107 protein-coding genes, 1 tRNA gene and 1 riboswitch (2 of these 109 running past the window's edge) are annotated in these 114359 nt (G+C 70.9%); of the genes, 43 read left to right on the top strand and 65 right to left on the bottom strand.

Annotation, left to right across the window (positions count from 1 at the left end):
* From trmD to OG589_RS01410, 9 genes are all read right to left on the bottom strand, one after another.
* A protein-coding gene (trmD, locus tag OG589_RS01450) for a tRNA (guanosine(37)-N1)-methyltransferase TrmD (RefSeq protein WP_405151937.1) crosses the window boundary here: on the bottom strand, nt 1-501 show its 5' portion. The gene continues 285 nt to the left of window position 1, outside the view; 501 of the gene's 786 nt are visible here — the first part of the coding sequence; it begins with the start codon at nt 499-501; its stop codon lies beyond the left edge, outside the window.
* Between the two features lie 12 nt (nt 502-513).
* Complete coding sequence (gene rimM / locus OG589_RS01445) at nt 514-1029, bottom strand: ribosome maturation factor RimM (protein WP_405145416.1); 516 nt, start codon at nt 1027-1029, stop codon at nt 514-516.
* 106 nt (nt 1030-1135) lie between these two features.
* Complete coding sequence (locus OG589_RS01440; protein ID WP_358547504.1) at nt 1136-1378, bottom strand: RNA-binding protein; 243 nt, start codon at nt 1376-1378, stop codon at nt 1136-1138.
* Between the two features lies 1 nt (nt 1379).
* Nucleotides 1380-1844: a 30S ribosomal protein S16 gene (rpsP, locus tag OG589_RS01435; protein ID WP_405145415.1), complete on the bottom strand. Its 465-nt coding sequence runs from the start codon at nt 1842-1844 to the stop codon at nt 1380-1382.
* Nucleotides 1845-2053: 209 nt separating this feature from the next.
* The gene (gene ffh / locus OG589_RS01430; protein ID WP_405145413.1) at nt 2054-3610 is read right to left on the bottom strand and encodes a signal recognition particle protein; all 1557 of its coding nucleotides are present in this window, start codon (nt 3608-3610) and stop codon (nt 2054-2056) included.
* Nucleotides 3611-3733: 123 nt separating this feature from the next.
* The gene (locus tag OG589_RS01425; protein ID WP_405145411.1) at nt 3734-4294 is read right to left on the bottom strand and encodes a GTP-binding protein; all 561 of its coding nucleotides are present in this window, start codon (nt 4292-4294) and stop codon (nt 3734-3736) included.
* A gap of 10 nt (nt 4295-4304) precedes the next feature.
* On the bottom strand, nt 4305-4688 hold the full coding sequence (locus OG589_RS01420; protein WP_344949353.1) for a DUF742 domain-containing protein: 384 nt from the start codon (nt 4686-4688) through the stop codon (nt 4305-4307).
* A 5-nt stretch (nt 4689-4693) separates the two neighbouring features.
* A complete protein-coding gene (locus tag OG589_RS01415; RefSeq protein ID WP_358547557.1) occupies nt 4694-5107 on the bottom strand; it encodes a roadblock/LC7 domain-containing protein in 414 nt (137 codons plus the stop codon).
* Nucleotides 5108-5112: 5 nt separating this feature from the next.
* Nucleotides 5113-8118, bottom strand: coding sequence for a nitrate- and nitrite sensing domain-containing protein (locus OG589_RS01410; protein ID WP_405145409.1), 3006 nt, complete (start codon nt 8116-8118; stop codon nt 5113-5115).
* Nucleotides 8119-8759: 641 nt separating this feature from the next.
* On the opposite strand from OG589_RS01410, the gene OG589_RS01405 reads away from it, so the two are divergent.
* The 5 genes from OG589_RS01405 (at nt 8760) to OG589_RS01385 (ending at nt 13153) form a co-directional block, all read left to right on the top strand.
* Nucleotides 8760-9701, top strand: coding sequence for an ABC transporter substrate-binding protein (locus OG589_RS01405; protein WP_405145407.1), 942 nt, complete (start codon nt 8760-8762; stop codon nt 9699-9701).
* Nucleotides 9698-10471, top strand: a complete 774-nt coding sequence (locus OG589_RS01400; protein WP_405145405.1) for an ABC transporter permease — start codon at nt 9698-9700, stop codon at nt 10469-10471. The genes OG589_RS01405 and OG589_RS01400 overlap by 4 nt, the downstream gene beginning before the upstream one ends.
* Nucleotides 10468-11295 carry an ABC transporter permease gene (locus OG589_RS01395; RefSeq protein WP_405145404.1) on the top strand — a complete coding sequence of 276 codons (828 nt, stop codon included), beginning with the start codon at nt 10468-10470 and terminating at the stop codon, nt 11293-11295. Before OG589_RS01400 ends, OG589_RS01395 begins: the two co-directional genes overlap by 4 nt.
* Before the next feature lie 9 nt (nt 11296-11304).
* The gene (locus OG589_RS01390; protein ID WP_405145403.1) at nt 11305-12087 is read left to right on the top strand and encodes an ABC transporter ATP-binding protein; all 783 of its coding nucleotides are present in this window, start codon (nt 11305-11307) and stop codon (nt 12085-12087) included.
* 61 nt (nt 12088-12148) lie between these two features.
* The gene (locus OG589_RS01385; protein ID WP_405145401.1) at nt 12149-13153 is read left to right on the top strand and encodes a methyltransferase; all 1005 of its coding nucleotides are present in this window, start codon (nt 12149-12151) and stop codon (nt 13151-13153) included.
* A gap of 40 nt (nt 13154-13193) precedes the next feature.
* Here the strand turns inward: OG589_RS01385 and OG589_RS01380 are convergent, their stop codons facing one another.
* The 6 genes from OG589_RS01380 to OG589_RS01355 all read right to left on the bottom strand — a co-directional run bounded on the left by OG589_RS01380 (nt 13194) and on the right by OG589_RS01355 (nt 20952).
* On the bottom strand, nt 13194-13790 hold the full coding sequence (locus OG589_RS01380) for a GTP-binding protein (RefSeq protein WP_405145400.1): 597 nt from the start codon (nt 13788-13790) through the stop codon (nt 13194-13196).
* Complete coding sequence (locus OG589_RS01375; RefSeq protein ID WP_405145399.1) at nt 13771-14112, bottom strand: DUF742 domain-containing protein; 342 nt, start codon at nt 14110-14112, stop codon at nt 13771-13773. Before OG589_RS01375 ends, OG589_RS01380 begins: the two co-directional genes overlap by 20 nt.
* Before the next feature lie 143 nt (nt 14113-14255).
* Nucleotides 14256-14669, bottom strand: coding sequence for a roadblock/LC7 domain-containing protein (locus OG589_RS01370; RefSeq protein ID WP_214413570.1), 414 nt, complete (start codon nt 14667-14669; stop codon nt 14256-14258).
* Nucleotides 14670-14674: 5 nt separating this feature from the next.
* On the bottom strand, nt 14675-17827 hold the full coding sequence (locus tag OG589_RS01365; protein WP_405145397.1) for a nitrate- and nitrite sensing domain-containing protein: 3153 nt from the start codon (nt 17825-17827) through the stop codon (nt 14675-14677).
* Between the two features lie 326 nt (nt 17828-18153).
* Entirely contained in the window at nt 18154-19584 is a 1431-nt protein-coding gene (locus OG589_RS01360; protein WP_405145395.1) for an aminobutyraldehyde dehydrogenase, read from the bottom strand.
* 90 nt (nt 19585-19674) lie between these two features.
* Complete coding sequence (locus OG589_RS01355; RefSeq protein ID WP_405145393.1) at nt 19675-20952, bottom strand: glycosyltransferase; 1278 nt, start codon at nt 20950-20952, stop codon at nt 19675-19677.
* A gap of 134 nt (nt 20953-21086) precedes the next feature.
* Between OG589_RS01355 and OG589_RS01350 the strand changes: the two genes are divergently transcribed.
* Entirely contained in the window at nt 21087-21701 is a 615-nt protein-coding gene (locus OG589_RS01350) for a TetR/AcrR family transcriptional regulator (RefSeq protein WP_405145391.1), read from the top strand.
* Between the two features lie 11 nt (nt 21702-21712).
* Here the strand turns inward: OG589_RS01350 and OG589_RS01345 are convergent, their stop codons facing one another.
* From OG589_RS01345 to OG589_RS01330, 4 genes are read right to left on the bottom strand one after another with little or no spacing between them, the layout of a single operon-like run.
* Nucleotides 21713-22777 carry an ABC transporter ATP-binding protein gene (locus OG589_RS01345; RefSeq protein WP_405145389.1) on the bottom strand — a complete coding sequence of 355 codons (1065 nt, stop codon included), beginning with the start codon at nt 22775-22777 and terminating at the stop codon, nt 21713-21715.
* The gene (locus OG589_RS01340; protein WP_405145388.1) at nt 22774-23547 is read right to left on the bottom strand and encodes an ABC transporter permease; all 774 of its coding nucleotides are present in this window, start codon (nt 23545-23547) and stop codon (nt 22774-22776) included. Before OG589_RS01340 ends, OG589_RS01345 begins: the two co-directional genes overlap by 4 nt.
* Nucleotides 23540-24478 carry an ABC transporter permease gene (locus tag OG589_RS01335; protein WP_405145386.1) on the bottom strand — a complete coding sequence of 313 codons (939 nt, stop codon included), beginning with the start codon at nt 24476-24478 and terminating at the stop codon, nt 23540-23542. Before OG589_RS01335 ends, OG589_RS01340 begins: the two co-directional genes overlap by 8 nt.
* A gap of 13 nt (nt 24479-24491) precedes the next feature.
* Nucleotides 24492-25628, bottom strand: coding sequence for a spermidine/putrescine ABC transporter substrate-binding protein (locus tag OG589_RS01330; protein WP_405145384.1), 1137 nt, complete (start codon nt 25626-25628; stop codon nt 24492-24494).
* Between the two features lie 153 nt (nt 25629-25781).
* Between OG589_RS01330 and OG589_RS01325 the strand changes: the two genes are divergently transcribed.
* A complete protein-coding gene (locus tag OG589_RS01325; protein ID WP_405145382.1) occupies nt 25782-26933 on the top strand; it encodes a hypothetical protein in 1152 nt (383 codons plus the stop codon).
* Nucleotides 26930-27886, top strand: coding sequence for an SIS domain-containing protein (locus OG589_RS01320; protein WP_405145380.1), 957 nt, complete (start codon nt 26930-26932; stop codon nt 27884-27886). Before OG589_RS01325 ends, OG589_RS01320 begins: the two co-directional genes overlap by 4 nt.
* A 45-nt stretch (nt 27887-27931) precedes the next feature.
* On the opposite strand, the gene OG589_RS01315 is transcribed toward OG589_RS01320, so the two are convergent.
* From OG589_RS01315 to OG589_RS01265, 11 genes are all read right to left on the bottom strand, one after another.
* Nucleotides 27932-28522 carry a GTP-binding protein gene (locus OG589_RS01315; RefSeq protein ID WP_405145379.1) on the bottom strand — a complete coding sequence of 197 codons (591 nt, stop codon included), beginning with the start codon at nt 28520-28522 and terminating at the stop codon, nt 27932-27934.
* The gene (locus tag OG589_RS01310) at nt 28503-28862 is read right to left on the bottom strand and encodes a DUF742 domain-containing protein (protein ID WP_405145378.1); all 360 of its coding nucleotides are present in this window, start codon (nt 28860-28862) and stop codon (nt 28503-28505) included. The genes OG589_RS01315 and OG589_RS01310 overlap by 20 nt, the downstream gene beginning before the upstream one ends.
* Complete coding sequence (locus OG589_RS01305; protein WP_405145377.1) at nt 28862-29284, bottom strand: roadblock/LC7 domain-containing protein; 423 nt, start codon at nt 29282-29284, stop codon at nt 28862-28864. Before OG589_RS01305 ends, OG589_RS01310 begins: the two co-directional genes overlap by 1 nt.
* Before the next feature lie 23 nt (nt 29285-29307).
* Nucleotides 29308-32391 (bottom strand): nitrate- and nitrite sensing domain-containing protein, encoded by a 3084-nt coding sequence (locus tag OG589_RS01300; protein ID WP_405145376.1) that lies wholly within the window; start codon nt 32389-32391, stop codon nt 29308-29310.
* Between the two features lie 164 nt (nt 32392-32555).
* A complete protein-coding gene (locus OG589_RS01295; protein ID WP_405151936.1) occupies nt 32556-34916 on the bottom strand; it encodes a [protein-PII] uridylyltransferase in 2361 nt (786 codons plus the stop codon).
* Between the two features lie 7 nt (nt 34917-34923).
* The gene (locus tag OG589_RS01290) at nt 34924-35262 is read right to left on the bottom strand and encodes a P-II family nitrogen regulator (RefSeq protein WP_405145374.1); all 339 of its coding nucleotides are present in this window, start codon (nt 35260-35262) and stop codon (nt 34924-34926) included.
* Nucleotides 35259-36569, bottom strand: a complete 1311-nt coding sequence (locus OG589_RS01285; protein ID WP_405145372.1) for an ammonium transporter — start codon at nt 36567-36569, stop codon at nt 35259-35261. Before OG589_RS01285 ends, OG589_RS01290 begins: the two co-directional genes overlap by 4 nt.
* 368 nt (nt 36570-36937) lie before the next feature.
* The gene (locus OG589_RS01280) at nt 36938-37840 is read right to left on the bottom strand and encodes an RNA polymerase sigma factor RpoD/SigA (RefSeq protein ID WP_405145370.1); all 903 of its coding nucleotides are present in this window, start codon (nt 37838-37840) and stop codon (nt 36938-36940) included.
* A gap of 282 nt (nt 37841-38122) precedes the next feature.
* The gene (locus tag OG589_RS01275) at nt 38123-39475 is read right to left on the bottom strand and encodes a formimidoylglutamate deiminase (protein WP_405145369.1); all 1353 of its coding nucleotides are present in this window, start codon (nt 39473-39475) and stop codon (nt 38123-38125) included.
* An 81-nt stretch (nt 39476-39556) separates the two neighbouring features.
* Entirely contained in the window at nt 39557-40252 is a 696-nt protein-coding gene (locus OG589_RS01270) for an SDR family oxidoreductase (protein WP_405145367.1), read from the bottom strand.
* Nucleotides 40253-40271: 19 nt separating this feature from the next.
* A complete protein-coding gene (locus OG589_RS01265; RefSeq protein ID WP_405145366.1) occupies nt 40272-41204 on the bottom strand; it encodes a MurR/RpiR family transcriptional regulator in 933 nt (310 codons plus the stop codon).
* Between the two features lie 245 nt (nt 41205-41449).
* Here OG589_RS01265 and OG589_RS01260 point away from each other — a divergent pair, with 245 nt between their 5' ends.
* A complete protein-coding gene (locus OG589_RS01260; RefSeq protein WP_405145364.1) occupies nt 41450-43213 on the top strand; it encodes an ABC transporter ATP-binding protein in 1764 nt (587 codons plus the stop codon).
* A 12-nt stretch (nt 43214-43225) separates the two neighbouring features.
* Here the strand turns inward: OG589_RS01260 and OG589_RS01255 are convergent, their stop codons facing one another.
* Nucleotides 43226-44140, bottom strand: a complete 915-nt coding sequence (locus tag OG589_RS01255; RefSeq protein WP_405145363.1) for an LLM class F420-dependent oxidoreductase — start codon at nt 44138-44140, stop codon at nt 43226-43228.
* 145 nt (nt 44141-44285) lie between these two features.
* Between OG589_RS01255 and OG589_RS01250 the strand changes: the two genes are divergently transcribed.
* Nucleotides 44286-44921, top strand: coding sequence for an alpha/beta hydrolase fold domain-containing protein (locus OG589_RS01250; protein WP_405145361.1), 636 nt, complete (start codon nt 44286-44288; stop codon nt 44919-44921).
* Here the strand turns inward: OG589_RS01250 and OG589_RS01245 are convergent.
* The 3 genes from OG589_RS01245 to OG589_RS01235 form a co-directional block, all read right to left on the bottom strand.
* Entirely contained in the window at nt 44915-45109 is a 195-nt protein-coding gene (locus tag OG589_RS01245; RefSeq protein ID WP_405145360.1) for a hypothetical protein, read from the bottom strand. The genes OG589_RS01250 and OG589_RS01245 overlap by 7 nt on opposite strands.
* A 99-nt stretch (nt 45110-45208) precedes the next feature.
* Entirely contained in the window at nt 45209-45994 is a 786-nt protein-coding gene (locus OG589_RS01240) for a hypothetical protein (protein ID WP_405145358.1), read from the bottom strand.
* 128 nt (nt 45995-46122) lie between these two features.
* Nucleotides 46123-46845 (bottom strand): FadR/GntR family transcriptional regulator, encoded by a 723-nt coding sequence (locus OG589_RS01235; RefSeq protein WP_405145356.1) that lies wholly within the window; start codon nt 46843-46845, stop codon nt 46123-46125.
* Nucleotides 46846-46988: 143 nt separating this feature from the next.
* On the opposite strand from OG589_RS01235, the gene OG589_RS01230 reads away from it, so the two are divergent.
* From OG589_RS01230 to OG589_RS01195, 8 genes are all read left to right on the top strand, one after another.
* Nucleotides 46989-48335 (top strand): glutamine synthetase family protein, encoded by a 1347-nt coding sequence (locus tag OG589_RS01230; RefSeq protein ID WP_405145354.1) that lies wholly within the window; start codon nt 46989-46991, stop codon nt 48333-48335.
* 1 nt (nt 48336) lies between these two features.
* The gene (locus OG589_RS01225; protein WP_405145353.1) at nt 48337-49680 is read left to right on the top strand and encodes an aldehyde dehydrogenase family protein; all 1344 of its coding nucleotides are present in this window, start codon (nt 48337-48339) and stop codon (nt 49678-49680) included.
* Between the two features lie 56 nt (nt 49681-49736).
* A complete protein-coding gene (locus OG589_RS01220) occupies nt 49737-50501 on the top strand; it encodes a 3-oxoacyl-ACP reductase (RefSeq protein WP_405145352.1) in 765 nt (254 codons plus the stop codon).
* Between the two features lie 3 nt (nt 50502-50504).
* Nucleotides 50505-51212 (top strand): gamma-glutamyl-gamma-aminobutyrate hydrolase family protein, encoded by a 708-nt coding sequence (locus tag OG589_RS01215; protein ID WP_405145350.1) that lies wholly within the window; start codon nt 50505-50507, stop codon nt 51210-51212.
* Nucleotides 51213-51230: 18 nt separating this feature from the next.
* Nucleotides 51231-51328, top strand: a riboswitch (glycine riboswitch).
* Nucleotides 51329-51463: 135 nt separating this feature from the next.
* Nucleotides 51464-52555, top strand: a complete 1092-nt coding sequence (gene gcvT / locus OG589_RS01210; protein WP_405145348.1) for a glycine cleavage system aminomethyltransferase GcvT — start codon at nt 51464-51466, stop codon at nt 52553-52555.
* The gene (gene gcvH / locus OG589_RS01205; RefSeq protein ID WP_405145346.1) at nt 52552-52941 is read left to right on the top strand and encodes a glycine cleavage system protein GcvH; all 390 of its coding nucleotides are present in this window, start codon (nt 52552-52554) and stop codon (nt 52939-52941) included. The genes gcvT and gcvH overlap by 4 nt, the downstream gene beginning before the upstream one ends.
* A 103-nt stretch (nt 52942-53044) precedes the next feature.
* Entirely contained in the window at nt 53045-54421 is a 1377-nt protein-coding gene (locus tag OG589_RS01200) for an L-serine ammonia-lyase (RefSeq protein WP_405145344.1), read from the top strand.
* Nucleotides 54422-54976: 555 nt separating this feature from the next.
* Complete coding sequence (locus tag OG589_RS01195) at nt 54977-55567, top strand: hypothetical protein (RefSeq protein WP_405145342.1); 591 nt, start codon at nt 54977-54979, stop codon at nt 55565-55567.
* Between the two features lie 119 nt (nt 55568-55686).
* Here OG589_RS01195 and OG589_RS01190 read toward each other — a convergent pair whose 3' ends face one another.
* Nucleotides 55687-56277 (bottom strand): cysteine hydrolase family protein, encoded by a 591-nt coding sequence (locus tag OG589_RS01190; RefSeq protein WP_405145340.1) that lies wholly within the window; start codon nt 56275-56277, stop codon nt 55687-55689.
* A gap of 71 nt (nt 56278-56348) precedes the next feature.
* Here OG589_RS01190 and OG589_RS01185 point away from each other — a divergent pair, with 71 nt between their 5' ends.
* Complete coding sequence (locus OG589_RS01185) at nt 56349-57302, top strand: GlxA family transcriptional regulator (protein ID WP_405145338.1); 954 nt, start codon at nt 56349-56351, stop codon at nt 57300-57302.
* Nucleotides 57303-57393: 91 nt separating this feature from the next.
* On the opposite strand, the gene OG589_RS01180 is transcribed toward OG589_RS01185, so the two are convergent.
* A complete protein-coding gene (locus OG589_RS01180) occupies nt 57394-58026 on the bottom strand; it encodes a hypothetical protein (protein ID WP_405145336.1) in 633 nt (210 codons plus the stop codon).
* Nucleotides 58027-58393: 367 nt separating this feature from the next.
* Between OG589_RS01180 and OG589_RS01175 the strand changes: the two genes are divergently transcribed.
* Together OG589_RS01175 and OG589_RS01170 are read left to right on the top strand one after the other, a co-directional pair.
* Nucleotides 58394-59938 carry a hypothetical protein gene (locus tag OG589_RS01175; RefSeq protein WP_405145335.1) on the top strand — a complete coding sequence of 515 codons (1545 nt, stop codon included), beginning with the start codon at nt 58394-58396 and terminating at the stop codon, nt 59936-59938.
* Between the two features lie 101 nt (nt 59939-60039).
* Nucleotides 60040-61227, top strand: a complete 1188-nt coding sequence (locus tag OG589_RS01170) for an amino acid deaminase/aldolase (protein ID WP_405145333.1) — start codon at nt 60040-60042, stop codon at nt 61225-61227.
* A 16-nt stretch (nt 61228-61243) separates the two neighbouring features.
* On the opposite strand, the gene OG589_RS01165 is transcribed toward OG589_RS01170, so the two are convergent.
* Nucleotides 61244-61588 carry a DUF3618 domain-containing protein gene (locus OG589_RS01165; RefSeq protein ID WP_405145331.1) on the bottom strand — a complete coding sequence of 115 codons (345 nt, stop codon included), beginning with the start codon at nt 61586-61588 and terminating at the stop codon, nt 61244-61246.
* Nucleotides 61589-61708: 120 nt separating this feature from the next.
* Between OG589_RS01165 and bcp the strand changes: the two genes are divergently transcribed.
* From bcp to OG589_RS01135, 6 genes are all read left to right on the top strand, one after another.
* Nucleotides 61709-62182 (top strand): thioredoxin-dependent thiol peroxidase, encoded by a 474-nt coding sequence (bcp, locus tag OG589_RS01160; RefSeq protein ID WP_405145329.1) that lies wholly within the window; start codon nt 61709-61711, stop codon nt 62180-62182.
* A gap of 54 nt (nt 62183-62236) precedes the next feature.
* Nucleotides 62237-62310, top strand: a tRNA-Leu gene (locus OG589_RS01155).
* A 347-nt stretch (nt 62311-62657) separates the two neighbouring features.
* Nucleotides 62658-63839: a sensor histidine kinase gene (locus OG589_RS01150; RefSeq protein WP_405145327.1), complete on the top strand. Its 1182-nt coding sequence runs from the start codon at nt 62658-62660 to the stop codon at nt 63837-63839.
* Nucleotides 63836-64513, top strand: a complete 678-nt coding sequence (locus OG589_RS01145) for a response regulator (RefSeq protein ID WP_405145325.1) — start codon at nt 63836-63838, stop codon at nt 64511-64513. The genes OG589_RS01150 and OG589_RS01145 overlap by 4 nt, the downstream gene beginning before the upstream one ends.
* A 191-nt stretch (nt 64514-64704) precedes the next feature.
* Nucleotides 64705-65466 (top strand): ABC transporter ATP-binding protein, encoded by a 762-nt coding sequence (locus OG589_RS01140; protein WP_405145323.1) that lies wholly within the window; start codon nt 64705-64707, stop codon nt 65464-65466.
* Nucleotide 65467: 1 nt separating this feature from the next.
* Nucleotides 65468-67990, top strand: a complete 2523-nt coding sequence (locus OG589_RS01135; RefSeq protein ID WP_405145321.1) for an ABC transporter permease — start codon at nt 65468-65470, stop codon at nt 67988-67990.
* A gap of 19 nt (nt 67991-68009) precedes the next feature.
* Here the strand turns inward: OG589_RS01135 and OG589_RS01130 are convergent, their stop codons facing one another.
* On the bottom strand, nt 68010-68747 hold the full coding sequence (locus OG589_RS01130; protein ID WP_405145319.1) for a helix-turn-helix domain-containing protein: 738 nt from the start codon (nt 68745-68747) through the stop codon (nt 68010-68012).
* A 265-nt stretch (nt 68748-69012) separates the two neighbouring features.
* Here OG589_RS01130 and OG589_RS01125 point away from each other — a divergent pair, with 265 nt between their 5' ends.
* On the top strand, nt 69013-70239 hold the full coding sequence (locus OG589_RS01125; RefSeq protein ID WP_405145317.1) for a cytochrome P450: 1227 nt from the start codon (nt 69013-69015) through the stop codon (nt 70237-70239).
* Here OG589_RS01125 and OG589_RS01120 read toward each other — a convergent pair.
* The 8 genes from OG589_RS01120 to OG589_RS01085 all read right to left on the bottom strand — a co-directional run bounded on the left by OG589_RS01120 (nt 70236) and on the right by OG589_RS01085 (nt 77285).
* A complete protein-coding gene (locus OG589_RS01120) occupies nt 70236-70520 on the bottom strand; it encodes a hypothetical protein (RefSeq protein WP_405145316.1) in 285 nt (94 codons plus the stop codon). The genes OG589_RS01125 and OG589_RS01120 overlap by 4 nt on opposite strands.
* A complete protein-coding gene (locus OG589_RS01115; protein ID WP_405145314.1) occupies nt 70517-71506 on the bottom strand; it encodes a toxin glutamine deamidase domain-containing protein in 990 nt (329 codons plus the stop codon). The genes OG589_RS01120 and OG589_RS01115 overlap by 4 nt, the downstream gene beginning before the upstream one ends.
* A 131-nt stretch (nt 71507-71637) precedes the next feature.
* Nucleotides 71638-73308, bottom strand: coding sequence for a molybdopterin-dependent oxidoreductase (locus tag OG589_RS01110; protein WP_405145312.1), 1671 nt, complete (start codon nt 73306-73308; stop codon nt 71638-71640).
* Nucleotides 73309-73401: 93 nt separating this feature from the next.
* The gene (gene rdgB / locus OG589_RS01105; RefSeq protein ID WP_405145310.1) at nt 73402-74016 is read right to left on the bottom strand and encodes an RdgB/HAM1 family non-canonical purine NTP pyrophosphatase; all 615 of its coding nucleotides are present in this window, start codon (nt 74014-74016) and stop codon (nt 73402-73404) included.
* Nucleotides 74013-74729 carry a ribonuclease PH gene (gene rph, locus OG589_RS01100; protein ID WP_405145309.1) on the bottom strand — a complete coding sequence of 239 codons (717 nt, stop codon included), beginning with the start codon at nt 74727-74729 and terminating at the stop codon, nt 74013-74015. Before rph ends, rdgB begins: the two co-directional genes overlap by 4 nt.
* A gap of 5 nt (nt 74730-74734) precedes the next feature.
* Complete coding sequence (locus OG589_RS01095) at nt 74735-75487, bottom strand: MBL fold metallo-hydrolase (RefSeq protein ID WP_405145307.1); 753 nt, start codon at nt 75485-75487, stop codon at nt 74735-74737.
* A gap of 9 nt (nt 75488-75496) precedes the next feature.
* The gene (gene murI / locus OG589_RS01090) at nt 75497-76399 is read right to left on the bottom strand and encodes a glutamate racemase (RefSeq protein ID WP_405145306.1); all 903 of its coding nucleotides are present in this window, start codon (nt 76397-76399) and stop codon (nt 75497-75499) included.
* Nucleotides 76400-76493: 94 nt separating this feature from the next.
* Nucleotides 76494-77285: a thioesterase family protein gene (locus tag OG589_RS01085; protein ID WP_405145305.1), complete on the bottom strand. Its 792-nt coding sequence runs from the start codon at nt 77283-77285 to the stop codon at nt 76494-76496.
* Nucleotides 77286-77459: 174 nt separating this feature from the next.
* Between OG589_RS01085 and OG589_RS01080 the strand changes: the two genes are divergently transcribed.
* The gene (locus tag OG589_RS01080; RefSeq protein ID WP_405145303.1) at nt 77460-79085 is read left to right on the top strand and encodes a DUF3352 domain-containing protein; all 1626 of its coding nucleotides are present in this window, start codon (nt 77460-77462) and stop codon (nt 79083-79085) included.
* A 67-nt stretch (nt 79086-79152) separates the two neighbouring features.
* On the opposite strand, the gene OG589_RS01075 is transcribed toward OG589_RS01080, so the two are convergent.
* The 5 genes from OG589_RS01075 to clpS all read right to left on the bottom strand — a co-directional run bounded on the left by OG589_RS01075 (nt 79153) and on the right by clpS (nt 81871).
* Nucleotides 79153-80100, bottom strand: a complete 948-nt coding sequence (locus OG589_RS01075) for a PLP-dependent cysteine synthase family protein (protein ID WP_405145301.1) — start codon at nt 80098-80100, stop codon at nt 79153-79155.
* 2 nt (nt 80101-80102) lie between these two features.
* Complete coding sequence (locus OG589_RS01070) at nt 80103-80381, bottom strand: MoaD/ThiS family protein (RefSeq protein WP_405145300.1); 279 nt, start codon at nt 80379-80381, stop codon at nt 80103-80105.
* A gap of 255 nt (nt 80382-80636) precedes the next feature.
* Entirely contained in the window at nt 80637-81047 is a 411-nt protein-coding gene (locus OG589_RS01065) for a Mov34/MPN/PAD-1 family protein (protein WP_405145298.1), read from the bottom strand.
* A gap of 9 nt (nt 81048-81056) precedes the next feature.
* A complete protein-coding gene (locus tag OG589_RS01060) occupies nt 81057-81584 on the bottom strand; it encodes a DUF2017 domain-containing protein (protein ID WP_405145296.1) in 528 nt (175 codons plus the stop codon).
* Nucleotides 81581-81871, bottom strand: coding sequence for an ATP-dependent Clp protease adapter ClpS (gene clpS, locus OG589_RS01055; RefSeq protein WP_405145295.1), 291 nt, complete (start codon nt 81869-81871; stop codon nt 81581-81583). Before clpS ends, OG589_RS01060 begins: the two co-directional genes overlap by 4 nt.
* A gap of 45 nt (nt 81872-81916) precedes the next feature.
* Here clpS and OG589_RS01050 point away from each other — a divergent pair, with 45 nt between their 5' ends.
* The gene (locus OG589_RS01050) at nt 81917-83203 is read left to right on the top strand and encodes a nicotinate phosphoribosyltransferase (protein WP_405145294.1); all 1287 of its coding nucleotides are present in this window, start codon (nt 81917-81919) and stop codon (nt 83201-83203) included.
* A gap of 43 nt (nt 83204-83246) precedes the next feature.
* The gene (locus OG589_RS01045) at nt 83247-83822 is read left to right on the top strand and encodes an isochorismatase family protein (protein WP_405145292.1); all 576 of its coding nucleotides are present in this window, start codon (nt 83247-83249) and stop codon (nt 83820-83822) included.
* A gap of 23 nt (nt 83823-83845) precedes the next feature.
* On the opposite strand, the gene OG589_RS01040 is transcribed toward OG589_RS01045, so the two are convergent.
* The 5 genes from OG589_RS01040 to OG589_RS01020 all read right to left on the bottom strand — a co-directional run bounded on the left by OG589_RS01040 (nt 83846) and on the right by OG589_RS01020 (nt 89546).
* Nucleotides 83846-85600 carry a DEAD/DEAH box helicase gene (locus OG589_RS01040; protein WP_405145290.1) on the bottom strand — a complete coding sequence of 585 codons (1755 nt, stop codon included), beginning with the start codon at nt 85598-85600 and terminating at the stop codon, nt 83846-83848.
* Nucleotides 85601-85803: 203 nt separating this feature from the next.
* A complete protein-coding gene (locus OG589_RS01035; RefSeq protein WP_405145288.1) occupies nt 85804-86484 on the bottom strand; it encodes a hypothetical protein in 681 nt (226 codons plus the stop codon).
* A 99-nt stretch (nt 86485-86583) separates the two neighbouring features.
* Nucleotides 86584-87531: a zinc metalloprotease gene (locus OG589_RS01030; RefSeq protein ID WP_405145287.1), complete on the bottom strand. Its 948-nt coding sequence runs from the start codon at nt 87529-87531 to the stop codon at nt 86584-86586.
* Between the two features lie 71 nt (nt 87532-87602).
* Complete coding sequence (locus OG589_RS01025) at nt 87603-87860, bottom strand: DUF3039 domain-containing protein (protein ID WP_358551528.1); 258 nt, start codon at nt 87858-87860, stop codon at nt 87603-87605.
* Nucleotides 87861-87974: 114 nt separating this feature from the next.
* Complete coding sequence (locus OG589_RS01020) at nt 87975-89546, bottom strand: DHA2 family efflux MFS transporter permease subunit (protein WP_405145285.1); 1572 nt, start codon at nt 89544-89546, stop codon at nt 87975-87977.
* A 137-nt stretch (nt 89547-89683) separates the two neighbouring features.
* Between OG589_RS01020 and OG589_RS01015 the strand changes: the two genes are divergently transcribed.
* A complete protein-coding gene (locus OG589_RS01015; RefSeq protein WP_405145283.1) occupies nt 89684-90346 on the top strand; it encodes a TetR family transcriptional regulator in 663 nt (220 codons plus the stop codon).
* On the opposite strand, the gene OG589_RS01010 is transcribed toward OG589_RS01015, so the two are convergent.
* Nucleotides 90289-90867 carry a YqgE/AlgH family protein gene (locus tag OG589_RS01010; RefSeq protein WP_358551534.1) on the bottom strand — a complete coding sequence of 193 codons (579 nt, stop codon included), beginning with the start codon at nt 90865-90867 and terminating at the stop codon, nt 90289-90291. The genes OG589_RS01015 and OG589_RS01010 overlap by 58 nt on opposite strands.
* 184 nt (nt 90868-91051) lie before the next feature.
* Between OG589_RS01010 and OG589_RS01005 the strand changes: the two genes are divergently transcribed.
* Entirely contained in the window at nt 91052-91762 is a 711-nt protein-coding gene (locus OG589_RS01005) for a hypothetical protein (protein WP_405145281.1), read from the top strand.
* 47 nt (nt 91763-91809) lie between these two features.
* Here OG589_RS01005 and OG589_RS01000 read toward each other — a convergent pair whose 3' ends face one another.
* Nucleotides 91810-93219 carry an NAD-dependent malic enzyme gene (locus OG589_RS01000; RefSeq protein WP_405145279.1) on the bottom strand — a complete coding sequence of 470 codons (1410 nt, stop codon included), beginning with the start codon at nt 93217-93219 and terminating at the stop codon, nt 91810-91812.
* A 239-nt stretch (nt 93220-93458) separates the two neighbouring features.
* Nucleotides 93459-94430 (bottom strand): tetratricopeptide repeat protein, encoded by a 972-nt coding sequence (locus OG589_RS00995; protein ID WP_405145277.1) that lies wholly within the window; start codon nt 94428-94430, stop codon nt 93459-93461.
* A 166-nt stretch (nt 94431-94596) separates the two neighbouring features.
* Here OG589_RS00995 and OG589_RS00990 point away from each other — a divergent pair, with 166 nt between their 5' ends.
* Nucleotides 94597-96315, top strand: a complete 1719-nt coding sequence (locus OG589_RS00990) for a S8 family serine peptidase (RefSeq protein ID WP_405145275.1) — start codon at nt 94597-94599, stop codon at nt 96313-96315.
* Between the two features lie 66 nt (nt 96316-96381).
* Here OG589_RS00990 and OG589_RS00985 read toward each other — a convergent pair whose 3' ends face one another.
* Complete coding sequence (locus OG589_RS00985) at nt 96382-96927, bottom strand: MarR family winged helix-turn-helix transcriptional regulator (protein WP_405152252.1); 546 nt, start codon at nt 96925-96927, stop codon at nt 96382-96384.
* 352 nt (nt 96928-97279) lie between these two features.
* On the opposite strand from OG589_RS00985, the gene OG589_RS00980 reads away from it, so the two are divergent.
* Nucleotides 97280-98974, top strand: a complete 1695-nt coding sequence (locus OG589_RS00980) for a hypothetical protein (RefSeq protein ID WP_405145273.1) — start codon at nt 97280-97282, stop codon at nt 98972-98974.
* 36 nt (nt 98975-99010) lie between these two features.
* Nucleotides 99011-99700 (top strand): DUF4230 domain-containing protein, encoded by a 690-nt coding sequence (locus OG589_RS00975; protein ID WP_405145272.1) that lies wholly within the window; start codon nt 99011-99013, stop codon nt 99698-99700.
* Between the two features lie 108 nt (nt 99701-99808).
* On the opposite strand, the gene OG589_RS00970 is transcribed toward OG589_RS00975, so the two are convergent.
* Genes OG589_RS00970 through OG589_RS00960 form a run of 3 tightly spaced genes read right to left on the bottom strand, consistent with a single transcriptional unit; the run spans nt 99809 to nt 102498 of the window.
* Nucleotides 99809-100450 carry a protein-L-isoaspartate(D-aspartate) O-methyltransferase gene (locus OG589_RS00970; RefSeq protein ID WP_405145271.1) on the bottom strand — a complete coding sequence of 214 codons (642 nt, stop codon included), beginning with the start codon at nt 100448-100450 and terminating at the stop codon, nt 99809-99811.
* A gap of 5 nt (nt 100451-100455) precedes the next feature.
* Entirely contained in the window at nt 100456-101568 is a 1113-nt protein-coding gene (locus OG589_RS00965; RefSeq protein WP_405145270.1) for a CapA family protein, read from the bottom strand.
* A gap of 27 nt (nt 101569-101595) precedes the next feature.
* Nucleotides 101596-102498, bottom strand: coding sequence for a MurR/RpiR family transcriptional regulator (locus OG589_RS00960; RefSeq protein ID WP_405145269.1), 903 nt, complete (start codon nt 102496-102498; stop codon nt 101596-101598).
* A 185-nt stretch (nt 102499-102683) separates the two neighbouring features.
* On the opposite strand from OG589_RS00960, the gene OG589_RS00955 reads away from it, so the two are divergent.
* The 7 genes from OG589_RS00955 to OG589_RS00925 all read left to right on the top strand — a co-directional run bounded on the left by OG589_RS00955 (nt 102684) and on the right by OG589_RS00925 (nt 111767).
* Nucleotides 102684-104222 carry an ABC transporter substrate-binding protein gene (locus OG589_RS00955; protein WP_405145268.1) on the top strand — a complete coding sequence of 513 codons (1539 nt, stop codon included), beginning with the start codon at nt 102684-102686 and terminating at the stop codon, nt 104220-104222.
* Between the two features lie 57 nt (nt 104223-104279).
* Nucleotides 104280-105248: an ABC transporter permease gene (locus OG589_RS00950; RefSeq protein ID WP_405145267.1), complete on the top strand. Its 969-nt coding sequence runs from the start codon at nt 104280-104282 to the stop codon at nt 105246-105248.
* Entirely contained in the window at nt 105248-106135 is an 888-nt protein-coding gene (locus OG589_RS00945) for an ABC transporter permease (RefSeq protein ID WP_405145266.1), read from the top strand. The genes OG589_RS00950 and OG589_RS00945 overlap by 1 nt, the downstream gene beginning before the upstream one ends.
* Complete coding sequence (gene murQ, locus OG589_RS00940; RefSeq protein WP_405145265.1) at nt 106132-107055, top strand: N-acetylmuramic acid 6-phosphate etherase; 924 nt, start codon at nt 106132-106134, stop codon at nt 107053-107055. Before OG589_RS00945 ends, murQ begins: the two co-directional genes overlap by 4 nt.
* On the top strand, nt 107052-108743 hold the full coding sequence (locus OG589_RS00935) for an anhydro-N-acetylmuramic acid kinase (RefSeq protein ID WP_405145264.1): 1692 nt from the start codon (nt 107052-107054) through the stop codon (nt 108741-108743). Before murQ ends, OG589_RS00935 begins: the two co-directional genes overlap by 4 nt.
* A gap of 202 nt (nt 108744-108945) precedes the next feature.
* Nucleotides 108946-110031, top strand: coding sequence for a serine hydrolase domain-containing protein (locus tag OG589_RS00930; RefSeq protein ID WP_405145263.1), 1086 nt, complete (start codon nt 108946-108948; stop codon nt 110029-110031).
* Nucleotides 110032-110036: 5 nt separating this feature from the next.
* Nucleotides 110037-111767 carry an ABC transporter ATP-binding protein gene (locus OG589_RS00925; protein ID WP_405152251.1) on the top strand — a complete coding sequence of 577 codons (1731 nt, stop codon included), beginning with the start codon at nt 110037-110039 and terminating at the stop codon, nt 111765-111767.
* A gap of 63 nt (nt 111768-111830) precedes the next feature.
* On the opposite strand, the gene OG589_RS00920 is transcribed toward OG589_RS00925, so the two are convergent.
* Nucleotides 111831-113306 carry a multicopper oxidase family protein gene (locus tag OG589_RS00920; protein WP_405145262.1) on the bottom strand — a complete coding sequence of 492 codons (1476 nt, stop codon included), beginning with the start codon at nt 113304-113306 and terminating at the stop codon, nt 111831-111833.
* A 228-nt stretch (nt 113307-113534) separates the two neighbouring features.
* Nucleotides 113535-114359 carry the final stretch of a family 78 glycoside hydrolase catalytic domain gene (locus OG589_RS00915; protein ID WP_405145261.1) on the bottom strand. Its footprint extends 2913 nt past the window's final position, so the window shows 825 of its 3738 coding nt (coding positions 2914-3738); its start codon lies off the right edge, out of view; its stop codon occupies nt 113535-113537.

The raw sequence follows: 114359 nt of genomic DNA, 5'->3' as shown, positions 1-114359 counted from the left end.
GCCGGCGTTGCCGAGCACGCCGGGCAGCAGGCGCCCGACGGCCTCGACGATGACCAGCACGGCGGCCTCTCCTCCGGCCAGCACGTAGTCGCCGATGCTGACCTCGTCGAGGCGCAGGCGCGAGCCGTACTCGGCCATGACCCGGGCGTCGATGCCCTCGTAGCGGGCGGGGGCGAAGAGCAGCCAGGGCTCCTTGGCGTACTCCAGGGCGACTTCCTGGGTGAACGGCCGCCCGCTGGGCGTCGGCACGACGAGCCTCGGCGGGCCTTCGGCGGAGCCCGCGACGGCGTCGATGGCCTCGCCCCACGGCTCGGGCTTCATCACCATGCCGGGGCCGCCGCCGTACGGCGTGTCGTCCACCGTGCGGTGGACGTCGTGGGTCCAGTCGCGGAGCTGGTGCACCCGGATGTCGAGCAGACCCCGCTGCCGCGCCTTGCCGATCAGCGACACGTCGAGCGGGGCGAAGTACTCCGGGAAGATCGAGATGATGTCGACGCGCATGCCCGTCACCGGTCAGACCGTCTCTTCCGGGTCGAGCAGGCCGGGCGGGGCGTCCACGACGACCCGCTTCGCGTCCAGGTCGACCTCGGGGACCAGGGCCTTGACGAACGGGATCAGAACCTCACCCTGATCGCGCTGGATCACGAGGAGGTCCTGGCCGTGGTGCAGGACGTCGACGATCTCGCCGACGGCCTCGCCTCCGGTCGTCACCACCGACAGGCCGATGAGCTGGTGGTCGTAGAACTCGTCGGGGTCGCCGGGGGGCGGGATCTCCGAGGAGTCGATCACCAGAATGGTGTCGCGCAGCTCTTCCGCCTCATTGCGGTCGGCGATGCCCTCGAAGCCCAGCACCAGGATGTTCTTGTTCCAGCGCATGCGCTCGACGACGAGCGGCCCGGTGCCCGCGGGGTCGGTCGCCAGGGAGGTGCCCGGGGCGAAGCGCGCCTCGGGGTCGTCGGTGCGCACCTCGACCGTCACCTCGCCACGGATGCCGTGCGGGCGGCCGATGCGGCCGACGACGAGCTGCACGTCGCTACTCCTTCGAAAGTTCGTACCAATGCCCCGGAACCGCGACAGGGGACCGCCCGGCTGCCGGGGGTCCCCTGTCCAGAGGGTCGTGGCCTCTGAGGTCTCGCTACCGGGCTTCGTTCAGGTCGAGCAGGTCGACCCTTACGTACTTGCCGTCGGCGAGGGCGTTCACAACGGTGCGAAGCGCCTTCGCCGTACGGCCACCGCGGCCGATGACCTTGCCGAGATCCTCGGGATGGACCCGGACCTCGAGGACGCGCCCACTGCGGATGCGGCGGGCACGAACCAGAACGTCGTCGGGATGCTCGACGATGCCCTTGACCAGATGCTCGAGGGCTTCCTCAAGCACCTCAGGCCTCGCCTTCCGGCTTCTCCTCCGCGGCCGGCTCGGCCGGGGTCGCGGGGGTCTCGTCGGCCTTCACGGTCTTCTTGGGCTTGCGCGCCGTGGTGGCGTTGCCGGTGCCGGCGTCGCTCGCGAGCGACTCCTTCGCGGCGGCCTCGTAGATCGCGTGACGGTCGGCCTTGGGCTCGGCGACGAGCAGAGCCGGCGGGGCGGCCTCGCCCTTGAACTTCTGCCAGTCACCGGTGAGCTTGAACAGCTTCAGGACGGGCTCGGTCGGCTGCGCGCCGACACCCAGCCAGTACTGCGCCCGCTCGGAGTTCACCTGGATGAACGACGGGTTCTCCTTGGGGTGGTAGAGGCCGATCTCTTCGATCGCACGGCCGTCACGCTTGGTGCGGCTGTCCGCCACCACGATGCGGTACTGCGGGTTGCGGATCATGCCGAGCCGCTTGAGCTTGATCTTGACTGCCACGGGTGTGGTCTCTCCTGGACTTTCGAGCGTGGGTGAGCGGGCGTCTCGCCGAGTGGGGCACGACGGGATGACCGCCCGAGGGACAAGCCGTGACGCGCGGGGGTGAGAGGGCACCCACGGTCACGGTGTTCCAACATGCCATTCTGCCAGATGATTCGACCGCTGTCCGAATCGGCGCGCAATCGGCGGAGAACAGCGGAGAACAGGGTCTACTTCTGGCCGGGCAGCCGCAGCTTCGAGGGGTCGAAGCCCGGCGGGAGCTCGATGCCGGGCGGAAGCTGCCCGCCGAGGCCACCGAGACCGCCGAGCCCCGGAGGTAGCTGCGGCGCGGCCGAGCCGCCGTCGGCGGCCCCCGCCTTGCCGAGCGCGGCCTTGCGCGGGTCGCCGCTGACCCGGCGGCCCTTCTTGGCCTTCTTCTGGACGGCCTTGCCCTTGCGGCCCCCCGGCATGCCCGGGATGCCCATGCCGCCCGCCACCTGCTTCATCATCTTCTGCGCGTCGAAGAAGCGGGTGACCAGGTTGTTGACCTCGGTGACGCTGACGCCGGAGCCGCGCGCGATGCGGGCGCGCCGCGAGCCGTTGATGATCTTCGGCTCCTGGCGCTCGGCCGGGGTCATCGAGCGGATGATCGCCGCGACCCGGTCGAGGTCGCGCTCGTCGACCTGGTTGAGCTGCTCGCGCATCTGCCCCATGCCGGGCATCATGCCGAGGAGGTTCTTGAGCGGCCCCATCTTGCGGACCATCATCATCTGCTCGAGGAAGTCGTCGAGCGTGAAGCCGTCGCCGGAGGCGAGCTTGCCCGCCATCTTGGCCGCGTCGGCCTCGTCGAAGGTGCGCTGGGCCTGCTCGATCAGGGTGAGGATGTCACCCATGTCGAGGATGCGCGAGGCCATGCGGTCGGGGTGGAAGGCGTCGAAGTCCTCGAGCTTCTCACCCGTCGAGGCGAACATGATCGGACGGCCGGTGATGTGCCGCACCGAGAGCGCCGCACCGCCGCGGGCGTCGCCGTCGAGCTTGGTGAGCACGACTCCGTCGAAGCCGACGCCCTCCATGAACGCCTGCGCGGTGGTGACGGCGTCCTGACCGATCATCGCGTCGACGACGAAGAGGACCTCGTCGGGGCTGACGGCGTCGCGGATGTCCGCGGCCTGCTTCATCAGCTCCTGGTCGATGCCGAGGCGGCCCGCGGTGTCGATGATGACGATGTCGTGCTGCTGGCGCCTGGCGTGCTCGATGGACTCGCGCGCGACCGCGACCGGGTCGCCGACGCCGTTGCCGGGCTCGGGGGCGTAGACAGGGACCTGCGCCCGCTGCCCGACCACCTGGAGCTGCTGGACGGCGTTGGGCCGCTGCAGGTCGGCGGCGACCATGAGCGGGGCATGGTTCTGCTCGCGCAGCCAGCGGGCGAGCTTGCCGGCCAGCGTGGTCTTGCCCGCGCCCTGGAGGCCGGCGAGCATGATGACGGTCGGCGGGTTCTTGGCGAACCTCAGCCGCCGCGTCTCGCCGCCGAGGATCTGCACCAGCTCGTCGTTGACGATCTTGACGACCTGCTGGGCGGGGTTGAGCGCCTGGGAGACCTCCGCGCCCCGGGCGCGCTCCTTGACGTGGGACACGAAGTCCTTGACGACCGGCAGCGCGACGTCCGCCTCGAGAAGGGCGATGCGGATCTCGCGACAGGTCGCGTCGATGTCGGCGTCGGACAGCCTCCCCTTGGACTTCAGGGAGGAGAAGACCGATGTCAGCCGGTCGGAAAGCGTCTCGAACACGTGATTGGCCAGCCTCTGCGCTACGGGTCGTCCGGGGTTTGCGTCTGCGACTCGACCTCCCAGCCTATCCGCTCCGCGGGCCGGTCACGCGTATCCGGCGGTGGGCAAGGAGGTCCCGCGCCGCTAGCTTCTCCAGCCCGGTACGGACACCCGCATCGTCAGAGCGTGCTCGACCAGGGCGATGAGGGTGCTCTTCACCGAGTCCCGCTGCCGGGCGTCGGTCCGTACGATCGGGATGTTCGGGGCCAGGGTGAGGGCGTCGCGCACCTCCTCGTCCTGGTGCGGATGGTTGCCGTCCCAGCCGTTGAGCCCGATGACGAACGGCAGCTTCGCCTCCTCGAAGTAGTCGACGGCCGGGAAGCTGTCGGCCAGCCGCCTGGTGTCGACCAGCACGACCGCGCCGATCGCGCCCCGGACCAGGTCGTCCCACATGAACCAGAAACGGTGCTGCCCGGGCGTGCCGAACAGATAGAGGATCAGCTCGCTGTCCAGGGACACACGGCCGAAGTCCATCGCCACCGTCGTGGTGGTCTTGCGTGGAATGAGGCCCAGGTCGTCGATGCCGGCGCTTGCGTCGGTCATGACCGCCTCGGTGGTGAGGGGCACGATCTCGGACACGGCGCCCACGAAGGTCGTCTTACCGACGCCGAAGCCGCCCGCGACGACGATCTTCGTCGACGTCAACCCGCCACGGCTAGAGCCTGCGAAGTCCACTGAGAACCCTTTCGAGCAAGTTGAGATCCGGCTTCCCGGCGTCCAGCTGCGGCTGATGCAGCTGGACCAGGCCTTCGGCGGCCATGTCCGAGATGAGCACCCGGGCCACGCCGAGCGGCACCCGCAGGAGCGCGGAGATCTCGGCGACGGAGCGTACCTGGCGGCAGAGCGAGTTGATCGCCTGGTACTCCGGGATCAAGCCGGAAATATCTTGGTAAGCCGGAATCGTGGAGTGAACCAGCGTTTCCATGGCCAGATGCGTCCGCGGCGCCGAGCGCCCTCCGGTGACTGTGAAGGGCCGGACAGGCGACGACGGCTCCTGCTGGTACCGCCGTAAACCGTCCTCCCAGCCGGGACCACCCATGGAGGTCACCGCGGTGACGACGCCTGAAGCTCGGCGCGCACGGCCGGGGTCAACACCTGACCGGCGCGCTCGACCATCAGCGTCATCTGGTACGCCACCAGGCCCATGTCACAGTCCGGGGCGGCCAGCACGGCCAGGCACGAACCGTCGCTGATCGACATGATCAGCAGCAGCCCCCGCTGCATCTCCACCACGGTCTGGGTGACCGCTCCACCCTCGAAGACCCGGGAGGCCCCCTGGGTCAGGCTGATCAGGCCCGCGGCCACCGCCGCGAGCTGGTCGGCCCGGTCCTTGGGGAAGCCCTCTGAGTACGCCAGCGGCAGCCCGTCGGAGGACACCACCACCGTGTGCGCCACCCCCGGCACACCCCGGACGAAGTCGGTGATCAGCCAGTTGACCCCGCGGGCGCCTTGGCTCAGCTCTCTCACTTGTCCTCCTTGTCGCCCTGAATGCGCCGCAGCTCGGCGTTGAACGCCACCTCGTCCTCGCTCAGCTCGCCACGGGCGACCGCCCGGCCCTGCCGGATGCCCTGCTGGAAGCTCGACAGCCGGCTGCGCGCCCGGTCGGGCGACAGCGCCGGCATGGCGGGCAGAGGCGTCGCGGCGGCCTCGGGTGTACCGGCCGATCCGGGTACGAGGTTCGCCTTGGGCACCCGCTTGGGCAGGCCCGCGGCGGTGGTCCCGTCGCGCACCGGCTCCTGGACGACCGCCGCCGCCTGCCATCCGGCGTCGGCGGGGATCTCCTGCCATCCGGTGGAGGCCTTCTCCTGGTCCTGTTCGCGGTCCACGCGCCGGAACCAGGCCGACTCGACGGACGCGAAGATCGGCAGGAAGTCGTCCTCCTGCTCCATGGGAGAGGAGCGCACGGCGGGAAGCGGGCCGGTCACGGCGTCCAGGTCGGAGGTGTCGTACCGGCGCGGGCGCAGGCGGGAGGGCAGCTCCCCGCCTGTGCCGCCGGGTCCTGTGGGAGGACCGGCGAGCCCGCTCTGTCCCGTGGTGGGTCCCTTGAACAAGCTCGGCCCCGGCGGCGCGCCGCCGAAGCCCGGGCCCGTGGGCGGGCCGCCGAATGCGTCGGAACCCGGGCCCGCGTACCCGCTCGAGCCGGTGGCCGGGCCGCCGAAACCGCCGCTCGGGCCGGTCGGCGGGCCGCCGAAACCACCCGACGCACCGCCGGGTCCACCGAAACCACCCGAGGCACCGCCGGGTCCGCCCAAACCATCGGCTCCGGGGGGAGGTCCGCCGAAACCGCTGGAACCCGGGCCGTACAGCCCGCCCGTGGCAGGGCCGCCGAAACCGCCGCCGGAGCCGGTCGGCGGGCCGCCGTACCCTCCACCGCCGGTCATCGGGCCGAGAGCGCCGCCGCCCGTGGTGGGACCGAGGGGTCCCGCGCCGTTGGAGGCACCGAACGCGGGCGGCTCGGTGAACGGGCCGGATCCGCCCGAGAAGTCGAACGTGCCGTTGGCCGGGGTGGACGCGGTGAACATGCCCTGTCCGGCGGGCTGCCCGGTGGCGGACCACGCGGGTGCCCCGGCACCCGTGAACGACTGCGCGCCCGGGGAGACGCCGGCGCCGACGGGGTGCGCGGCCATGCCCATGAGCGCCTCCGGCAGCAGGACCATCGCGGTCAGGCCGCCGGTGTCGTGCCGCCGCAGCTGCACGCGGATGCCGTTGCGCAGCGCGAGCCGGCCGACCACGAACAGGCCCATCCGCCGCGACACCGAGACGTCGACGACGGGCGGGTTGGCGAGCCGCCAGTTGGTCTGGGCGAGCTCCTCGTCGGTCATGCCGATGCCGGCGTCGGTGATGGAGATCATCACGCCGCCGCCGTCGATGCGGTTGGCCGACATGGTGACCCTGGTCTCGCGGGGCGAGAAGGAGATGGCGTTCTCGACCAGCTCGGCCAGCAGGTGGATGACGTCGTTGACCGCCTGCCCGGCGATGGAGATGCCGGTGGGGACGTGCATCGCCACCCGCTCGTAGTTCTCCACCTCAGACAGCGAGGCCCTTGTGACGTCCAGCAGTGGCACGGGCTGGCTCCACCGGCGCGCGGGCTCCTGGCCGGCGAGGACCAGGAGGTTCTCACTGTTGCGCCGCATGCGGGTGGCCAGGTGGTCGAGCCGGAACAGGTCTCCGAGGCGGCTGTCGTCCTGCTCGCCCTGCTCCAGGCCGTCGATCAGCGTGATCTGCCGCTCGACCAGGGTCTGCGTGCGGCGGGAGAGGTTCACGAACATGGCGCTGACGTTGCTGCGGAGCTGGGCCTCGTCGCTCGCCAGGCGGATGGCCTCGCGGTGGACCTCGTCGAAGGCCCGGGCCACTTCGCCGACCTCGTCGGCGGAGGCGACGCCGATGGGCAGTACCTCCGGCGGCCCGGTGTTGCCCTCGGACTCGCGCAGCTTCTGCACCATCTCGGGCAGGCGCCGCCCAGCGATCTCCAGCGCCTCGCCCCGCAGCCGCCGCAGCGGGCTGACCAGCGACCTGGCCATGACGACGGTGATCGCGAGGACCAGGATGAGGAGGACGGCCACGACGCCGATGTTGATGGCGGCCTGGCTCTGGTCGCCGCGTGCCAGCTCGGCCGCGCGGTCGACGATGGAACGGCCCAGGGCCCGCTGCACGTCGTGCATGCGGTTCAGGCCCTCGCTCGCGGCGTCGAACCAGAAGTCGACGTCGTTCGTGCCTCCGCCGCCGAGCCCGCTGAGCTGCTGGTTCTGGCGGGTGAGCTCCAGGATGCGCTCGACCAGGCCGGCGGCGCGGTCGATCTTCTGGCCGCTGACGGTGTCGGCGTACAGCTGCCGCTCGGCGAGCGTCGCCCTGGAGAAGAACACCTTGAGCTCGCTGGCCTGCTCCGCGCGGGCGGCGTTGAAGGCCTCCAGCTCGGCCTGGCCGAACCGGCGGGTGATCAGCGCCATGGCGACGAGGCCTCGCTGCCTGGACGCCTGCTCGGCGGCGCGGGAGAGCGACGCGAGGGAGGACGCACTGGCGTCCAGCGTCTCGTCCGTGCTTCCGCGGGCGGTCTCGTCGAAGACGGTGAGCAGGTCGTCGAGGACGAGCGAGTACTTCTGGAGCGCGGGGAGCGCCGGGAGCTGCGAGTCGGTGATCGTCGCGCGGAGCGAGCGGATCTCGGAGAGCCGGTCGAGCAGGCGGGAGACCACCTGGCGGCCGATGTCTCCGAGGGCCGGCTCGACGACCTTCCTGCGGTCCTGGACGATCTGGACGGCCGAGTCGACCGCGTTCTGCTGGTCGGCGAGCTTGGTCTGGCTGCCGCGGCGGCCCGCGGCGACGAACCTCGCCGAGAGGTCGCGTTCGATGTCGAGCTGGTGGCCGAGGTCGCCCAGGCTCGTGACGAACTCGGCCACGGTCCTGACGCGTTCATATTCGGTGGCGCTCTGCACCGAGGTCGCCACTCGCAGGCCGCCGAGCAGGACCGCCACCAGGGTGGGTACCAGAACCAGCGCGATAAGACGGGTCCGGACCCGCCAGTTACGCAGAGCGAGCAGGCTTCCCGTCCCGTGACGCGGGTTGGATGGAGCATCCGTCTCGGAACGCGGTCGGGCTGCTTCCGGATTGGTACCGCGACCGCTCTCGATTGTTGCTGTCCTCACTGGTCGCAACCTCTCGCCAGCTGGTCTGCTTTGGGGGGTATGGGGACTTGCTCATGTGACGCATGACAAGTCAAGGGGCAATTGGAGCATAAGCCTACGAGTTCGACCAACAGCCATGGGTCGTTAGAACGGTCCAATCCGTTATTCGATCAATAAGAATCACGCTCGGTAGTGCAGGGCGAGTTCACGATGGCGCCCACCAGGCAACCTACCTGCAATATCGCCAAATTTGGCGTTATAGCGCTCCAAAGGCTTATACCTCGCATAGCGCCAACCGCTGGTCAAACTGGACTTTTTTACGAGTTTCATGACATAGGCGGCTTATGCGTGTTAGTTCCGATCTTCCTCCGCTAGGCTTCACGCTCGCCGTGCCACAACGGTCTCCTCAGGAGCAGCAGGCACTCTTCCCCCACACCTAAAAGGACTCCTCAATGAGAAGACTCAGGGGTCGTACCTTCATCATCGGCGCAGTGGCCACTCTGGCTCTCGCCGCGTGCGGAAGCCCGAATACAGGTTCGAGCGCGTCCGGCGGAGGGTTGGAAAAGACCACGATCACGGTCGGCGTCCTCGCCATCGCCGACGTGGCAGGACTCTACATCGCGAACCAGAAGGGCTACTTCAAGGAGGAGGGCCTGACTGTTAAGCCCGATATCCTGCAGAGCACGCAGTTCGCCATCCCGAAACTTCTCAGCGGCGGCCTTGACCTGGCCCTCGGCAACTACTTCTCGATTCTTTCTGCCACCGAGAAGACCAACGACAAGTTCCGCTTCGTCTCCGACACCTTCCAGGCCAAGAACGACGTCTTCGACATCGTGGTCCCGAAGGACTCCCCGATCCAGTCGGTGAAGGACCTCAAGGGCAAGAAGATCTCCATCGCGGCGCTGAACAGCATCGGCGAGCTCGCGGTGGGCTCCACAATGCGCGTCGCGGGCCTCGACCCGAAGGCCGACGTGACCTTCATGCCGATGGCCTTCCCGCAGGCCCCCGCCGCGCTCAAGGCCGGCCAGATCGACGCGGCGTGGCTCACCGAGCCGTTCCTCACCGGCGTCCAGAAGGACATGGGCGCCCGCAAGATCGCCGACACGATGACCGGCGCCATGGCCGACTTCCCGATCGCGGGCTGGACGGCCACCGAGGACTGGACCAAGAAGTACCCGAAGACGATGGCGGCCTTCCAGCGGGCCATCCTCAAGGGCCAGCAGGACGCGTCGGCCGACCGCAAGGCGGTCGAGCAGGTGCTGCCGAACTACAGCCCGATCAAGCCCGAAGTCGCGTCCGTCATCAACCTGGGCGCCTACCCGACCTCGCTCAGCGCGACCCGCATCCAGCGCGTCGCCGACCTGATGTTCGAGTACGGCTACCTGTCCAAGAAGATGGACGTCACCCCGCTGCTGGTCCCGCTGCCTCAATGATCGACCGCCGAGTGGTCCGCGGCGCCGCAGGCGTCGCGGTCCTCCTCATCGCCGCGGAGCTGGCGGGCCGCTCAGGCCTGATCGATCCGGTGCTGCTTCCCCCGGTCTCCACGGTGCTGGCCGCCGCCGGGGGGCTCGTCGCCGACGCGGATTTCCTGACGGACCTCTGGGGCACCCTGACCGTCTGGGCGATCGGGCTGCTCACCGCGATCCTCATCGCCGTCCCGCTCGGCGTGCTGCTCGGCACCCTCCCCCGCGCGGAACTGGCCGCCCGCCCCATCGTGGAGTTCCTGCGGCCCATCCCCTCGGTCGCGCTTCTCCCCCTGGTCACGCTGCTGATCGCGGACGGCCACAGCGTGAAGATCACCGTGATCGTCTTCGCCGCCTCGTGGCCCGTCCTCATCAACACCATGTACGGGCTGCGGGACGTCGACCCGGTGGCGAAGGAGACGTTGCGCAGCTTCGGCTTCGGGCGGTTCGCCGTGCTGGCGCGGGTGTCGGTGCCGAGCGCGGCGCCGTTCGTCCTCACCGGCGTGCGGCTGGCCGCCGCCATCGGCCTCGTCGTCGCGATCAGCGCGGAGCTCGTCGCCGGCGGCACCGACGGGATCGGCGCCTTCATGATCCGGGCGGGCTCGGGCCTGCGTACGGACCTCATCCTCGCCGCGACCCTGTGGGCGGGGCTCCTCGGGCTCGTCGCCAACGCGCTGCTCGTGCGCGTCCAGCGGCAGGCCTTCCGCTGGCACACCGCGAAGGCCGGGGGTGACGCGTGACCACGACCACCACGAGACCGGCCACCGCCTGGCGGGGCGGTGTCATGGCCGTTCTGACCAGGGTGTGGCTGGTGCCCATCGTGATCGCCGCCTGGGAGCTCGGCACCCGGCAGGCGGACTCCACCTACTTCCCGCCCCCCTCCGAGATCATCGCCCGCATGCACGAGCTGTGGTTCTCGGGCCCGGCGTCCCACCTGTTCCTCACCGACCAGGCGCTCGCCAACTTCCCGCCCAGCCTCGCGCGCCTGTTCGGCGGGTGGGCGCTGGCGTCGGTCATCGGCATCGGGCTCGGGGTCGCGCTCGGACGCTCGCGCACTCTGTCGGGCTACATCGACCCGCTCGTCGAGTTCGGCAGGGCCATCCCCCCGCCCACCCTGATCCCGCTGTTCATCATCATCTTCAAGATGGGCGCCCAGATGCAGGTGGCGACGATCGTCTACGGGGTGATCTGGCCCATCCTCATCAACACCATCGACGGAGCCCGCTACGTGGACCGCGTCCACGCCGACACGGCACAGGTGTTCGGCGTCGGACGGGCGCAGCGGCTGTTCCGCATCACCCTGCCGGCCGCGGGGCCCAAGATCTTCGCGGGACTGCGGCTCAGCCTCTCCCTCGCCGTGATCCTGATGGTGGTCTCCGAGCTCGTCGGCAGCACCAACGGGATCGGCTACCAGCTGATGTTCACGCAGCAGAACTTCGACCTGTCCGGGATGTGGGGCGCGATCGTGATCCTCGGCGTCCTGGGCTTCCTGTTGAACGCGTCCTTCCTGGCGGTCGAACGACGCGTCCTTTCCTGGCACCGGCGAGCCCGGCAGACAACCTGAGGAAGCACCGTGCTCGATGTCGTCAACCTGAGTCACACCTACGGCGAGGGACCGAACGCCCACCAGGCCCTCGGAGGAATCGACCTCAAGGTCGCCGAGGGCGAGCTGGTGTGCGTCGTGGGCCCTTCCGGCTGCGGGAAGTCCACGCTGCTGCGCTCCATCGCAGGGCTCATCCGGCCCACCGATGGGCAGATCCGCATCCGGGACACCACGGTCGCGGAGACGCCCGGCGACCTGGCCGTCGTCTTCCAGGACTACAGCCGCTCGCTGTTCCCCTGGATGTCGGTCGGCGACAACGTGGCGCTGCCGCTGCGCAGGCGCGGCAAGGACCGCGCGGCGCGCCGGGCGGCCGCCGCCGAGGCGCTCGAAGAGGTCGGCCTGGGCGCCGCCTCCTCGAAGTTCCCATGGGAGCTGTCCGGCGGGATGCAGCAGCGCGTGGCGATCGCCCGCGCCCTCGCCTACCGGCCTTCCCTGCTGCTCATGGACGAGCCCTTCGGCTCGGTGGACGCCCAGACGCGTGAGGACCTTGAGGACCTGGTACTCAAGGTGCGCGAGCACCACCGCATGACGGTCCTGCTCATCACCCACGACATCGACGAGAGCGTGTACGTCGGAGACCGTGTCGTGGTCCTCACGCGCTCACCGGCGCGGGTCGCGGGCGAGCTGCCCGTGGACCTGCCGTTCCCCCGCGACCAGATCGCCACCAGGGAGCTCCCGGCCTTCGTGCACCTGCGCGCCGAGGTGGGCCGGCTGGTTCGCGACAAGAAGCAGCCGTCCCCGTTCCAGGCCTAGGACCAGGCCTGACCATCCCCGGGGAGCTCTCCGGGGCTACTTCTCACTGACTGGAGTGAAAATGACCGACCCCGGAAACCTGATCTGGGACGTCCTTCGCGGCGGCTGGCGCGTCGCGGCGCTGAAGACCATGGTCGACCTCGACTGCGCCGCGCACCTGAGCGAGGGGCCGCTCTCGGTGTCCGAGCTGGCCTCCCGTTGCGGGGCGCACGGCCCCTCCCTTGGCCGCGTGCTGAGGACCCTGGCGGCCATCGGCGTGGTGGAGACGGTGGGCCAGGACACCTATGCGCTCACCGAGTCGGGCGCCATGCTCGCCGCCGACTCGCCCCGGTCGCTGCGCAGCGCGGTGATCGCCAACACCGATCCGACCATGTCGTACGCGATGACCGAGCTGACCGAGACCGTCCGCACCGGACGGTCGGCGTTCGTGGAGCGCTACGGCGTCCTGTACGACTACCTGGCGACGGACCCGGAGCTGGCACGGGTCTTCAACGACTTCATGACCGGCCGGGCGGTCCCCATGGCCGAGGGCGTCGCCTCGCTCTACGACTTCTCTGGCATCGGCACGCTGATGGACGTCGGCGGCGGGCGCGGGCACATCCTGGCGGCGGCGCTGCGGGCGAACCCCGGCCTTCGCGGCGTGCTGTTCGAGCTTCCCCACGTCCTGCCGGACGCGCGCGAGGCGTTCGCCTCCTGGAACCTCTCCGACCGGTGCGACTTCGTGACCGGCGACTTCTTCACGTCCGTCCCGGCGGGCGCCGACGCCTACCTGATGGGCAGCGTCATCCACAACTGGGACGACGCGGACGCGCTGCGCATCCTCAAGGTCGTGAGGTCGGCCATGGCCGAAGACGGCAGGCTGCTGCTCGTGGAGATCGTCGTACCGGACGACGACAGCGCGCACTTCGGCAAGGACCTCGACATGCGCATGCTGGGCCTGTTCGGTCAGGGGCGCGAGCGCAGCCGGTCGGAGCACACGACGCTGATCGAGAAGGCCGGCATGAGGGTTACCAACGTGATCCCGCTGCCGTGGAACGCCAGCCTCATCGAGGCGACCCCCATCTGACCTGGCCGGTCACCGCTCGTGGCGGTTCCGGGCCGGAGGCTCAGCGGCCTCCCCAGCCGGGAACCGCCACGCGCATCGTCAGGGCGTGCTCCACCAGCGCTATGAGTGTGCTCTTCACCGAGTCGCGCGAGCGGGCGTCGGTCCGTACGAGCGGGATGTGCGGGGCGAGCGTCAGCGCCTCCCGCACCTCCTCGTCGGCGTGGGCATAGCGCCCGTCCCAGCCGTTGATGCCGACGACGAACGGGAGGCCGGCCTCCTCGAAGTAGTCGATCGCCGGGAAGCAGTCGGCCAGCCGGCGGGTGTCGACCAGCACCACGGCGCCGATGGCACCGCGGACCAGGTCGTCCCACATGAACCAGAACCGGTGCTGGCCGGGCGTGCCGAACAGGTAGAGGATCAGGTCCTGGTCGAGCGACACGCGGCCGAAGTCCATGGCCACGGTGGTGGTGGTCTTGTGCGGTGTCAGACCCAGGTCGTCGATGCCGGCGCTGGCGTCGGTCATGACCGCCTCGGTGGTGAGGGGCACGATCTCGGACACGGCGCCCACGAAGGTGGTCTTGCCGACGCCGAAGCCGCCCGCGACGACGATCTTCGTCGAGGTCAGCGCCGCGCCGCGGCTAGAGCCTGCGAAGTCCACTGAGAACCCTTTCGAGCAAGTTGAGGTCCGGCTTACCCGTGTCCAGCTGCGGGTGGTGCACCTGGACGAGGCCCTCGCCCGCCATGTCGGCGATCACGACACGCGCCACGCCGAGGGGCATGCGCAGCATCGCGGCGATCTCGGCGACCGACCGCACCTGGCGGCACAGCGTGCTGATCGCCTGCTTTTCCGGAGTCAGAGTTGAAAGATCCTGGTGTACCGATGTGGAGGAGGAGACGAGGGCCTCCATGGCGAGCGAGGTCCGGGGAGCGGTACGTCCCCCGGTCATGGCGTATGGCCGGACCAGGGAACTCTGTTCCATCGGTTCCGGCGCTGGAAGAGGTGCCGCCGCGCCGGAAAACCGGCGGGCGTCCTCGATCGGCGGGTACGACGATCCGCCGCTCAGCGGATCACCGTCATCTGTCCAGCCGCGGCGTGCCACAGCGTCCTCCTGTCATCGGCCTCTCACCTGGGTTGAGACGCCTGGAGTTCGGCACGCACAGCCGGGGTCAGAACCTGACCGGCACGCTCAACCAACAACGTCATCTGGTACGCCACCAGGCCCATGTCACAGTCGGCGGCGGCCAGCACGGCCAGGCACGAACCGTCGCTGACCGACATGATCAGCAACAGGCCCCGCTGCATCTCCACCACGGTCTGCGTGACCGCTCCACCCTCGAAAACCCGGGAAGCGCCCTGCGTCAGGCTGATCAGCCCTGCGGCCACCGCCGCGAGCTGGTCGGCCCGGTCCTTGGGGAAGCCCTCTGAGAAGGCCAGTGGCAGTCCGTCGGCCGAGACAACGACAGTGTGCGCCACGCCTGGGACGTTGTTCACAAAGTCGGTGATCAGCCAGTTGACTCCACGGGCGGCCTGGCTCAGCTCCCTCACGAGTCCTCCTTGTTGCGTTCAACGTTTCTGTTGGGGGAAAGGTCGTCGTTCAGCTCGCCGCGGGCAGCGGCCCGGCCTTTCCTTACGCCCTGCTGGTAGCTCGACAGCCGGCTTCGCACCCGGTCAGGGGAGAGCGACGGCTGCGGAGTGAAGACCGACGGACCCGGGTCGGCAGACCCGGGCACGAGGTTGGCCTTGGGGACCCGCTTCGGCAGCCCGGACGAGGTGATGCCTCCGAGGGAGGGATCGCTCGCCGCCTGGGCCGCCTGCCAGCCCGCGTCGCCCGGAGACGACCAGGTCCTGGACTCGGCGGGGTCCACGACGACGGCTTCCTCGCCCCGCTCGGGCGACTGCGCCGGGTGGACCGTCTCCTCCTGCTGGCGGGCCTCGGCCTGGCGGGGCGCCGGTTCCAGGTCGGAACGCCGGAACCAGTCGGACTCCACCGCCGCGAAGATCGGCAGGAACTCCTCCCCGCCGTCCAGGGGCGAGCTGTGGACCGCGGGCAGCGGGCCGGTGTGGTCCATGTCGGGGACCGCCCCGAACGAGCGGCTCGACCTGTCGAGGGGGCCGGTCGCGGAGCCGCCGGTCAGCGGACCCGAGTAGCCGCCACCCGACGGTGGGCCCGCGTATCCGCCACCCGTCATGGGCCCGGAGGGACCGCCGCCGGTCATCGGCCCGGAGGAACCTCCGCCGGTCAGGGGGCCGGTGTGCCCGCCGCCCGCCGAGGGGACGGCCGGCCACGAGGCGGTGTCCTGGTTGGCCAGGTCGGAGGACCACGAGGGAGCGCTTTCACCGCTGCCGGGCGCGGGGGTGTCGGCGGGCCACGGGGTGTCGATGGGCGGGTTCGGGTTGAAGTACCGGTCGAACGGGTCCTGCTCGGCGGGCGTCTCCTGCTCGAACGGGTCGCGCCGCTCGCCGGAGGGCGCGCCCTCGAACGGGTCACGCCGGCCGGGCTCCGGGCGCTCGAACGGGTCGCGCGTGCCCTGCTGCGGGCGCTCGAACGGGTCGCGTTCGAAGGGGCCGCGTTCGAAGGGACCGCGGTTCAGCGGTCCGGCGGTGGCGCCGACACCTGGGGCGTCCGCCCCGAAGACCGGAGCGCGCATCCCGCGCGAGGCGGGGGCCTCGAAGCCGCTCGGAGCCGTGAAGGCACCGGTGTCGAACGACGACGGCGTCGGGGCTCCGAAGTGGCCGGCGCCCGTCATCGGCCCCGCGGCGTCCATCGGCATCCCCGGCATCCCGGCGAACTGCGGCGCGCCCGGCGCGGAGAGCAGCGTCTCCGGCAGCAGCACCATCGCGGTGAGGCCGCCGGCGTCCTGCTGGCGGAGCTGCACGCGGATGCTGTGGCGCAGCGCCAGGCGGCCGACCACGAACAGGCCCATGCGGCGGGACACCGAGACGTCCACGACCGGGGGGTTGGCGAGCCGCCAGTTGGACTCGGCCAGCTCGTCGGCGGTCATGCCGATGCCGCTGTCGCTCACCGAGATCATCACGCCGCCGCCGTCGATGCGGTTGCTCGACACCACGACCTTGGTCTCGCGCGGTGAGAAGGAGATGGCGTTCTCCACCAGCTCGGCGACCAGGTGGACGACGTCGTTCACGGCCTGGCCGACCACGGCCATTCCCGACTGCACCCGCACGTCGACGCGCTCGTAGTTCTCGACCTCCGAGAGCGAGGCGCGGACGATGTCGACGATCGGCACCGGCTGGCTCCAGCGGCGCGCGGTCTCCTGGCCGGCGAGGACCAGGAGGTTCTCACTGTTGCGACGCATGCGGGTGGCCAGGTGGTCGAGCTTGAACAGGTTGCCGAGCCGGTTCTCGTCCTGCTCGCCCTGCTCCAGGCCGTCGATGAGGCTGAGCTGGCGTTCGACGAGCGTCTGGCTGCGGCGGGAGAGGTTGACGAACATCGAGTTGACGTTGCTGCGCAGACGGGCCTCGTCGCCCGCGAGGCGGATCGCCTCGCGGTGGACCTCGTCGAAGGCCCGGGCGACTTCTCCCATCTCGTCGCGAGAGGTGACGCCGATGGGGACCACCTCGGCGGTCGGGGAGCTGTCGGTGCTCTCGCGCAGCCGCTGGACCGTCTCCGGCAGCCGTACGCCGGCGATCTCCAGGGCCTCGGCGCGCAGCCTGCGCAGCGGGCGGGTCAGGGAGCTCGCCACGACGGCGGTGATGATCAGGACCAGCAGCAGCAGGACCAGGATCAGGCCGCCGGAGATCAGTGCCTGGCGCTGCGCCTGCTCCTGCAGCGCCTGGCTCTGCTGGACGACCGAGCCGACCAGCCGCTCCTCGACCTTGCGCATCCGGTCGGCGACGGCCGTGGTCGAGACGTACCAGGTGGTGGTGTCGTCGCGGCGGATCGGGTCGAGGTCCTGGATCTCCTTGTACTGGCGCAGCTGCGCCAGCGCGAGCGCGCGCATCCAGTCGGCCTTGTCGACCTGCTGTCCCTTGACGGTGTCGTTGTAGAACTTCACGTCGGCGGCCGTCGCCTCGGCGAGGAACGTCGCCGTCTCGCTCTGCTGGCGGCTCCACGAGCCGGGGAAGTTCACGAAGTCGTCGTAGTCGAACCCGCCGCCGCCGGTGTTGAGGGTGGCGAGGCCGACGGTCATGAGGCCTCGCTGCTGGGAGACCTCTTCCTTGGCACGGCTGAGGGCGCCGAGGGCGATGCTGTCACCGAAGAGGCGCTGGTCGTTGCCCGAGGTGCCGAGCTCGCTCTGCATGGATCCGAGAACGGTGATGAGGGAGGAGTACATGCCGAGCGCGGCTCGGGAGGGCACGCCGGCCTCCGCGATACGGGTACGGAGGCCGGGGAGGCCTTCGAGCCAGCGTTTGATCTGCTGGGCCTCGGAGCGCACACGCGCGGTGTGGGAGGGATCGAGGTTGGTGACCGCGGTCAGGACCGGTTCCCTGGCCCTGTCCACGACGTCCTGCTGGGTGCGCACCCTCTTGAACCGCGCCTGGCGCCGCCCGTCGGCGATGTACCACGCCGTGAGGTCACGTTCCCTGTCCACCTCGTGGATGAGGACGTCGATCTTCTCCACCAGCGCGGCCACCTCGCTGAGGCGGCGGTAGTCGGAGGAGGTGGCGATGGCGTTCGTGAGCTGGACGGCGCCGAGGATGACGCCCACGATCGTCGGGATGATGATGAGGGCCACGAGACGTGATCGGACGCGCCAGTTCTGGAGCCGGAGCCAGCTTCCGCTCCTCGGCGTACGCGCCATGGATGGCCCGGACCGCTCCACACGGTCACCTTGACCTGGGTTACCCCGAGGGTCTTCTGTCCTCACTGGTTTTCGCAACCTCTCACCGAGCCTGGCGTGCAGGGGGGTACGTCACGCGCGAGGCGCATGAGACGTCCGAGACATCCATCAGGCGAGGGTAATTGGAGCACACCCTTACCAGATCGGCCAACAGAACATTCACGGACAAACGACATCAGATAATTAGATAAGGGGATAAATCCCCCTTCTCGCTTCCGTAACTATGCGGGACGAAAACCTTCACGGGCCTCGGAGGCGGCATGTTTGATCATCAGGTGCCTCGTGACGGAATACTCCTGAACCGCTTCCTGGCTCATGTCCTTGCCGAAGCCGCTACCCTTGACCCCTCCGTGCGGGGCCTCGGACGCGATCGGCAGGTGGTCGTTCACCCAGGTGACGCCCACGTCCAGCCGGTGGGCCACCCTGAGCGCCCTCGCGACGTCGCGCGACCACACCGAGGACGCCAGCCCGTAGGGCGTGTCGTTGGCGAGCCGCACCGCCTCGTCCTCGCCCGAGAACGGCAGCACGACGAGCACGGGCCCGAAAATCTCCCCCTGGACGATCTGGCTGCCCTGCGCCGCGCCGGCGATCAGCGTGGGCGGGTAGAAGAACCCGGGCCCCTCCGGCACCGCGCCGCCGCACACGATCTGGGCACCCTCGGCCGCGGCGCGCTCGACGAAGCCGTGCACGCGCGCCCGGTGGCCCTCGGAGATGAGTGGTCCGATGTCGGTGGCCGCGTCCCAGGGGTCGCCCATCCGGATGCCCCGGAGCGTGTCCCTCAGCGCCTCGACCGCCTCGTCGTACACCTCGCGCTCGACGTACACGCGCGTCGCCGCCGTGCAGTCCTGTCCGGTGTTGTACGTGGCGCCGAGGGCGACCCCCCTGGCCATCTCGGCGAGGTCGGCGTCGCCGAACACCAGCGCCGGGGCCTTGCCGCCCAGTTCGAGATGCACGCGCTTCAACCCTGAGCGCGCGTCGCCGGGGTCGCCGGCCGCGCGCCGCATGACCGAACGGCCGGTCGCCGTCGAGCCGGTCACGCTGATCATGTCGATCCCGGGGTCCCCGACCAGGGCCTCCCCCACCTCGGCGTCCCCGGTCACGACGCGGACGAGCCCCTCGGGGAAGCCCGCCTTCGCGGCCAGCTGCGCCAGGCGCAACGTCGTACCCGGCGTCTGGGGAGCGGGCTTGATGACGGCGCCGTTGCCGGCGGCGAGCGCGGGGCCGAGTTTCCAGATCGCCATGACCAGCGGGAAGTTCCAGGGCGCGATGGAGGCCACGACGCCGATCGGGCGGCGCACCAGCACCGAGGTGTAGCCGGTGCTCAGGACGCCCGCGCCCGTACCCTCCAGCGAGCGCGCGGCTCCCGCGAAGAACCGCAGGTTGTCGGCGGCGAACGGCAGCTCACCGTCACGGAACACCGTGGCGGGCTTGCCGGTCTCGCTCACCTCCAGCCGGGTCAGCTCGACGGCGTCGGTCTCCACGAGGTCGGCCAGGCGCAGCAGCACGCGTGAGCGTTCCGACGGCGTCGCCGCCGACCACTCCTGGTAGGCGTGCCGGGCCTCCCGTACGGCTTTCGCGACCTCGTCGAGCGGGGTGTCGGGCACGCCGGCCAGGCGCTCTCCGGTGGCGGGGTTGATGGGTGTCCTGCTCATGGTGCTCTTTCCCTGGTGCATTGGTGCGGCCGGTCCCCGTGCCCGGATGGGGCGCGGGGACCGGCGAGGTGGTGCTCAGACGGTGGCCGCTCAGGCGGCGCCGTTGGCCGTCCGCTCGATGAGGTCCGCGGCCTTGCGCAGGCCGTCGCGGTGGCGGATCTCCTCGCCCGCCTCGGCGAGGCGGGCCCGCAGCCCGGTGTCGCCGATCAGCCTGTCCAGCGCGCCGACGAGCTCCTCGTCGGTGAAGGCGTACGTCGACAGGCGCACGCCGTAGCCGAGCTCGTCGATGCGCTGGGCGTTGTCGTACTGGTCCCAGAACAGCGGCAGCAGGATCATCGGCTTGCCGAAGTGCAGCGCCTCGGTGGTGGTGTTGTTGCCGCCGTGCGTGATGACCAGGTCGACCATGGGGATGATCTTCGTCTGCGGGACGAACTCGGCTCCCCACATGTTGTCGGCCAGCTTGATCTCCTCGTGCAGCGGGCCCTTGGAGACGATGTAGCGGTGCGGCGTCGTGCCCAGCACGTCGATCACCCGCTGCATCAGCTCCACGTCGGCGGAGCCGAGCGAGCCGAGGGAGAAGTAGACCAGCGCACCCTCGCGGTCGGCCAGGGAGGCCGGCAGCTCGAAGGAGTCGTCGGTCTCGCGGACCGAGGAGTCCAGGCGGTGCCACGACTCGCCCAGCGGGCGGGCGTCGGTGTAGTCGGCGATCTCGGGGAACACGTAGAGGTTCAGGTCGCCCTCGTGGATGAACTCCAGCTCGGGCAGCGCGGGGGCGCCCTGCTCGACGACCCACTCGTTGAAGGCCGTCCAGATGTCGCGGTGGGTGCGGTCGTACTCGGCGAGGAACGCGCCCCACTCGCTGGAGTCGTCGGCGGGAAGGCCGCTGAACACCGGTGCGATGCCGTCGCCCTTCACCTCCAGCGGGTTGCAGGAGACGATGCGGACGAACGGCTTGCCCGCCGTGAGCAGCGCGGGGAAGGTGATGACGTTGTCCTCGACGATCACGTCGGGGTTCACCCGCTCGATGATCGCCTTGAGCTGCGGCTCGCAGTACTTCGCGCCGTCGATGAGCGCGTCCCAGATCGGCTTGGTGACGGTCTCCAGCTGCGCGAGGGTGGACTTGCGGTACTCCGGCGCGGTGTCGCGGATGAAGTCCTTCCAGAACTGGCCGGCGTCCTGCTCCTCCTCGGCCGGCGGGGCGAGGTCGACCAGGTCCTCCTCGAAGCCCAGCGCCGTCAGCTTGCCCTTCCACGACGCCTCGGCCGCGAACACCACGCGGTGGCCGCGGCGGCGCAGGATGTCGCCGATGCCGACGCAGTTGTTCGTCGGCCCGTAGGCGCTCTCCGGCATGAACAGGATGGTGGCCATCAGCACTCCAAAGAAATTGAAGAACGATTCAAATACGTGCGGGCAGGGTAGGTCAAATACCAGGCTTGTATGGCCTGATGCCGACGAGTCGTTTTAGACTCCATCTTCAACAACGGGGCACAGGGGAGGCTGGCATGAGCTCGCGCAAGAGCCGGGCGGACCGGCGGGTTGACCTCATCGAGGCCGCCCGGCGGGCGATCCTCCGTCACGGCACCCAGGGTGTACATCTCAACCACGTGGCCGAGGAGGCAGGGCTGACGTCGGGCGCGGTGCTCTACCACTACCCCGACCTGAGCGAGCTCCTGGTGGAGGCCCACCACGCCGGGATGGAGCGGTTCTACGAGGTGCGCGTCAAGCGGGTCGCCCGGTTGAGCGACCCCGCGGAGAAGCTCGTCGTCACGATCCGCTCGGGTCTGCCCGTCGGGCCGGACGACCCGGGCGTGCGGCTGCTGAACGAGCTGGGCGGCGCCGCGGCCCGCAACCGGGTGTACGCCGTCCTGCTCACCACGCTCTACGACCGGCAGGTGGCGATGTACCAGTCGATCCTGGACACCGGCTCGGCGCTCGGCGTGTTCAGCCTCACCGGCGACTCGGTGGTGATCTCGCGGAACCTCGTCGCGCTTGAGGACGCCTACGGCTACCGCATCACGGCGCGCCACCCGGTGATCGGCCCCGACGAGGCGGCGGAGAACATCCTCAGCTACGCCAGGACCGTCACCGGCAACACGCTCGAAGCCGCCGCTCACTGACCCCACTTCCGTCACCGGGCGATCAGCACCGCGTCCGCGGCGGACCAGCCGAGGCCGACCTCCGCGCCCGCGCGCACGCGGGTCGGCCCCTGCGCGGCCACCAGGATCGGGCGGTCGTGGCCGGGCACCCGCACCGCGATGTGGGACACGCCTCCGTAGAAGCTGACGTCGGCCACCACCCCGCGCAGGATCCCGCTCTCGCTGAGCGAGATCGACTCCGGCCGTACGCCGGCCAGCGCCGGGGCGCCGGCGGGGAGGCCTCCCTCGGCGGGCAGGGTCCCGAGGCCGGGCACGGACAGGCCGCCGCCGACCGCGGTCCCCTCGAACAGGTTGTTGGCCCCGATGAAGTCCGCCACGAACGGCGTGCCCGGCCGCTCGTACAGGCGCACGGGCGCGTCGATCTGCTGGACCCTGCCGGACTCCAGGACGGCGATGCGGTCGGCGAGCGACATCGCCTCCTCCTGGTCGTGGGTGACCACGACGAAGGTGATGCCCACCTCGTGCTGGAGCCGCTTGAGCTCCAGCTGCATCTCGGCGCGCACCTTCTTGTCCAGCGCGGACAGCGGCTCGTCGAGCAGGAGCAGCCGGGGCCGCTTCACGATGGCCCTGGCCAGCGCGACCCGCTGCCGCTGCCCACCCGAGAGCTGGTGGGGACGGCGGTTCGCGTGGTCGCCGAGGCCGACGGTCCCGAGCACCTCCTGGACCCGCGACCTGACCTCACCCCGCGCCAGTCCCTCGCGCTCCAGCCCGTACGCGACGTTCCTGGCCACGGTCATGTGGGGGAACAGCGCGTACGACTGGAACATCAGGTTGACCGGGCGGCGGTGCGCCGGGCGCGACAGCAGGTCGGTGCCGTCGAGCGTGACCGAGCCGCTGTCGGGCGACTCGAACCCGGCGAGGATGCGCAGCAGCGTGGTCTTGCCGCAGCCGCTCGGGCCGAGGAGGGCGAAGAACTCGCCCTGGCGGATGTCCAGGGTGACGTCGTCCAGGGCGACGACGTCACCGAACCTCCGGGAGACGCCCTCGATGCCCACAAGCGTCTGGGGTACGGCGGGCGCCTCGGGAAGAGCACTCATGTCAAGGACTCCGTCAGTCGGGTCATCCGCTGGGCGACGATGATCACGGTGAAGCTCACCGCGAGCAGGATCGTCGCCAGCGCGTTGATCTCAGGGGTGACCCCGAAGCGCACCATCGAGTAGATGACGATGGGCAGCGTCGGCTCGGTCGGGGCCGCGGTGAAGAAGGCGATCACGAACTCGTCCAGCGACAGCGTGAACGCCAGCAGCGCCCCGGCGGCGATGCCGGGGGCCAGGGTCGGCAGCGTGATCCGCGTGAACGTCGTCAGCGGCGACGCGCCGAGGTCGCGGGACGCCTCCTCCAGCGAGGTGTCGGCGTGGGTCAGCCTGGTCCGCACGACGGCGGCGACGAACGCCATGCCGAACACCGTGTGGGCGAGGATGATCGAATGGAGGCCGAGCGTCATCTTGACGGCCGCGTAGAAGACCAGCAGGCCGATGCCGACGACGATGTCGGGCAGGATCGCGGGCAGCAGGCCGAGCGCGTCCAGCAGCCGTGAGCGGGTGTGGCGTGCCATCCCCACGGCCAGCAGCGTGCCGAGCACCGTGGAAAGGACGGTGGCCCCCACGGCGACGATCAGCGTGTTGACCAGACCGGTTCTGATCATCTCGTCCCCCGCGAGCTCCCCGTACCACTTCAGGCTCACGCCCTCGAAGACGTACGGCGACTTGCCGGAGTTGAACGACATCACGACGAGCACGATGATCGGCGTGTACAGGAAGACGTAGGTGGCCCAGAAGGGCACGTAGATCAGCCGGCGTCTAGGCACGACGGCCCTCCGTCCCGCCGTACACGCGTGAGGCCCAGGCCTGCAGGAACAGCAGGACGATCAGCACGGCGATCACCGCCAGCGCCAGCGTCGAGCCGAACGGCCAGTCGCGGGCCTTGAGGAACTGGTCCCTGATCAGGTTGCCCACCATGATCGAGCGCCCGCCGCCGAGGATCTCGGGGATCACGAAGTTGCCGAGGCAGGGCACGAAGACGAAGACGCATCCGGTGAGGACTCCTGGCACGGTCAGCGGGAGCGTCACCGACAGGAACGTGCGCGCCGGGCGCGCCCCCAGGTTGGCCGACGCCTCGCGCAGCTGCGGGTCCAGCCGCTCGATCGCGGCGTACAGCGGAAGGATCATGAGCGGGAGGTACGAGTAGAGCAGGCCGGTGACGATCGTGCCCTCGTTGTAGAGCAGCTGGATCGGCTTGTCGATCAGGCCGATGCCGGTGAGGGTCTCGTTCACCAGGCCGGGCCCGCTGAGCAGGATCACCCAGGCGTAGACCCTGATCAGGAAGTTGGTCCAGAAGGGCATGACGATGGCGATCAGCGCGATCGTCTTCCACTTCCTGGGCAACTGCGCGATGACGTAGGCCGTGGGGTAGCCGATCAGCAAGGCCACCAGCGTCGTGATCCCGGCGGTCTTCACCGAGCTGACGACGATGTCGAAGTAGAGCGGGTCGAAGAGGCGGCTGAAGTTCTCCAGTGTGGCCTCGTAGACCACCCCGCCGAACCGGCCCCGCTGGAAGATCGTGTAGCTCAGCACGAGGGCGAGCGGGATCAGCAGGAAGACGATCAGGTAGCCGAGCCCCGGACCGAGGAACGCCAGCCTGGCGCCCGCCGTCGCGAGGGCACGGGACCGGCGCGGTGACCGGCCCGAGGAGGGGCCGGCCACCGCGCCGGGTCGTGCGATGTCGTGCTTGGTAGTCAAGTCGGAACCGTCGCTACTTTTGCGCCGAGATCTCGGTGGCGAGGCGCGTGTACTTGGTGGAGTCCTGGCCCAGGTCGATGATCGACTCGCCCTTCAGCAGCTCGGCCGGGTTCATCTGCAGCGGCGTGTTCTGCTTCAGGAGCGCCGGGTTGTTCTTGGCGACCTCGTCCATGGCGGCCTTGTTGGGCACCTTGTACAGGATGTTCTCCGCCACCCAGCTGTGGACGGACGGGTCGAGGATGTAGTTGATGAACGCGTGCGCGGCCTCCTTGTTCTTGGAGGACTTCATGATCACCATGGTGTCCGACCAGAGGTCGCTGCCTTCCTTCGGCACCATGAACTTGATCTTCGGGTTGGTGGTCGGGCACCAGCCGTCCCACGCCTCCACCATCGCGGCCTCACCCTTGTCGAGCTTGGCGCCGAACGTGACGTCGTCGTAGAGCATGCCCGCCTGCTTGGCCTTGACCAGCAGGTCCTTGGCCTCGCCGAGCTGCTTGTCGTCGGTGGTGTTGATGGAGTAGTTCAGGTACTTCAGCGCGGGCAGGGCGAGCCACCGCTCGGTGGTCATCATGGTGACCTTGCCCTTGAGGTCCGCCGGCGGGTTCAGGATGTCGTTCCAGCTGGTCGGCGGGGTCTTCACAAGGTCGGTGCGGTAGCAGATGCCCGTCGTGCCCCAGGTGTAGGGCACCGAGAACTTGTTGCCCTTGTCGAAGGAGAGCTGCGACGCCTCGGGGTACAGGTTGGCGAGGTTCGGGATGAGCTCCGGGTGGAGCGGCTCGAGCAGCCCCTGCTCGTTCAGCGCCTGCGCGTACTGGCCCGAGACGAACCCAACGTCGACGCCACTGTCGGCGTTGGTGGCCAGCTTGGCCATCGCCGCCTCGTTGGTGTCGTGAAGGGCGATCTTCACCTCGACGCCGAGCTTCTCCTTGACCTTGGCGGGAAGGTCCTTCGGGCTGTAGTCCGGCCAGATCGACACGGTGAGCGACTGCTTGCTCAGGTCGGCGTTGGGGTTCAGCTGGTCGGTCGCCGCGCTCGGCGCCGCGCCGTCGGCGCTCGTCGAGCTGCCGCCACCGCACGCCGCCAGGGCAAGCACAAGACCGGCGGCGACAGCGGCAGCCGGAAGACGACGGGTGTACCGGATTCGGGACACGGCCGCTACTCCTTAGGTTCTGAAGGTTCTGTGGTACGAGAAAGACCGCAGTGCCTGACCTTCGCACGGCAGACCAAAGCAGGAGTGTTGCAGCACATATCAACATGAGCAAGACTTTCCACGACATTGTTAGCTCGTAGTTTGGTTGTTGAGTTGAATCTGAGTTCAACAGATCCTGACGGGGTCGCGTCTCCCGGGTGGCCGCCGGTCGCCGGTGACGGCACGACCGCCCGGCTCGTCGCTGCGCTGTCGCAGGGCGCGCGCCCGCCGGGGGACTATACGGTCCTGCGGTTCCATCCCCTGCCTTCGATCCAGCTCACGGCGGCCGAACGGGGCTTCGACGTCGACCAGACCAACCACTCGGTCGTCGTGGACGAGTCGGTGGTGGTCAAATGGCTCACCCCGCCCCTGCCGCTCCCCCAGCCCGCCCCGGAGTTCTTCGCCCACCTGACGGCCGTCGGTTTCACCGAGACCGCCCTGCCGTACGCCGCGCTGTCGGCGCGTTCTCCGAGCGGGGACGAGACGCTGGTGGCCCTGGTCACCGGCTACCTGCCGGACGCCAGGGACGGCTGGGAGTGGTGCGTGGACGAGGCGGTGGCCGGGCGCACCGCCTTCGCCGCCGACCTCGGGCGGCTCGCCGCCGACCTGCACGTGGCGATGGCCACTCCCTCACCCACTTTCCCCGACGCCGTGCGCACCGCCCACCCGGGCGCCGAGTGGGCCACACGCGCCGAGAGAGCCCTCGGCGAGGCGCTGGAGCTGACGGGCGGTGAGGACGGCGCCTGGCTGGCCGGGCGCGCCGCCGAGCTGGCCCGCGAGATCGAGCCGCTCGGCCGCGTGGGCGCCACCCCGCTGATCCGCATCCACGGAGACCTGCACGTCGGCCAGACGCTCCGCTGGCGCGACGGCTACGCCGTGATCGACTTCGACGGCAACCCCACGGTCACCGGAGCCGACCCCTTCCAGCCCGCGGCCCGCGACCTCGCGCAGCTCCGCACGAGCCTCGAACACGTGGCCCAGGTGGCGATCATGCGCAGGGACGCCGACCCGGAACAGGCGCTCCTGTGGGCCGCCACCGCACGCGAGACCCTGGCCTCGGCCTACCGCGAGCGCCTGACCGCACGCGGCATGTCCGCGCTCCTGGACGAGTCGCTGCTCGGCCCCCTGGAGATCGAGCAGGAGTGCCGCGAGCTGATCTACGCCACCCGCCACCTTCCCCGCTGGCGCTACGCCCCCATGGGCGTCCTGCGCAGCCGCTTCCCCGCCGATGAGACTGAGCAGACCCCCGCTGAGGAGACCCTGTGAACCCCGAGCTGTACCTGGCCGATCTGGAGGGCAAGCCGGCGGCGCTTTCGGCGCTGGCCGGCGTGCTCGACGCGGGGAACCCGTTCGCCGGGGTGCCGCAGGGGGTCCGGCGGGTGGTCTTCCTCGGCATGGGCAGCTCGCGGTACGCCGCGGGGGTCGCGGCGCTGCGGCTGCGCGCGGCGGGCGTCGACGCGGTCGCGGAGTACGGCTCGGCGGCACTCGGATACCCGCCCGGCGACGACACGCTCGTGGTCGCGATCTCCGCCACCGGAGGCAGCCGCGAGACCCTGGACGCGCTGTCGCGCTACCAGGGCAGGTCACCCGTCCTCGCCCTCACCAACACCCCGGGCTCGGCCGTCACGGAGGGCGCCGACCTGGTCGTGGAGATGGCGGCGGGCGAGGAGCGCGGCGGGGTGTCCTGCCGCACCTTCCAGCACACGCTGGCGCTGCTGCTCGCTCTGGAGGCCAGGCTCACGGGCACCGGGGCCGACGTCGCCGGGCTGGTACGCCGCGCCGCCGACGCCACCTCCGACCTGCTGGACCGCAGGGGCACCTGGCTGGCCGACACGCTGGCCCTGCTCGACGGCCCCCACGGGGTCTACACGATCGCGCCCGCCGAGCGGCTGTCCTCGGCCGAGCAGTCGGCGCTGATGTTCCGCGAAGGTCCGCGCCGGCCCGCCGACGCCGCCGAGACGGGCGACTGGGCGCACGTGGACGTGTACCTCACCAAGACCCTCGACTACCGGGCGATCCTGTTCCCCGGCTCCCGTTACGACGGGCAGGCCATGGACTGGGTGCGGCAGCGGGGCTCCACCGTGCTGGCGGTGGGCGGCGAGGTGGAGGGCGCCCACGCCCTCAGGTACGCGGGCGACGACGATCCGGACGTGGCGCTGCTGACCGAGACCCTGGTGGCCGAGCTGGTGGCCGGAACGTGGTGGGCCGGCTCGCGTTGAGGCCGGCGTGCGGTCCGGTACGGCGGCGCCGTACCGGACCGGTGGTCAGTTCGTGCGGCCGTACGCCGACCTGACGGTCAGGACGTACTCGACGAGCTTGATCAGCGTCGACTTGACGGCGTCCCTGGAACGGGCGTCGGTGCGCACGATCGGGATGTGCGGGGCGAGCGTCAGCGCCTCCCGCACCTCCTGCTCGACGTGCGGGTAGTGCCCGTCCCAGCCGTTGATGCCGACGACGAACGGGAGGCCGGCCTCCTCGAAGTAGTCGATCGCCGGGAAGCAGTCGGCCAGCCGGCGGGTGTCGACCAGCACGACCGCGCCGATGGCACCGCGGACCAGGTCGTCCCACATGAACCAGAACCGGTGCTGGCCAGGCGTGCCGAACAGGTAGAGGATCAGGTCCTGGTCCAGCGAGAGCCGGCCGAAGTCCATCGCCACCGTGGTCGTCGTCTTGTGCGGTGTCAGACCCAGGTCGTCGATGCCCGCGCTGGCGTCGGTCATGACCGCCTCGGTGGTCAGCGGGAGGATCTCCGACACCGCCCCCACGAAGGTGGTCTTGCCGACGCCGAAGCCGCCCGCGACGACGATCTTCGTCGACGTGAGCGCGCCGCCACGGCTAGAGCCTGCGAAGTCCACTGAGAACCCTTTCGAGCAGGTTGTGGTCTGGTAGTCCCTGGTTGAGCCGCGGCAGATGCAGGCGAACCAGACCTTCGTCGGCCATATCGGCGATCAGCACGCGGGCCACGCCGAGCGGGACCCGCAGCAGTGCGGAGATCTCGGCGACCGAACGGACGGAGTGGCAGAGCACGATGATCGCTTCCTGCTCGGGAGTGAGCAGGGACAAATCATCGCTCATTATGGGGGCCGATGAGACCAGAGTTTCCATCGCGAGGTGGTAGTTCGGCTCGGCCCGGCCCCCGGTGACGGCGTACGGACGGAAGAGAGGCTCGTCCTCCGTCCCGTCGCCCCCCAGCATCACCGGATCCTGGACGTCTGCAACTCAGCGCGCAGGGCAGGGGTGAGCACCTGGCCCGCTCGCTCCGCCAGCAGCGTCATCTGGTACGCGACCAGACCCATGTCACAGTCGGGGGACGCGAGCACGGCCAGGCACGACCCGTCGCTGATGGCCATGACCAGCATGATGCCGTGCTGCATCTCGACCACGGTCTGCGTCACGCCTCCGCCGTCGAACACGCGGGACGCGCCCACCGTCAGGCTCAGCAGCCCGGCCGCGACGGCGGCGAGCTGGTCGGCCCGGTCAGCCGGGAACCCCTCGGAGTTCGCCAGCCGGAGGCCGTCGGTGGAAACCACGACCGCGTGCGCCACGCCCGGTGTTCCGCTGACGAACTCCGTGATCAGCCAGTCGAACCTGCGTGCCTCGTGACTTAGCTCAATCACGAGCCCTCCTCATCAGTACGGCGTCAGTCAGTGCGGGGTTGGTCGTTGTCAGGATTGCGGGACGCGGAGTCCGAGATGTCGGCCCGGCCACGCTGGATGCCCTGCTGGAAGCGCGACATCCGGGCGCGGATCTGCTCGGCGGACACGTCCGGGCGCGGCGGGGGCGCCGCGGCGGGTGTGGACGGGGCCACCGATCCCGGCACAAGGTTGGCCTTCGGCGTCCTCTTCGGCAAACCGGAGGCGGTGATGCCTCCCAAGGAGGGATCCACCACAGCGCCGGCCGCCTGCCAGCCGCTGTCGGCGGTGGAGCCCCATGCTCCGGTCCCGGAAGCACCCCGTGAGGGCTCCGGGGCCTGCGAAGCGCTCTCGGCGTGCCTCCCCTGACCGGGTGCCGTCGCGGGCCCCTGCGGACCCGCCGGCCCTGGCATGCCGTCGGCGGCGATCTCCCGGGCGTCGGGACGGCGGAACCACGCCGACTCGACCGAAGCGAAGATCGGCAAGTATTCGTCCCCTCGTTCCAGCGGCGACTCGTGATTGCCGGTCGGCGAGTCCTCTGCCTCCTCGGTCCCCCACGTCTCGGCACCTCGGCCCACCGGGCCCGCAGGTGCGAAGGGGGCCGCCGCCGCGGGCCCGGTGGCCGGTCCCGCGGGCGATCTGGGGGGGAGGCCGTTCGGGCCAGTGGACGATCCGGGCGACCTCGCGGGCAGCCCGTTCGGCCCGGTGGTGGATCCCGGTGATCTCGGGCCGGTCGGCGGCCCCGTCGGCCCGGTGGAGGGCCCGACCGGGCCGAGTCCAGGCCCCCCGCCAGGACCGACCGGTCCAAGTGGCCCGGTGCCGGGATCGGCCGAACCCAGCGCCGCGGTGTACGCGGGATCCAGTGCCCCCGGCATCGGACCGGTGTACCCCGACAGGGGCCCGGTGGGCGCCGGGTCCACGAAGGCCCCGCGCGGCCCGGGGCCGGCCGAGCGCACGCGGTTGAAGACGGACGAGGCTCCGGTGCCGTTGAACTCGGCGAACGTGGGAGACGACCCGCTGGACGCGCGTTCGGCGGGAGCCTCGCCCTGGTCGCCCCGCTGGGGCAGCACCGGCGCCCGCCCGGCCGCGACGCTGATGAGCTGCGGCGGGAAGAGCACCATGGCGATGAGGCCGGCCGAGTCGCCGCGCCGCAACTGGACGCGGATGTTGTGGCGCAGCGCAAGGCGGCCGACCACGAACAGGCCCATGCGGCGGGACACCGAGACGTCCACCACGGGCGGGTCGGCCAGCCGGCGGTTGACCTCGGCGATCTCCTCCGGCGTCATGCCGATGCCGGAGTCGCTGACGGCCAGGAGCGCGCCGCCTCCCTCGATCATGCTGCTCGACACCACGACCCGGGTGTTCCCCGGCGAGAAGGACAGGGCGTTCTCGACCAGCTCGGCGACCAGGTGGACCACGTCGTTGGCGGCGTGCCCGGCGACGGCGGAGCCTCTGTGGACCTTGACGCTCACCCGCTCGTAGCCCTCGACCTCCGACAGCGAGGCCCGCACGACGTCCACCAGCTTGGCGGGCTGGCTGCGCTTGCGCGCGGCCTCGTGGCCGGCGAGGACCAGCAGGTTCTCACTGTTGCGGCGCATGCGGGTGGCCAGGTGGTCGAGCTTGAACAGGTCGCCCAGGCGCGCGCCGTCCTGCTCTCCGCGCTCCAGGCCGTCGATCAGCGAGATCTGCCGCTCGACCAGCGTCTGGATGCGGCGCGAGAGGTTGACGAACATCGCGTTGACGTTGCCGCGCAGCTGCGACTCCTCGGCGGCGAGGCGCAGGGCCTGCCGGTGGACCTCGTCGAAGGCGCTGGCGACCTCTCCGATCTCGTCGTGAGTGCCCACGATGATCGGCTGGACGTCCGGAGCCTCCGCTGCCTCGCCCGACTCGCGCATGTGCCGCACCACCGCGGGCAGGCGGAACCCGGCGATCTCCAGCGCCTCGGAGCGCAGCTTGCGCAGGGGCCTGACCAGCGAGCGGGCGATCAGGACCGTGGTGGCGAGGACCAGCAGGACCAGGGCGAGGATCAGCACCCCTGCGATGATCGCGTTGCGCCGTTCAGCCGATTCGAGGGCGGCCCCCCGGGAGGCGACCGAGGCGGCCACCCGCGTCTCCACCTGCTGGAGCAGCTGGATGGCCTTGGTGCTGTCGTCGAACCACTGCTTGACGGCGGTGCCGCGCCCGCCGGCGTCGCGTACGGGAAGGTTGCGGCTGGCCAGGGCGATGGCCCACGACTTGGTCAGCTCGGCCCTGATGACCTGGGTGCCCCTGACGGTCTGGGCGAGGAAGCGCCCGTTGTCGGCTCCGGCCTCGCCGTTGAACGTGGTCATCGCGGCCTTCTGCCGCGACCGCGAGGCGATGAACTCCTCAAGGGTGTCGGAGCTGAACCGGTCGCCGCGTGCCAGCGTGCCGACGAGCGTGCCGCGCTGCTGGGACGCCTCCTCCTTGGCGTGGGCCAGAGCGCTGAGAGCGCGCGAGTCGCCGGTGAGCCGCGAGTCGTCGTTCGCCTGGCTGATCTCGTCGTGCAGGCGGAGCAGCGAGGCCACCAGGTCGGTGTACTTCGCCGGCTGGCCGCCCTTGCGGATGACGGCCATGGTGTCGAGCCGGGTCGAGACCTGCCGGGCGTCCTCGACGGCGCGCACGCCGTAGTCGGAGTCGATCTTCCCGAGGTCGTCGCGTACCTTCGTGACGGCGGTGTCGACGGCCTTGCGCTGGTCGGCGAGCGCGGCCTTCTGCTGGCGGGCCGTCTGGTACCAGACCGTCCTGTCGCGTTCCAGCCCCAGCTCCAGGCTGAGGTCGCGCAGATGACCGGCGATCACGGCCTCGGCCGCGCTCCGCTGGTAGGCGCTGACACTGTCGATCGAGGACACCACGCGCAGACCCGCGAGCAGCACGCCGACGACCGTCGGCACCAGGATGAGCGCCGTCAGACGCGCGGGCACCCGCCAGTTGCGCAGCGAGAACCGCGACGCGCCCTTGCGCCCGTGCTGGGGGCCGGGACCGCCCTGTCCCCCCGGACGCTTGTGCCGCTTGGCTCCCGCGCCCGCACCGGACTGGAGTGTGGTCTTGGTCCCGGTTTCAGTCGTGTTCACCGCCACCCCCCGCGATCTTCCATGCATGGATGACGGCATGGCTGATAACTACATAAGCGGGGACAATTCGACCACAAGGTCACCAATGCCGTGGCCAGAACCGGGACACCGAACGTAATTGTTATGAATCCCGGAGCTATCGCGACGTCTCCGACCTGCGAAAGTCAGCGCAGGGCCGCGAGCACGTGCTCCCGTACCTGCGCCCGCTGCGCGGCGTCGGTGATGGGCCGGCCTGACCTGTCCACCACGTAGAAGACGTCGACCGCCTCCGCGCCGAGAGTCTCCACTCGTGCGGCGCGGACGTCAAGGTTACATTCACCAAAAGCACGGCCGATTCGCCACAAAAGGCCTGGACGATCATGTGCTCGCACCTCCACGACGGTGGCCGTCTGGGAGGCGTCGTCGACCAGGCTGACCCTCGGCGGGGCCACCGGAACGCGGGCCGGCCGCAGCGATCGCGTGCGCCGGGCCAGCCGCTGCTCGATGTCCAGCCGGCCCGCGAGCACCAGCCGCAGGTCGGCCTCCAGCGTCGCGGGATCCGGCGGCGTGCCGTACTCGGGCACGACCGAGAACTCGATCACCGCCGTGGAGGAGGCGGAGGCGGCGGAGGCCGCGCGCACGACCATGCGGTGGGCCGCCAGCACGCCGGCCGCCCGCCAGAGCAGGCCGGGACGGTCGGGCGCGACCACGGTGACCGCGCCGCCGTTCACGCGCACCGCGCCGCCGCCGTGCCTGGCCAGGGACGCCTGCTGCGCCGACAGCGAGGGAGCGGGCGCCGGCGGGGTGCCGGACAGCGCCGAGCGCACCCTGCGGACCAGCTCGGAGACCAGGGACGCCTTCCAGGTGTTCCAGGCGGCCGGGCCGGTGGCGTTGCCGTCGGCGACGGCCAGGGCGGCCAGCAGTTCGAGCACCTCGCGCGAGCCGACCGCCTCGGCGACCCGCGAGATCGTCACCGGGTCGTCGAGGTCGCGGCGGGTGGCGGTCTCGGGCAGCAGGAGGTGGTGGCGGACCACGGTGGCCAGCGTGTCGACGTCGGCGGGCGGCAGGCCCATGCGGGCGCCGATGTCCCTGGCGACGATCTCGCCGGTCGTCGAGTGGTCGCCAGGCCAGCCCTTGCCCACGTCGTGCAGCAGGGCCGAGATGAGCAGCAGGTCGGGGCGGGACACCTCGCGGGTGAACGACGCGGCGCCCGCCGCCGCCTCGATGAGGTGGCGGTCGACCGTGAAGCGGTGGACCGGGTTGCGCTGCGGGCGGTGCCGCACGCGTTCCCAGTCGGGGATGAGCCTGACGATGATGCCCGCCTGGTCGAGCTCCTCCCACACGGGAACGGCCGCGCGCCCGGCGCCGAGCAGCGCCACCAGGGCGTCGCGGGCCTCGTCCGGCCAGGGGACGGGCAGCGCGGGCGACTGGGCCGCGAGCACGGAGACGGTGGCGGGAGCCATCGGGAGCCCGGCCTCGGCGGCGGCGGCCGCCGCCCTGAGCACCAGGACGGGATCGTCCTTGGGGTTGACGCCGCGCGCCAGCACCACCTCGCCGCCGTGCTCGACGACGCCGTCGGCCAGCGGGCGACGGCCGCGGGGCGCCGGCCCCGACAGCAGGCGGTCGACGGTGCGCCAGGTGGCGTCGAAGGCGTGGGCGATCGTGCGGCCGGCCTCGGCCAGGCGGCGCATCAGGGCCTCGGCGTCCAGCAGGCCGAGCGCCGCCGCGACGGCGTCCTGCTCCTGGAGCACGAGGCGGTCGGCGCCGCGCGCCGTGACCAGGTGGAGCCCGTGCCGGACGTCCAGCAGGAACTCGTACGCCTCGCGCACGCGGGGCCCGGGCGCGGAGGCGACCCAGGCCGCGGCGACGGCCTGCATGGCCTGCACGTCGCGGATGCCGCCTCGGGAGTCCTTGAGGTCGGGCTCCAGCAGGAAGGCCAGCTCTCCTGAGGACTCGGCGCGCTTGTCCGCCGCCTCGCGCAGCTCGGCGAGCCTGCGGCGCGAGTCGGCGCGCCACTCGGCGAGGACGGCCTCACGGGCCGCCCTGGTCAGCTCGGGGTCCCCGGTGACGTGGCGGGCCTGGATCAGCCCGAGCACCGCCTTGAGGTCCTCGCGCGCGACCTTGGTGACCTCGTCGACCGTGCGGACCGAATGGTCGAGCCCGAGGCCGGAGTCCCAGATGGGGTACCAGATGCGGTCGGCGATGCGGGCGACATCGTCCTGACCGTTGTGCACGAGCACCAGGTCGAGGTCGCTTCCCGGGGCGAGCTCTCCTCGTCCCAGGCTGCCGACCGCGACCAGGGCGGCACCGGTGCCCGCGAAGGCGGCACCGGTGCCCGCGGCAGGGGCGCCGGACCCCATCAGGGAGGTGCCGGCGCCGCGTTCCTCTCCGGACGCGAACCCACTCTTCGCCCCCCCGGGCAGGTTCCGGCCTTCCCGTGCGAACGGCTGTGGACACGCCGTTCTGAACAGGTCGGCCAGCCAGCGGTCGATGTCCGCGGCCCGCTCCTTGCGGGCCGCGGCATATGAGCGAGCGTCGCCTCTCATCATCCGGTTAGAGGGCCTCCGGTCCGCGTTCTCCCGTGCGGACCCTGATCACGGTCTCCACGGGGACCGACCAGACCTTGCCATCACCGATCTTGCCGGTCTGGGAGGCCTTGACGATGACGTCGATGACATCCTCGGCGTCCTCCTCCTCGGCGAGCACCTCCACGCGGACCTTGGGCACCAGGTCGACCTGGTACTCGGCACCGCGGTAGACCTCGGTGTGGCCGCGCTGGCGGCCGTAGCCGCTGGCCTCGCTGACCGTCATGCCCTTGACGCCGAACTGCTCCAGGGCCGCCTTGACGTCGTCCAGCTTGAAGGGCTTGATCACCGCTGTGATGAGCCTCATGCGTCTACCTTCTTCGCCACTGATTGGACAGGACCGTTCACCGAGGCGACGCCCGATGCGTGAACGGAGCCGAGGTCGTAGCCGGTCTCGGCGTGGGTGGTGATGTCGATGCCGGTGACCTCGTCCTCTTCAGTGACCCTGAAGCCCATCGTCTTGTCAATGATCTTGCCGATGATCCAGGCGAGGATGAACGAGTAGAGCCCGACGACGACCGGCCCGAGGACCTGCCGCCCGAGCTGCGTGAACCCGCCACCGTAGAACAGACCCTTGGCCTGCGGGTCCAGGAACGGGTAGGCGGCGAGGAAGCCGAGGGAGATCGCGCCGAGCGCTCCGCCGACCAGGTGGACGCCGACCACGTCGAGCGAGTCGTCGAACCCGAGCTTGTACTTCAGGCCGACCGCGTAGGCGCAGACCGCTCCGGCGATGGCGCCGATGACGATCGCGGCCCAGGGGTCGACGAAACCACAGGCCGGGGTGATGGCGACCAGACCTGCGACAGCGCCGGAGGCCACGCCGAGGGTGGTGGAGTGACCGTCGCGGATCTTCTCGACCAGGATCCAGGCGCCGGCGGCGACGGCCGTGGCGATCTGGGTGTTCATGAAGGCGAGGCCGGCGGTGCCGTCGACGGCGAGCTCGGAGCCGGCGTTGAAGCCGAACCAGCCGAACCACAGCAGGCCGACGCCCAGCAGGACCAGCGTGAGGTTGTGCGGGCGCATGGGATCCTTGCGCCAGCCACTGCGCTTGCCGAGCACCAGGGCGAGCGCGAGGCCCGCCGCACCGGCGTTGACGTGGACCACCGTGCCGCCGGCGAAGTCCTCGATGCCGAGCTGGGTGAGCCAGCCGCCGCCCCACACCCAGTGCGCGACCGGGAAGTAGACGATCGTCGCCCAGACCACCGAGAAGACCACCCAGGCGCCGAACTTGGCGCGGTCGGCGATGGCGCCGCTGATCAGGGCCACGGTGATGATGGCGAAGGTGAGCTGGAACGCCGAGAACACCAGGCTCGGCATACCGGTGCCGTCATCCTTGGTGGCGGTGTCGACAAGGCTCTGCAGGCCGACATCCCCGAGTCCGCCGACGAACTTGTTGAGCAAGTCGTTGCCGTTCGGGCCGAAGGCAAGGGAGTGACCGTAGAGGACCCATGCGATCGTTACGGTGATGATGCTGACGAACGACATCATCATCATGTTCAGGACACTCTTGGCCCTGGTCATGCCCCCATAGAAGAACGCGAGACCTGGAGTCATGAGCAGCACCAGTGCGGTGGCCGCGAGCATCCAGGCTGTAGTGCCGCTATCGATCTTCATTCGATGCGACCCTCCTTACAAATGGCGTGTGGCCGATTTCTCCCGCAGTGGGCGCTCCAGGGCTTCATTGACCGGCTGCGCACTGACGTTGGGCGAAAGCGTGTTCTTCTGCCGTTTCAGGTCTTGACCTGGCGTGTTTCACGTACGTGAAACTCACGGGCACGATGTTTCGGCCATGTTTCGGAGGGATCGCCAACCGATATCAGCGCGTCCTTAATATCGCGCCAGGGTGGCGGGAAAGCGGTCATGTGCCGGCTGACCAGCGTCACGACCTGCGGTCATGCGCCGGGAGACCCCACGCGCATGACCGCCGAAAAGGGTGGAAAAAATCCGAAAAGGTGTACGGAACCACCAAGCGCCGCAGGCGCTCAGGCCGCGGCGTGGGCCAGCTTCCGTAAGCGGGCGAGGGCGTCGCGCTCCAGGCGCCGCGCGCGGTCGCGGCCGATGCCGTACCGCTCGCCGACCTCGGTGAGCGTGTGCTCACGCCCGTCGACCAGCCCGTAACGCCAGCGCAACATCTCGCGAGTCTGACCTTCCAGGCCGAGCAGCCAGTCTTCGAGGCGTTCGCGTTCGAGGGTGTCCATCGCCTGCTGCTCGGGGTTGGCCCAGGTGTCGTCGGCGATCATGTCGCCGAGCTCGGTCTCGTCCTCGTCGCCCACGCCGAGCTGCAGCGACACCGGGTCGGAGGCCCAGCGGCGCAGCTCGCGGACCCGCTCGATCGGCAGCTCCAGGACGGCCGCGAGATCGGCGTCGGTCGGCTCGGCGTCCAGCTCGGCCATCATGTCGCGGCGGACCCGCATCAGTCGGGTCATCTGCTCCCCCGCGTGGGTCGGCAGGCGTACAGGCCTGGCCTGCTCGTGGATCGCGCGGCCCACCGACTGGCGGATCCACCACGTGGCGTAGGTGGAGAACTTGTAGCCCCGGCGGTAGTCGAACTTCTCCACGGCCCTGACCAGCCCAAGGTTCCCCTCCTGGACCAGGTCGATCAGCGGCATCCCCCTGCCGGAGTACTTCCTTGCCACCGCGACGACGAGCCGCAGGTTGGCCTGGATGAACTCGTCCTTGGCGCGCTGGCCGGACACCGCGAGCCGTTCGAGCTCCTCGTCGGTGGCGTCGGACGCCTTCGGCTCCGGCACCCCGCTGTCCAGGAGCTGCTCGGCGAAAAGGCCCGCCTCGATGCGCTTGGCGAGCTCGACCTCCTGATCAGCGCTGAGCAGGGGTACCCTTCCGATCTCGGCCAGATAGGTGCCGAGCAGATCTCTGTCGGCCACCTGCTGGTCCTGCGTCCGATTCCCCGTCGGCCTTGCCATTCCTATGGCACCTCGTCTCGCCGCGCCCGCCCTGACGTGCGGGTGGAGTCGGCCCCGCAGGCCCTGAATGCCGGCGCGGCGTCCTCTCCCCCTCTTGCCCGAATCAACGTCCAGTGCACGGCAAAGATTCCCAAAAGAGATACGACCGGAGAATGGTTTCAGTCGTCCTCCTCAGGTATGAGTTCGCACGCGAGAGGCTCAGGGATGCACGGAGAAAAGGCAGATGAACGGCCGGAAATAGCCTCAGGGTGATCGTATGGCGGAGATGGCCCCGGCGAGCATCGCGCCGACGTCCCCCAGCACGTGACCGCCCTCCACGACGACCCGCCGCCCGCCGGAGACGACCGAGTGGACGTCGGAGGCCGTCGCCCCGAAGACGACCGTCTCCCCAGCCGACGCGCTGCCCGCTCCGGCCGTGCGCACCGAGTCCAGGCGCACGGACACGAGGTCGGCCCAGGCTCCCGGCACGATGAAGCCGGCGTCGGGGTGGCCGAGCGAGGCCTGCCCCACCATCGTCGCCGCGCGCAGCAGGTCGGCGGCCGTCCAGTGGCCCCGCTCGCCTGTGGTGAGGCGCTCGCCGAGCTCGACCGCCCTCGCCTCCTCCAGCAGGTCGATCATGGCGTTGCTGTCGGTGCCGAGCGTCACCGGCGACCCCGCGTCGTGCACCCTGCGGGCGGGACCGATGCCGTCGGCGAGGTCCCGCTCGGTGGTGGGGCACACGCAGACGTGGGTCGAGGACCCGCCGAGCAGGGCCACGTCCACGTCCGACAGGTGGGTCGCGTGGACGGCGGTCGTGCGCGGGCCGAGCACCCCGTGCTCGTACAGCACCTGGATCGGGGTCGCGCTGTAGGTCTGGACGCAATGCTGGTTCTCGGTGCGCCGCTCCGAGGCCTGCGTGTGCAGCGGGGCGGCCCTGCGGTGCCCGAACTCCGCCACCACGGGCATCTGCTCCGGCGGGCAGGCGCGCACGGAGTGGACGGCCCCGCCGACCACCACGTCCTCGGCGCGGGCGTACTCGCTCGCCAGGTCGTCCACGCGCTCCGCCCAGCGGTGCGCGTCGCCGTCACCGAAGCGCAGCTGCGTGCCGTCCAGGGGTGCGCCGATGTTCTCGGTGAGGTAGCAGGCGTCCAGCAGGGTGATGCGCAGGCCCGCGTCCCTCGCCGCCTCGATCAGCGCGTGCCCCATCGCGTTGGGGTCGTCGTACCGCCGGCCGCCCTCGCCGTGGTGCAGATAGTGGAACTCCCCGACGGCGGTGATCCCCGCCAGCGCCATCTCGGCGAAGGTGGCTCTGGCGAGGTCGAGGTAGGTGCCGGGGTCGAGCCTGCCGGCCACGGCGTACATGCGCTCGCGCCAGCCGTGGAAGGTCTCGGAACCCGCGTGGGCCTGCCCGCGCAGGGCCCTGTGGAAGGCGTGGGAGTGGGCGTTGGCCATGCCCGGCAGGGTGAGGCCCGCCAGCCGCACCGCTTGGTGCGGCGGCGCGGCGACCCCGCGCTCGACGTCGGCGAACCGGCGGCCCTCCACCCGGACGAGCACGCCCTCGACCGCCTCACCGGGATGCAACCAGGCCAGCTCACACCAGTAGGTCAGGTCGGACACTCCCCCAATCTCTCAGGGAGAAAGTCAACGTTCGTCCTGTTATGCGAATCAATTAGGCCAGGTGCGCTTTATATAGCGAATTCAGGTCACCGGCCCCGCTGTGGGGCGAATTGTGATCTCGGTGATGTGGGCGTCGGGGGTCGCGGTGACGGCCGTGACGACGGCGCGGGCCACGGAGCCGGGAGCCAGATATCTCCCGGGCTCGTATTCGCCGCCCTCCTGCCTGCGCACCTCACGTTGCATGTCGGTGTCCACCCGGCCGGGATAGACGGTGGTGACGCGCAGCCCGTGGGGCTCCTCCTCCTGCCGGAGGGCGTCGGCGAAGGCCCTGAGCGCGAACTTCGCGGCGGCGTAGGCGGCCCAGCCGGGGTTGGCCCGCTGCCCGGAACCGGAGTTGATCGTGACCACGTGACCCCTGGCGGCCCGCAGCGCCGGGAGGAGCAGCCTCGTGAGGTTCGCGACCGCGGTGACGTTCACCTCGAACGACTCACGCCAGGCGTTGACCGGCAGGTCGGCGATCGGGCCGAGCCGTGCCACGCCCGCGCTGTGGACCAGCACGTCGAGCCGGTCGATGTCGGCCACCGCCTCGGCCACCGCGCGCTCGTCGGTCAGCTCGACCGGCCACGGCCGCGCTCCCAGCTCGTCGCAGATCTCCAGCAGCGCCGTGCTCTCACGCCCGCCCACGAGCAGGTCGTGCGTCGGCGCCAGAGCCCGGGCGACGGCCGCCCCCACCCCGCGAGAACCTCCGGTGATCAGCGCGATCGGTCGTCCACTCATGCGCTTCACCCTAGGGGCTTCAGGGGCGCAGGAAGACGCCTGTCTGGTCGGTCATGCGGTCGTGTTCCTCCAGGCGGGCGCGGGTTCGCAGCGGCGCGGCGCCGGCCATCGCCTCCAGCAGCAGCATCGCGAGGGCCAGCGGCGCCGCGTGCGAGTCGCAGACCGCCCTGGCCCCCACCGGAGCGGGCAGCACCTCGTCCGCCGGGAACGGCACGTCGGCCCGGTCGGCGATGACCGCCGTCCGGAAGCCCAGCTTGGCGGCGTACTCCAGCGCGTGCACGGCCTCGGCCGGGTAGCGGGGCAGGACGACGGCGAGCAGCCACTCGGAGCCCGCCCGGCGCGCGGCGTGCAGGCCCTCAGTCAGCTCCGACCCGCCATGGGTCAGCGGCCGGACGTCGGGATGGATGCGCCTGGCGTAGTACGCGAAGGTCGTCACCAGCCCCGAGGAGCCGCGCAGGCCGAGGACGGGCAGCGGCTCGCAGGCCGCGAGCGCCGTGCCCAGCCCCTCGATGCGGCCCGGCAGTCCGTCCGCGCGAACGCCCGGCAGGGCGGAACCGGCGGCCAGGCGGTCGCGGATGGCCGTGAGGTTGCGGATCTCGTGGTCGATCATCTCGTGCAGGAAGCGGGCGCCGTTCGCCTCGCCGTCGCGGCGCGGCCGGTCGGAATCCGCCGCGCCGTCACCGCCGACCACGAGTGGGCGGAGCGCCTGGCGGAGCTCGGGGTATCCGGCGAAGCCGAGGGCCATCGCGAACCGGGTGACCGACGGCTGGCTCACCCCCGCCCGCTCGGCCAGCTCGACGCTCGACAGGAAGACCGCGTCGGGGAGGTTCTCGCTCAGGTACTGCGCGATGCGCCGTTGGACGGGCGACAGGCGCCTGCCCTGGACCAGCCGTTCGAGCCCGTCCGCCACTTCCACCTCCAGCCCCCGGGGCAGCCACCCCGTGATCGACAACGCCGGAGACCGCCTTCCTCATCCCGCCCGGGGCCCGGGTGGCCTCGGGGGTGGGCCGCCGGTGAATGGCCGCATTCATCCTGGAGACCGAAGGGTACCGTCCGGGCGCGGGCGGAGGGCGCGGGCGGGTGTCCCGGTGCTGGTCGAGGCGTGGTCAGGCAACGCCATGCGGCCATTCACGAATAGCAACCGGTCCGCAACCTCATCCGGGAACGCGACACTACGCGTTTCACGTTGCTCTGATCGTGAAGACCCCCGGCTCCTCGCCCGCGTCCCCCTGGCGGCTGCTTCTCACCCACGTCCGCCCGTACAGGTGGACACTGGTGCTGGGCGGGGTGCTCGGCCTGGCAGGCAGCCTCGCGGGGCTCGCCACCCCGCTGGTCGCCAAGAACCTCATCGACTCCTTCGGCCGCGACGTGTCGCTGACCGGCCCGGTGCTCGCCCTGAGCGCGCTGGTCATGGTGGGGGCCGTGATCTCGGCCCTCGGCGGTTACGTCCTGGAGCGCACCGCCGAGAGCGTCGTGCTGAGCGCGCGGCTGCGGCTGGTACGGCGGATGCTGCGGCTACGCGTCCCCGACGTCGACCGGCTGGAGCCGGGTGACCTGCAGTCCCGCGTGACGGCCGACACCACACTGCTGCGGGCGGTGTGCACGACGGGCATCACCAACGGCGTCACGGCGGTGTTCACGCTCGCCGGCTGCGTGGCGCTGATGGCGGCCATGGACGCCGTCCTGCTCCTGGTCACGCTCGCGGTCCTGGTGGCCATCGGGGCGATCAACCTGTTCGTGCTGCCGCGCATCCGCAAGGCCACGAACGCGGCGCAGGCGGCCCTCGGCGAGGTCGGCGCGACGCTCGACCGCTCGCTGCAGGCCTTCCGCACCGTCAAGGCCTCGGGCGCGGAGGAGCGGGAGACCGTCGCGGTCGAGGAGGCCGCGCGGCGGGCCTGGCGCCGCGGGCTCAGCGCGGCCGGCTGGAGCGCCGCGGCCGGCACCTCCACCTGGCTGGCCGTACAGCTCGCCTTCCTGGCGGTGCTGGGCGTGGGCGGCGTCCGGGTGTCGAGCGGCGCCCTTGAGGTGTCCTCGCTCATCGCGTTCCTGCTGTACCTCTTCTACCTGATGGCGCCGATCGCGCAGCTCGTCCAGGCGGCCGTGCAGCTCCAGGCCGGGCTCGCGGTCATCCCCCGCCTGCGCGAGGTGGAGGACCTGCCCTCCGAGCCGGTCGCGCCCGCCGAGATCCCGGCCGCGACCGGCTCGGGCCCGGCCGCGGTGACGCTCTCAGGGGTGAACTTCCGGTACGGCGAGGACCGCCCGCAGGCCCTGCACGACGTGTCCTTCGACATCCCCGCCGGTGGCATGACGGCGCTGGTCGGGCCATCGGGGGCGGGCAAGTCGACGATCTTCGCCCTGCTGGAGCGGTTCTACGAGCCCGGCTCGGGGACGATCGCGGTCGACGGGCGGGACATCCGCGACCTGCCGCTCGCCGGGTGGCGCTCCACCCTCGGGTATGTCGAGCAGGACTCCCCGGTGCTGTCGGGCACCCTGCGGCAGAACCTCGTGTTCGGCGCGCCCGACGCCACCGACGACGAGGTGGCCGAGGTGCTGGGTCGCACCCGCCTGGAGGACCTGGTCCGCCGGCTCCCCGAAGGGCTGGAGACCGCGGTCGGGCACCGGGGGCAGATGCTGTCGGGCGGCGAGCGCCAGCGGGTGGCGATCGCCCGGGCCCTGCTGCGCACGCCCCGCCTGCTCCTTCTGGACGAGGCCACCTCCCAGCTCGACGCCGTGAACGAGATGCGGCTGCGTGACGTGATCACCGAGGTGGCGGGCACGACCACGGTGCTCGTCATCGCGCACCGGCTCTCCACCGTCACCACCGCCGACCGCATCGTCGTCCTCTCCGACGGCCGGGTGCGGGCGGTGGGCACGCACAGGGAGCTCCTCGCCCAGGACGGCCTCTACCGCGAGCTCGCCACCACCCAGTTCCTCGCCAACGCCGAGACGCTTCCCGGCTGACGGCGGGCCCCGTCAGGCAAGGAGCACTGGGGCGAGCTGGTGGAGGTGGTCCGAGCATTCGTCCAGGTCGCGGGCCAGCGGCTGGACGCACACGTGGTCGGCTCCGGCCTCGTGGTGGGCGCGGACCCGGCCGGCGATGGTCTCCGGATCGCCCCAGGCCACGATCGCGTCCACGAGGGCGTCGCTGCCGCCGCCCGCGAAGTCGTCGTCGGTCCAGCCCATCTCGCGCAGGCTGTTCAGGTAGTTCGGCAACTTCAGATAGAAGGCCATGTAGTCGCGGGCGATGGCGCGGGCCCGGTCGGGGCCGGTGCTCAGCACGACGGCCTGCTCGGGAACGAGCAGGCTGCCGGGGCCGAGGATCTCCCGAGCCCTCGCGGTGTGCTCGGGGGTGACGAAGTAGGTGTGGGCCCCCTGGGCGCGCTCGGCGGCGAGCCGCAGCATCCTCGTCCGCAGGGCGGCCAGCACCCGGGCGGGCGGCTCGGGCAGCGGGGCGTCGTAGGGAGCCTTGTCCATGGCGTCCAGGTACGTGCGCATGGTCTCGACCGGCTTGCCGTAGTCGTGCCCGCGGGGGGCCACCAGCGGGGCGTGGCTCACGCCGAGGCCCAGGACGAAGCGGCCCCCCGACGCCTCGGCCAGGGCGTTCGCCCCGGAGACCGCGGCCGCCGCGTCCCGCGCGTAGATGTTGGCGATGCCGGTCGCGACCACGAGCCGTTCGGTGCCCGTCAGCAGGATCGCGGAGTTGACCAGGGATTCCTTGCCGCCGAGCAGCTCGGCGATCCACAGGGCCCCGTAGCCGAGCTCCTCGATGGTCGCGGCGGCCCTGCGGCTCCTCTCGGCGGACTCCTGGCCGAGCAGCGAGAGCCACACGCCTACCTTGCCGATGCGCTGCTTGACTGCCGCGAGGTCCACGGTCTGGTTGTTCGGCATGGATCGCCCCCTCCGGTCCTGGTCACGGTAGGAGCCTTCCCTGCGCGGCTTGCCGGCCACGCCGACATTGTCCGATTCAAGGCGAGATGTGTACCAAGAGCATCCGTCCTCGCCGAGCCGCCTGGCCCGCCCGTAGGATCCACGCATGGAGCGGGCACTGATCTGGCTGCACGGCGGCGCATGGATGAAGCGGCACGCCGGCGAGCGGTCGCGCGAGATCCTGGCGGCTCACGGCCTCGACGTCGTGCCGGTCAACCACCGGCTGAGCGGCGAGGCCACCTGGCCCGCGCAGCTCGACGACGTACGGGCCGCCGTGCGCGAGCTCCGTGCCGAGCGGCCCGGCGTGCGGGTGCTGGTGGCGGGAAGGTCCTCGGGCGCACACCTGGCGCTCCATCTGGGCCTGCGCGGCGTCGACGCCCCCGACGACGTGGCCGCCGTGATCGCCTGTTCCCCTCCTGTAGACCCGCTGGCCGCCGACTGGCCCGAGCCGCGCGTCGCGGGAAGCCCCTGGGCCCGGCTGCTCGGCCACGTCCCCGTCGCGGGGGACGATCTCACCGCTGACGTCACCCCGACCAACCACGTGGGCAACGGGGTGCCCGTGCTGCTGCTCCACGGGGCCGGGGACACCACGGTCCCCCCGACCCAGACGCTCGACCTGGCGAACGCGCTGCTGGCCTCGGGTCACCCCGTGACGGCCTATCTCGCGCCCGGGGATCACGACCTCGACCTGGGCGCGGACGACATCCGTCAGGTCATCGCGTCGTTCCTGCACGCTCAGTGACGGACGCCGTACTCCCGGCGGATCTCGTTCGCGGTCTCCTTGATCTGGTCCTGTGTCCGGAGGAGCCGGGCCTCGGCCTCCTCGGTGCGCGCCTCGGCCGCCATGGTGCGGTTACCGGTGCCGGCGCCGAGCCGCCGCTTCGCCCGTGCCTTCAGCTCGCGCATCTTCCACTTGTCCATGAAGCCCATCGCGCTTCGCCTCCCTGATAGCGGTCACGTTCGCTCCCGCACACTGCCCCGGGATTCGCGAACCATGCGCACCTCAGGCGTCATCGCACCTCAAAGGGCTCATTTCGCCCTGCGCTCGCCGCTCCAGGCCGAGGGCAGGTCGTGGCGGCCGGAGACGAACTCCTGGACGCTGATCTTCACCCTGATCGCCGGGCGGCGCCAGCGGTTCTCGCGGTGGACGGCCTTGGCCATCTTGGACGGTCTCGGCCTGCGCGACCCGGGCGCGAAGAACCAGTGGGCCCACGGCGAGCCGGGACGCGCCAGCCGTATCGCCCCGGCGATCAGCAGGACCGGCGCGAACAGGCCCGCGAGACCGGTCCAGATCTTGCCCTTCAGCAGGGTGACGACCGCGAGCACGAGGTTGACGACCAGAAGGAGCACCGCCGTCCACCTCCCGCTCGGCGACGGGTCCGGCGCCTCCCAGCCGAAAGGACGCAACCCCAGCAGCAGGAGCAGCGTCACCGCGATCGCGACGAACACCGCGTCGACCGAGGTGCGCCCCTCCTCGGACCAGTAGACGTCCCGGAGGTGCAGGATCAGGGCGAACTCGTCCAGCACCAGGGCGGCTCCGACCCCGAACAGGGCCGCGGTCATGGCGTACCAGCCTGGCGACAGCCCGGCCGTCACCAGCCCGGCGACGCCGCCGAAGAGCATGAGCACCACGCCGAACACGACGTGGTGGACGTGGACGTCGCCGACGTTGACGTTGCGGAACCATCCGACCCTGGCCCGGATCAGCCGGACGTTGACCCGCGTGAACAGGAACGTGACGATGAGCGCCGTCAGGAAGCAGAAGAGCGGCAGCCTTCCGCTGTCGACGATCCGCTCGTGAAACCAGATCCCCACAGGCATCCCCCAGTACCGATGCTACGGTCCCGCCGGGAGTGATCCCCCGGCCGAAGGCCGCCGACCCGCGCCGAGCGAAGGGACATTCCGGACAGGGGTGATTGAGGGGCAGGTCAGGGGGGCTTGCCTCAGGCCAGGAAGGCGCGCAGGAGCGCGGCGGTGCCCTCCAGATGCTCCACGACGGCCTTCCTCGCCGCCTCCGGGTCGCCCGCGAGGATCGCGGCGACCATCGCGGCGTGCTGCGCGCCCGAGTGGTCGATGTTGGGCCCGAGCACGGGGATGGCGTTCAGCAGGTCGGTCACCCGCAGCCTGGCGTCCGCGCCGGCCGCCGCCAGCAGGGCCGACCCGGTCAGCTCGGCGATCGACAGATGGAAGGCCGTGTCCAGCCGCCGGTAGTCGGCGGGCGCGGCGTCGTTGACGTCGGCGAGGCGGCGTTCCAGCGTCGCCTTCTGCTCCTCGGTGAGGTCCATGGCGGCCAGGACCTGGGCGGCTCCGCACTCGATCGCCATGCGGAAGGTCAGCGCGTCGGCGAGGTCGGAGGCGCCCATCTCGTTGACGGCCCTGCGCAGGTCGCCCTGGCCCGGGTGCGGGGGTTCGTAGACGACGAACGCTCCCCCGTAACGGCCGCGCCGTACGTCGAGGTAGCCGGCGTCCTGCAGCGCCCGGATCGCCTCCCGGAGCGTGACCCGGCTGATGCCGAGCTGGACGGCGAGGTCGCGCTCGGCGGGGAGTTTCTCGCCTGGACCGACCACGCCGAGCTTGATCGCCTGGAGCAGCCGCTCCACCGTCTCCTCGAAGGCGTTGCCCGCCCGGACGGGCCCGAGGAGCGCGACGAGCTGGGGCTCGCCCATCACTTCCCCCCTAGACCGGCTGCAATGGTTCGAGATTAGTCCATTCGACGGCTCAAGTGTCCTGAACCGTTGACGCGAGACCGCCGCTGGTGCTTGCATGCCTCCAATGGTCTGTTTCCAGACTTTTGCGGGAGGGAAGCGCCGTGCTCACCGTCGACCAACTGCGTGACGAGGTGTCCGCCGGGCGGGTGGACACCGTGCTTCTGGCCATCGCCGACATGCAGGGACGCCTCCAGGGCAAGCGGCTGTCCGCGCGGTACTTCCTGGAGGAGGTGCTGGACCACGCGGCCGAGGGGTGCAACTACCTCCTCGCGGTGGACGTCGACATGAACACCGTCGACGGCTACAGCATGTCGTCCTGGGAGCGCGGCTACGGCGACTTCGTGATGAAGCCCGACCTGTCCACCCTGCGCCGGGTGCCCTGGCAGGAGGGCACGGTCATGCTGATGGCCGACCTGCTCTGGGAGGACGGCTCCGACGTCACCGCCTCCCCCCGCCAGATCCTGCGCGGGCAGCTCGCCCGCCTCGCCGAGCGCGGCTGGGCGGCGTACGTCGGCACCGAGCTGGAGTTCGTGGTCTACAACGACAGCTACGAGAGCGCCTGGTCCAAGGCCTACCGCGACCTCACGCCCGCCAACCAGTACAACGTCGACTACTCGCTGCTCGGCGGCGCCCGCGTCGAGCCCCTGCTGCGCCGGATCAGGCTCGGCATGGAGGGCGCGGGGATGTACGTCGAGTCGGCCAAGGGCGAGTGCAACCTCGGGCAGCACGAGATCGCCTTCAGGTTCACCGAGGCGCTCGCCACCTGCGACAACCACTCGATCTACAAGAACGGGGCCAAGGAGATCGCCGCCCAGGAGGGGATGTCGATCACCTTCATGGCCAAGCCGAACCAGCGTGAGGGCAACTCCTGCCATATCCACATCTCCCTTCGCACGGCGGACGGCGAGCCGGTCATGGCGGGGGACGGCGGGCACGGGCTGTCGAAGGTCGGAGAGCATTTCATCGCGGGCCAGCTCGCCGCCATGCGCGAGCTCACGCTGCTGTACGCGCCCAACATCAACTCATACAAGAGGTACGTCCCCGGAAGCTTCGCCCCCACGGCGGTCAAGTGGGGTGTGGACAACCGCACCTGCTCCCTGCGGCTGGTCGGGCACGGGCCCTCGCTCCGCATCGAGAACCGCGTGCCCGGCGGGGACGTCAACCCCTACCTCGCGGTGTCGGCGCTGGTCGCCGCGGGCCTGCACGGCATCGAGAACGAGCTGCCGCTGGAGGACGCGTACGGCGGCAACGCCTACACCGCGGGCGCCGAGACCGTGCCCGCCACGCTGCGCGACGCGCTCACCCTGTGGGAGGGTTCGAAGATCGCCAAGGACGCGCTGGGCGAGCAGGTCGTCGAGCACTACGCGAACAACGCCCGGGTCGAGCTGGCCGCCTTCGAGGCGGCCGTCACGGACTGGGAGCTTTTCCGGGGATTCGAGCGGATGTGACATGAAGATCATCAACCCTGCCACCGAGGACGTGCTCGCCGACGTCGAGCTCGCCGACCTGGCCGAGACCGACCGCGCGGTGGAGCGTGCCAGGAAGGCGTTCCCCGCCTGGCGGGACGTGGCGCCCGGCGACCGCGCGCGGCTGCTCCGGCGCTTCGCCGACCTGGTCGACCGCCACGGCGACGAGCTGGCCGGCCTGGAGCTCGCCAACGCGGGCCACCCGATCGGCAACGCCCGCTGGGAGGCCGGCAACGTCCGCGACGTGCTGCACTTCTACGCGGGCGCGCCCGAGCGCAACCACGGCATGCAGATCCCGGTGGCGGGCGGGGTGAACATCACGTTCGCCGAGCCGCTCGGCGTCGTCGGGGTGATCGTGCCGTGGAACTTCCCCATGGTGATCATGACCTGGGGGGCGGCCCCGGCGCTGGCGGCCGGCAACACCGTCATCGTGAAACCCGCCGAATGGACCCCGCTGACGGCTCTGAGGCTGGCGGAGCTGGCCCTCGAAGCCGGCCTCCCCGAGGGGGTGCTCCAGGTGCTGCCTGGACCAGGGGAGGTCGCGGGGGCCCGGCTCGTGGAGCACCCCAGCGTCAACAAGATCGTGTTCACCGGGTCGACCGAGGTCGGGAAGCTGATCGCCGCCAGGGCCGCGCAGAACGTCAAGAGGCTCACGCTGGAGCTCGGCGGCAAGAGCGCCAACGTGGTGTTCGCGGACGCCGACCTGGAGCAGGCCGCGGCCAGCGCGCCCTCGGCGGTCTTCGACAACAGCGGGCAGGACTGCTGCGCGCGCTCGCGGATCCTGGTGGAGCGCTCCGTGTACGAGGAGTTCCTCGACCGGCTCGGCACGGCCGTCGGGGGCCTGAAGGTGGGCGACCCGCTCGATCCGGGCACGGACATGGGGCCGCTGATCAGCGCCGAGCACCGCGAACGGGTCGCGTCGTTCGTCACCGGCACGCCGCGCTTCCAGGGCTCGTGCCCGTCCGGCAGGGGTTTCTGGTTCCCGCCGACCGTGCTGACCCACGACTCGCTGGACGACCGCGCGTTCACGGACGAGATCTTCGGGCCGGTCGTGAGCGTGGTCCCGTTCGAGGACGAGGCGGACGCCGTACAGCTCGCCAATAACACGAAATATGGGCTTTCGGGGTCTATCTGGACCCGGGACGTGGGGCGGGCACTCCGGGTGGCCCGCGCGGTCGAGGCGGGGAACCTCTCCGTCAACTCCCACTCGTCCGTGAGGTACTGGACGCCCTTCGGCGGCTTCAAGCAGTCTGGCCTCGGCCGCGAACTGGGGCCGGACGCGCTGGCCGCCTTCACCGAGACCAAGAACGTCTTCATCGCCCACTGATCCCGGGCTCCGCCCGGGCGGCTCTAGTTCACCCAAGCACCAGGGAGTTCGTCACTATGCAACGTCTGCGGGACCGCGTCGCCGTGATCACGGGGGCGGCGGGCGGCATCGGCCTCGCCACGGCACGCCGCTTCGCCGAGGAGGGCGCGAAGGTCGTGTGCGCCGACCTCGACGAGGACGGCGGCGCCAAGCTGGCGGACGAGGTGGGCGGCCTGTTCGTCCGCACCGACGTCACCAGCGAGGAGGACGTCAGCCGGATGTTCGAGACGGCCTTCGAGACCTACGGCAGCGTGGACATCGCGTTCAACAACGCGGGCATCTCGCCCCCCGACGACGACTCGATCCTGACCACCGGCATCGAGGCCTGGAAGCGGGTTCAGGACGTCAACCTGACCAGCGTGTACCTCTGCTGCAAGCACGCCATCCCGTACATGCGGCGGCAGGGCAAGGGCTCGATCATCAACACCGCGTCGTTCGTGGCGGTGATGGGCTCCGCGACGTCCCAGATCTCCTACACCGCCTCCAAGGGCGGCGTGCTCGCCATGTCGCGCGAGCTGGGCGTCCAGTTCGCGCGCGAGGGCATCAGGGTCAACGCGCTGTGCCCCGGGCCGGTCAACACCCCGCTGCTGCAGGAACTGTTCGCCAAGGACCCCGAGCGCGCCCAGCGGCGCCTGGTCCACATCCCGGTGGGCCGCTTCGCCGAGGCCTCCGAGATCGCCGCCGCCGTCGCGTTCCTCGCCTCGGACGACGCGAGCTTCATCACCGGGGCCGAGTTCCTGGTGGACGGCGGCATCTCCGGCGCCTACGTGACCCCGCTTTAGCCCATGCCGCGACCCGTCATCGGCATCACCTGCTACGTCGAGCCCGCCGCCTTCACCGTGTGGCGGATGCCGGCCGCGCTGCTGCCGTACACCTATGTGGAGCACGTCGTCAGGGCGGGTGGCCAGCCGGTCATCCTGCCCCCGGCGGGCGACCCCGCGCCGCTGGTCGAGCGGTTGGACGGCCTGATCGTGGCGGGCGGCGGCGACGTCGATCCCGGCAGGTACGGGGAGCAGCCGCACCACCAAACCGGATACGTCCGGAAATTTCGTGATGAGGCGGAGTTCGAGCTGGTCGGCGCGGCACTGGAAGCAGAGCTCCCCTTCCTCGGCATCTGCCGAGGGCTCCAGGTGCTGAACGTGTCGCTGGGCGGCAGCCTCCACCAGCACCTGCCCGACGTGGTGGGCCACAGCGGCCACTCCCCCGCCCCCGGCGAGTTCGGCCACCTGCCCGTACGGCTGGCGCCCGGCAGCGCGATCGCCGGCGTGCTGGGCGCCGAGGAGGCCGCCGCCGCCCACTACCACCACCAGGCGACCGACCGCCTCGGTGAGGGCCTCGCGGTGTCCGCCACCTCGGACGACGGCACGGTCGAGGCGGTGGAGCTCGCCGGGCACCCCTTCACGCTGGGCGTCCAATGGCATCCCGAGGCCGGCCAGGAAGGTCACCTGTTCGAGGCGCTGGTCGCCGCAGCGTCGGCCGGGCGGTCTTGGTAAGGTGAGCGGGAACACCGATGATCCCGTGCGGGAGAGCGTCCTGACATCCGGTCAGGACCCCTGAAGGAGCAAGTCCTCCCCGCGAACCTCACAAGGCAAAGGACCGCGCGGGCCAGGTGATCTCTGGAAAGCAGGCTCCCTCCACGGGGCCTCGCCGAAGGTGAAAGTCCGGTAAAACCCGGGCGAAACTCTCAGGCACCGATGACAGAGGGGGAGGATGCTCTCATCCAACCCTGTCTGAGGTGCGCATCATGTCCAGACCCACACCGCTCCGCGAGGTGCACGAGAGCCTCGGCGCGACGCTCACCGACTTCGCCGGCTGGCTGATGCCGCTGCGCTACGGCAGCGAGTCCGCCGAGCACAACGCGGTGCGCACGGCCGCCGGGCTTTTCGACCTCTCCCACATGGGCGAGATCTTCGTCACCGGCCCGCAGGGGGGCGAGGCGCTGGACCACGCGCTGGTCGGCCACCTGTCGGTGCTGGAGCCCGGCCGCGCCCGCTACACCATGATCTGCGCCGCCGACGGCGGCGTGCTGGACGACCTGATCGTCTACCGGCTGGCCCCCGAGGAGTTCCTCGTCGTGGCCAACGCCTCCAACTACGAGCGGGTGACCGCCGAGCTCACCGAGCGGGCCCGCGGGTTCGAGGCCGAGGTCGACGACCGGTCCGACCGCTACGCGCTGATCGCCATCCAGGGTCCGCGCGCCCAGGAGATCCTCAGCGCGCTCACCGACGCCGACCTGGCCGGCCTGAAGTACTACGCGGGGCTGCCTGGCACCGTCGCAGGAGCCGAGGCCCTCATCGCCCGCACCGGGTACACCGGCGAGGACGGCTTCGAGCTCTTCGTCGCCGCGCAGGACGCCGCGCCGCTGTGGCAGGAGCTCACCAAGGCGGGCGACGCGTACGACCTGCGCCCCGCCGGGCTGTCCGCCCGCGACACGCTCCGCCTCGAGGCCGGCATGCCCCTGTACGGCAACGAGCTGAACGCCGGGCTGACCCCCTTCGACGCGGGCCTCGGCCGGGTCGTGAAGTTCGACAAGCCGGGCGACTTCGTCGGCCGCGCGGCGCTCGCGCCGCTGAAGGACGTGCCTCCGCGCCGGCGCCTCACCGGCCTGGTCGCGCGTGGCCGCCGAGTGCCGCGCCACGGCTACCCTGTGGTGCTGCTGACTGACGGCACCGTCGTTGGGGAGGTCACCAGCGGCGCGCCCTCGCAGTCCCTCGGCAAGCCGATCGCGATGGCCTACGTGGACACCAATGTGTCCGAAGGACTCGCGGTCGACATCCGTGGTAGCCATGAACCGGTCGACGTGGTTGACCTGCCTTTTTACCGGAGGAGCATGTGAGCAGCATTCCCGAGGAGCTCAGCTACACCAAGGAGCACGAGTGGGTGGCCGGGCTCGACGACGGCCTCACCGTGACCGTGGGGATCACGGCGTTCGCCGCCGACGCGCTGGGTGACGTGGTCTACGTCCAACTGCCGGAGACGGGTGCGACCGTCGAGGCCGGGGACGCCATCGGAGAGGTCGAGTCCACCAAGTCCGTGAGCGACATCTACGCGCCGGTGACGGGCGAGGTCGTCGAGGTCAACCAGACCGTCGTGGACGACCCCTCCCTGGTCAACTCCGACCCGTACGGCGAGGGCTGGCTGTTCCGCGTGCGCATCGAGGGAACCCCCGAGGATCTGCTCAGCGCCGAGGAGTACACCACCGTCACCACCGCCGAGTCCTGACGACCCCGGCCGTCCCGCCGTCCGCCACCGAGCGCCATCACCCCGGCGAGCCGTCCGTGCTCGCCGGGGCCCCCGCACAACCTGCTCCGAAGGGCCGAGATCAATGGCGATCAGCGTCTTCGATCTGTTCAAGATAGGCATCGGGCCGTCGAGCTCGCACACGGGCGGCCCCATGGCGGCGGCGCACAAGTTCGCCCGGGGGCTCGACCGCGACGGGCTGCTGGAGAAGACGGCCCGGGTGGAGGTCATCCTCTACGGCTCGCTCGGCCTCACCGGCAAGGGGCACGGCAGCGACAAGGCCGTCCTGCTGGGGCTGTCGGGCGAGAAGCCCGAGCTGGTCGATGTCGACTCCATCGACGGCCGGCTGGCCCAGATGCGATCGTCCGGCACCGTGCGGCTGTACGGCTCGCGCGAGATCCCCTTCGTGATCGGCGAGGACCTCGTCTTCGAGCGCAAGATCTCGCTGCCGCACCACCCGAACGGCATGCGCTTCACCGCGTTCTCCCCCGAGGGCGACTCCCTCCGGGAGAAGATCTACTACTCGGTCGGCGGCGGGTTCGTCGTGGACGAGAACGCCACGGGCGCCGACCGCATCAAGGCCGATGACACCGAGCTCCCCCACCCCTTCACCACGGCGGCGGAGCTTCTCCGCCACTGCTCTGAGACCGGTCTGTCGATCTCCGGGCTGATGCTGGAGAACGAGAAGGCCTTCGGCCGCACCGAGGACGAGATCCGGGCCGAGCTGCTGCGGCTCTGGCAGGTCATGGCCGACTGCGTACGGCGCGGCAGCGCCAAGGAAGGCGTGCTCCCCGGAGGCCTCAAGGTCAGGCGGCGGGCCAACCAGCTCTTCCGGCGGCTGCAGAGCGAGGCACCCGAGAAGGACCCGCTCCAGACGATGGACTGGGTCACCCTGTTCGCCCTCGCCGTGAACGAGGAGAACGCGGCGGGCGGCCGCATCGTGACCGCGCCCACCAACGGCGCCGCCGGCATCATCCCGGCCGTGCTGACGTACTACGACCGGTTCACGCCGCAGGCCGACGACGAGGGCATCATCCGCTTCCTGCTCACGGCAGGGGCGATCGGCGTGCTGTTCAAGGAGAACGCCTCGATCTCCGGGGCCGAGGTCGGCTGCCAGGGCGAGGTCGGCTCCGCCTGCTCGATGGCCGCCGCCGGACTCACCGAGGTGCTCGGAGGCACGCCCGAGCAGGTCGAGAACGCCGCCGAGATCGGCATCGAGCACAACCTCGGCCTGACCTGCGACCCGATCGGCGGCCTGGTGCAGATCCCCTGCATCGAGCGCAACGCGGTCGCCTCGATCAAGGCCATCGCGGCGGCCCGCATCGCCCTGCGCGGCGACGGCCGCCACTTCGTCTCCCTGGACAAGGCCATCAAGACCATGCGCGACACGGGACGCGACATGCTCGACAAATACAAGGAGACCAGCCGAGGCGGCCTGGCCGTGAACGTCATCGAGTGCTGATCCCCGGCCCATGACGGCGTGCCCGCCGAGACAGGTGGAGTAGTACTCCAGCGGACGCGGCCAGGAGGCGATCACCGAGGGTGATTCGAGCCCGTCGGCCAGCAGATTCTGGTCGACGCCCCGCGACGTGTCGACGCTCGCGCAGGTGAACGAGACCGAGCCGGCACGGCTACGAGGGAAAACTCCTGGCGGCCGCTATCCGCCAGGCCCCACGACCGGCTGACGAGGCGGAACGAACGCCCCAAGGAGCCGGCCGGCGATCCGGCCCGCAGGGGTGCGATCCCTGGCCGCCGCAGAGAGATCATCCCAGTTATGGGGATATAAAGCGCTTCATCCGATATACCGCACAAGTGGCCCGTCGGGGCCATATCCCATTTGCCGCATTAAACGGCAGTCGACACACTTGCCGGATTAATCATCTGTGTTGCCGCCTCAATACGGGGTAGTTCACCTATGTGCCGCCATTATGGTGATACAGCGCTCGATTCTCTGCATTTACTAGCTGGGGGTATTTAGGTGATTCATCCACCTAGAGACAGGCAGTCTCTGACGCGAATGATCAACGACCGATCCCTGTTCGCTTACATCGGCGCGGCGGTGACGGCCGGGGCGCTCATGGCGCTGCCGCTTCCCGCGCAGGCCAACTCGCACGCCGGCACCTCGAACGGCGCCCACGCCCGCCTCACGTTCCCGTCGACACCCGACGGCGGCGGAGGCGGAGGAGGCGAGGAAGAGGCTCCCGCCGCGAAGAAGCCCAGAAAGGAAATCCGGAAGCACCACCGAATTCGCTACGTCGCCCACCGTCCGCGAAAGCACCACGAACATTTCCACCAACCGCAACCGCGAGAGAACGTCGATGTCTCTGTCGACTCCGAGCACGGCGGAGGCGGCGACCGCCGACACCACTGGGGGAATCACGGCCACCACCACAACAATCATTTCGCCGACGACCTCTACCGCACGCGGCACCTGCGCAGGTTCCACAGCTATCGCGAGGCCCGCGAGGCGCTCGTCCGGGACGCGAACCGCTGGTTCCGTCACACATCGGAGAAGGCCCACCCGAAGCGCGTCAAGGGCCACGATGATGTACGCGTCATGCGTGAAGAGCCCAGCGCTCACCGGGATTCCGGCCGGAAAGGCGAGTAAGGGCCGCCGGGACCCCAGAACCCGGGGGTGAGCCCGGCACCCAGGGATCGGCCGGACCTGCGGGTCCGGCCGGTCCCTCCGGCTACGAGTGGCCCGCCGGGGCCCTCCAGCCGGGAAGGTCAGGCCGTGGCGGGGGCCGTCAGGAGGTCGGCCGTCCGGAGAACGCGGGCGAAGCCGCCGTGATGGAGGCTGGCGCTGGTGGCCCGGGTGAGTTCCTCGGCGGTGACCACCTCGCCGTCGGGGCCGAAGGCGTCGAAGGTGTGCATCGCGTCGATCACGAACAGCACGCGGTACCCGAGGTTGCCCCCCATGCGGGCCGTGGTCTCGTTGCACATGTTGGTCTGGATACCGACGATGACGATCTGCCCGATCCCGCGCTCGCGCAGCCACTCGTCCAGATTCGGCTTTCCATAGAAGGCGGAGTTGACGGACTTGGTGACGAAGAGGTCGGGCGCCTCCGGCCCCAGGGACTCCCCCACAAGACCCTTCAACTCGTTGCCCGGCATACCGGGCGCCAGGGGCGAACCCGGCGCCGAATCCTGCCGCACGACCACGACCGGCCGCCGCTGTGCGCGCCAGTCCCGGATCAGCGCGGCAATGTTCTCCTCGGCGGCCGGGTTGTCCCGACGGCCGAAATAGGGGTCCTCGAAGCCCTTCTGCACGTCGACGACGATGAGGGCGGCGTTCTTCTCGATCTGGATCTCGCTCATGACGACAAGCTTCGCCGCGCGGGCGTACACGCACGAGTGGCAGAGATGTCATCGTGCGATACTTTTCTGCCATGCGCACCGTGGCGACCCTCATCTACGACGACATGCGCGCCTTCGACTACGCGGTCATCGCCGAAGTCTGGGGCATGGACCGTACGGACGGCGGGGTGCCCGCCTTCGAGCTGCGCCGCTGCTCGGCGGACGGCCGGCCCGTACGGATGCACCCCGGCGCGCTGGTCGAGGCGACGCACGGGCTGGACGGCCTGGCCGGCGCGGACCTGGTCGTGGCACCCGGCCGGGAGGACCCCTTCGCCCCAGTGCCCAGCGAGGTAGCCGAGGCGCTACGCGCCGCACGTGCGACCGGGAAGACGATCGCTTCGCTGTGCGCGGGGGCGTTCGTGCTGGCGGCCGCGGGCATCCTCGATGGACGCCGGGCCGTCACCCACTGGCGCCTCACCGAGCGGCTCGCCCTCGACCACCCTGACACTGTCGTCGTACCCGACGTGCTGTTCATGGAGGACGACGGTGTCTGGACCGCGGCCGGTACGGTCGGCGGTGTCGACCTCTGCCTGGAGCTGGTCCGGCGGGCGCACGGCGCGGCCGTGGCCAACACGATCGCCCGCCGCATGGTCACCGCCGCGCACCGCGACGGCGGCCAGGCCCAGTTCGTCGAACGGCCGGTCCCGCAGGCCGTCGGTGCGCAGTCGGTCATCACGACCACGCTGGAGTGGGCCCTCGGCCACCTCGACCGGCCGCTCACCGTCACCGACCTGGCGAGGCACGCCCGTACGGCGCCGCGTACCTTCGCCCGTAACTTCGCGGCGCTCACCGGCACCACGCCCGCGCAGTGGCTGATCAGGCAGCGGGTCACCGAGGCGCAGCGGCTGCTGGAGACCACGGACCTGTCTGTCGAGCAGGTGGCCACGCGGTGCGGCTTCGGCACGGCGACGATGCTCCGCCGCCACTTCAGCCGAGTCGTCGGCACAGCCCCGAGCCGATACCGCCGCACCTTCGCCCACACCTGACCAGAAACGCCAGACCGGACGCACCCGCCCCTGACCGGACACGCTCACCACCTGAGCAGACGCGACCGCCACCTGACCGGACGCGCCTGCGCTACCGCGCGCGCAGCAGTTCAAGGCCCAGACGGACGCCGCCGATCGCGATCAGGGCGCCGTGTGCGATGCGGAGCGCGGGCGGGCCGAAGAACTGCGGGATGAACAGGGCGAAGCCGACGGCGAGCGGCACGCCGCTCCAGCGTGCCAGCGCGCCCGAACGCCAGACCGCGACGGCCGCCATCGTCGTACCGACGCCCAGCAGCACGAGCCCCGCCGCGAACATGGTGGCCGCCGCGGGGACGAAGCGGAAGTCGTCGACCAGTCGCAGCAGCGACGTGCTGCCCTCCTGGACGGCGCGGTGACCGATGACGTTCGCGCCGAAGACCTCGACGCCGTAGTAGGGAAGGGTCAGGCCCGCGCCGATCCACGTGACCACGAGCGCGTGAAGGGTACGGCGCTGGTTCAGCACCAGGTGGAGTGCCAGCAGTCCCAGCGTGAGCAGGATGAACCCGACGGCGGCGAACAGGTGGGACGCGATCCAGGCCTGCGAGGCCATCGCCGCGGCACCGGCCAGGGACGACTCGTCGGCGTACGGCCGCACCAACGGATAGGCGAGGAACAGGACGCCGGCGGCCGCGAGGGCCGCGGCCCCCAGGCGGGGGCGGGGAAGCGCGGGGACGGAGACGTTCACGAGTGTCGTTCCTATCGAGGGGAGGTGAGAGCCCTGGCAGACGCTCTGCTTCGAGAGCAATGCTCTCTATTACGATCGTCGATGTCAACCCAGTCCCCTGCTCTGAAGGCACGTACGATGTCCCCAGGTCGGCCCGGTCCCCCGTTCTGCCTCCGTGTCGGCCTGGAGATCCCGAAGCTACGGCAAGCCGCAAGGTAGCTGTGGGTCTTAGGCTGACCTGCGGTGATGCCGGACATGGTCAGCGTACGGATGGCCGTACGCGAAACCCTGGTGCGCCGCCGACGGAACCGAAGGGCACCTCCGATCGGATGTGGATTCCCTGGGAGCCTGTGGACAAGGGCGCGGGGGGCCGCGCGGGGCACCTAGCATGAAACCCCGTCGTCACCCCGAGGAGGTTCCGGTGCTGCCGGGCACGGCTCCGAACGCGGCCACCCCCACTGCCGCCGAGACCTCCGCCCCCCGCCAAGTGAGGGCCACAGCCAGGTCGTTCGCGCGGGCGCACTGGGTCTTCCTGCTGGCGCTGGGCGCCGGAGCCGCTCTGAGGCTGGTCGCCGTCCTTGGTTACCGCCCGGCGCTGTGGTTCTGGGCCGACTCGTTCGTCTACGTCAAGGCGGCCCTCGATCCGCAGCCGCTGGATTCGCGCCCTTCGGGGTACTCCCTGTTCCTGTGGGCCCTGCGCCCGCTGGAGAGCTTCGGCGCGGTCGTGGTCGTCCAGCACCTGCTCGGGCTCGGCATGGCGGTCTGCGTCTACGCCCTGCTCCGCCGCCGCGCCCGGCTGCCCGGCTGGGGGGCGACCCTCGCGGCCGTCCCGGTGCTGCTCGACGTCCACCTGGTCCAGCTTGAGCACCTGGTCATGGCCGACCTGCTGTTCACCTTCCTGGTGACGGCGGCGGTGACGGTGCTGCTCTGGCGGGAGCGCCCGACCGTGTGGACGGCCGTGGCCGCCGGGCTCCTGCTGGTGGCCGCCACCTGCACCCGCACCGTCGGCCTGCCCGTGCTGGTCATCGCGCTCGTCTGCATGGTGCTCGCACGGGCGGGGTGGCGGGCCCTGATCGCCGTCGCGCTGGCGGGCGCGGTCGGCATCGGCGGGTACGCGGTGTGGTTCCACAGCGAGCACGGGAGCTACGGCCTCGGCCAGAGCAACGTCTGGCTCTGGGCGCGCACGATGACGTTCGCCGACTGCGCGAAGATCCGGCCGCCCGGCGACGAGAAGGTGCTCTGCCCCACGGAGCCGGTCGGCGAGCGTCCCGCGCCTCCGGTCTACATCTGGGACGCCGGGTCGCCGCTCGCCAAGGTGCGCAAGGACGCCGACCGCGAGCGGCTCGCGGGCACGTTCACCACGGAGGCGATCATGGCGCAGCCGTTCGACTTCCTGCTGACCGGCGTCAAGGACGCCCTGTGGGGCTTCGAGTGGACCCGCAGGGTCTATCCCACCCCCGGCCCGCAGAGCGCGTACGTCTTCCCCGACTCCGTGAAGCCGTTCACTGACAAGATCGCCTCGTCCGGCCGCACCGCGCCCGAGCTGACCTCGGCCTACCAGGGCCGCAGCGGCGACACGGTGGTCGCCGAGCCCTACGCCGGCTGGCTGCGCGCCTACCAGGAGCAGGGCTATGTCCGTGGCCCGCTGCTGGCGCTCATCATGCTCGTGGGCCTGTTCGGGGTGCTCGTGCGCTGGCGGCGGCTGGGCGGGCCGGTGCTCCTGCCGTGGGCGGTGGCCGTGACGCTGCTCGTGCTGCCGCCGCTGATCGCCGCGTTCGACCATCGGTACGTCGTGCCCGTCATACCGGTCGCGTGCATGGCGGCGGGCCTGACGTTCGAGGGCCTGCGCCGCGTCAGGCGTCCCGCCGGGCGCCGCAGAGCCGCGACCCACCCGGCGCCGGGCGAGGCGCAGCCCGCACCGGGTACGGACTGACGTCCCCCTGTGGCGCGCTTTTTGCCAGGTACGGAGTGGTGCCGTGACAGCCATCTAACGTGACCTAGGCTCGTTCACGGGGCCCGGATTAAGCTTCGGTCATGGACGACCGCCAGCGCTATGACCGGGCCACCGCGGATCTCGACCCCCCGTTCGCCATCCTCGACCTGGACGCCCTGCGGTCCAACGGCGCCGCCATGGCCCGCCGTGCCCGGGGCAAGCCGATCAGGGTGGCCAGCAAGTCGATCCGATCCCGGGCCGTGCTGCGGCGGGTGCTGGAGATGGACGGCTTCGCCGGCGTCATGGGCTTCACCCTTCCCGAGGCCCTGTGGCTGGCCTCCGAGGGCTTCTCCGACATCCTGGTCGCCTACCCCACCACGGACAGGAAGGCGCTGGCCGAGCTGGCGGGTGACGCGCGGGCGGCCAGGGAGATCACGCTGATGGTCGACTGCCCCGAGCACCTGGACGCCATCGACGAGGCGGTCGACACCGTGCCGTCCCGCCACGAGATCCGCATATGTCTGGACATCGATGCGGCGTTCACCGCGCTGGCGGGCAGGCTGCGCGCCGGGGTGCTGCGCTCGTCGGTCAGGGAGCCGGAGCAGGCGGCCGAGCTGGCCGCCGAGATCGCGAAGCGCCCGGGGTTCCGGATGGTCGGCCTGATGGCGTACGAGGCCCAGATCGCGGGCGTGGGCGACCGGGTGCCCGGCCCGTACGGCCAGGTGATCCGGTGGATGCAGGCCCGTTCGCAGCGGGAGCTGATCGTGCGCAGGGGGCGCATCGCCGAGGCCGTCCGGCAGGTGACCGACCTGGAGTTCGTCAACGGCGGCGGCACCGGGTCGGTCGAGAAGACCGCGCGCGAGAAGGCGGTCACCGAGGTCGCGGCCGGGTCGGGGTTCTTCCACCCGCGCCTGTTCGACTTCTACCGGGGCTTCACGGGCCGCCCCGCCGCGCTGTTCGCGCTCCCCGTCGTGCGCAGGCCCGTCAACGGCGTGGTCACCGTGCTGGGCGGCGGCTACCACGCCTCCGGCTCCGCGGGCGCGTCCCGGCTGCCTCAGCCGTACCTTCCCGCCGGGCTGCGGTACGACGCGCGGGAGGGCGCGGGCGAGGTGCAGACTCCCCTGCTCGGCCAGGCTGCCCACGATCTGCGGATCGGCGACCGGGTGTGGTTCCGCCACGCCAAGGCCGGCGAGCTCTGCGAACGCTTCGACGCGCTCCACCTGATCGAGGGCGACCGCGTGGTGGAGACCGTGCCGACCTATCGCGGCGAGGGCAGGACCTTCCTCTGACCGGCGCCCGCGAGGGTCAGGCGCGGCGGCGGCGCCAGAGGGCTATCGCGGCGCCCACCACGACGACGGCGCCGACGCCGATGAGGATCGGCGCGAGGCTCCTCGGAGGGAAGTCGTCGTGCCAGCCGTCCTCTTCACCGTAGGCTCCCGGCTCGGCGTACTTCGCCGGGTACGCCACGCCGAAGGCCATGTCGCGTGCCGCCGTGACCAGCTGCTCGGCGTTGGCCTTGGCCTTGGCGACGCCCCGCCCCGCGACCCGCTTGGGGCTCACGCGATCAACGATGGCGTCCACGGTGACAGCCAGCTCCGCCCGGGTGCGCTCGATGTCCTTCTCGAGCGCCTCGGGATCGGTGTCCGCCATGACGATCCCCTTCTCTTACGGGCGAGCCGCCCTCGCCCGGCTCGCCGCTACGCTTGCAGCGATCAGTCTGTCAGGTCGGGCATCCACCCGGCACGGTGGGCGTGCCGGTAGGTTGTCTCCGTGACGCAGACGAGACTCGAGCCCGGCGACGCCGCACCCGACTTCACCCTGCCCGATGCCGAGGGCAAGGACATCAGCCTCGAATCCTTCCGTGGCAAGCGGGTCATCCTTTACTTCTACCCCGCCGCGATGACGCCTGGGTGCACGAAGCAGGCGTGCGATTTCCGCGACAGCCTCGACGGCCTGGCCGCGGCCGGCATCACCGTGCTCGGCGTGTCGAAGGATTCCCCGCAGAAGCTCGCGAAGTTCACCGAGCGCGACTCGCTGACGTTCCCGCTGCTGTCCGACCCCGAGCTCGCCGTCCACCAGGCGTACGGCGCCTACGGCGAGAAGACGATGTACGGCAGGACGACGGTCGGGGTGCTGCGGTCGACGTTCGTCATCGACGCCGACGGCAAGATCGAGAAGGCGCTGTACAACGTGAAGGCCACGGGTCACGTCGCGCGCCTGCGCAAAGACCTGGGCCTCGCTTAATAGGTACGGCTGTCGCCCCGCGCTCAACTAGGATGGCGCAAGCCGCACAGGCATGGGGTCGTAGCCCAATGGCAGGAGGCACAGGTTTTAGGTACCTGACAGTGTGGGTTCGAATCCCACCGACCCCACCGCGACTTGTCCGGGCCACAACGAGAGCCGCCTCCATTCCGATGGAGGCGGCTCGATCGCGATCGGCCCGCTGGGCATGGGGCGTCAGGCGCGGGAAGGGGAGACGGTCTGGGGTCTCGGGGCCGCGTGGCTTTTCCCCCTGCCACGCGACCCGTCGTCTTTCTGCCCCGGCATCACTATCTCCCTTTACTCACCCGGAGGTGCTCCCAAAAAGAACTATCCCTTACGGGCCGTAAGACCGGTGTAAGCCATTTGTCGGTTCCGAGGCGCATACGACCTGGGTCGTAGGAACAGATCCCTCTTCAGATGGAAGGGGGGTGAACTGCGCGAACGTAGGGTTGGATCCGTGTTCGGCAGAGTGCGCGCATGGGGGTCCCGCCACGGCAGGCTGGTGGACGTCCTCGTCATGGCACCGCTCGTCTTCCTGTGCCTCGTGTCGGCCGGCAACTACGACCGGGGCAGTCATCTGCCGGGCATCGGCAGCCCCGGGGTGCCGGGATACCTCGCGCTGTCCGCCGCGCTCATCGCCCCGCTCGCCTGGCGGCGGAGCCGGCCCGTCCATGCCTTCGCCGCCATCGCGCTCATCGCCTTCCTCCAGTGGCTGGCCGCGATCGAACCGGTCCCCGCGGACGTCGCGGTCCTCGTGGCGATGTACGGCGTCGCGTCGTACCGTCCCCTGCGCTGGGCACTCGCCGCCGGGGCGATCGCCGAGCTCGGCGTGTGCCTGCTCATCGTGCGCTACGGCCAGCCGAGCCTGCTGGCCTTCGCCTCCGGGTCGGTGTTCGCGGTCGCGGCCTGGATCGCCGGCATCTACGCCAACACCCGGCGGCGCTACCTCGAAAGCCTGGAGGAGCGGGCGCGGCGCGCCGAGCACGAGCGCGACCAGCAGGTGCGCATCGCCGCGGCGGCCGAGCGGGCGCGCATCGCCCGCGAGCTGCACGACGTGGTGGCCCACAACGTGAGCGTGATGATCGTCCAGGCCGACGGCGCGGGCTACACCATCGACAGCGACCCCGAGCAGGCGCGCCGGGCCGTACAGACGATCTCCAGCACCGGACGGCAGGCGCTCGCCGAGATGCGCCGCCTGGTCGGGGTGCTGAGGCAGGACGACGCGCGCGAGGAGGAGTACGCCCCCCAGCCGGGCGTGGGCGACCTCGACGAGCTGATGACGCACATCCGCCAGTCGGGCCTGCCGGTGGAGTTCACCGTGAGCGGCACCCACCGCGACCTGCCGGAGGGCGAGCAGCTCGTGATCTACCGCATCGTCCAGGAGGCCCTGACCAACGCGCTCAAGCACGGCGGCCCGGAGACCCGCGCCCGGGTCGAGATGGAGTACGGTCCGCGGGACATCACGTTGCGGGTGACCGACGACGGGCGGGGCGCGGCGGCGCCCCGGAGCATCGACGGGCACGGGCTGATCGGCATGCGCGAGCGGGTCGCGATGTACGACGGCAGCGTGCACGCCTCCCCGCGCCCCGGAGGGGGTTTCCAGGTGGCCGTACGACTGCCGGTGAGCAGGGCCGCGTGAGCATCAGGGTGGTCCTGGTCGACGACCAGGAGCTCGTACGGGCCGGTTTCCGCATGGTCCTCGGGGCCCAGCCGGACATCGACGTCGTCGGAGAGGCCGCCGACGGGGCCGCCGCCGTGCGGTTGCTCGGCTCCGTGCAGGCCGACATCGTGCTGATGGACGTGCGCATGCCGCGCGTGGACGGCGTGGAGGCGACCCGGCTGATCCAGGCCATGCCCGACCCGCCCAGGGTGCTCATCCTGACGACCTTCGACCTCGACGAGTACGCCTTCGCGGCGCTGAAGGCCGGGGCGTCGGGGTTCCTGCTCAAGGACGTGCCGCCCTCCGACCTGATCAGCGCCATCCACTCCGTGCACGCCGGGGACGCCGTGGTGGCGCCCAGCACGACCAGGCGGCTGCTGCGGCGGTTCACCGCCCACCTGCCCGCCACCCCCGCCGTGGAGCCGCAAGGCCTGCGCCAGCTCACCGCACGCGAGCGCGAGGTCCTGGTGCTGGTCGGGCGGGGCCTGTCCAACACGGAGATCGCGCAGCGGCTCACCCTCGCGGAGGCGACGGTCAAGACGCACCTCGGCCGGGTGCTCGCCAAGCTCGGCGTGCGCGACCGCGCCCAGGTGGTGGTGTACGCCTACGAGACCGGGCTCATCACCCCCTACCGCGAGGGCGACGAGCGATAGCCCCGCGGGGCCGGGGTCGGCCGAAAGGCTGAGTCACGCCTACCCCAGCAGTCGCACAGGGCCTCCGCCACCCCTCCCTGGGCGTACCCGAAGTCCGTTCCCAGGGCTCATGGTTCGCGGCCGGCGCGGCAATAGCGTGGATCTCGCGGAGAGTTTCCGCATTTCACCTGCTTATCGCTTGAGGAGCCGCAGTGATCGTCACCGGAGAGGAAGCCGTCCGCCGGACCGCACCCGCCGCCGTCGTCGCCAAGGGAGTGACCAAGGTCTACGGCGAGGGCGACGCCGCCGTGCACGCGCTGGGCGGGGTCGACGTCGGGTTCGACACCGGTGCCTTCACCGCGATCATGGGCCCGTCGGGCTCGGGGAAGTCCACGCTGATGCACTGCCTGGCGGGGCTGGACACCGTCACCGAAGGCGAGGTGCGCATCGGCGACGTCGAGATCACCCGGCTGAGCGACAAGCGGCTCACCCTGCTGCGGCGCGAGCGGGTGGGGTTCATCTTCCAGGCCTTCAACCTGCTGCCGACGCTGACCGCCGAGCAGAACATCCGCCTGCCACTGGACATCGCCGGCCGCCAGGCCGACCAGGAGCTGTTCGACACGGTGATCCGCACCGTCGGCCTGCGCGACCGGCTCAGGCACAAGCCGAGCGAGCTGTCGGGCGGCCAGCAGCAGCGCGTCGCGGTCGCCCGGGCGCTCATCAGCAAGCCCCAGGTCATCTTCGCGGACGAGCCGACCGGCAACCTGGACTCGCGCAGCGGCGCTGAGGTGCTGTCCTTCCTGCGCACCTCGGTACGGGAGCTCGGCCAGACCATCGTCATGGTGACCCACGACCCCGTCGCCGCCTCCTACGCCGACCGCGTGGTGTTCCTGCGTGACGGCCTGCTGGTCACCGAGCTGGCGCAGCCTTCCCCGCAGACCGTGCTCGACACGCTGATGAAGCTGGAGGGCTGAGGTGTTCCGCACCACTCTGGCGGGGCTGCGGGCGCACAAGCTCCGGCTCCTGCTCACCTCGCTGGCGATCACGCTCGGGGTGGGGTTCATCGCGGGCACGTTCGTGCTCACCGACACGCTCCAGGCCGGCTTCTCCCAGCGCATCGCCGCCTCCGCCGACAAGGTGGACGTGGCGGTGCTTCCCTCCGGCTCCGGCGGCGGCGAGCGGCCCGCCCGGCTGCTCGCGAGCGACCTCGACAAGGTCCGCGGCGTCACCGGCGTCGCCGAGGCGCAGGGCCTGGTCCAGGGCGAGGCCGCGCTGATCGGCAAGGACGGCAAGGCGGTCGGGGACGTCCCGACCACCGGCGTGTCCGTCGTCACCGGCAGGCTGAACCGCACGGCGATCACCTCCGGCTCGGCCCCGGCCACCGCCGACCAGGTCGTCATCGACGAGAACACCGCCAAGACCAGGGGCTTCACGCCGGGGGACACCGTCTCGGTGCTGGACGGTCAGGGCAAGCCGCACACGTTCCGGCTGGTCGGGCTCTTCGACGTGGGCGTGGACCAGCAGCTCGCCTACACGGGCGCGGTCGGGTTCACCGCCGCCACGGCCCAGGCGATGACCGCGGAGAAGGGCTTCACCGAGATCGACGTCGCGGCGGCGGACGGCGTCACGCCGGGGGGCCTCAAGGCCGCGGTCTCCTCGGCGCTGGCCGGCACGAAGTTCAAGGCCTGGACCGGGGACGAGCTCGCCAGGGAACTGGCCAGGTCCAGTGGCGCCGACACGGAGTTCCTCACCCTCGGACTGCTGATGTTCGGTCTGGTCGCGATGCTCGTCGCGGCGCTGGTCATCTACAACACCTTCAACATCCTGGTCGCTCAGCGCACCAGGGAGATGGCACTGCTTCGCTGCATCGGCGCCACCCGCAGGCAGGTCTTCGGCTCCATCCTCCTGGAGTCGGTGGTGGTCGGGCTCATCTCCTCCGCTCTCGGCCTGCTGACCGGGCTGGGCCTCGGCGCCGGGGCGCTCGCGGTACTGAGGGCCGCCGGGCAGGACCTGCCCTCGGGCGGCGTATCGCTGGCGCCGAGGACCATCGCCCTGGCCCTCGCCATCGGCCTGGTCGTGACCGTCGGGGCGGCGCTGCTGCCCGCCCGCACGGCAACCAAGGTCGCCCCGATCGCGGCGCTGCGTGCCCAGACCGACGACCACACCTTCAGGACCGGCGTCGTGCGGATCACGTTCGCCGCGCTGTTCCTGCTGGGCGGCGTGGGGGCGACCGTGGCCGCGGTCACGATGCCCCCCGGGCCGGTCGCGCTCTACGTCGTCATGGGCGGGGGCGTGCTGACCTTCTGCGCCGTGCTGATCCTCGGCCCGGTCATCGTCAGGCCGCTGAGCGCGTTCGCCGGCTGGGCGCCCGCCAAGCTGTTCGGGGTCCCGGGCGGGCTCGCGATGGACAACTCCCGGCGCAACCCGAAGCGCTCGGCCACGACGACGGTCGCGCTGACGATCGGGGTGACGCTGATGACGCTGATCTCGGTCATCACCGCGACCACCCGGGCGACGTACACGGCGCGGCTGGACGAGCAGTTCCCGGTCGACTACCTGGTCTCGGCGCAGGCGTCCGGATCCGGTGAGGCCGCGCTCCCGCGAGCCCTGGCCGCCGACCTCCGTACGCGGCCCGAACTGGCCTCGGTGGTGCAGATCCGGGAGGCGGACGCCAAGACGGGCCAGGCCGGCAGGACGCTTCAGGTCGGCACGTTCAGCGGGCCGTACACGCCCGCGCTGCAGAAGGGCTCGACGCGGGGCTTCACGGCCGGGTCGGCGCTGGTGTCCGGCCAGGTCGCCAAGGACCTCGGGGTCGCGCCGGGCGACTCGATCGCGCTGGCCACGCCCGAGGCGGGCACCGTGAACGTCAAGGTCCTCGGGGTCTTCGACTCCAGCACCGTGTCGCTGCCGGACGTCACCGTGCCCGAGGGCGCCTTCGAGAAGTACTTCGGCCCGCTCGGCGACCGGCGGATTCTGGTGAACGCCAAGGACGGCGTCGCCTCCGACGTCTCCAGGAAGGCGGTCGAGGCGGTGGCCCAGCCGTACCCGACCGCCAAGGTCCTCAGCTCCACCGAGGTCAGGAGCCAGTTCGACGAGGCGCTGGACATGATGCTCATGATCATCGCCGGGCTGCTCGGGCTGGCGGTCCTCATCTCGCTGCTGGGCATCGCCAACACGCTGAGCCTGTCGGTGCACGAACGCACCCGGGAGTCGGCGCTGCTCAGGGCCCTTGGCCTGACCCGGCCCCAGCTTCGGCGGATGCTGTCGGTGGAGGCGCTGATCCTCGGCCTCATGGGAGCGATCGTCGGTGTGGCACTGGGCGTCACGTTCGGCTGGGCGGCCACGCGGACACTGGTGGAGGGCATCCTGTTCCGGGTTCCCGTGTCCCAGGTGCTGCTGTTCGTCCTGCTGTCCGGCCTCGCCGGAGTGCTCGCGGCCGTACTGCCCGGCCGGCGGGCGGCGCGGGCCTCCATCGTCGGCTCCCTGGCGAGCGACTGACGTCCCCCCGCATGCGGGGTCATGGGGCCTGGTCCGAGCGGCCGGTGCGTTGCGTGGCGAAGACTCCCCGCCAGTGCTCGGCCGCCTGGGCCATGTCGCGGCCGACGAAGCCGAAGAACCGGCTCATCTGGTCCAGCCGGGTGCCGGCGGGGGTGGCGTCGCCGAGGACCTCGGCCCCCTGCCGGGCGGCGTCCGCCCACATCGCGCAGACCTGCACCTCCCTCGCGGTGGCGCGATACCAGACGTCGTCGTCGATGAGGTACCGCTCGCGCCGCCGCCGGGCGTCGCGCTCGCGCCTGACCAGGCCGAGCTGTTCGAGGTAGCCGACGGCCTTGGACACCGACGCCGGGCTGACGCACAACCGCCGCACCAGCTCGGCGGCGGTGAGGCTGGCGACGTCATCGGTGATCAGGCAGGCGAGCACCCTGGCCGGCATCCTCGGCAGCCCCGTCCGGGTCATCATCGCCGTGAACCGCTCCTCGAAGTCCCGCACCGCCTCGCGGTCACGGCCGTACGCGTCGACGGCGGCCGGTGCCGCGGGGGACGTGACCGGCTTGCCCCGGCGGGCGCGCCGCCCGGTGGCCTGCTGGGCGTGATCGGCCCGGTAGCCGGCGTAACCGCCGTTGCGGGTCACCTCGCGGCTGACCGTCGACGTCGGCCGCCCCAGCCGCCTGGCGATCTCGGCGTACTGGAGCCCCTCGGCGACCCCCGACGCGATGTGCCGGCGGTCCTCGTAGGTCAGCCGTCCTCCTGGCATGTGCGCTCCCCTTCCGCCTGCCGGTCGTCTGCCATGGGACAGTGTGCGTTCACGCGCAGCACATTGCAACGGCATACTCAGTCGTTGCATTCACCTAGAGGCTCATTGCACTGTATTTCTCCTGGTCTACCAGCAGATATTCGAGACCTAAGACTTTCAGACGTTGAGGTTCGACTGAACGCAACATAGCCTTCGTTCCGAAGTGAAGGTGCTGGACGATGACCGGGGCCACAGACGCCGTCCGCCTCGGCCGGAAGGAGCCGTTATGACCACGTCACTCCCCGACGCGGCGCCGCTGCCGAACACCCGCTCTCCGGAGTGCCCCTTCGACCCGCCCGCGGAGCTGGCGGGGCTGCGCGAGAAGCACCCGGTCAGCCCGATGGCCTTCCCCGACGGGCACGTGGGCTGGCTCGTGACCACCCACGCCCTGGTGCGCGCGGTGCTGTCCGACCCCCGCTTCAGCGCCCGGGCCGAGCTCCTGCACTTCCCCGTCCCCGGGCCGACCGCCACCGCGAAGCCCCGGCCGGCGCCCCCGGGTATCTTCACCCAGACCGACCCGCCCGAGCACACCCGCTACCGGCACCTGCTCACCGGGCAGTTCACCGTCCGACGCATGCGCGGGCTCACCGAACGCGTCCAGGAGATCGCCTCCGACCACCTGGACGCCATGGAACGGCACGGCCCACCGGTCGACCTGATGCGATCCTTCGCGCTGCCCATCCCATCGCTGGTGATCTGCGAGCTGCTCGGGGTGCCGTACTCGGACCGGGAGTCGTTCCAGGAGCACTCGACCGCGCTGATGCGCCTGGACAACTCCCCGCAGGAGATGTTCGCCGCCTACAACGCGCTGCGCGACTTCATGGGGAAGCTGGTGCTCGCCAAGCGCGCCAAGCCGACCGACGACCTGCTCAGCGGCCTGACCACCAGCGGGCTCACCGACGAGGAGCTCACCAACATCGGCTTCACGCTGCTGGGCGCCGGGCACGAGACCACCGCGAACATGCTGTCGCTCGGCGCCTTCGCCCTGCTGCGCCATCCTGACCAGCTGGCCGTGCTGCGCGCCGACCCGGGCGGCATCGACCAGGCCGTCGAGGAGCTGCTGCGCTATCTGAGCATCATCCCCTGCACGGTGCGCGTCGCGCTGGAGGATGTCGAGCTGGGCGGGCAGACCATCAAGGCGGGGCAGACGGTGACCCTGTCGGTCCCGGCGGCCAACCGTGACCCCCAGCGGTTCGCCGACCCCGACAGCCTCGACCTGCGCCGGTCGGCGAGCGGGCACGTGGCGTTCGGCCACGGCATCCACCAGTGCATCGGCCAGCAGCTGGCGCGCGTCGAGATGCGGGTCGGGTACGCCGCGCTCTTCGAGCGGTTCCCGACCCTGCGCCTCGCGGTCGCGCCCGAGGAGGTGCCGCTGCGCGACGACATGCTCATCTACGGCGTGCACAGCCTCCCGGTCACCTGGGACGCGACCTTGCGTGACGGGGACGTCTAACGGGGGCGGCGTCCCTGCCACTGGTCGGCGACGGCCTCGGGGTTCAGCAGGGGACGGATCGAGAGCTCCCCGGTGAATCCGTCGATGACCACGCACCCGCCCCCGACGGTGGCGGGCAACGTGCCGGGATCCTCGGGCTCGGGCGTCCTCGCCCAGGCGACGTACCCCTCGTCGAAGGCGTGCAGCCCGACCTCGGTGGCCTCCTCGGCGGGAAGCGGGCCGTTGAAGTACTCCTCCGCCAGCAGCCTGGCCTGCTCGGCCGAGAGCCTCCGCCCGCTCACAGGCGCCGTCCCCGCCGGTCGATCACGACACAGAAGACGCCGGTGACCGGCCCGGGTGGCGGGTCGACGGAGGTGTGCCCGCGCTGGGCGTCGATCCAGACCACCTCACCCGCCGCGTTGACGGCGTTCCACGCGTGGTTGCCGCCGGACGGCCAGCGGGTGACCAGCACGGCCGCCGCGCCGTGACCGCCGGCCCCCAGGCGCTGCGCGATCGTGGTGTACGCGCGGCGCCCCTGCCCGACGTACTCGAAACGGTGCCCGAGCCAGCGCTCCGCACGGGAGACACCGCCCGGCTCCCCGCTGAGCGAGGGCCTGCCCACCCGGTCGTACTCCGGCTGCCGGGGCGCGGCCACCGCCGGCTCGCCGTGCCAGGTGGAGATGACCGCGAGCGCGCAGTCGAGGGAGTTGGTCGCCCGGAAGGGGTCCTCCGAGGGGCCCTCCCCGTTGACCAGGCGCACCCAGGTGCCGCGCGGGTCGGGGAAGCGGGCCCCGTCGGGCACGACCTGGCACAGGTCGCGCTGGACCTGCGGGTCGGGCCTCGCCAGGCCGCCGGGCGTGCCGTACGGCCTGCAGGTGTCGAGCCGGGGCGGCCGGCTCGGACCGTCGAACCAGTCGGCCCCCGGACCCGGCCACTTGGGCAGGAGCCCGTCGTGCCGCCGAGCGGGCCCGTCGTGCCCCGGGGACGGCAGGCCGGGCCAGCGCGGCTGCATCCTGTCGTGCCGCTGCCGCGCCGAGATGTCCTGGCGTTGCGGCGGGCCGTCGTGCCGGCCGGAGACCGGGCCGCCGTGCCAGGCGGAGACCGGTGCGTCGTTGACGGCGAGCGGCCGAAGGACCGGCCGCCACTCGTCGGCGGAGGCCTCGGCCGCCAGCTCGTAATCGCGCCATCGGACACCGTCGGAGGTGACGACGGGGTTGTAGCCCGCCCCCGCGGACCCGCGCCGGGACGCCCCCCTCGGCGGTGGACCGCCGTAACTGGCTCCGGACAATGTGCTCCCCCAAATCCCCGCACCGACCCGGTCAGTGGCCGATCGTAGGGGCGCCGCTGACGGCGGGCGGCCGATTCAAGGATTCACCTGGGACCACACGCCTGGACACGCCGCACGGGGAGCCGGCGGGGCTACTTCACGACGACGAGGATGGAGTGCCAGCCTGAGGCGCCGTCCGGCGCGGGAGGGGCGTAGTCGGGGGTCTGGGTCTGTCCCGTCGCGTCGGTGGCGCGCACCTCGATGGTGTGCTTCCCGGGAGTGGCCTGCCAGTCGTCCACGACCCACTGCCGCCAGGTGTCGGGCCCCGGCACCTCGGCCAGCCGCGCCTGCTGCCAGGAGCCCTTGTCGACGCGCACCTCGACCGCGTCGATGCCCCGGTGCTGCGCCCACGCCACGCCCGCGATGGCCGTACGGCCGGCGGTGATCGTGGAGCCGCCCCGGGGAAGGTCGATGCGGGACTCGGTCTTGATGGGCCCCTTGGGCGCCCAGCCGCGCGGCGTCCAGTACGCCTCGTCCTGGTCGAAGCGGGTGACCTTGATGTCGGTGACCCACTTGGTCGCCGACACGTAGCCGTACAGGCCGGGGATCACCTGGCGGACCGGGAAGCCGTGGGAGACCGGCAGGATCTCGCCGTTCATCGCGATGGCGAGCAGCGCGTCACGGCCGTCCATCGCGACGTCCACGGGGGTGCCGCAGGTCCATCCGTCCGAGGAGGTGGACAGCAGCATGTCGGCCCCCGAGCGGATGCCGGCGTCGCGGAGCACGTCGGCCAGGCGCGCGCCCAGCCAGCGGGCGTTGCCGACGTACGGCCCCCCGACGTCGTTCGAGACGCAGGTCAGCGTCACGTCGGCCTCCATGAGCGGCCGCTTGAGCAGGTCGGCGTAGGTGAGCTCGACGGGCCTGTCGACCATGCCGTGGATCTTCAGCGTCCAGGTCTTCGGATCGACCTGGGGCACCACCAGCGCCGTGTCGACGCGGTAGAAGTCGCGGTTCGGGGTGGTGAAGGGAGACAGGTCCCTCAGGCGGAGGTCGGCCCCGGCCGGGAGGGGCTTGGCGGGCGTCGCGGGCCGGGGTAGCGCGATCTGCGCCCGTTCGGTGTCGACGTTGAGCCGGCCGGCGAGGCCCCGGCCGGCCAGCCCCGCGGCCCCGGCGACGACGACGCCCGCGGCGACCCCGGTGAGCAGGCCGCGCCGGTCGAACTCGTACGGCCGCGCGCCCGGGCGCATGACGGCCGGCCCTTCCACCGTCCCGCCGACGCCCTCGGAGTCCTCCGGGGCTTCAGGCGGCTGAGGGGCCTCAGGTGGCTCGGGAGCCCGGTAGCGGCGTAGGTCCTCGTACCCGGGCTCCACGGCGGGCCAGGTGCGACGGACCAGGATGCTCAGCGCCCAGGCGCCGGCCCCCGCGCCGACCACGGACGGCAGGACGTCGAGGGGGCCGGAGTCCGGCCGGCTGAACGCCGCCGCCATGCCGATGATGCCGAAGATCATCATGCCGGTCGTGCCGAACCCGACGCGCCTGCGGGCCAGCAGCCCGAGCCCGGCCGCGATCAGGACCAGCACGACGACGATGCCCGAGATCAGCACGAGCTTGTCGTTGGCGCCGAAGGTGCGGATGGCCCACTCCTTGAGCGCCGCCGGAGTGCGGTCGACCGCCGCGTCGCCGACGGCGATGACCGGGGACGCCTTCGGGTTGAGCAGGCCGGCGACGAGCTGGCCGATCCCGAGGGCGACCGCACCCGCCACCACGCCGATCAGCGCCGCGGCCCATGCGTGACCGCGCGGGGGCGTCTGGTTCGTGTTCACAGACGAACGCTACGCCCAAAGCCCCAGCGCGGTTCTTACGCCCTGGTTACGGAGAGACCGGCCCTATGGCCCCACACCGGAAGGAAAGCCGCCTCAGGCGCGGAGGAGCTCGCGCATGACGGGCACCAGGGCGCGGAAGGCGCGCCCACGGTGGCTGATGGCGTCCTTGTCGGCGGGCGGCATCTCGGCGGTCGTGCGGCTCTCGCCCTCGGGGACGAAGGCGGGGTCGTACCCGAACCCGTTGGTGCCGCGCGGCGCGCGGATCACGGCCCCGGCGAGGGTGCCCTCGACGACGCGCTCGTGCCCGGAAGGCAGGGCGATCGCCGCCGCGCAGGCGAAGTGGGCGCCCCTGCGGCCGTCGGGGACGTCCGACACCTGGGCGAGCAGGAGCCGCAGGTTGGCGGCGTCGTCACCGTGGGAGCCCGACCAGCGGGCCGAGAAGACCCCTGGCATGCCGTTCAGCGCGTCGACGCAGAGGCCGGAGTCGTCGGCGATCGCGGGCAGCCCGCTCGCCGAGGCGACCGCGTGCGCCTTGAGCAGGGCGTTCTCGGCGAAGGTGAGGCCGGTCTCGGCGACCTCGCCGATCTCGGGGAACTCGTCGAGCCCGACCAGCTCGGTCTTCTGGTCGGCCTCGGCCAGGATGCGCCGCAGCTCGACGATCTTGCCCTTGTTGCGGGTGGCCAGGACGACCCTCGGAACCGCGCTCACGAGAGGGCCTCGCGCTGGCGCAGGGTCAGCTCGGCGCAGCCCCCGCCGGCCAGGTCGAGCAGGGCGTCGAGGGTCGAGCGGTCGAACGGGACGCCCTCGGCGGTGCCCTGGACCTCGACGAACTCGCCCGACCCGGTCATGACGACGTTCATGTCGGTCTCGGCGGCGACGTCCTCGCGGTAGCACAGGTCTAGCAGCGGGGTGGATCCGACGATGCCGACCGAGACGGCGGCCACGGAGTTGACCAGCGGGTCGCCGGGGCACATCTTGCGCTTGCGCATCCAGGCGATGGCGTCGGCCAGGGCGACGTACGCCCCGGTGATGGCCGCCGTGCGGGTGCCGCCGTCGGCCTGGAGCACGTCGCAGTCGAGCACGATGGAGTTCTCGCCGAGGGCCTTGTAGTCGACGCAGGCCCGCAGGGAGCGCCCGATCAGGCGGGAGATCTCGTGGGTGCGCCCGCCGATCTTGCCGCGCACCGACTCGCGGTCGGTGCGGGTGTTGGTCGCGCGGGGCAGCATGGCGTACTCGGCGGTGATCCAGCCGAGCCCGCTCCCCCTGCGCCAGCGCGGCACGCTGTCCTGCACGGAGGCGGCGCACAGCACCTTGGTGCCGCCGAACTCCACGAGGACAGAGCCCTCGGCGTGGGCGAGCCAGTCGCGGGTGATCGTCACCGGCCGAAGCTGATCGGGACTACGTCCATCGTCACGTGCCATGAGCCTCACCTTAGGTCATACACGGCCCCGCTCCGCGCGAGTTCGACGCGGCCCTCGAAGCCGCCGCGGCAGGCGTCCCCGAGGATCTCGGACGGGTCGTACCACGGCACCAGGTGGGTGAGCACGAGCGTGCCGACGCCCGCGCGGGCCGCGTGCTCGGCGGCCTGCCTGCCGTTCATGTGGAGGCCGACCGGCGTGCCCGGCCGGTCGAGGAAGGACGCCTCGCAGAGCAGGAGGTCGGCTCCCGCGGCCAGCTTGACCAGCTCGGGGCACTCCCCGGTGTCGGCCGAGTACGCCACCGAGTGGCCGCCGTGCGACACGCGGAAGCCGTACGTCTCCACGGGGTGGTTCATCGGCGCGGCCGTCACCTCGAACGGGCCCACCGAGAAGGTGCCGGGCGCCAGCGGCACGAAGTCGAACGCGGTCTCAAGGCCGGGCTCCTCGTCCATGCCGTAGGCGGCGGCCAGGCGGCGCGGGGCGTCCTCGGGCGCGTGCACCGGCACGCGGGGCAGCGGCCGGTCGGGCGAGTAGGTGCGCACCACGTGGTAGGAGCACAGGTCGAGACAGTGGTCGGCGTGCAGGTGCGACAGGCAGATGGCGTCCACGTCGTACAGGCCGATGTGCCGCTGGAGGGCTCCGAGCGAGCCGTTGCCGAAGTCGAGTAGCAGGCGGAACCCCTCCGCCTCCAGCAGGTAACACGACGCGGGGCTCTCTGGTCCGGGAAAGCTCCCTGAGCACCCGACGATCGTCAACTTCACTACGACCTCCTAACTCGGCGCGGTCAACGCCTCTTCACCCGAAACGTCCTCGACCATGGCGCGCTCGACGGTACCGATCTCGGGTCCGAGGAACCGCCGTCCGAGGTCCGCGAACAACGCGCCGTCGCCGGTCGCGCGGAACCTGTGGCGGGGCGTCGAGCCCTGGCCCGCGAGCCCGCGGTCGTGGAGGACGCGGAAGACGTCCTTGGCCGTCTCGTCCGCGCTGGACACCAGCGTGACGCCGTCGCCCATGACGTAGGAGATCGCGCCGGCGAGCAGCGGGTAGTGCGTGCAGCCGAGGATCAGCGTGTCGCAGCCGTCGTCGATCACCGGCTGGAGGTACTCCCTGGCCACCTCGATGAGCTCCTCGCTCATGGTCTCGCCCCGCTCCACGAACTCCACCAGCCGCGGCGCCGCCACGCCCGTGAGCCGCACGTCGGGCGCCGCCGCGAAGGCGTCGTGGTAGGCCATGGACTCGATGGTCGCCCGCGTGGCGATCACTCCCACCCGGCCGTTCCTGGTGGCCCGTACGGCCCTGCGCGTCGCGGGCTGGATGACCTCCACCACGGGGACGTCGTAGCGCTCCCTGGCGTCCCTCAGCACCGCGGCGCTCGCGCTGTTGCAGGCGATGACGAGCATCTTCACGTCGTGCTCGACGAGGTGGTCCATCACCTGGAGGGCGTAGGCGCGCACCTCGGCGATGCGCTTCGGCCCGTACGGCTGGCGCGCGGTGTCGGCCACGTACAGGATCGACTCGTTCGGGAGCTGGTCGATGATCGCACGGGCGACCGTGAGGCCCCCCACGCCGCTGTCGAAGACCCCTATGGCGGGGTCGTCCGTAGCACTCTGATCGTCTGCTGATTCGATGATGCTGACCCACGGCGCGTGGGCGACACTCCCGATGTCCGACATGATTCCCAAGGTTAGGGGACCATGAACAATCGCTCGCGGTAAGAATCCTCACATCGGAGTAATCCCTGATGATCGCCCGATCGGCGCCGCCCGGTCAGCCCCGGCCCAGGCGGGCGAGCTGGCGCGACTGGGCCACCAGGTTTCCCTCGGAGTCCCACACCTCGACGTCCTCGTCGAACCAGCCGTCCCTGATCAGGCGCCCCTGGCCGATGACGGTCAGCCAGCCGGGCGCGGGCAGCGCGCGCAGGTGCCAGGTCAGCTCGACCGTCGGGGCCCACCCCCGGCTGCCCGCCGAGAAGACGACGGGCGGCAGCGCGTCCACGGCGAGGGCCAGGACGAAGGGATCGGGCTCCTGGGGCTCCGCCATGCGGAAGTACGCCCGGGACTCCGGCCGGCCGCTCGGCTCCCCGGTGAGCCAGCCGATGCTCGGCGGGTCGAACCGCATCTCCATCTGGGCGTTGAGCGTCATGTTGGACTCGGGCTTCGGTTCGGGCAGCGCGACGCAGTCCTCGATGGGCGGCATGGCGACCAGGGGCTGCGCGGCCCACTGGCTCGCGGTGTCCCCGAGCGTGGCCGTGGTCACGAGCGTGTCCAGGTAGGCGGTGTCGTCCTGGATCAGGGTCGCCCGGGTCATCGCGGCGGTCCTGCCCGCCTTCAGCCGCTCCAGCCGTACGCGGGCGGGCCCGGGCACCGGGGCCCTGAGGAACTGGACGGCGGTGGACACCGGGTGGTCGTGCGGTGAGGCGTCCACGACGGCGCGCAGCACCACGGCCATGAGGTAGCCGCCGTTGAGCGGCCCCCCGATCGAGTAGCCGGGATCGAGGCACACGTCGTACGTGGTCTCGTCGACCCTGATCGCCTGCGTCGCCTCGTCGAACTTCGTCATCTGTGCTCGTTGCCCCGCTTCGCCGCCCGTACCGAATGTTGTTCTGGCCCAATACCTTACCGACGCGCTTCGGCACGCGCTCAACGGAGGGTCAAGAAAGCGCCCTGCAAGTGTCTCTCTACCGGCGCGATTTAGGTTCCCGGTGAATCCCTCCTAATGCCCCGAGAGTGGAACATGCCAGGCCAACCTCCGCCCCCGTACCCCTTCAACCAGGACCCCGACCGGACCGTGTCGTACCGGCACCCCGTGCCCGGCCAGGTCTCCGGCCCCCAGACGCAGCCCTACGCGCACGCCGCCCAGCCCACCGCCGGACCGCCCCCCTGGCGGCAGGAGGAGCTCGGCCCGCCCGTGCCGCCCGCCAGGAAGACGGGAAAGGGATGGCTGCTCGCGATCGTCGCGGCCGTCCTCGTGGTCCTGGTCGGCGGTGGCGGAGTGTACGCCGTGAGCCTGCTCAGCGGGGGCGGCACGCAGCCCGAGGACGTGCTCCCCGCGGGCACCCTGGCGTACGTGCGGGTCGACCTGGACCCGGCGGCCAACCAGAAGATCGCGCTGTTCAACCTCGCCAGGAAGTTCTCCGCCACCCGCGACAGCTTCACCGGCGACGACCCGCGCAGGGCGCTCTTCGGCCTGCTCAGCAAGGACAGCGAGGACCTCGCCAAGGTCGACTACGCCCGCGACGTCGAGCCCTGGCTCGGGGCCCGCGTCGGCTTCGGGCTGCTGTCCCCGCTTCCCGGGAAGCGGACGCCAGAGGTCGCCGTGGCCGTGCAGGTCACGGACGAGACCAAGGCCCGCGCCGGGCTGGCCAAGCTGAACGCGGGCGGCGAGTTGAAGGGCCTGGCGTTCCGGGAGGACTACGCGATCCTCGCGGCGACCCAGACGGCGGCCGACTCCTACGCCAAGGCGGCGCCGCTGTCGGGGAACGCCGACTTCGCCGCCGACCTGAAGGCCCTCGGCGAGCCGGGCGTGCTCTCTTTCTGGGGCAATGTGGGCGAGATCGCCAAGGCGGCGGGCACCGCCATGCCCAGCGACGCCGCCACGCTCGACATGATCAAGAACGTGCGCCTCGCGGGCGCCCTGCGGTTCGACAGCGGCTACGCCGAACTGACCGGGATCTCCCGTGGCTCGACCGTGCAGGGGCCGGCCAACGCCGGGGGAATACGCCTTGGCACCCTGCCCGCCTCCACCGTGGGGGCCGTGTCGGTCTCGGGCCTCGGCGAGACGCTCGCCAAGCAGTGGCCGCAGATCATGAAGGCGGCCGACGGCTCCGCGGGAAGCCAGGCCTTCACCGACTTCGTCACCCGGGCCCAGGAGACGTACGGCATCGCCCTGCCCGCCGACCTCGTGACCCTGCTCGGCGAGAACCTGACGGTGGCGGTGGACGAGCAGGGCCTCGACGGCGAGATACCGAACGTCGGCGCCGTGCTCACCACCGACCCGGCCAAGGCCCAGGAGGTCGTCGCGAAGATCGAGCGGTTCCTCGCCGACTCCGGGACCGGAACTCCGCGGATCGCCAAGGCCGCGGGCGACGGGAAGCTGATCCTCGCGAGCTCGCAGGACTACGCGGGCAAGCTGAACGAGGCGGGGACGCTGGGCGACAGCGAGGCCTTCAAGATCGCGATCCCGGACGCGGACTCGGCGACGGCCGCGCTGTTCGTCGACCTCGACAAGATCGAGAAGTACTACCTCGACAACCTTCAGGGCGAGGAGCGGGCCAACCTCCAGGCACTGCGGGCCGTGGGCCTGAGCGGCAGACAGTCGGGCGACACCACGTCGTTCAGCCTGCGCGTGCTGTTCAACTAGACCGGCCGGAAGAACCGATCGGCCGCCTCCCGGGGGGAAGGCGGCCGATCGGTCTTCGCGATGGAGATCAGGCCCAGAGCTGGCCTTCGAGGCGGTCCTCCGCCTCGCCGAGCGTGCCCTCGTAGGCGCCGGTCGAAAGGTACTTCCAGCCGCCGTCGGCCACGATGAACGCGATGTCGGCCGGCTGCCCCGCCTTGACGGCCTTGGCCGCGATGCCGAGGGCCGCGTGCAGGGCACAACCGGTGGAGATGCCGGCGAAGATGCCCTCGGTGCCGAGCAGCTCGCGCGTGCGCCGCAGGGCGTCGGCCGAGGTCACCGAGAACCGCGTGGTCAGCACGTCGGCGTCGTAGATCTCGGGGATGAAGCCCTCGTCCACGTTGCGCAGCCCGTACACGAGCTCGCCGTACCTCGGCTCGGCGGCCACGATCTGGACCCCGGGCACCTGCTCGCGCAGGTAGCGGCCGACGCCCATCAGCGTGCCCGTGGTGCCGAGCCCGGCGACGAAGTGGGTGATCGACGGCAGGTCCTCGAAGATCTCGGGCCCGGTCGACTCGTAGTGGGAGCGCCAGTTCGCCGGGTTGCCGTACTGGTAGAGCATGACCCAGGAGGGGTTCTCCTCGGCCAGCTTCTTGGCGACCCGCACGGCCTCGTTGGAGCCGCCCGCCGCCGGCGAGGAGATGATCTCCGCGCCGTACATGCGCAGCAGCTGGCGGCGCTCCTCGGAGGTGTTCTCCGGCATGACGCAGATCAGCTTGTAGCCCTTGAGCCGGGCCGACATGGCGAGCGAGATGCCGGTGTTGCCCGACGTCGGTTCGAGGATCGTGCAGCCCGGGCTGAGAAGGCCGTCCTTCTCCCCCTGCTCGATCATCCACAGCGCCGGGCGGTCCTTGACCGAGCCGGTCGGGTTGCGGTCTTCCAGCTTGGCCCAGATGCGCACGTCCGGGGACGGCGACAGGCGCGGCAGCCCGACCAGCGGGGTGTGCCCGACCGAGTCGATCAGCGAGTCGAAGCGCATGACTAGCGCCTGCCTCCGGCCACGGCGGGCAGCACGGTCACGGTGTCGCCGTCGGCGACCGGGGTGTCCAGGCCGCCGAGGAAGCGGACGTCCTCGTCGTTGAGGTAGACGTTGACGAACCGGCGCAGGCCGGAGTCGTCGACGATGCGGGCCCGCAGGCCCGGGTGGCGGGATTCCAGGTCACCGATCAGGTCGGACAGCGTCGCGCCTGCGGCGTTGACGGACTTCTCGCCGTCGGTGTAGGTGCGGAGGATGGTCGGAATGCGAACCTCGATGGCCATCGCGGGTCAATCTCCTTGGTCAGTTGTCGTCACGGGGCACCCAACGAGTGCGAACACGGTCGGTCGGGCGGGGATTCCTGCGATCAGGAACAGTCGTAGACGACGGCAAAGGGAGTATGCGCGAAAAGATGGTTCTGCACGGGCGACGAATGCCCAGGGCGCAGTCCAGCGCCCCCCAACTCCGGGTCAATCGTCAGCATGTTCCCAACTCTACAGCTTCGGAGGGTCCGTGCAGGTGGCCCTGCGCGCAGGGGGTCAGGCAGGGACGATCTCGACCTTCTCCTCGGTCACGACGCCGTCCACCACGCGGTACGAGCGGAACTGCACGTTGTCGGGATCGGCCGTGGACACCAGCACGTAGTGGGCGTTCGGCTCGGAGGCGTAGGACACGTCGGTGCGCGAGGGATACGCCTCGGTCGAGGTGTGGGAGTGGTAGATCACCACCGGCTCCTCGTCGCGGTCGTCCATCTCGCGCCACACCCGGAACTGCTCCATGGAGTCGAAGCGATAGAACGTCGGAGACCGCTCGGCGTTCTCCATGGGGATGAAGCGCTCGGGACGGTCGGACCCGGCAGGCCCGGCGATCACCCCGCAGGCCTCATCCGGGTGATCGGCCCAGGCGTGGGCAACGATCTTGTCGACCAGTTCCCGTGAGATCGTCAGCATGCCTGGAAGTTACCAAAGGGCTCGGACCAGCGTGTCCTGGAGGTAGGTGAGCCAGTCGTAGGTGACGTAGGCCGGGTAGCGAGGGTCGTCCTCGGCCATCTCGGCCAGCTCCTCGTGGATCTCCTCGGTGACCTCCAGGCGCACGCCCAGCGCGAGCCGCACGTCGTTGAGCGCCCGCAGCCAGGCCTGCGCCTGCTCTGCGGTGAGCTCGACCTTGCCCTGCTCAGCGGTCTCCAGCAGGGTCTCGGCGTCGGCGCGCTTGCCCTCGCGCAGGGTGGCCTCGGTGTAGCGCCTGAACTCCGCCGAGGCCTTCTCGTCGTCGGCGTACGCGGAGGGGAACAGCCGGGCCAGCACGGGATCGGACGGCTCCTCGGCGGACCCGATGCCGAGCGCCCGCTCAAGCGGGTCGTCGCCGGTGGCGCCGGGCTCGACGAGGCCGAGGACCTGTGCCACCAGCGAGCGCAGGATCGAGGCCTCCCCCGCGTCGAGCAGGATGGTGACCGCGCCGCTCCCCGCCGAGCTGAAGCCGGTGCTCACGCGGAGTCCCGCTGGACGGTGGCCCAGAGCCCGTAGGAGTGAAGGATCTGCACGTCGCGTTCCATCTCCTCACGGGTGCCGCTGGCGACGACGGCCCTGCCTTTGTGGTGCACATCGAGCATGAGCTTCTCGGCCTTGGGCTTGGGGTAGCCGAAGACGGTCTGCAGCACGTAGGTCACGTATGACATGAGATTGACCGGGTCGTTCCAGACGATCGTCAGCCACGGAAGGTCGGGGCGGACGTCCGTCGACGGACGTTCGACCTCGGCTGGAGCGGTACTACCCACGTTCCCATCCTGCCCTACCTCAGTCGTAGTCTTCGACTTGTGAAGATGGCCATGAGCAGCGCGTTGCTTACCGATCACTATGAGCTGACGATGCTGCAGGCGGCATTGAGCAGCGGAGCCGCCGGCAAGCGCGCGGTCTTCGAGGTCTTCGCACGTCACCTGCCTCTCGGGCGGCGGTACGGTGTGGTCGCGGGCACCGGCAGGGTGCTGGACGCCCTCGCGGACTTCCGTTTCGGCGAGGCCGAGATCTCCTTCCTGCGCGAGCACCGCGTGGTGAACGACCAGACGCTGGACTTCCTCGCGTCCTACCGCTTCTCGGGCGACGTGCACGGCTACCGCGAGGGCGAGGTCTACTTCCCCGGCTCCCCGATCATGGTCGTGGAGGGCACGTTCGCCGAGGCCGTGCTACTGGAGACCGTGATCCTCTCCATGCTCAACCACGACTCGGCGATCGCCACGGCGGCGTCCCGCATGGTCCACGCGGCGGGCTCGCGGCCGATCATCGAGATGGGCTCCCGCCGCACGCACGAGCGGGCGGCGGTCGCCGCGGCCCGGGCGGCGTACCTCGCGGGGTTCTCCTCCACCTCCAACCTCATGGCCGGGAGCGTCTACGGCGTGCCGACGGCCGGCACCAGCGCGCACGCCTTCACGCTGCTGCACAGCTCCGAGTACGACGCCTTCCAGGCCCAGATCGACTCCCTCGGCGCCGACACCACCCTGCTCGTCGACACCTACGACGTCGCCAAGGCCGTACGGACGGCGGTGGAGCTCGCCGGGCCGGGGCTCGGGGCGGTGCGCATCGACTCCGGCGACCTGGCCGTGGCCGCCCACGAGGTGCGCCAGATGCTCGACGCGCTCGGCGCCACCAGGACGCGCATCGTGGTCACCGGCGACCTCGACGAGTACGCCATCGCCGCACTCGCCGCCGCCCCGGTCGACGGGTACGGCGTGGGCACCTCGCTGGTCACCGGCTCGGGCGCGCCCACGGCCGCCATGGTCTACAAGCTCGTCGCCCGCGAGGACTCCGAGGGCGCGATCACCCCGGTCGCGAAGAAGTCGGTCGGCAAGCCCAGCAAGGGCGGCAGGAAGCACGCCTTCCGGGCCCTTGCGGACGGCGTCGCGGTCGCCGAGCTGGTCACCACCTCACCCGGCGAACCCGTGCCCGACGGCGCCAGGCCGCTGCTGCGCGAGCTCGTACGGGGCGGCGAGATCGTCGGGCGCGAGCCCCTCGCCGCCGCCAGGGAACGGCACCGCGCGTCCGTGGCCGAGCTGCCCGCCCTCGCGCATCAGCTCTCGCAGGGTGACGCGGTGATCCCCACCGTGTTCTCGTAGTTCTCTCAGCGCGCTCCCCCCTTCCCCCGAATCAGGAGCATTCATGACCACAGCGCTCGTCATCGTGGACGTGCAGAACGACTTCTGCGAGGGCGGCAGCCTGCCCGTGGGTGGCGGCGCCCAGGTGGCCGCCGCGATCGGCCCGCACGCCGCCGCCGGGGGCTACGACCACGTGGTGGCCACCCGTGACTACCACGTCGACCCCGGGACGCACTTCGCCGACCGGCCGGACTACGTGCGCACGTGGCCGGCCCACTGCGTGGTGGGGACGTCCGGGGCCGACTTCCACCCGGCGCTCGACACCTCCGCCGTCGAGGAGGTCTTCAGCAAGGGCAGGCACAGCGCGGCCTACAGCGGGTTCGAGGGCCAGAGCGGCGACGGCACCGGCCTGGCCGAGTGGCTGGCCTCGCGCGGCGTCGAGCACGTGGACGTCGTGGGCATCGCCACCGACCACTGCGTGCGGGCCACCGCCCTGGACGCCGCCGGGAACGGCTTCAGGGTGCGCGTGCTGCTCGATCTGACGGCGGGCGTCGCGGCGGCGACCACCGAGAAGGCCCTCACCGACCTCGCCTCGGCCGGCGTCGAGCTCACCGGCACCCCCGTCGTCCAGACCCCCTGACGAGCCCCCGGGCCGGGGAACGGTCAGCGGGACCGCTGGGTTGCCCACTTGCGGATGGTCTCGATGCGCTGGCGGATCTGGTCGGAGGTGGCCTGGGCGATGGCGGGACCCCCGCACGCCCTGCGCAGCTCGGCGTGGATGACGCCGTGTGGCTGGCCGGTGCGGTGGTTCCAGGCGCCCACGAGGCCGTTCAGCTCCTTGCGCAGGGCGGCGATCTCCTCGTGCGGGGCCAGGGCGGGCGGGGGTGCATCGACCGCCTTGCGCCGCCTGGCGGCCTGCTGCTGGGCCTGGTGCTTGCGGAGCAGCACCGCCACCTGGTCGGGCTCCAGCAGGCCGGGAAGGCCGAGGAAGTCCTCCTCCTCGGGGGAGCCGGTCTCGGCCGACGTGCCGAACTCGCCGCCGTCGAACAGCACCCGGTCGAAGGTGGCCGAGGCCTCCACGGTCTCGAAGGGCAGCTCGTCACCGAGGACGTCGGGATTGTCCTTCTTCTGCCGGGCCTCGTCGACGAGGAAGTCGTCGAGGCCCTCCTCGGGGACCTTGCGGTCGAGCACGTGGTCGCGCTCGGCCTCCATCTCGCCCGCCAGCCCCATGAGGGTGGGCACCGAGGGCAGGAACACCGAGGCGGTCTCGCCCCGCTTGCGGGCCCGGACGAAGCGCCCCACCGCCTGGGCGAAGAACAGCGGGGTCGAGACGCTGGTGGCGTAGACGCCGACGGCCAGACGCGGGATGTCGACGCCTTCCGAGACCATGCGCACCGCGACCAGCCAGCGCTCCTCTGAGGCGCTGAACTGCTTGATCTTGTCGGAGGCCCCGGGGTCGTCGGAGAGCACGATGGTGGCGCCCTGGCCGGTGATCGCCCGCAGGTGCTTGGCGTAGGCCCGGGCGGTCTCGTGGTCGGTGGCGATCACCATCGCGCCCGCGTCGGGAACGCCCCGCCGCACCTCGGTGAGCCGCTTGTCGGCGGCCAGCAGGACCTGGCGGATCCAGTCGCCCTTGGGATCGAGGGCCGCGCGCCAGGCCTGGCCGAGCTGGTCCTTGGTGAGGGGCGTGCCGAGCGTCGCGGTGATCTCGTCGCCCGCGCGGGTGCGCCAGCGCATCTCCCCGGCGTACGCCAGGAAGATCACGGGACGGACCACGCCGTCCGCCAGGGCCGGGCCGTACCCGTAGGAGTAGTCGGACAGGCTGCGCCGGACGCCCTCGCCATCCTCGGCGTAGGTGACGAACGGGATGGGGTTGGTGTCGGACCTGAACGGGGTGCCGGTGAGGGCGAGCCGCCGCGCGGCCGGCTCGAAGGCCTCGCGCACGCCGTCGCCCCAGGACTTGGCGTCGCCCGCGTGGTGGATCTCGTCGAAGATGACCAGCGTCTTGCGGGCCTCGGTGCGCGCGCGGTGGAGCGCGGGGTGCATCGACACCTGGGCGTAGGTCACCGCGACTCCGGCGTAGTCGCGGGAGGTGGCGCCCTGGCTGTTCTTGAACTCGGGGTCGATGGCGATGCCGACCCTGCCCGCCGCGTCGGCCCACTGGCGCTTGAGGTGCTCGGTGGGCGTGACGATCGTCACGGCGCGCACGACGCCCCGGCTCAGCAGCTCGCTGGCGATGCGCAGCGCGTACGTCGTCTTGCCCGCGCCGGGGGTGGCCACGGTGAGGAAGTCGCGCGGCTCGCGCCGGAAGTAGAGGTCGAGGGCCTCCTGCTGCCAGGCGCGGAGCTTCGGTGCGGTGCCCCATGCGGCGCGGTCGGGATAGGAGGGTGACAGATGGGACGCGGCAAACGAGCTCACGCGGACCTCCTTGTCAGATGGCCTCTGCGGACCGCCGGGGCGTGGCCGCCACTGATGATCTTGTCGCTGCGCTCGTTTCGCTCCCTCACAGTGAAGCCACCATAGTGGGGACCACCGACAGGACGTGCCGACCCTCGGGGATTCTCGCCATGCCGCGCTCGCCGTGCTAGGAGGGCTCGCGCCGTCACGCACCGTGACTTCGCCTACCTCAGGCCCCTGACGACGGCGTCGATCTCGGCCCGCCGCGCCGGGTCGTCGGGCTGGGCGAGGCCGAGCACCACCACGCTGCGGTCGTCCTTGGTGAGAAGTGTCACGCGAAGGTAAGAAGGCTGGTTCACCACGTCGGTGTAGCTGGCGCGCAGAGCCCGTGAGTGACCGGAGTACCCGCCCACCGTGATGGGACGGTCGTCGACGACGTCGACGGTGTCCCCGTGCAGCAGCAGCCGCCCGTACAGGTCGGCCAGGTCGAGAGTGGCGGCCCTCGGCCCCGACACCGCGACGGAGTCCCCCGGCCGGGTCATGACCAGCGCGGAGCCCCCCGCGGTGGCCACGGAGGTGAACCCCGTGACCGGCGGCACCGTTCCGCGCCGCCATCCCTGGGGCAGCGGATAGCTGACGCCCGCCGCAGGGTCCGCGACGTCCACCTGCGGGCCGGGCGCGTGCAGGAGGCTCACGACGAAGGCGACGCTGCCCGCGACCAGCGCGACGCCCGCCGCCAGTGCCAGCGCGAAGACCAGCGCCCTCCTGAGCCAGGGGGGCACCCTGACCCGCGACGGCGGCGCGGGCGCGCCGTACAGGCGGGCCGACGGCGGAAGGCCCTCGGCCTCAGGCGGAGGCCACGCGCGATCGCCATACGGCCGTCGCTCGATGCGGTGCTCGTCCACGGCGCCTCCTCCCGTGCACTGAGTATCGGCACCGAAGGCACCCGTTCGTCAACGAGCACTTGATTATCGTGCGCAGAAACTATGGGAGCGGACCCGAGATCAGACGGCGGGGGCGCGGTAGGCGGTCCACATGTCGTGCATCCGCGCGGCCTGGCCGGTGGTGAACTCCGACATGCAGCGGTCGTGGGCGTAGTCCATGAAGTTGTGGATCGGGTCCTCACCGGTGTCGGGGCAGGTGTCCTTGCGCGCGGGACAGCCCTGCGTGGGGACGGCCTCGGGCGGGGTGTCGTCGACGGAGTCGCCCGGCTGCGCGCAGCCGTTCTCGAAGGTGTGCAGCAGCCCGAGCCAGTGGCCGATCTCGTGCACCGCGGTGTAGCCCTTGGAGAAGTCGCGCAGGGCCCCGCCCGGCAGGCTGCGCCAGTCGATCACGACGCCGTCGAGGCTCGGACGGCTCTGGTACCAGTGCGGGTAGGTCGCGTAGCCGAGCACCAGCTCGCCGAGCTGGGCCACGTAGAGGTTGAGCGTCTCGGGCCCGCCCTTGCGCAGCCGCTGCTTCATCGCCGCCTCGTTGCCGAGCGGCTCGCGGAACCACGTGGGGTTGTCGGTGTGCGTCAAGCCGCGAAGGACGAAGCGGATGCCGGTGTCGACCCCTCCCAGCCGCCCCCCGTACGCGGCGTTGAGCGTGTCGACCTGGGGGCCGAGGGAGGCGTCCGTGGCGCCCATGCGCCCGTCGGTGATCACGTGGATCCACAGGGGCACGGTGACCGTGACCGCCCGTGGCTCGGCGGCGTGCGAGGCGCGCAGCCGCCGGCGCATGCCCGAGAGCATGCGGGCGGCCTCGCGCGGGCCGAGCGTGTACGGCTCGGCCCCCCGCATATCGGGCTTGGCGACCCGTGCCCCCGGCGCTCGGCGGTCGGCCTCCCGCGTGTCGGCCCTCGGCGGCCGGGCATGCCCGCACGAGCGCGTGGCCGCCGCGCGGGCCGGGCCGGGCACGCCTGCGAGCGTGAACAGGCACACCAAAGACACGGCCACCGTGCGCCGCACCATGCACTCCCCCGTTGTTCCTGGTCGGAGTGCTGACGCTAGCTTCAGTGGCGCCGATCAGCCGGGAGCAACACTCACTTGCCGTCGCCCGGCTGGCCGCCCAGCGGAAGCCCTTCGTAGATCTCTTTGCACTCGGGGCACACCGGGTACTTCTTGGGGTCGCGGCTGGGCACCCACACCTTGCCGCAAAGAGCCCTGATAGGCGTGCCGGTCACCATGCTCTCGGTGATCTTGTTCTTGTCGGCGTAGTGCGAGAACCGCTCGTGGTCCCCCTCGTCGCCATGCGAGAGGTTCGGCCGCACTTCACTCTCGGGAAGGATCTTCGTGCTCACGACATCCGAGTCTACGTGCGCGCGGGCGCGCTCAGGCGGACGAACCCCTCACTCATGACGGTACGGCCCGCGCGGGCGCGCGAGCCGTACCGTGGGGCACCTTGGACCGGGCGGTCAGCCCACGTGGACGGGGGCGTCCTCGACCTTGCGGCCCGCCTTGACGAACAGCGCGAGGACGGCCGCGAGGACGGCCACCGCGACGGCCACGCCGAAGCCGAAGTGCATGCCGTCGAGGAACGACAGATGCGCGGCCCGCGTGATCGCCTCCGCGACGGGCTTGGCCGCCCCGGGCGGCACGGGCGCCACGCCGAGTGCGACGGCGTCCTTCATCGCGTCGATCTGGGCCCCGGTGGCCGGCATCTTGGCGTCGGCGAGGTGCCCTGGCAGGACGTCCGCGACCTTGGCGGTGATCAGCGCGCCCAGCACGGCGGTGCCGAGCGAGCCGCCCACCTGCATGGCGGACTGCTGCATGCCGCCGGCGACGCCGCTGAGCTCCACCGGCGAGTTGCCGACGATGACCTCGGTGGCTCCGACCATGACGGGCGAGAGGCCGAACGCGAGCAGCGCGAACGGGATCGCGGTGTCCACGTATCCGGCGTCGAGCCCGAGGCGCGACAGCAGGAACATCGAGGTGGCGGTGATGAGCATGCCTGCGGCGATGGGCACCCTCGGGCCGAACTTGCTCAGCGCGAAGCCGGCCAGGGGCGAGGCGACGATCATGCCGGCGCTCATCGGGAGCATGCGCATGCCCGACTCCAGCGGGGACAGGCCGTGCACGCCCTGGAAGAAGAACGTGAGGAAGAACATCGCGCCGAACATCGAGAAGGCCATCAGCACCATCAGCGCCGTGCCGATGGACACCGAGGCGTTGTGGAACAGGCTGAGCGGCAGCAGCGGCTCGGCCGCCTTGCGCTGCCAGAAGACGAAGGCGGCGCCCAGCACCACGGCGCCGGCGACGAACGCGATCGTCTTGGCGTCGCCCCAGCCGTAGCCCGGCGCCTTGATGATCGCCCACACCAGGCAGAACATCGCCCCCGACAGCAGCGCCACGCCCGGAATGTCGATCTTCGACAGCGACTCGGCCTTGCTCTCCTTGATCACCCAGAGGCCGACGATGAGCGCGATGACGCCGACCGGCACGTTGATGAAGAAGACCGACTGCCAGCTGACGTTCTCGACCAGCAGGCCGCCGACGATGGGGCCCGCGGCGCTCGACACGCCGATCGCCGCGCCCCAGATGCCGATCGCCATGTTGAGCCGCTCGGCCGGGAACGCCGCGCGGAGCAGGGCGAGGGCGGCGGGCTGGAGGAGCGCGCCGAACAGGCCCTGGAGCACGCGCAGGGCGATCAGCACGCCGATGGACGAGGTGAGGCCGATGGCCAGCGAGGTGAGGGCGAAACCGGCGATGCCGACGAGGAAGACCCTCTTGTGCCCGAAGAGGTCACCGAGCTTGCCCGCGGTGATCAGGAAGACGGCCAGGGCGAGCAGGTAGCCACTGGTGATCCACTGAAGGTCCGAGAGCGATGCCCCGAGCTCCTTGCCGATCACCGGGTTGGCGATGGCGACGACGGTGCCGTCGAGCATTACCATGATCACGCCCAGCGCGACCGCGAGCAGCGTCAGCCATGGATGGCCGTGACCACGTCGGGCCGGCGCGTCTGGGCGCGCGGCCAGCGCTTGTGTCATGGAAGGGTCCCCCTGTTTCGATGAGTGGTCAGCACTCGGTAATTTATGTCAGTCCATGACAGATGACAAACTCTTTTATACGACAGATGGTGACTTGTGGCAGAATGTGAAGTGAAGGTTTCGAGGAGGTGTCTGGGATGGGTCTTCGGGAGCGCAAGAAGCACCAGACCCGCCTGGCGCTGATCGACACCGCCTTCGAGCTGTTCCTGGCCCAGGGATACGAAGCCACCACCGTCGACCAGATCGCCGCCGCGGTGGACGTCTCACCGCGCACCTTCTTCCGCTACTTCGGCAGCAAGGAGGACCTCGCGCTCGACTTCACCGTGGAGTACGAGGAGCTCATCACCACCGCCCTCGCGGCCCGGCCCGAGGACGAGCCCCCGCTGACGGCCCTCGCCGAGGCCTTCCGCGAGTTCATCCACATGATGGAGCGGACCGCCGAGGAGGACACCGAGCGGTTCCTCACGCACCGGCAGGTGATCGACGCGAACCCCGCGCTGCTGGCCACGAGCTTCGCCCGCATGACCGAGACCGAGAAGCTGCTCACCGTCGAGATGGCCCGCCGCCAGGGTACGGATCCGGCCGCCGACCCGCGACCCCGGCTGCTCGTGGCCTTCGTCACATCGGCGATCCGCGTCGGCTTGGAGTGCTCCGTCGACGGGACCGCCCACCTCGGCACCCTGGTCGCCAACGTCGAGAGGGCCCTGGCCCTCACCGAGGAGGCGCTGCGCCCCGGCTGGGATCAGTTGAGCTTGGGATCGTCCGGGCAGGTGGCCACGAAGGCCAGCTCGCCGGGCTGACGGCGCAGCACCGACCGCCAGAGGTTCGACGGGCGCGAGTCGAAGGTGTCGCCGGGCTCGGCCTCCACGACGTACCACGAGCCCTCGCGGATCTCGGCCTCAAGCTGGCCGGCCGTCCAGCCCGCGTAGCCCGCGAAGATGCGCATCTGCGTGATCTCGCCGGCCAGGATCTCGGGGGGAGCGTCGAGGTCCACCGTGCCGAGCTTGGAGACCGCCGAGGTGCCCGCGTGCAGCCTTCGCCACCCGAGAGGCTCCTCCCCGCTCGGCACCGAGGCCAGGGCCAGCGCGCTGTCGGTCTGCACGGGCCCGCCCTCGAAGAGCACAGGGGGCCCGCTCACGAGCGAATCCCACGATGGGAGCACCTGGGTCACGGTGACCTCGCTCGGCCGGTTGAGCATGACGCCGAGGGTCCCACCGTCCTCGTCGTGCTCGAGCACCAACACGACACCGCGCCGGAAATTCGGATCGTCCAGCAGTGGCGTCGCCACCAGCAGCCCGCCGACGTAGATCGCCTCCGCCATGCATCCATCATGACGCGTGATGCCCCGAACGCGCGCCTGACCCCCGCCAGAGACGGCTTTCACCTCGCGTTATGTTACTCATGGCGATCAAAGGGGAACTCTCCGTGACAGAGATCACCCGATGGAGGATCAGTTTGCGGAATCCGCGCCGTGCAGAGAGCCGCGAAGAGAGGGGAGGGCCCGAATGAACCGCCTCATACTGGTGGCCCTCATGGCGGTCGGCGCCGCCGTCGGCATCCCCGCGGCCCGCACCTCGCACGCCGCGGGCGCGGCCGGGGACGGGCGCGACGGACGCGACCCGCGCGAAGGACGCGTCCAGGTCGCCGTCTCCAGGGTCGAGTGCCCCGGGAGCAAGGCCAACGTCGTCATGACCGCGCCGCGCGACCACGGCACCGTGGAGTACTCCGTCTACCGGGGCAACACCCTCGTGCGCAACGGCGTGCTGTGGCCGGGCGTCGAGCGCACCATCCCCGTCTACGTCGAGCCGCGCTCCACCGAGCGCATCGGGGTCACGCTTGCGGGCCAGGGCACCACGAGATACCAGGTCTGGTCGCGCTGCGAGGCCGGCCAGGAGTCCTACGGCGAGTACCGCGAGTCGGTCTACAGCGAGAGCAGTGAGAGCGGCGACAGCGACGAGCGGAGCAGCGGCGGCCATCACGTCAACAGCCTGCGCGCCCACAGGTACAACCCTCTGCTCCGCAGGCAGCCGGTCGACCACCTGCCCTACACCGGGCCGCCCGCCGACCTCTACGGCAAGCTGGCGACCGCCGTGGGCCTGGTCGTCTTCGGCGGCATGCTGTGGTGGGTCGGCATGATCTGGCCGCGCCGCACGCCCGCCGAGCCGCTCCTGCGCCCGCGCTCGCCGTACGGGGGGCGCCGCTACCCGGAGCTGTAGGGCGCCCGCCGGGGCGCGGCGCCCTCCGCCATGGTGCCTGCGCCCGCCTACGCCTCCGTCAGGCCCCGCACCTTGCCGCCCGCGGACTCCCGGACGGCCGCCGCGACCGCGCCGGCGACGTCGGGGTGGAAGACACTCGGGATGATGTAGTTCGGCCCGAGCTCCTCATCCGACACGACGTTCGCCAGGGCGTTGGCCGCGGCGAGCAGCATGGACTCGGTGACCGTGCGCGACTGCGCGTCGAGCAGGCCGCGGAAGACGCCGGGGAAGGCCAGCACGTTGTTGATCTGGTTCGGGTAGTCGGACCGGCCGGTGGCCACCACCGCGGCGTGCTCCCTGGCGTCGTCGGGCGACACCTCGGGCTCGGGGTTGGCCAGCGCGAAGACCACGGCCTTGTCGGCCATGGTGGCGATGTCGTCGCCGTTGAGGATGCCGGGGGCCGAGACGCCGATGAACACGTCGGCGCCCTTCACCGCGCCCCGCACGTCGCCGCCGTACCCCTCGGCGTTGGTGTTGTCGGCGATCCAGCGCAGCGAGTCGTCGAGGTCGTCGCGGCCCTTGTGGACCGCGCCCAGGTAGTCGCAGACGACGACGTTGCGGGCCCCCGCCGCGAGGAGCAGCCGCAGCACGGCCGTGCCCGCGGCGCCGGCCCCGGCCATCGCGATCTTCACGTCGGGCAGCGCCTTGCCGACGACGCGCAGCGCGTTCGTCAGGGCGGCCAGCACGCAGATGGCCGTGCCGTGCTGGTCGTCGTGGAAGACGGGGATGTCGAGCAGGTCGCGGAGCCGCCGCTCGATCTCGAAGCACCGCGGCGCCGAGATGTCCTCGAGGTTGATGCCGCCGAAGCCGGGCGCGATGCAGCGGACGACCTCCACGATGGTGTCGACGTCCTGCGTGTCCAGGCAGAGCGGCCAGGCGTCGATGCCGGCGAACCGCTTGAACAGGGCGGCCTTGCCCTCCATGACGGGCAGCGCCGCCGCCGGCCCGATGTTGCCGAGGCCGAGCACGGCGGACCCGTCGGTGACCACCGCGACGGTGTTGCGCTTGATGGTGAGGCGGCGGGCGTCCTCGGGGTTGCGGGCGATGGCCAGCGAGACCCGGGCGACGCCCGGGGTGTACGCCATGGACAGCTCGTCACGGTTGCGCAGCGGCACCTTCGACTGCATCTCGATCTTGCCGCCGAGGTGCATCAGGAAGGTGCGGTCACTGACCTTGTGCAGGACGACGCCGTCGACGGCGTCGAGGCTGTCGACGATCGCCTGGGCGTGGTCGGTGTCCTTGGCCGCGCACGTGACGTCGATGCGCAGCTTCTCGTGACCGGCATTGGTCACGTCGAGGGCGGTCACCACTCCGCCGGCGTTCTCTACCGCGTGGGTGAGCTGGCTGACGGCCTTGCCGCCTGCCGGCACCTCCAGACGGACGGTGATCGAGTACGACACGCTCGGCACGGTGGCCACGTCAATCCGCTCCTTTGCGGGTGCTTGTGGTCGCGCTCGCTCGGGTGCTCGATGTCGCGCATCCGGCTCGCCTGCTCCATTCGGGGATATCCATCGTGCCAGACCAGGGCGAGAGCTTCCGCCGTCCTACGACAAAGGATCACAGTTCAGGCCCCGGCGCCGCGCGTTCGCGCGGCCATGAGTCGCTCCCGTGACCCTGTGGGGCACGGGAGCGTGGCGCGGCGGAGGGGGCGCGGGGGTCAGAAGAGGGCGCTGGCGAGACCCCTGCGGGCCTTGGCGACGGAGGGGTCCCCTGAGGGGAGCGCGTCGAACAGGTCGAGCAGGTGGCGGCGCACGCGGTCACGCTCGTCGCCGGAGGTGCGGCGGACGAGCTGGACGAGGCGGTCGAACGCCTCGTCGACCCTGCCGCCGAGCATCTCGACATCGGCCGCCTGGGTCTGCGCCTCGACGTCGGCCGGGCTCTCGGCGGCCAGGCGGAACACGGCGTCGGGGTCGAGGTCCTGGGTGCGGCGCACGAGACCCACCCCGGCCAGGCCGATCTTGGCGTCCGGGTCGGCGGGGGCACGGGCGAGCAGCCGCTCGTAGGCCGCCGCGGCGGCGTCGAGGTCGCCCTCCTCGATGGCCTGCTCGGCCGCGAGCAGGTCGGGGTCGGCGGGTGGCTGGGCCGGCTGGGCCGGCTGGCCCTCCTCGCCCGCCGGCGGCGCCTCCCCCTCGGGCGGGAGGTACTGCGCGAGGGCCTGCAGCAGCTGGTCGAGCCACTGCCGCACCTGCGCCTCGGGGAGCGCGCCCTGGAAGCCCGTCACCGCCTGGCCCTGGAAGACGGCCAGCACGGTCGGGATGCTCTGCACCTGGAGCGCGCCGCTGATCTGGGGGCTCGCGTCGACGTCGACCTTGGCGAGCACCCACCGGCCCGCCGCCTCGGCGGCGAGCTTCTCGAGGATCGGGCTGAGCTGCTTGCACGGCTCGCACCAGGTGGCCCACAGGTCGAGGACCACCGGGACGCGCATGGAGCGCTCGATCACCTCGGTGGCGAAGGTCTCGTCGGTGACGTCGATGACCACGGCGCCGCCTGGCGTGGCCGGGGCGCCGCCGGAAGCGGCCTGTGCCGCGGCCGCCTCACGACGGGCCTGGGCTTCCAGTGCCTGCTTGCGCGCGCCGAGGTCCACGGCCCCCTGCAACGATGCCGGTCGAGTGAAGTCCGCTGGGCTCATAGTCCAATCCTGCCGCATCCCGCGCGTGCTCATGGTCGCGCCCGCCCCACGCCGGGCACGGCACCGCTATGTCACGCCTTTATCCCAACTTTTCACGGAACTGTCATGAGACGTGGCTATCACGAAATATGGGCTCGGCATGAATTCAGCTCACATGGAGGTGGGTGTGAAACGCGTCATCGTCGTCTCCGCCGCTGCCGTCGTGATCGCCGCGACAGCGGCGTTCCCGGCGCAGGCCGGCCGAACAGCGGCCGAGCCCGCGGCAACGACCCAGTACGTCGTCCTGTACAAGGAAGGCGCCACGGCGGCGAACGCCCAGAAGGCGATCGAGGCAGCGGGTGGCACCGTCGTCAAGGTGAACACCGCCGTCGGCCTCGCCACGGTCACCACAACGAACGCCGGCTTCATCTCTGCGATCAAGGACAACGCCGCGATCGACGGCGTCGCCCGTGATCGGGTCATCGGCAGCGTCCCCAAGTCCGCCGCGAGGACGGCGATCGGGGCCCGGGCGACCAACCAGGCGAAGGCCGTCGAGAAGGAGGGCCGCGAGCACGGGGCCGTCAAGCACGGCCGCAACGCCAAGGCCGAGCCGCTCTCGGACCTTCAGTGGGACATGAAGCAGATCCACGCCGAAGAGGCCCACAAGTACGAGAAGGGCGACCCGAAGGTGCTGGTCGGCATCCTCGACACCGGCATCGACGGCTCACACCCCGACATCGCCCCGAACTTCAACCGGTCCCTCAGCCGGAACTTCACGGTCGACATCCCCTACGACGCCAACGGGGACGTGGTCGACGGGCCGTGCGAGGAAGAGCCCGACCAGTCCTGCAACGACCCGAACGACGTCGACGAGGACGGGCACGGGACGCACGTGGCCTCCTCGATCGCCGCGCCGATCAACAAGCTCGGCATCTCGGGCGTCGCGCCCGGCGTCACCCTGGTCAACCTGCGCGCCGGGCAGGACTCGGGCTACTTCTTCCTGCAGCCCAGCGTGGACGCCCTGACGTACGCGGGCGACATCGGCGTCGACGTGGTCAACATGAGCTACTACATCGACCCGTGGCTGTTCAACTGCACCGACAACCCGGCTGACTCGCCAGAGAGCCGGCTGGAGCAGGCGACGGTCATCAAGGCCACCCAGCGCGCCCTGAACTACGCGCACCGGCACGGCGTCACGCTGGTCTCCGCGGCCGGCAACGGCGCCACCGACTACACCAAGGTGATCACCGACGCCTCCAGCCCGGACTTCGCCAGCGTGCCAGGCCAGGCGCCGTACTCCCGGACCATCCCGCCGAGCTGCGTCTCCATGCCGAGCGAGGGCGAGCACGTGATCTCGGTGTCCTCCACCGGCATCAGCAAGCGCAAGGCGTACTACTCCGACTACGGCAACGGGTACGTCGACGTGGCCTCCCCCGGTGGTGACGCCTACGACACCCCCGGCGGCACCCGCGACATCACCAAGGCCACGCTGTCGGCCTATCCCAAGTCCCTCGCCATTGCCAACGGCGAGATCGACGCCGACGGCAACCCGACCGTGAACTACGTGGTGAAGGACTGCGCGGGCGCCACCTGCGCGTACTACCAGTACCTGCAGGGCACCTCGATGGCCTCGCCCCGCGCGGCCGGCGTCGCGGCGCTGATCGTCAGCAAGTACGGGCACCGCGACGGGCGGAACGGCACGACGCTCGACCCCGACGTCGTCGAGGCGATCATGAAGGGCACGGCCACCAAGACGCCCTGCCCGAACCCGCCCGCCTACACCTACACCCGCACCCTGCCCTCCGGCTCGACCGTCACGGCGACCCACACCTGTGAGGGGACCCTGGCGTCCAACGGCTTCTACGGCAAGGGCATCGTCGACGCCCTGCGCGCCGTGCGCCTGTAACCCGGCCCAGCCCGGTTCGAGGGACCCATCCCCTGCGGGGGGTGGGTCCCTTTCACTGGGTCGACCTCACTGGGTCGACGAGTCAGGTTCGGGGGCGGGCCGGGGCTCGAAGTCTCCCGCGGCCACCCGGATGGTGCGCATGAGGCCGAACATCTCGGCGAGGTCGGACTCGCCGTACATCGTCATGCAGAAGTCGGCGGCCATCAGGTCGTCGGTCGCCCGCCGCACCACCTCGCGCCCCTTGCCGGTGATCTCGGCGAGCACCCCGCGCCCGTCCTTCGGGTTGCGCATGCGGCGGACGAGCCCGGCGCGCTCCAGGCGGTCGACGGTGTTGGTCACGCTCGTCGGGTGCACCATGAGCCGATCGCCGATGCGCGACAGCGGCAGCGCGCCCGTGCGGCTGAACGTCAGCAGCACGAGCGCCTCATAACGCGCGAACGTCAAGTCATGCGGTCTGAGCAGCGTGTCCAGTTGCCCGAGCAGGATCTGGTGCGCTCTCATGATCGATGTGACGGCCGCCATGGCGGATGACGGCCCGAAACGGACACGCCACGTTTCGGCGGCGCGCTCAATGGGGTCGAACGGCAAGTTAAGCGGCTTCGGTACACCGATGGACACAACGCTACGCTAGCGCCTGCCCCGAGCACTGACGCAGGGTGACTGAGTTTCATGGGTTACCCAAGAAGCGGGACGACAAACATCACGCTCCGTTATGGTGTTCATGTCAAGAGGTGAGGCGCGGCAAAGCCCGGTCCAAAGCATGGGGAAAGCCGCGCCGTGCGACGCGAGGCGCGGCTATGCGATCCCGTGGACGCACGGCGTGGCGGGTTGGATCTGGCAGGGGTGCCAAGGGGCCGGCACCAGTGCCGACAGCGCCGCTCATCCAGGCACGGGGGGTCCTAAATGAAGATCATTAATGCAGCAGCACGGGCGGCGTGGCCGTATTTCCGGTCCACGCGGGGCCGTGCTTGAGCAGAGGGGCGTTTCACGCGAGGAGCTGAAGCACAGCGCGCTGGTGGCGGTAGGAATACTGCTCGCGCTGGGCCTGCTCGCCGCGTGGAGCGTCCTTGTTCCGGGCATTTCCGCATGGGAGAACATCGTCGTCGCGGTGATCGGCTCGCTTCGGCTGACCGGTCCCGTCGCCGCCGCGTTCGCCGCGTGGGTGGCCGTGCGCAAGCGGCGCGCGTTGCGCGGGCGGTTGCTGGGCACCTGGCAGGTGCTGAGAGCCCCGCTGGCGATCCTGGTGGTCGTCGTGGGCGCCTTCGGCGCGACCGTCACCCTGCTGGCGATGAAGGCCGTCCTGACCGAGCAGGCGGGCCATCTGGCGCCCACCGGCCTCGCCGTGGGCGCCGCCGGCCTGGCCCTCTACGCCGTGATCGGGTGGGTCACCGGCTGGGCCCTGCCCTGGACGGTCACGCCGCTGGTGGCGGGGGTCGCCTGCTACGGCCTGTTCACGTCGCTGGCCGGCGGCTCGGCCTGGGCGGTCAGGCTGGCGCCGAGCACGTCCGAGCCGTACGACCCGTTCGAGGGGCTGAGCCCGGCCGCGTTCGAGAACCAGACCCTCTGGCTCCTCGGCCTCACCGCCGCCGTCCTGCTCACCTGGACGGCGGCCGTCACCCGGCGGGCCCTCGCGCTCGCCGGGGCGATGCTGGCGGTCCTCGTGGCGGGTACGGGCATGGCGCGGCTGCTGAGCGAGCCGCAGGCCGTCGCCGCCACCGAGCCGATGGTCTACAGCTGCCAGGAGTGGCCGATCACGGTCTGCGTGCATCCGGGGATGCGCAGCGGGCTCACCGAGCTGGGGGCCACGTTCACCACGATCGCCGCCCGCCTGACCGGCACGCCCGGCGCGTTCGCCCGCGTCGAGCAGCGTCCGCGCGACGACGACGGCGTGCCGGGTCCCGGTGTGGTGCCGATCCACATCGACGACCTCACGCCCGGGTTCGCCTCGCGGGCCGCCGCGGAGTTCGTGGAGCGGCTGGCGAGCCCCTGTGGGGAGGGTCCCGCGGGCGGCTACCGCGCCATCGTGACGGCCTGGCTGCGCGGGGAGCCGCTGCCCAGCGGCCCGCTGCCCGGCCACCAGGCGGCGGCGGCGTGGTTCTCGGCCCTCACCGAGAGCCAGCGCCGCGACTGGCTGCGCATGTTCTACACCGACTTCGCCACCTGCCGGCTGAAGGCGTCGCACTTCGGAGGGGTGGCCACCCAGCCGGTGCCCCGTCCCATGACCCGGGGGAGCGGCGGGCCGGTGACTCCCCCGCCGGGAGACCAGACGGCCGACGGCTACCCCGCCCAGTCCCCCGTCCCCGGCTCCCCCTACCCCACGATGCCGAGCCCTTCCGGGCCTCCGTCCGCGACCACGTCCGGTCCCGGCACGCCCGGTTCCAGCACGCCCGGTCCTGGTACGCCCGGTCCTGGTACGTCCGGTCCTGGTACGTCCGGTCCCGGTACGTCCGGTCCCGGGGAGGAGCGGGCCGCCGACGCCGGTGCGGGCGCCGGCCGGCACTGGCGCGAGCCCGCCGGCCGTCCCGGCCCGGTGATCGCCCCGGGCGGGCGGGATAGCTCCGCGATGGCCCCGGGCCGGCGCGGCTCCGGGCTGCTGGGCCATCGACACCACAGGGGGCTGGCTCTCGGGTGCCACACGAGCACCCGTTCCCGGACATGATGTGAGAAGACGCTCATCTCGGGAAGGAGAGTGGCCGTGAACCGCCAGACGTCGACCCCCCAGACGGCGGCTGCCGCGGAACCGGCTGAGCGCCGGTCCCGACGCGGCTGGCGCTACCTCGCGGGCTTCCTCACACTGCTGGTCATCCTCTTCGTGGGCGCGAGGCTGACCTGGTCATATCTCAATCCCTTCGGCGAGACGACGGTCGACAGGAGCCAGCCGGTGCTCCTGCAGTCGATCCAGAACATGAGCCGCTTCCAGGCCGCCAGCGGCAACTTCCAGGTCATCGTCGACCTGGAGAAGGACGCCGCCTTCCTGCCCGACGCCATCAAGGGCTCGCGCACGCTGTTCGTCGGCGCCGGAAGCGTGGACGCGTACGTCGACTTCTCCGCGATGGGCAAGGACGCGCTCACCGTCTCCCCCGATCGCACCGAGGTCACCGTACGGCTGCCGCGCGCGCAACTGGAGAAGACCAACCTCGACAACAAGAAGTCCTACGTCTACGCCCAGGAGCGCGGCATCCTCGACCGCGTCCAGGGCATGCTGTCGAACTCCCCGCAGAACCAGCAGGAGCTCTACGTCCTGGCCGAGCAGAAGATCGCCGAAGCCGCCCAGGCCAGCGACCTGCGCGCCCGCGCCGACCAGAACACCAAGCTCATGCTCGAAGGCATGCTCAAGTCCCTCGGCTTCAAGAAGGTGACCGTGAAGTTCGCCGACGAGCCGTGAGGTCGAGGGTGCCGACGGCGCGTCTGCGACCGCTGACCCTCCGGCCGAAGTAGGAGCGCACGCCGTACTCAACACCGAAGTCACCATCGGCGATCGGAGACGGTGCTCTCATGGCGGAAAGCCGTACTCTCCATGGAGGCGGACAAAGTAGGCCAACGTGAGGACCTGCCGGCGTTCCAGCCCGGTCGCGGTGCGCTGGAACAGGACGACCTCCTCCTGCCCGCCCGGTCCGACGGGCTGTACGAGACGGCCGCCGAGCCGGAGCTGTTCGACCAGCGGCGGGGGGACCTCGGGGAAGGCGGCCGACACGATGATGCCGTCGTAGGGAGCGTGGTCCGGCAGTCCGCGGCTGCCGTCCCCGACCAGCAACTCGACATTGTCGACACCTTGCCGGGCGAGATTCCGCCGCGCCTGCTCCATCAGATCCGGCCATCGCTCGATGCTCACGACATCGGCGGCCAGGCGAGCGAGCAGCCCGGTCTGGAAGCCGAGGCCGGTGCCGATCTCGAGCACGTGCTCGTCCCCTGCGAGACCGAGGCCTTCGATCATCCTTGCTGACAACGAAGGCTGCGTGGTCACCTGCCGGTGCCCGATCGGGATGGGCTCGTCATGGTAGGCGACCCCGGCATGGTCTGCGGGCACGAATGCCGCTCGTGGCGTCGAACGCACGGCCTCGATCAGACGCTCATCGTGGATGCCTGCCGCCCGGACGGCGCTGACGAGATCTTCGGGAGAGGCGTCTCCGGTCACTGCGCCTACGCTCTCCGGAGAGCGAGCGTGCCGTCCGGCTCCAGGCCGACGCGCGACCCGAAGTCACGGCTGACCCTGTCGAGAACCGCCTGAAGCCACTCGGAGTCCTCGCGGGAGGCGTGCCGCAGGCGCAGCCGGCGAGCCCGCATCGGCGTCATCCGCAGACCGGTCAGCTTCCCGGACCCCGGCTCCAGCGAGGCGAGGTACAGCAGCCGCAGTTCGTCGCGGTACTCCTCGTGGCCGGTGATGCCCTCGTAGTCGTCGACGAGGTCGCCGCAGCCGTAGAGGATGAGCCGGTCGCGGTACACCTCGATCGGCCGGGGATGGTGGGAGGAGTGCCCGTGCACGACGTCGGCGCCGGCGTCGACCAGTTCGTGGGCGAGGTGCCTCTGCGTCCGGGAGACGTCGTAGCCCCAGTTGGAGCCCCAGTGGATGGAGACGACCACGACGTCGCCGGGGCGCTTCACCTGCCGCACACGGTCGGCCGGCTCGGCGGCTCCGGTACGCGGCGGCTCGGGCAGGAAGTCGACTCCGGCCCGATCCGAGGTGGCCGCCCACCCCGGCGGGACGCCGCTCGACTCCATCGCCCATGAGAAGACCACCACCCGCACACCACCGTCGACCGTGACGATCGCGGGCCGCCGCGCCTCGTCCGCCCTCCGCCCGGCCCCCACCGCCCGCAGCCCGGCGCCGGCCAGGGCGTCGAGCGTCTCGGCGAGGCCCCGGCGGCCGAAGTCGAGCACGTGGTTGTTCGCCAGCACGCAGGCATCGGGCCGGACGGCGGCCAGGCAGGGCAGGTTGGCGGGGTTCATCCGGTAGTGCGCGGCCTTCCCCGGTGCGAACTCGTCGCAGCGCGTGACGCTCGTCTCCAGGTTCACGATGCGGACATCCGGCGCGGCCTCCTCCAGCGCCCGCAGGGCATCACCCCACGGCCAGGAGAAGCCGGCAGGACGGGGAATCGGGCCGTTCGCCGCCTCCGCCAGCCTGACGTAGTCGACGGCGTCCCGGACCCATGGCTCCCGCAGTGTCGCATCCCCGGGATGCGGAAGGATCTGGTCGACTCCCCGGCCGAGCATGACGTCGCCGCAGAGGAACAACGTCACCGGATCGGCGCGCATGCTCCCATGCTAGGCGCGTCCCTCACATCAGGAACGCCCGCGGGTGTTGCGGTCGTGGACGATGGTGTAAGTGCTGCGCAGGGCCTCCATCGACGCGTCGTAGGAGGCCTGGGCAACGCCCGTGAACAGGCAGTCGACCACCATGAGCTGGGCGATGCGGCTGCCGAGCGCGCCGGAGCGGAACCTCGTCTCCCGCGCGGCGGTGGTGAGCACGACGTCGGCCGTGGCCGCGAGCGGCGACTCGCGGAAGTTGGTGATGGCGATCGTCGCGGCGCCGGCCTTGCGGGCGATCGCCAGGAACTCGACGGTGTCGACGGTCGCGCCGGTGTGCGAGATGGCGATGGCGACGCAGGCGTTGTCGAGGGTGGCCGCGGAGGTCCAGGCCGAGTGCGGGTCACGCCAGTTGATGGCCGTCCTGCCGATGCGGGTGAGCTTCTGCTGGAGGTCGAGCCCGACGAAGGAGCTCGCGCCGACACCGAAGCTGTCGAGGCGGCGGGCGGAGAGCACGAGCGTGACGGCATGGCCGAGCGCCCGGGTGTCGAGCGTGCGGGCGGTGTCGGCGATGGAGAGCGTCTCGTTCATCGCCACCTTGGCGACGATCTCGTCCAGCGTGTCGTCGCGGTCGATGTCGCCGGACATCTCGGAGATGCTCGACGTCGTGAGCTCCTCCCGCGTCACCTCACGGGTGAGGTCGATGCGGAAGTCCTTGTAGTGCGCGTAGCCCATGCGCTGGTAGAAGCGCACCACCGAGGTGGTCGAGGTGCCGCACCGGGAGGCCAGCTCCGCGATCGAGAGGTTGGCCGCCTCGGCCGGGTTGTCCAGGAAGACCTGCGCGAGGCGCTTCTCCGACGGTCGTAACCCGGGTAAGGCCGCCCGTATCCGTACCAGGACCACCCCGGACTCCGTGTGACCGGCCCCGCCTCCACTCATCCCCACTCCTCGTTCTAGCCTTGTCCGGTCGTGCCGGAAATAAAATTACACAAACCACACCAACTCATGTACTTTTATGCCTCAACTTGGACCACGGATGCTTCCTGGGTGACCGCGCAGCTCAGCGCGCCCGGCAGCGCAGCATCGAATGTCACTGAGGAGACCATATGTGGCACACATCACGATTGACCCGTGGCACCCTTCTGGCGATCGGGGTCGCCACAGCGGCGTCGACCGCGCTCACCGGCTGCTCATCCTCCGCGCAGGCGCCCAAGCCCGGCGCGGCGGGCGGAACCGGCGGCAACCTGGTCGTGGGCGTCACGTCCGACCCTGACACGCTCTTCCCCTGGAAGGCCACGCAGTTCCAGGCGGTCAACGTGTTGCAGAACATCTATGGCACCCTCACCGAGTTCGACAAGGACCTCAACGTCGTCCCGGGGCTGGCCACGTCATGGGAGACCTCGAAGGACGGCCGCACGCTGACCTTCACCCTGCGCGACGGCGTCACCTTCAGCGACGGCAGCGCCCTCGACTCCAAGGATGTGAAGTCCTCGCTCGACCGGATCAAGGACGAGGCCACCGCGGCGGTCGCGAGCGCCTCGCTGGCCTCGGTCACCTCGGTCGACGCACCCGACCCGAAGACCGTGGTGCTGCACCTGAGCGCGCCGGACGCCGCGCTGCCGTCCAACCTCGCCGTGGTCAACATGGCCATCCTCTCCTCGGACGACACCGAGGCGTCGCTCAACACCACCCCCGACGGGACCGGGCCGTTCGTCCTTGCGAACCGGGTCGCGGGCCAGGCGCTCACCCTCGTCAAGAACGAGAAGTACTGGGGCGACAAGCCGAAGCTCGCGGGCATCGAGTTCCGGGTGATCCCCGACGAGTCCTCGATCGTCTCCGCGATGCAGTCGGGCAACGTGCAGCTCGCGGTCTTCGACGACCCGCTCGTGGCCAAGACCGCGGCGGCCGCGCAGCTCGGGGTGGCCAAGACCCCGCAGCTCAGCTACCACGTCCTCCAGCTGAACGGGCGTCGCGGCGACCTCACCGACGTCAACGTGCGCCTCGCCGTCCAGTGCGCGGTCGACCGCAAGCAGGTGCTCGACACCGCGGCCCTCGGCGAGGGCACGGTGACCGGGCCGATCACGGCGCCGGCCTTCAAGTCCAACCCCGACCAGCGCCCGTGCCCCACGCGCGACCTTGGCAAGGCCGCCGAGTACCTTGGCAAGGCGGGCAAGGGCTCCGGAGTGACGATCAAGACGATCGTCTCCCAGGGCGAGTACTCCACGTCGGTCAACGAGGCCCAGAGCCTCAAGGCGCAGCTGGCCGAGGCCAAGATCAACCTTGACCTGGAGGTCCTCGAGTCCGGCGCGTACGTCGACCGCTGGGTCGCCGGCGACTTCGACGCCGCCGTCGCGCTGAACGGCGGGCGCCCCGACCCCGACGGCATGTACAGCAGGTACTTCACCAGCAAGGGGAACCTCAACAAGGTCACCGGCTACAGCTCGCCGGAGCTCGACAAGCTCTTCGCCGAGGGCAAGGCGACCACCGACCAGGCCGAGCGCAAGGTGATCTACGACAAGGTGTCCGCGGAGCTGGAGAACAACGCGCCGTGGATCTGGCTCTTCACCGGATACACCTACACCGCGACCACATCACAGGTACAGGGGTTCACCCCGATGGCGAACGGTTCCCTCCAGTACCTGCGCACCACGGCCGTCAACTAGCCGCCTTCCTCGTGGGGCGCCCCCGCGGCGCCCCACCAGGGGCGAGGACCCAGGCATATGTTGCAGACACTCATCCACAACCGCGTCGCGCGGCGCGTGGCGAGCATGATCGGCACACTCCTCGGCGTGGCCGTCTTCGTGTTCGTCATGCTCCGTGCGATCCCCGGCAACCAGATCACGGCGGGACTCGGCACGGAGGCGGCGGCGCTGTCCCCGGCCCAGCAGGAGGCCCTCCAGCGCTACTACGGGCTCGACCAGCCGCTGTTCACGCAGTTCTTCTCCTGGCTCGGCAACCTCTTCACCGGCAACCTCGGCTACTCGGCGCGCGCCCAGCAGAGCGTGCTCGACCTCACCCTGCACTCCCTGCCGGTCACCTTCGAGCTGGCCGTGCTCTCGATCATCCTCGCGCTGCTGATCGGCATCCCGCTCGGCATGCTGGCGGCCTCGAAGCCCGATTCGGGAAGGGACGCCTTCGGCCAGCTCGTGAGCCTCGCCGGGCTGTCGGTGCCGGCCTTCCTCCTCGCGACGACCCTGCTGTCGGTCTTCGCGTCCTCGTTCGGCTTCAACCCGAACGGCCAGGGCTTCGCGTCCCTCGCCGAGGACCCGCTGCTCAACCTGCGGCAGATGCTCATGCCCGCGTTCGTGCTCGGATTCGGCATCGCGGCGCCCATCCTGCGCACCACGCGGACCGCCGTCCTTGAGGTCCGTTCCGACGACTTCGTCCGCACCGCGCGCGCCAAGGGCGTCCCGGCGCGGCGCCTCCAGACCAAGCACGTCCTCGGCAACGCGCTCGTCCCGATCGTCACGATGACCGGCCTGCAGTTCGGCTACCTGCTGGGCGGCGCCGTCGTCGTCGAGCAGATCTTCTCGGTCCCCGGCATCGGACGGCAGGTCCTGCTCGGCATCCAGCAGAAGGAGTACGCGGTCGTCCAGAGCACGGTGCTGGTCATCGCGCTGACGTTCGTCATCGTCAACCTCCTGACCGACGTCCTCTACCGCGTCATCGACCCAAGGGTGGGGGCCTGATGACCGAGATCGCGCAGACCGCCCAGATCCCGCCGGGCGCGCGCAAGGGCACCCACCGTCTCCGCGGCCTGCTGAGGAGCCCGAGCGGCCTCGCCGGCCTGGTCATCGTCGTGGTGCTGGCGATCGTCTCGCTGCTGTCCTTCTTGCACGCGCTCCCGTACGACCCGATCGCCCAGAACCCGCCCGAGCGTCTCCTGCCTCCGTCCTCCGGGCACCTGCTCGGCACCGACCAGTTCGGCCGCGACATCTTCTCCCGCGTCGCGGCGGGCGCCGCGAGCTCCGCGCTCATCGCGGTCGTCGCCGTGGCCTTCGCCTCGGTCATCGGCACCCTGGCGGGGCTCGTCGCGGGCTTCTACCGGGGCTTCGCCGACGGCGCCATCGGCGGGGTGACGAACGTGCTGTTCGCCTTCCCGCCGCTGCTGCTGGCGCTGTCGCTCGCGTCGGTGTTCGACCGCAACTGGTTCACCGTGGCGGTCGCGATCGCGATCGTCTACGTGCCCATCTTCATCCGCGTCACCCGGGGCCCCGTTCTGTCGCTCCGGGAGATCGAGTACGTGAAGGCGGCCAGGAGCACCGGCCAGAGCCAGAGCATGATCATGATGCGGCACGTGCTGCCGAACATCACCTCGATCATCATCATCCAGGTGGCCCTGTCCCTGTCGTGGGCGGTCCTCACCGAGGCGTCACTGAGCTTCCTCGGCCTGGGCACACCTCCCCCGTCGCCCTCGCTCGGGTCGATGATCTTCGAGGCCCGCACCCTGGTCTCAATCGCTCCATGGACGATGATCGCGCCCGGAGTCGTCGTCGTGCTGCTGGTCGTCGGGCTCAATCTGCTCGGCGACGGCCTGCGCGACACACTCGACCCGAGAAACCGAGGAAAGCGTTGAGCGGCAACCCTTCAGAATCCGCCCGGCTCGGCGACCTCGTCACCGAGGCCACCGACCCCCGGTACGCCGAAATCGACAAGATGACGGTGGGCGAGCTGGCCGCGGCCATGAACGAGGCCGACACCACGGTGCCCGGCGCGATCGCCCGGGCGCTCCCCCAGATCACGAGCGCCATCGAGACGGCGGCGGAACGCATGAAGGCCGGTGGACGCCTCATCTACGTCGGCGCGGGGACCCCAGGACGCCTCGGGGTGCTCGACGCCTCGGAGTGCCCTCCCACCTACGGCACCCCGCCTGAGCAGGTCTTCGGCATCATCGCGGGGGGCCAGAGCGCGATCGTCTCCCCGTCCGAGGGGGCCGAGGACGACACCGACGCCGCGGTCGCGGCGATCGAGGCCGCCGCCGTCGGCTCGCTCGACACCGTGGTGGGCGTCACCTCCAGCGGGCGAACCCCGTACGTCCTGTCGGCGATCCGGCGCGCCCGGGAACGCGGGGCGCTGACCGTGGGACTCTCGTGCAACGCCGGGAGCCCGCTGAGCGAGGCGGCCGAGCACGCGATCGAGGTGATCGTGGGGCCGGAGGTCGTGAGCGGCTCCACCCGGCTCAAGGCCGGCACCGCGCAGAAGCTCGTGCTCAACATGTTCTCGACGATCGTCATGGTGCAGCTCGGCAAGACGTACGGCAACCTGATGGTCGACGTCAGGGCCACCAACGGGAAGCTGCGCGAGCGGGCGATCCGCATCATGCGCACGGTCACCGGCGCCAGGCGGGACGAGGCGATCAGCACCCTCGACAGGAACGACTACAACGTCAAACAGGCGATCGTGGCATTCCGCCTCGGCCTGACCCCCCAGGAGGCCATGGCCCGCCTCGTCGAGAGCAGCGGCCGTCTCCGTGTGGCACTCGGAGAGCGGTCATGAGAATCCTCGGGATGATTTCCGGCACCTCGCACGACGGCATCGACGCCGCCCTGGTGGACTTCGGAAGCGTGGGCGACACGCTCAACGCGGTGGTCGAGTACACGGCCGGCACCCCCTACCCGGCCGAGCTCCGCGCCCGCCTGGTGGCGGCGCTCCCCCCGGCGGCGACGACGCTCGCCGAGATGTGCGAGCTCGACACCCTCATCGGCCAGTGCTTCGCCGAGGCCGCCGCCGCGGCGATCGCGGAGGCCGGTGCGGTCGACCTCATCGTCTCGCACGGCCAGACGGTGTTCCACTGGGTCGAAGGCGCGCACGCCCTCGGCACCCTGCAGATCGGCCAGCCCGCCTGGATCGCCGAGCGTACGGGAGCGCCGGTGCTCTCCGACGTGCGTGTCCGCGACATCACGGCGGGCGGCCACGGCGCTCCCCTCGTCTCCCTGCTCGACGCCCTCCTGCTCGCGGGCCACGAGGGCACCGCCGCCGCGCTCAACCTGGGCGGCATCGCGAACATGACTCTGATGCGCGGCGCCGGCGACCTCGTCGCCTATGACATCGGGCCGGCGAACGCGCTCATCGACGCGGTCGTGGTGGGCAAGCGGCTGAGCGAGCGCGGGTTCGACGAGGACGGGCGCATCGCCGCCTCGGGAACGGTCGACGAGCGCCTTCTGGAAGTCCTGCTCGACGAGCCCTACTACCGGTGGCCCGCCCCCAAGAGCACCGGCAAGGAGCTCTTCCACCTGGCCTATGTCGAGGACGCGATGGCGAAGGCCGGCAGCAGGCCCGGCGCGGCGGACCTGGTGGCGACCCTCACCGAGCTCACCGTGCGCACGGTCGCGAGAGATCTGACGGCGGCCGGCGTGGACCTCGTCGTCGCCTCCGGTGGCGGGTGCCGCAACCCCGTGCTGATGGACGGCCTGCGGCGCGCGCTTCCTGGCGTGACCATCGCGCTCTCCGACGAGTACGGCGCTCCCGCCGACGACAAGGAGGCGATCGCCTTCGCCCTCATCGGCTGGCACACCGCGCACGGTCTGCCGGGGACCGTGCCCGCGGGTACGGGCGCACGGGCCGCCCGCGTCCTCGGCACCCTCACGCCGGGGGCGGGACCGCTCGTCCTCCCCGCCCCGGCGGCCGAGGCTCCCCGCGCGCTCACGCTGACCCGGCGGCGCGCGGGCCGGGAGGCGATGCCCGCCACCCTCCGGCTCGCGACCCGCGACGATCTCGACGGAATCGTCGAGGTCTTCCTCTCGTGCTGGCACGAGAGCTACGCGCGGGTCCTGCCGGCGCGCCTGGTCGCGAGCATGACGCCGGACCGGGCGCGGGCGCTCTGGACCAGGGTGCTGGAGGAACCGGGGCCGGCCGAGGTCGTCGTCGCCCTCGGCGAAAGGGACGGCGCCCCCTCGGTGCTCGGCGTCACGCGGTACGTACGCCAGGACGACGGCGACGGCATGGTGCACTCGCTGTACGTGCGCCCGGGCGCCCAGGGCATGGGCCTCGGTGCCGCTCTGCTGCGGGCGGCGGAGTCCGCGCTGTCGGAGGCGGGCGCCCCACGCGCGTTCCTGTGGGTGTTCCGCGGCAACGAGCCCTCGATCGGCTTCTACCGCCGCCAGGGCTGGGCGCCGGACGGCGGGGAGCGCACCACGGCCGAGTTCGGCGAGCCCGAGCTGCGGCTGGTGAAGGAGCTCCCGTGAGCCCGGCAGTGGTAGCGCCGGCCCGGGAGGGCCGTCACCGATGAACGCCCTCGCCACGACCGCGGAACGCCTCGTCTCGGCTCTCCCCTACGGCCGGGATCTTCCGGACGGACCGGCTCTTCCTGACAGGCCGGCTAATCCGGACGGGCCGGCTCTTCCTGACCGGCCGGCTACTCCGTGCGGGCCGGCCGCCCCGCACGGCATGCGGCCGCCGTCCGGCGTCGCCCTGGCCGCGCGGACCCCGTGGTTCGACGCGGACGCGTGCGCCGGCCACCGCACCGTCCGCTGGGAGGACGGCGAGCGCGTGGGTGAGGATCCCCTGACGATCGGCACCCACCACGATCTCGCCTCGGTCACCAAGGTCGTCGGCACCACGACGGCGCTCATGCGCCTGGTGTCCGACCGGATCGTGGGCCTCGACACCGAGGTGAGCCGCTACCTCCCCGGCTTCCGCGGTGGCGGGAAGGAGAGCGTCACGGTACGCGATCTCCTGCTGCACCGGGGAGGGCTGTGGGAGTGGCATCCGCTCTACATCGCGGCCGGCGACCCTGAGGAGGCCTACCGTGTCGCCGAGGAGCTGCCCCTGCGCTACCGCCCGCGCGAGGGGCGCCACTACTCCGACCTCGGTTTCATCCTGCTCGGGCGCGTCGTCGCCACCGCCACCGCACTCGGCCTCGGCCAGGCGGTGTCCGAGCTCGTGCTCGGGCCGCTCGGCCTGGACGCGACCCGGTACGCCGAACCGGCGGGGGAACCCGTGGCGACGGGGGCCAGGGACGACCGCGTCGAGATCGGCATGCTCGACTCCGGGACGCCGTACCCGGTGCCCTACCGCAGCGGCGACTTCTCCGGCTGGCGCCGGGGGCCCGTGCACGGGCGGGTCGCCGACGGCAACGCCTACCACGCCTTCGGCGGGATCTCCGGCCACGCCGGGCTGTTCTCGACGGTGCCCGATCTGCTGCGTTTCGCGAGCGCGCTGTCCGGCTACCGCGAGCACGACGCGCTCGTACGGCCCGAGGTGGCGCGGGAGTTCTTCGCGCCGGGCCCCGACGAGGCGCAGGCGCTGGGCTTCCGCAGGTACCGGCTGCGGCTCGGCGGCGAGACCCTCACCGTGCTCGGCCATCCCGGCTATGTCGGATGCGCCGTCGGCTTCGTGCCGGACCGCGGCGTCGCCCTGGCCCTCGCCTGCAATCGCCTGCTGGTGGAGGGAACCCCCGTACCCGGCGAGACGCTCTGGCACGAGCTGCTGAAGGCCACCGCGACAGAGATCGAGAAGAGAAGCGGACGTTGACCGAGGTGACCATGATGACCCCCACCCCGCTACTGGAGATCCGTAACCTGTCGGTCGCGTTCCGCACGGGCGGTCGGGACGTCACGGTCGTGAAGGACGTCTCGATGGAGATCCTTCCCGGCCAGACCGTGGCGGTCGTCGGCGAGTCCGGCTCAGGGAAGTCGACCACGGCCGCCGCGGTCAACCGGCTGCTGCCGGACAACGGCCGCATCACGGGCGGCGAGGTGCTCTTCGAGGGACGTGACCTGGCCACCGCGAACGAGCGGCGGATGACCGCGATCCGCGGGGCGGGCATCGGGTTCGTGCCGCAGGACCCGATGTCGAACCTCAACCCGCTCATGCGCATCGGCGACCAGATCGGGGAGGCCCTGGAAGTCCACGGGCGCGCCACCGGCAGGGCCGCGCGCGCACGCGTGGTCGAGCTGCTGGAGATGGTCGGCATCCCCGAGCCGGCACGGCGGGCGGACCAGTACCCGCACGAGTTCTCGGGCGGCATGCGGCAGCGCGCGCTGATCGCCATGGGCCTGGCCTGCCGGCCGAAGCTGCTCATCGCCGACGAGCCCACCTCCGCGCTCGACGTCACCGTGCAGCGGCGCATCCTGGACCAGCTGGAGACGCTCACCAGGGACATGGGCACGGCGGTGTTCCTCATCACGCACGACCTCGCTCTCGCGGCGGAGCGTGCCGACACCGTCGTCGTCATGTACCGGGGTGAGATCGTCGAGGCCGGTGTCGCCGCCGAGATCCTCGCCGACCCCCGGCACGAGTACACCCAGCGCCTGCTCAGGGCGGTTCCCAGCCTGTCCTCCACGAGCATGGTGACGGCGCCGGCCGTCTCCACGAGCCTGGTGACGGCGCCCGCCGCGACCGCGCGGGACCGGGCCGAGCCCGACCCGCCCGCCGCGACCGCTTCGCTCGCCCCGCCGGCCTCGACCGCTTCGCCCCGCCACCTCGTGGAGATCGAGGACCTGAGCAAGGTCTTCACGACGCGCGCGGCGGGCACGGGCGTCCCCTCCCGGTTCACGGCGGTCGACGGGGTCAGCTTCGGCATCCCGCGCGGGCAGACCGTCTCCATCGTCGGCGAATCCGGGTCGGGCAAGTCGACGACCGCGAACCTGCTGCTCGGTCTCGACGACATCACCTCCGGCCGCATCCTGTTCGACGGCACCGACCTCACCTCGCTCCGGCGTCGCGAGCTGTTCGCGTTCCGCCGCCGGGTGCAGCCCGTCTTCCAGAACCCCTACGCCTCGCTCGACCCTCGCTACACCGTCGAGAAATCGATCAGCGAGCCGCTGCGGGTGCACCGGGTGGGCACCGCGAAGAGCAGGAAGCAGGCCGTGGCCCGCCTGCTCGACCAGGTCTCGCTCCCCTCCTCGATGGCCGGACGGCTCCCGCACGAGCTCTCCGGCGGGCAGCGCCAGCGCGTCGCGATCGCGAGGGCGCTCGCGCTCTCGCCCGAGCTCGTCGTGCTCGACGAGGCCGTGTCGGCGCTCGACGTCCTCGTGCAGGCACAGATCCTCGAACTGCTCGCCGATCTCCAGCGGGAGCTCTCTCTCAGCTACCTGTTCATCAGCCACGACCTCGCGGTCGTGCGCATGATCTCGCACACTGTTCATGTGATGCGGGGTGGGCGCATCGTGGAGACCGGCACTCCACGTGAGATCTTCGAGAACCCCGGGGCGGAGTACACCCGCGAGCTGCTGGCCGCGATCCCCGGCGCCCGGCGAGCGGCGTAGCGCGGGCGGTCAGCGGCGTAGCGGAGGTCAGCGGCCTAGCAGGGGTCAGCGGCGTGGCGGGGGTCAGCGGACCACCTCGACGTTCGCCATCATGCCGTTGTCCTCGTGGTTGAGGATGTGGCAGTGGTAGGGATACTTGCCGAGGAAGTCGCGGAAGCGCATCCGTATCACGACCTGGCCGCGCACCGGGAGCTGCACGGTGTCCTGCAGGCCGTGGGCCGCGTAGGGCCTACCGTTGACGCTCATGAGCTGGAAGTCGTTCACATGGATGTGGAAGGTGTGCTCCTCGTTCGCGGTGTTGCGCACGGTCCACTCCTCGGTGGTGTTCAGCCGCGCCCGTACGTCGATCCGCTGGTGGTCGAAGAGCTTGCCGTCGATGTAGAACTTCTTCTGCGGGTTGTTCTCGGAGAACACGATCGTGCGGCGCTGGGCCGGCCTGTCGTGGCGCAGGTCCCTGAAGCGGGCGAACTTCACGGGCAGGGCCGCTCGGGGCGTGGCGGGTCCTGAGGACACGACAGTGGCCAGGGTCGCGCGGGGGTAGGAGTCCCCGTCCGGGCCCGTGGTGTATGCCAGGGTCGAAAGGCGGCTCCGCCCCGCCGCGGGGCCCTGCACCAGCACGTCGAAGCGGCTGCCCGGCGGCATCAGCAGCGTGTCCGCGCTCCACACCGTGTCGACGGGGTTGGCGTCCTGCGCGATGACGTGGAATCGGCCTCCCTCCAGGTGGACGTTGTAGGCGATGTCGGCCCCGATGTTGGCCAGCCGCCACAGCTGCGTCTCCCCCGGGCGGATGGGGATGGCGGGGTTCACCAGCCCGTTGACCGTGCGCGTGGTGGGCGCGTTGCTGTCGATGCCGCTCGTGGGGATGGCGCCGTCGCGCACCTGGAAGTCCTTCAGGGCGATGAGGTGCTGGGTGATGTGCCGGAGGCCGCTCGGCAGGTGGCGTTCGAGCCCGTCGATGACGATCGCGCCCGACAGTCCGGCGAACACCTGCGGCTCTGAGCGCGGGTGCGCGTGCGAGTGGTACCAGTACGTCCCCGGCGCCAGGTCGGCCGGAAGCCGGTAGGTGTAGTGGTAGCTCTGGCCCGGACGGATGTACAGGTAGATGTTGTCCGAGGAGTCCATCGGCGAGACGTGCCACCCGTGCGTGTGCAGGTTCGTCCGCTCCGGAAGGTCGTTCACCATGGTCAGGTCGAGCCGGTCGCCCGGGCGCAGCCGCAGCGTCGGCGGCATGTAGTCGCCGTTGTAGGTCAGTGCCCGCACCGGCTGCCCCGCCAGCCGCACGGTGCGAGCCCCGACGACCAGCCGCACCTTCAACAGCCCGTTCTTGCTGACGTACTGCCGGGGCTCGGCGAACGCGGTCTCGGCCCCCGTCGGCATGGAAGTGGAAGCGGGCGTGGGCGTCGGAGCGGGTGAGGTCGTGCCCGTGGTGGCGGAGATGTCCCTGGCCGCGTGGTGCCATGGCCCCGCGCCGCCACATCCGGCCACTGCCAGGACCGTCACCAGCCCGAGCCGGACGAGCGATCGCGATCGCCTGGTCATCTGACCTACAGGTGGAGGAGACCGACGATCGCGGTGCTGACTGGTGCCGGCTGCGGGCACGACGGCTCCTCTGCATCGACGAGTGAGGGGCCGTAGGAGATCGTACGATCCGGGACGTTGATATCCCGGCGGGACGCTCCGTACCCGTGTGTAATACCTCGCCCCGGATGGGGGCGGCTCGTCGAGCGACGGGCCGCCCCCGGGGACATGGGCTCGGAGGCGCGGCCGTCAGGCGGGGGCGGTGAAGGTGTAGGTGCCCGCGCCGAGCTGGAAGGCCGCCGCGCCGTCGGTGTAGCCCATCGGCGCCGCCTGAGGGGGCGCGGTCACGGCGGAGGACGACGACGCGGGGACCCGGACGGTGGCGGTGGCGTTGGCCGGGATCTCCACCCGCAGGGTCAGCGTGCCGCCCGCGATGGACCAGTCGCTCAGCGCCCTGCCGTACGGAGTGCGCAGGTCGGCCTTGCCGGAGGTGAGGCCGCCGCCCGGCCGGGGCGCGATGGTGATCCGGCGGTAGCCGGGATCGCGGGCATCGGGCCCGAGGCCGCCGACCGAGCGGTACAGCCAGTCGCCCACGGAGCCGAGACCGTAGTGGTTGAAGGAGTTCATGCCGGGGTCCTGCAGGGAGCCGTCGGTGCGGATGCCGTCCCAGCGCTCCCAGATCGTGGTGGCGCCTCGGCTGTTCATGTACCCCCAGCCGGGATATCCGGGCTGCAGCAGCACCTGGTAGGCGGTGTCGAGGTGGCCGTGGTCGGCCAGCACGGGCAGGAGGTTCTCGACGCCGAGGAAGCCCACGCTGAGGTGGCCGCCGCTCGCCGCCACCTTGGCCGCGAGCCTGTCGGCGACGGCCTGCACCCGGGCGTCGGGCACCAGGCCGAACGCCAGCGCGAGCACGTAGCCGGTCTGGGTGTTCCCCGACACGGTGCCGTCGGCGGCCACGAACCTGCCGGTGAACGCCTGCGCCACCTGGTCGGCGAGCGCGCCGTAGGTGGCGGCGTTGGAGGCGCGCCCGGTCGCAGCGGCCATCTGGGCGAGCAGCCGGGCGCTGTGGCCGAA

The sequence above is a fragment of the Sphaerisporangium sp. NBC_01403 genome (genome assembly GCF_045040145.1).
In the GTDB taxonomy this organism is placed as follows: Bacteria; Actinomycetota; Actinomycetes; order Streptosporangiales; family Streptosporangiaceae; genus Sphaerisporangium; species Sphaerisporangium viridialbum.
The sequence above is the reverse complement of the archived record's forward strand: the minus strand, read 5'-3'. Positions and strand labels throughout refer to the sequence as shown.

What these genes read in the sequence shown, in the direction of transcription:
- OG589_RS01295 (WP_405151936.1), bottom strand. Translation starts at nt 34,916, where the DNA reads ATGAGAGGCGACGCTCGCTCATATGCCGCGGCCCGCAAGGAGCGGGCC.
- OG589_RS00995 (WP_405145277.1), bottom strand. Translation starts at nt 94,430, where the DNA reads ATGAGCCCAGCGGACTTCACTCGACCGGCATCGTTGCAGGGGGCCGTG.
- OG589_RS01375 (WP_405145399.1), bottom strand. Translation starts at nt 14,112, where the DNA reads ATGGAACAGAGTTCCCTGGTCCGGCCATACGCCATGACCGGGGGACGT.
- OG589_RS01175 (WP_405145335.1), top strand. Translation starts at nt 58,394, where the DNA reads ATGAAACCCCGTCGTCACCCCGAGGAGGTTCCGGTGCTGCCGGGCACG.
- OG589_RS01350 (WP_405145391.1), top strand. Translation starts at nt 21,087, where the DNA reads ATGAGCTCGCGCAAGAGCCGGGCGGACCGGCGGGTTGACCTCATCGAG.
- OG589_RS00960 (WP_405145269.1), bottom strand. Translation starts at nt 102,498, where the DNA reads ATGAGTGGAGGCGGGGCCGGTCACACGGAGTCCGGGGTGGTCCTGGTA.
- OG589_RS00935 (WP_405145264.1), top strand. Translation starts at nt 107,052, where the DNA reads ATGAGAATCCTCGGGATGATTTCCGGCACCTCGCACGACGGCATCGAC.
- OG589_RS01170 (WP_405145333.1), top strand. Translation starts at nt 60,040, where the DNA reads ATGGACGACCGCCAGCGCTATGACCGGGCCACCGCGGATCTCGACCCC.
- OG589_RS00950 (WP_405145267.1), top strand. Translation starts at nt 104,280, where the DNA reads ATGTTGCAGACACTCATCCACAACCGCGTCGCGCGGCGCGTGGCGAGC.
- OG589_RS01400 (WP_405145405.1), top strand. Translation starts at nt 9,698, where the DNA reads ATGATCGACCGCCGAGTGGTCCGCGGCGCCGCAGGCGTCGCGGTCCTC.
- OG589_RS01360 (WP_405145395.1), bottom strand. Translation starts at nt 19,584, where the DNA reads ATGAGCAGGACACCCATCAACCCCGCCACCGGAGAGCGCCTGGCCGGC.
- OG589_RS01030 (WP_405145287.1), bottom strand. Translation starts at nt 87,531, where the DNA reads ATGGTGCGGCGCACGGTGGCCGTGTCTTTGGTGTGCCTGTTCACGCTC.
- OG589_RS01270 (WP_405145367.1), bottom strand. Translation starts at nt 40,252, where the DNA reads ATGAGTGGACGACCGATCGCGCTGATCACCGGAGGTTCTCGCGGGGTG.
- OG589_RS01185 (WP_405145338.1), top strand. Translation starts at nt 56,349, where the DNA reads ATGCGCACCGTGGCGACCCTCATCTACGACGACATGCGCGCCTTCGAC.
- OG589_RS01250 (WP_405145361.1), top strand. Translation starts at nt 44,286, where the DNA reads ATGGAGCGGGCACTGATCTGGCTGCACGGCGGCGCATGGATGAAGCGG.
- OG589_RS01195 (WP_405145342.1), top strand. Translation starts at nt 54,977, where the DNA reads ATGATCAACGACCGATCCCTGTTCGCTTACATCGGCGCGGCGGTGACG.
- OG589_RS01125 (WP_405145317.1), top strand. Translation starts at nt 69,013, where the DNA reads ATGACCACGTCACTCCCCGACGCGGCGCCGCTGCCGAACACCCGCTCT.
- OG589_RS01045 (WP_405145292.1), top strand. Translation starts at nt 83,247, where the DNA reads ATGACCACAGCGCTCGTCATCGTGGACGTGCAGAACGACTTCTGCGAG.
- OG589_RS01245 (WP_405145360.1), bottom strand. Translation starts at nt 45,109, where the DNA reads ATGGGCTTCATGGACAAGTGGAAGATGCGCGAGCTGAAGGCACGGGCG.
- OG589_RS01285 (WP_405145372.1), bottom strand. Translation starts at nt 36,569, where the DNA reads ATGAAGATCGATAGCGGCACTACAGCCTGGATGCTCGCGGCCACCGCA.
- OG589_RS01420 (WP_344949353.1), bottom strand. Translation starts at nt 4,688, where the DNA reads ATGGGTGGTCCCGGCTGGGAGGACGGTTTACGGCGGTACCAGCAGGAG.
- OG589_RS01020 (WP_405145285.1), bottom strand. Translation starts at nt 89,546, where the DNA reads ATGACACAAGCGCTGGCCGCGCGCCCAGACGCGCCGGCCCGACGTGGT.
- OG589_RS01065 (WP_405145298.1), bottom strand. Translation starts at nt 81,047, where the DNA reads ATGCTGACGATCTCACGGGAACTGGTCGACAAGATCGTTGCCCACGCC.
- OG589_RS01070 (WP_405145300.1), bottom strand. Translation starts at nt 80,381, where the DNA reads ATGGCCATCGAGGTTCGCATTCCGACCATCCTCCGCACCTACACCGAC.
- OG589_RS01290 (WP_405145374.1), bottom strand. Translation starts at nt 35,262, where the DNA reads ATGAGGCTCATCACAGCGGTGATCAAGCCCTTCAAGCTGGACGACGTC.
- OG589_RS01235 (WP_405145356.1), bottom strand. Translation starts at nt 46,845, where the DNA reads ATGGGCGAGCCCCAGCTCGTCGCGCTCCTCGGGCCCGTCCGGGCGGGC.
- OG589_RS01015 (WP_405145283.1), top strand. Translation starts at nt 89,684, where the DNA reads ATGGGTCTTCGGGAGCGCAAGAAGCACCAGACCCGCCTGGCGCTGATC.
- OG589_RS01215 (WP_405145350.1), top strand. Translation starts at nt 50,505, where the DNA reads ATGCCGCGACCCGTCATCGGCATCACCTGCTACGTCGAGCCCGCCGCC.
- OG589_RS01005 (WP_405145281.1), top strand. Translation starts at nt 91,052, where the DNA reads ATGAACCGCCTCATACTGGTGGCCCTCATGGCGGTCGGCGCCGCCGTC.
- OG589_RS01255 (WP_405145363.1), bottom strand. Translation starts at nt 44,140, where the DNA reads ATGCCGAACAACCAGACCGTGGACCTCGCGGCAGTCAAGCAGCGCATC.
- OG589_RS01010 (WP_358551534.1), bottom strand. Translation starts at nt 90,867, where the DNA reads ATGGCGGAGGCGATCTACGTCGGCGGGCTGCTGGTGGCGACGCCACTG.
- OG589_RS01085 (WP_405145305.1), bottom strand. Translation starts at nt 77,285, where the DNA reads ATGACGAAGTTCGACGAGGCGACGCAGGCGATCAGGGTCGACGAGACC.
- OG589_RS01050 (WP_405145294.1), top strand. Translation starts at nt 81,917, where the DNA reads ATGGCCATGAGCAGCGCGTTGCTTACCGATCACTATGAGCTGACGATG.
- OG589_RS01130 (WP_405145319.1), bottom strand. Translation starts at nt 68,747, where the DNA reads ATGCCAGGAGGACGGCTGACCTACGAGGACCGCCGGCACATCGCGTCG.
- OG589_RS01385 (WP_405145401.1), top strand. Translation starts at nt 12,149, where the DNA reads ATGACCGACCCCGGAAACCTGATCTGGGACGTCCTTCGCGGCGGCTGG.
- OG589_RS01355 (WP_405145393.1), bottom strand. Translation starts at nt 20,952, where the DNA reads ATGGCCACCATCCTGTTCATGCCGGAGAGCGCCTACGGGCCGACGAAC.
- rph (WP_405145309.1), bottom strand. Translation starts at nt 74,729, where the DNA reads ATGGCACGTGACGATGGACGTAGTCCCGATCAGCTTCGGCCGGTGACG.
- OG589_RS01075 (WP_405145301.1), bottom strand. Translation starts at nt 80,100, where the DNA reads ATGCGCTTCGACTCGCTGATCGACTCGGTCGGGCACACCCCGCTGGTC.
- OG589_RS00945 (WP_405145266.1), top strand. Translation starts at nt 105,248, where the DNA reads ATGACCGAGATCGCGCAGACCGCCCAGATCCCGCCGGGCGCGCGCAAG.
- OG589_RS00965 (WP_405145270.1), bottom strand. Translation starts at nt 101,568, where the DNA reads ATGCGCGCCGATCCGGTGACGTTGTTCCTCTGCGGCGACGTCATGCTC.
- OG589_RS01165 (WP_405145331.1), bottom strand. Translation starts at nt 61,588, where the DNA reads ATGGCGGACACCGATCCCGAGGCGCTCGAGAAGGACATCGAGCGCACC.
- OG589_RS01345 (WP_405145389.1), bottom strand. Translation starts at nt 22,777, where the DNA reads ATGAGTGCTCTTCCCGAGGCGCCCGCCGTACCCCAGACGCTTGTGGGC.
- OG589_RS01225 (WP_405145353.1), top strand. Translation starts at nt 48,337, where the DNA reads ATGAAGATCATCAACCCTGCCACCGAGGACGTGCTCGCCGACGTCGAG.
- OG589_RS01080 (WP_405145303.1), top strand. Translation starts at nt 77,460, where the DNA reads ATGCCAGGCCAACCTCCGCCCCCGTACCCCTTCAACCAGGACCCCGAC.
- gcvT (WP_405145348.1), top strand. Translation starts at nt 51,464, where the DNA reads ATGTCCAGACCCACACCGCTCCGCGAGGTGCACGAGAGCCTCGGCGCG.
- OG589_RS00930 (WP_405145263.1), top strand. Translation starts at nt 108,946, where the DNA reads ATGCGGCCGCCGTCCGGCGTCGCCCTGGCCGCGCGGACCCCGTGGTTC.
- murI (WP_405145306.1), bottom strand. Translation starts at nt 76,399, where the DNA reads ATGTCGGACATCGGGAGTGTCGCCCACGCGCCGTGGGTCAGCATCATC.
- OG589_RS01310 (WP_405145378.1), bottom strand. Translation starts at nt 28,862, where the DNA reads ATGCTGGGGGGCGACGGGACGGAGGACGAGCCTCTCTTCCGTCCGTAC.
- OG589_RS01200 (WP_405145344.1), top strand. Translation starts at nt 53,045, where the DNA reads ATGGCGATCAGCGTCTTCGATCTGTTCAAGATAGGCATCGGGCCGTCG.
- OG589_RS01220 (WP_405145352.1), top strand. Translation starts at nt 49,737, where the DNA reads ATGCAACGTCTGCGGGACCGCGTCGCCGTGATCACGGGGGCGGCGGGC.
- OG589_RS01190 (WP_405145340.1), bottom strand. Translation starts at nt 56,277, where the DNA reads ATGAGCGAGATCCAGATCGAGAAGAACGCCGCCCTCATCGTCGTCGAC.
- OG589_RS00920 (WP_405145262.1), bottom strand. Translation starts at nt 113,306, where the DNA reads ATGACCAGGCGATCGCGATCGCTCGTCCGGCTCGGGCTGGTGACGGTC.